The organism is Mesorhizobium sp. B2-3-4 (assembly GCF_006442315.1).
Classification (GTDB): Bacteria; Pseudomonadota; Alphaproteobacteria; order Rhizobiales; family Rhizobiaceae; genus Mesorhizobium.
In genome coordinates, this window is record NZ_VFVY01000006.1 from 1 (window position 1) to 112,703 (window position 112,703).

The window sequence follows — 112,703 nt, forward strand, 5'->3', positions numbered from 1 at the left end:
GATCTACACCCGCCAGGAGCGCAACGGCATCCTGCTCGGCACCTATGAAAAGGCTTGCAAGCCGTGGTCGCCGGTCAACACGCCCTGGGATTTCGGCCACGAACTGCTGCCGCCGGATCTCGACCGCATCGCGCCGTCGCTCGAGATCGGCTTCAAGCATTTCCCCGGCATCGAGAAGGCCGGCATCAAGCAGATCATCAACGGTCCCTTCACCTTCGCGCTCGACGGCAACCCGCTGGTCGGCCCGGTGCAGGGCCTGACCAATTTCTGGTGCGCCTGCGCCGTCATGGCCGGCTTCAGCCAGGGCGGCGGCGTTGGCCTGGCGCTGTCCAACTGGATGGTGCACGGCGATCCGGGCTTCGACGTCTGGGGCATGGATGTCGCCCGCTTCGGCGAGTGGGCCGGCCTGCGCTACACCAATGCAAAGGTGCGCGAGAACTATTCGCGCCGCTTCTCGATCCGCTTCCCGAACGAGGAACTGCCGGCCGCACGCCCGGCGCAGACGACGCCGCTCTACGACACGATGCTGGCCAACAATGCCGTGATGGGCGACAGCTGGGGTCTGGAAACCCCGCTTTGGTTCGCGCCGAAGGGCAAGGAACCCAAGGACATCGTCTCCTTCCACCGCTCCAACGACTTCGGGCCGATCGGCGAGGAAGTGCGCGCCACGCGTGAGCGCGTCGGTGTCACCGAGATCGCCAACTTCGCCAAATACGAGGTGACCGGACCGGCCGCCGAGGATTTCCTCAACCGTCTGATGACCAACCGCATGCCCAAGACCGGCCGCATCGTGCTGACGCCGATGGTCAACGAATTCGGCAAGCTGATCGGCGACTTCACCATCGCCAAGGCGGCTGAAGACCGCTTCATGATCTGGGGTTCTTCCGCCGCGCAGAAATACCATATGCGCTGGTTCGAGAAGCACCTTCCGAAAGACGGTTCGGTGCGCATCCATCGTTTCGACCAGACACTTGTCGGCCTGTCGATCGCCGGACCCAAGTCGCGTGACCTCTTGCAGAAACTGGTCGATGTCGATGTTTCGACCAAGGCCTTCCGCTTCATGGATTTCCGCGAAATGGCCGTCGGCGGCGCGCCCTGCCTGGTCAACCGCATCACCTATACCGGCGATCTCGGCTACGAAATCTGGATGGCGCCGGCCTATCAGCGCCTGGTCTACAAGGCGATCAAGGACGCCGGCGAGGAGTTCGGCATCGTCGATTTCGGCATGCGCGCGCTGTTGTCGATGCGCCTGGAAAAGAACTTCCCGACCTGGTTCCGCGAACTCAGGCCGATCTACGGGCCGTTCGAAGGGTCGATGGATCGCTTCATCAAACTGGAGAAGAACGACTTCATCGGCCGTGAGGCTTCGGCGAAAGAACACGCGCAAGGTCCAAAACTGCGCCGCGTCTCCTTCATCGTCGATGCCGCCGATGCCGACGTGATGGGCGACGAGCCGATCTGGGCCAAGGTCAGCAAGGACTACGGCACAGTGGAAAAGCCGCATGGCTACGGCGCGCCGCGTTTCGACGACAAGGGCAAGGAAGTGCGCGGCTCCAAGGCCGCCGAGGGCGCGTCGGCCGTGCGCGGCATCGTCGATGGCGAATGGCGCGTGGTCGGCTGGGTGACCTCGGGCGGTTATGCCCACTATGTCCAGAAGTCGATGGCGCAGGGCTATGTTCCGGCAGCACTTGCCGAGGACGAGAGCGCCGGCCTGTTCGAGATCGAAATCCTCGGCCATCGCCGTCCGGCCCGCATCAATGTCGAGGCGCCGTTCGACCCGAGCGGCGACAAGATGCGGACCTGAGGTCCGGTCATGGACAGCGAGGCGTCAAAGGGCGGCTTCGGACGGCATCGCAAGATCATGCCGTTCGAGCCAGGCTCGATCGAGGGCCTGCGCGAAGCCTCGCGCGAAAAAGCGGCCTCGCTGAACCAGCATGTGCTGGGCTATGGCGCGCAGGCTGAAAGCGAATGGGTTGCGGCGGGGATTGCCGCGCCCGACTTGGGCGCAATGCGCCAATATCGGCTGCAGCGCATCCGTGCCGAGCTGAAGCGGCGAGGCTATGCCGGTGCCCTGCTCTACGACCCCGTCAACATCCGCTACGCGACCGACTCGACCAACATGCAGCTCTGGGTGGCGCACAACCCGACGCGGCACTGTTTCGTCGCCACGGATGGGCCGGTGGTGCTGTTCGACTATTTCTCCTGCGAGCACCTGTCCGACCATTCCGGCGTCGTCGACGAGGTGCGCCCCGCCATATCGTGGATGTATCTCTATGGCGGCGAACTCACGGAGCAGAAAGTTCGGCGCTGGGCGGCGGGCATCGCCGATCTGGTGAGACACCATGGCGGCGGCAACAACCGGATAGCGGTCGACCACATCAACCCGGAAGGTGTCGAGGAACTCGCCCGTCTGGGCATTGCCGTCGGCAATGGCGAAGCGGTGATGGAAAATGCCCGGCTGATCAAGTCGCCGGACGAAATCCTCGCAATGCGCCGTGCCATCGTCGCCTGCGAGGCGGCGATGGGCGAGATGGAGCAGACGCTGAAGCCGGGCATTTCCGAGAACGAATTGTGGGCCGAACTCCATCGCGGCAACATCGCGCGCGGCGGCGAGTGGATCGAGACGCGGCTGCTGGCATCGGGACCGCGCACCAATCCCTGGTTCCAGGAATGCTCGTCGCGCATCATCGAGGCCGGCGACCTCGTGGCCTTCGACACCGACCTGATCGGCCCCTACGGCTTCTGCGCCGACCTGTCGCGGACCTGGTTATGCGGCGATACAAAGCCGACTAACGAACAGCGCGACCTGTTCCGCATCGCCGCCGATCAGATCGAACACAACACGGCACTGATGCGGCCGGGTATTTCGTTTCGCGACCTCGTAGAGCGTTCAGCGGTGCCGCCGGGAGACTGTTTCCCGACCCGCTACGGCGTGCTTTACCACGGCGTTGGGCTGGCCGACGAATACCCAACCCTGCCGCATGCCAGCGACTGGACGTCAGATACGCCCGACGGCGTGCTGGAACCAGGCATGGTGCTGTGTGTGGAGAGCTATATCGGCCGGCTTGGCGGCCGCGAAGGCGTCAAGATCGAGGAACAGATCCTGATCACTTCAGACGGCAACCAGCAGCTTTCAACCTACCCGTTGGACCGGCGGCTGCTCGGCTAACCCGGCAAGGGCCTCACGCATTGCCCGGATCGTCTTTTCCGGCGTCGTCCTTGCGGTAATGTAAGGCAGGCCCTTGCGCCGTGCTGTCCAGCCCACGATCACGACCTTGCCCGCGGCCGGCTCGAAACGCTGTGCTAGCGCCCAGCTTTCGCAGTCGATCGCCGCGACATCCGCCCGGCCTTCGGCGACGGCGACGATCGAGCCACGATGGCCGCCGCTTTCGCCGCGCGATGAAAATATGTCGAGGCTTTCGCCGGCCGCTTCCAGGTCCCGCGTCAGAGCGATGATGCCCGACATGGAATCGAGGCTGTTGAAGGTGAAGCGTCTGTCCCGGATGAGATCGAGCGGCAGCAAGGCCTTGCCGTCGGCGGGCGAGCGAACTTCGGGCCCCTCACCGGCCCGCATCACCAGCGCGCTGGAATAGAGCTCGCCCTGTCCGCCTTCATAGGCGTCGTAGCTTGGCTGGCCGATCACTTGCACGTGCTTCGAAAGCCCGAGTTCCATCGGCCCCCAGCAAGTCTGCGCGAACAGCAGCGCCGGGTGCAGCCAGAGTCTGTGGAAATCGAGTTCGTCGGGCGGCAGCGTCGCGGGATCGGGCGCGATCAGCGTACCGGCGGCGTCATGGATGCCACCCGGCACCGCAGGCAGGTCGCCATTGCGCCGCACGATGGCTTCAGGTGCATCGATGCCCTTGCGACGAAAGGCATCGCGCAACGAGGTCCATTGGGCATCGACCTCGCCTCGAACTTCGGGCCAGTCATACATCGGCAACGCCGCAATCAGTTCGCTCATGCCGATATCAAACCACCATGCCTGGAGAAAGGATCGCAAGAACGCGGCGCCCAATCAGAATTGGCCGACACGGCTATCCAAGCGATCGACGGATACTATTCCTTCGGCGGTTCGGCCGGGACGGGCACCGTGCCGAGCCCATTGATGTTGCGCGCCCGCACACGTGGCTTGAATGCCCTGCCCGGCTCGGGCGCGCGCCGCAGCACCGGATGCACGATCGGCTCCTTGGCCTTGAAGGCATAGGACTTCAACAGCGCGAAATAGTTCGGATAGGCATAGCCGTTGTTCATCCGCAGCCATTCCTCGCGCCGGTCGCGAAACAGCTTCGGCAGCCGGTACCAGGCGATGGTCGGGCTCTTGTGATGGACAAAGTGCAGATTGTTGTTGAGGAACAGGAACGACAGCGGCGAGCGTTCGACGATCACCGTGCGTCCCTCGGGATGCTCGGACCACTGATGTTCGGCATAGGTGCGGATCGAGATCAGGGACTGGCCGAGCCAGACCGGCACCAGCACATAAAGCCACAGCGGAATACCGAAGCCGAATTGGACTGCAGGCAGCACGATCGCAAGGCCTATGGCATGCAGCAGCCAGGCCTTGCGGATAGGCTTGTCGCCGGCAATCACATGCTTGGCGTCGTCGATGAAGAAGCCGATGCAGGACAACCACGGGCCGAGTACCAGCCGGCCAACCATGGTGTTGTTGACCTTGAGCAGGAACTTCATCCACGACGGCATTTCTTCATGCATCCAGAGCGCCTGATAATAGCTCTCGGGATCGTCCAGCGGATCGGTCAGCCGCTCGTCGGCATGGTGGCGCAGATGGATGGTCTTGAAGCGGCGGAACGGCCAGGCAAGACCGATCGGCAGGAAGACAAAGGCTTCGTTGACGAGGGCGTTGCGGGTCGGGTGACCGTGCAGCACCTCATGCATGATGGAAGATTGCAGCGCCAGCGTGAGCGCCATGACGAACAGTGCTGTCATGGGATAGGATGGCCAGACGAAGAAGCCGGCGACGAACCAGACACCGTAGCAGAAGAAAGCGAGGACCACGGTCGGCCATTCGATGGCCGGTCTGCTGCTTCGACGGATGCTCTTGCCAGGTATGCTTGCCATGCTATCGACCACTGTCCCTCAGTCGCCGGAACCCCAACTGGTTCCTGACAGCATAGTGTCAGGAGAAGCGATTCCACTCAACGCGACAAAGTGCACAAAATGTTGCGATTGCGCATTTCTGACTGCATATGTTGCACATTGTAAACAATCTTAGGGATTCATTTACGCCTGTGAAGCCTGTTGCAGGGACATCGGCGCAAATTTTTCCTCCGGAATATGGGAGCAAGGCCATGGACAAGCGCGATCTGTCGACGATCTTTCGGGAGCGTCTGAAGCTCCTCCTGACACGGTCGGATCTCAACCAGTCTGCATTCGCGTCAGCGGTCGGCATCGACCGTTCCGCACTGTCGCAGCTCATGTCGGGCGCCTCGACGCGGCTGCCTCGGGCCGAAACGCTGCTCAACATCGCCGCCGAGTTCAAGGTGTCGCTGGACTGGCTGCTCGGCCTCAGCCAGGACGAAGGTGTCACCGGTGAAATCCGCGAAAGCCTCGAGATCGAGGAAGCGCCCGACGGTTTCGATCGCACGCTGCTCGCCAAATGGTTCGCCGAGGCCGCCGGCACCAAGATCCGCTATGTCCCGGCCGGCATTCCCGATCTTCTGCGCACCCGCGCGCTCGTCGACTACGAGGCCAACATCACCAACAGGAGCCGTCTCGCCCAGGCCAGCGAGACCCAATACCGCATCGAGTACAACCGGCGGCCGGAAACCGACATGGAAGTCTGCATGCCGCGCCACACGCTGGAGATCTTCGCTCGCGGCCTCGGTGTCTGGGACCGTTTCCCGGCAGCCGACCGCCAGCAGCAACTTGCCCATATGGCGACGCTGCTCGACGATCTCTATCCGACCTTCCGCTTGTTCCTCTATGACGGCCGCATGCGCTATTCCATCCCGCTGACGATCTTCGGCCCCTATCGCGCGGCGATCTATGTCGGCGACATGTATGTGGTGCTGAACGCCACCCAGCCGGTCCAGGCCCTGACCCAGCATTTCGACAATCTGATCCGGGCCGCCGACATCAATCCGCACGAGGCGGCAAGCTTTGCGCGCAATCTGGCCGGCATGTCGTTCCCATCAGGCCCTGTCTGAGCGGCGGCAATCATGTCAGGCCAGCCCTGCCTGGCCGCCCGTCCAGCCGGCCCCGAGCCAACTCGCCTATCAGGGATAGCCCATGCAAGATCAGCGCCGCATCGTCGTTCCTCCTCAGTCGGGCCGCCCGTTTCGTATCAGGCGCGGCGACCTCATTCGCATCATCGACCCCAAGGGACAGCAGGTCGCGGACCTCTGGGCTTTCGCCACCGGCGAGAAACTCGACTGGTTGAGCACATCGCAGACGCGCGACATCACGGAGCGGCTTTTTCCCGGCATCGGCGACTATTTCTACAGCGCTGCCGCCAAGCCGATGCTGACGCTGGTCGAGAACGCATCGCCCGGCCCGCACGACATGCTCTACCCCGCCTGTGACAGCGCGCTTTACGAGCGAGCCGGCTTTCCCAATCATCCCAATTGCCGGGACAATCTGATGCAGTCGCTTGCCGCGGAGGGCATATCGCTGCCTTTCGCGCCCGACCCTGTCGACCTCTTTCAGAATTCCCTGCCGCAGCCAGATGGCAGGCTGGTGGTCGAGGCCTCGATCAACCCGCCCGGCGGCTCGGTGACGTTGCGCGCCGAACAGGACCTGCTGCTGGTCGTCACCGCCTGCTCGGTCGATTACTACCCGACCAATGGCGGAGTGTGCACAGAGATCGAGGTAGAGATCACGTCCGCGTCGTAGAGTGAACTTCAATCCGCCGGCGGAGTCGTGGCAATCATTGACTGGACATAAAGACTTCTTTATATCCTTATTCGAATTCTAGACATGAAAGCCAATCCGATGACGACGACCAATCCGATCGATGCCCTGCTTGCCGAAAAGGGTGTGCTCTTGGCCGACGGCGCCACGGGCACCAATTTGTTCGCCATGGGCCTGGAGGCCGGCGAGGCGCCGGAGCTGTTGAACGAAACCGCGCCCGACACCATCACCAGCCTGCACCAGAATTTCGTCGACGCCGGCGCCGACATCATCCTGACCAATTCCTTCGGCGGCACTCGCCATCGGCTGAAGCTCCACCATGCGCAGGACCGCGTGCACGCGCTGAACAAGCGCGCCGCCGAGATCGCCCGCGCCGTTGCCGACAAAGCGGGCCGCAAGGTGATCGTTGCCGGTTCGGTCGGCCCGACCGGCGAATTGCTGGTGCCGCTTGGCGCCATGACCTATGACGAGGCGGTCGACGCCTTCGCCGAGCAGATCGAGGGCCTGAAGGAAGGCGGCGCCGAAGTCGCCTGGATCGAGACCATGTCGGCGCCCGACGAGATCCGCGCCGCCGCCGAGGCCGCCATCCGCGTCGGCCTGCCCTACACCTATACCGGCTCCTTCGACACCGCCGGCCGCACCATGATGGGCCTGCTGCCGAAGGATATCCACGGCGTCGCCGACGGCCTGTCGCAGGCGCCGCTCGGCGTCGGCGCCAATTGCGGCGTTGGTGCCTCCGACATCCTGGCCTCGCTGCTCGACATGACGCAGGCGAAGCCGGAGGCAACCGTCATCGTCAAGGGCAATTGCGGCATCCCCGAATTCCGTGGCACCGAAATCCATTATTCCGGAACGCCCGAACTGATGGCCGACTATGTGCGCTTGGCTGTCGATGCCGGCGCGAAAATCGTCGGCGGCTGCTGCGGCACCTCGTTCCAGCATCTGGCCGCCATGCGCAAGGCGCTCGACGCCCACACCAGGGCGGATCGCCCGACGGTCGAGAAAATCGTCGAGCGCATCGGCCCGATGCGCAACAAGGTGGCGACGGCAAACACCGCCGAGACCAGCGAAGCGCGCCGCGAGCGTCGCCGCGGCCGGGCTTGAAGCCACCCTTCAATCCGTGGTGAGCAACCAAGACCGCGAGCAGCCGCCTTTATTGCTGACCATTTTCCCGACACCAACGGTATGTAGCCCGTCATCTCGTGAGAGATGGCGGGGTTTTTCTTTGTTGCTCAGAACTTCAGGCTGAAGTCTGCCTTTGCGCCGTTGTCGCTGGCGCCATTGGCGAACTGGCCGGTGTAAGAGAGACCAAGTGTGGTGTTCTGGCTCATCGCGAAGTCCAGGCCAGCCTCGATGATTGCGGCGTTTCTTGCAATCGGCGCACCGGCTACCGCGAAGGCATCGCCGTCGGTAAACGCAACTGTGCTGGTCGGCACGGTGTCGCCAAAAGCATGCTTCCAGCCGAGCATACCGCGCGCCGTGACGTTCGTGGCGCCAACCGTGAAGCCAGTCGATGCTCTGATGCCAAGCGTGGTGAAAGTGGCATCGGTGCTCTGACTGGCACTGGTCAAGGCGGCAGCCCCGCCCTTTTCAGCAAAACTGTCGGTGTGCAGATTGACATAAGCGAGGTTGGCGAAAGGCTCAAACGAGGCACCTGCCGTGTCGATCCGGTAGCCGAGTTCGCCAAAAGTCTGGAAAGTGCCGGCATCGTAATCGGCGCTCAGCCTATCGGCAAAGCCCTGAAAGGCAACCGAGCGCTTAGTCGAAATGTCGTGCCACGTATAGGCAAGACCCGAGCGAAAGCCAAGAGCCCCCCACTGCCTGCCACCGTAGAGGCCGAGATGATAATTGTCGCTTTCACCAGAGGATGCACTGCCATCGGCATCGAACTTGGTGTGGCTGTAACCTGTCATTACACCCAGGCGCACGTTTTCGGTGACGAAACCATCGGCTCCGGTGAGGAAACCTCCGGTGGAGCGATCAAGGCCGGCGGCATTGCCGTCGCCAGCCACGCTGCCCCACGAGCCAAAGGCCGAACCCCATGCCGCGAAGCGCTCTGTATTGGCAGGAGCAAGCGCGTCGCCGATGGCCGCGGTCGCCGCGTTAGGATCGCTATCGCCATAGGCCAGTACGGGCATAGCCGTTGCCCCGACACCACTGAAGGCAGCGCGCAGACGATCATTGATCGCGTCCTCGACAAAGTGGCTGTCCCCAATCAGCACCGTCTTGGCCGAGGCATGGATTTCGCCGGAGAGCTGGTCGAAGGCGTTGCGTGCGGCTTTTGGATCGAGCATCAGCAAAGAGTTGTACAAGGCCAGTTGGGGCCCGCTCTGCTGCAGGCCGTCAAGCGCGTCGGCCGTGGCGTGCTGGTTGCGGGTAAACGCAACGTCGCCGAACTTCTTCAGGCTGACCTGAAGATCGACACTATCGCTGCCTTGGTCGAGAGCGAAGTTCAAGAAAGCCGATTGCGAGACGATCCCGTCAAATTGCCCCGTCACCCCACTGGCAGCATCGAGAATACGATAGGTGTGACCGACTTGGTAGCTTGTTTCGGGATCGAGCGTCGCCACCGCCACCTTGGCGCCGGTCACCGTAGCGGTACCGGATACGTCGAGGCGGTCGCCGCCACCATTGGCGGCTATCTCGACCATGTAGGTCGAACCGGACGACAGCAACAGATCGCCTGCCACGCTGAGCGTACCGACGGAATTGCCCGGCGCGATCGTGCCGCCGCTGTCGATCACTGTTGTGCCGACCGTGCCAGAGCCCCCGAGAGTTCCGCCCGAAGCAACCGTAACGGCGCTTGTAAGGCTTGCATTCGCGTGAGCATCGTCACCCACGACCAGCCTGCCGCTGCTAACCGTTGTCGCACCCGCATAGCTATTGATGCCATTCAGGATCGTCGTGTTAGGGCCGATAAAATCGAGACCGCCCGTTCCAGAAAAACCACCGCTGAATGCCTGGGTACCGTTGGTATTGTCAATGGTGCCGCCCGCTGCATTCACGACGAAGGGCTGGGCGAAGGTCAAACTCGTCGTTGGCTTCAGCGTGCCACCATCGAACACCCCAGTGCTCTGGTTCAAAGCGAAATCGGTCTCTACGAAAAATGGGCGCGAGACGTCGATCGTCAGCCCGACAAAGTCGAAATTGATGACGCTCTGCAGCTGTGGCACAGTCATGCCGGTGAAGAAATTAAACGCGAGCGAATCCGCGGATATCGGCTGGCCATTGTTCGTAAGGAGGTTGGCTAGCTGGGCGCCCAGCGCAATTTCAGGGGCCGTGTTGGCAGGATCGTAGGCGGTGCTGGCGGTCAGAATATTGAACAGCACCAGGGTTTGGGTCTGGCCGGGCGCAACCGTGACTGCATATTGCCATTCGGGAAGATCGCTACCGTCGGCGTGCACCATCTGGGAGCCCAAGGCGTAAGCATTGTTGCCAATCACATGGGTGATAACGGGGTCATTCTGGCCTACCCCAAGGGACGTGAGCCAGAGATTCCCGGTCGTTGCCAGATTATTGCCTGAGCTCGACCCCACCCAACGGGTGCCGGCGTCCGAGCCCAAATTGTTGAAATAGGAAATCGAACCCGAAATAGGCGCATTGGTGTTGTTGGTGATCGTGTCGGTCCAGCGCGCGGCGTTGTAGGCGCCGGCATTGGCGAAGGCGGTGGTTATGGTGGTGGGCGCTGGACCAGGCCCGGGCCCGTTCGTCACATCGACCTGGCGGTTGACGCTCAATCCGCCGTAGTTGGTGACGATATTTCCGCCCTGACGAAATCCGACTTCGCCATATCCGTCATAGGCGTCGTTGGAGCGAGGCCCGGTGATGACGCCGCCATTGACGCCAACATTGCCCGCATTAACCAGGGCCTCTTTCATCGCCCCGGCGCCGGAACTGGTTGTAATGAAGGGAGGGCCACCCGGAACCGGCGTATCGTGGGGACCCTGGCCTTGCCCCGTGTAAGACGAACAGCAGCCGACCGTCGCGCCGTTGACATAGAAATTGAAGAGTTGCTCCTCGGCCCGACTCGGCGCAGTGAACAAGGCAAGTGTCACCAGCGACGCACCGCCAAGGAGCGACGCGCGCCATAGAATGGCCCGCTCAATCACCATGCCCACCCAGACCCCCTGCAATCAAATATTCAAATCAGCGGCAACACTAGTCACGAATAGGTAGCGGCGCTGTAGCATTCGGGATACATAGACGCACAATTCGACTATTCAGTTGATGGTATTTTTGGGTTGTTCAGGTTCGGAATGGCGAGCGCGAAGAAACGAGCGAAATCGCGTCAAGCTGCACTGGAACCAGCGACACTCGCCAAATTTCTTGAACAGGCGACCCAGTTGCATGGTGAGGGCCGTTTCGACGAGGCGGCACGGCTCTATTTGCATGTCGAGAAATGCAATCCCGAAGCGCTGGCGGCGTCCTATTTCCTCGCGCTGATCGATATCGAAACCGGTTGGCTTGATCGGGCGCTGGAGCGTCTTCGCCTCGTCACGCGCCAGGATCCGTCCTCGTTTGATGCGGTATTTGCACTCGGCCATACGTTCGGCGAGCTCGGCCAGTGGCCACAAGCCGTCAATGCCTATCAGCGCGCCCGGACTATCAAACCGCAAAGCACGACCGCGCGGTTCGCGCTGGCGCGCGCGCTTGAAGTCGTCGGGCAACTCGACGACGCGATTGCACTGTTTCGCGACCTCGCCAACTTCGCGCCGGTGCGTTTGAACGCTTTGATGAGCGCCGCCCAATTGAAACCGTCCGAAATCACGTCCGCGGAAAGTGAGGAGATGGCTGCGGTGGCGCGAGACACCAGCACCCCAGTGGCAGGACGGATCGGACTGTTGTTCGCATTGGCCGGCGTGCTCGAAACCTCGAGCCGCTACGAAGGTGCCTTCGCAACCTACCTCGAAGCCAATCGTCTGCGTCGCGAACGCCTGATCGAAGACGCCGGGCACCCCCCCGAACTCGTGATCGCTTCGCCCGGCTCACGCCCGAAATTCAATACCCCACAACAGGCGGCCGCCCAACATGCGCAGATGATTGCGCGGGCAAAGCAAATCTTTACCCCGGACCTCATCGCACGCTATTCCGGCAAAGGTCACGACAGTCCTGCGCCAATTTTTATTCTCGGCATGCCGCGTTCGGGGTCGACGCTGCTCGAACAGATTCTATCGAGCCACGGCAAGGTGGAAGGATTGGGCGAGGGAGTGGCGCTGTGGCGAACCATCAGCGGTCGGTTTCCACTTGTCGCCGAGGCCGGAGCAGAAGATGATCCGGAGTTCTTTCGCAAGCTTGCCGAGGACTATCTGGCGCGGCAACGGGCGTTCGGCTGGCGCAAGGCGCCATTCGTCGTCGACAAGATGCTCGGGAACTACATGTCCATTGGCATGATCCACTTGATGTTCCCCAAAGCGACCATTCTGCACAGCGTGCGCGATCCCGTGGACACCTGTCTCGCCTGCTTTCGCCAACTGTTCCGGACTGGAAACGAGACGACTTACGATCTCAGTGATATCGGCGAGCACTATGTCCGCTATCGCGAGATGATGGCACATTGGGAGACCGTCCTGCCGGGCCGCTTCGTCAATGTCGTCCACGAACAGCTCATAACCGACCCGGATTCGAAAATCCGCTGGCTGGTTGAAGACGCCTGCAAACTCAAATGGGACGAGAACTGTATACGGTTTCACCAGACCAAGCGCGCGGTTCGCACCGCCAGTATCGCGCAGGTCCGCCAACCGATTTTCAACACATCACTACAGCGCTGGCGGAAATATGCCAGCCATCTGGGACCGCTGATGGAAGCGCTTGGTCCCTACGCGCCTCGCTAAAACGGTGTCGAGCGAAGTGGCTGTCCAGCTTGCTGCCCATGGCGGCGCGACCGGGCCTAAGGATTTTTGATTATTCGCTGTTGTCGGCGTAGCTCGACTGCGCCGACTTGAAGTCGACGACGTTGTCGCCGCGCATCGTCATCAGTGCGCCCGAGGCGCCTGGATCCGTTATCTGTTCCAGCATGGCGCGGAAGCGGTCGTTGGTCAGCGCCGACATGGCGGTGTGGCGCGCCTGCGCGACATCGTCGCTGATGCGCCTGGATTCGGCTGACGGGGCTGATGAAACCGGCAAGGTGTCCCGTGCCGGCGGTATCGAGTTGGCGATAGTCCTGATCTGCAATTCCGGGCTCCCTCAAGCCTTAGACCCTTTCGGTTTAACAAGAGGGAGTTGCGATCGGGTACTGGAAATGCCCTGCAATTTAACGATCCCTGCAGATCGCTACAAAACTGAGATGTCGCCGTCGTTGGAGTGGTTAAATCAATGGCGGAAAAAGCTTCAGCAGGAACTCATTGAACCAAGCGGCTTGCGCCGCATCGTGCAGAACCACAAGGCGATCCTGCTCCTCGCGCGTCTGCGCGCCTGGCTTGTCGTAGTTCGCGCCGGGACGGTTCTGCACGCGCCTGAACCCGATCGGTGTTACTTCGGCATGGAACTGAAGGCCGTACACCTTGTCGCCTATACGGAACGCCTGATTGGGAAAAAGGTCGCTCGAGGCGAGACGCTGGGCGCCTTCCGGCAGTTCGAAACCATGCCAGTGTGACTGCGTCACATGGATCGGCGCAGGCAAAAAATCCTCAGCTCCCTCAGTTGGATAAAGTGGATAATAGCCAAACTCATGCACCCCGCTTGCCGGCGGACCAACATGCGCACCGTGAAGCCAGGCAATTTGCTGAGCGCCCTGGCAAATACCGAGCAACGGGATGCCGGCATTCATGCAAAAGTCGATAAACCGGTATTCTTCCAGCAAAAACGGATGCGGCGCCGTGTCGTAGACATTGTACATGCCGCCATAAATCACGCCGCCTGCGACAGTATCGTCAGCATCGAGCGACTCCCCGGCAAAGGCTCGACGCAAAACCGGCTCAGAGCCGTTCTGCTGGAGATAGACGAACACACGATCGTCGGCAGGTTCGTCGCTGTGCCGCACCAGAACAATACGCTTCTTCATGGTTTCCATGGCCTGCCTTTTCCCGCGCCAGAATGGGTGGCGCAAGGTACCTGCGCAACGAAAAAAGGCCGGCAAGGGAAAGATCCCTCGCCGGCCTGCCTCACCCGCCCGTAGCCGGTCTCCCGTATCAGAACGACCCCCGTCTGAAAGAAACCGGCTGTATTGCCACTACCGGTTACCGCCCAGCGCCGAGGCAAGGCGCACAAGCGAAAGGAACTCGGACCTGTACCCAAACGGGTCGGCTCCTCGGGCGGCGGTGGCAATCTCCATGATCTTGTCGTAACCGAACTTCGCGGTCGCATCCTCGTCGCGCAGCTTCTGGCCAAAGGCCGCGACCGCGACGGAAAAGCGCTGGTCGGTGCTGGCCTGGTCGAAGGACTGAACCTCGTTGGCCGAGGTCACCGGCGTGGTGATCAGCTTCGAGACGTCCTCGTTCGGCAGCTTGTAGCGGATCTTGACGAAGGCATATTCGTCCGCATTGGCGACCCCGCCATTGTTGACCGTCGCCTGGCCGTAGCGCAACGGGTCGATCTGCTCGCCGCCGCTGCCCTTGGGCGTGATCTCGTAGATCGCGGCGACCGAATGGCCCGAGCCGATATCGCCGGCATCTACGCGGTCATTGTTGAAGTCCTCACGGTTCAGCGCCCGTGTCTCGTAGCCGATGAGGCGGTATTCCGAGACCTTGTTCGGATTGAACTCGACCTGGATCTTGACGTCCTTGGCGATGGTGAACAGCGTCGAGGAGGCGTCCTCCACCAGCACCTTCTCGGCCTCGGCCAGCGTGTCGATATAGGCGGCCGTGCCATTGCCGTTCTGGGCGATGGTCTGCATCATCTCATCGTTCAGATTGCCGCGGCCGAAGCCGAACACCGACAGGAACACGCCGGTCTTGCGCTCGCTCTCGATCAGCCGCTTCAGGTCGTCATCGTCGGTCTGGCCGACATTGAAGTCGCCGTCGGTGGCAAGCATAACGCGATTGACGCCATCCTTGATGAAGGACTGCTCGGCAAGCTTGTAGGCCTCCTTGATGCCGGCCTCGCCGGCCGTCGAGCCGCCTGGCTGCAGATTGTCGATGGCATTGAGGATCTTGTCCTTCTCGGCAACCTTTGTCGGCATCAGCACCGTGCCTGCCTCGCCGGCATAGGTCACGATCGAGATGGTGTCGTCGGCCTTGAGCTTGCTGACCAGCAGCCGGAACGCCGACTTCAGCAGCGGCAGCTTGTCGGGTTCGTCCATCGAACCCGAGACGTCGATCAGGAAGACCAGATTGGCCTTGGGCTGTTCGGTGGGCTTGATGTCGAAGCCCTTGATGGCGACGTGCATCAGCTTGGTGTGATTGTTCCACGGCGTCGGCATGACGCTGACGGTCGAGTTGAACGGTGTCGATGCCGAGTCAGGCCCCTTCCAGTCATAGGGGAAGTAGTTGATCATCTCCTCGACGCGCACCGTGTCGGCCTGCGGCAGGTAGCCCTGCTTCAGCGAACCGCGCACGAAGGAATAGGACGCCGTGTCGACGTCGATCGAGAAGGTCGAAACCGGGTCTTCCAAGGCGGCGTGCACCGGATTGGTCTTGAAATCCTGGACGCGGTCGCGGTTTTCCTCTTGCGGCGCCATCTGGTCCGCCATGGTGGCCTGCGGCGCCATCAACTTGGATTCGGCGGCCGGCATGCGGGCGACCCGGGATCTGTCGGGCGCGGCGGCACCATCGAGCGCCAATTCGCCGCTTGGCGCGGGCGGTGCCGGTTCGGCGAACAGGCCGCGTCCCAGTGCATCCTCCTGCGCGGTGCCGCCGGCGATCGTGGATTCGGACTTCGGCGGCGCGGTCGGTGCGACCAGGACTTGCGTGGCCTCGCGGCTATCGACATCCGCGTCGGCCTTCTTGTCCTTGGCCGGATCGGCGGGAGCCTGCTTGACATCGGTCTCAGCCGCGAGCGGCTTCAGCGTCGCCGGCTTGTCGGCCAGCGTCTCGGTGATCTTTTCCTGGTCGCCGAATGCCGGCGGCTGTTCCCTCAGCATGTGGAAGGTGGCGTATCCGGCGATCGGCAGGGCGACGAGCCCGGAAAGGGCCGGCGTGGCAATGAGTTTCTTTTGCATGATCTCGCTCCAGAGCTTTTGTGCTCGCTCTGTGAGACGAAGCCCGCCAACCGATCCTTGGGTGACGGCGGAAATATTTTCCTGGTCATAGGCGCGCATGGCGGCTTCGAAGGCGCGTGCCTTCGCGCTCTCGCCCGGCGCCGGTACCGCTGCATCGCGCAGTTTTCTGAGTTCGTTGTCGTCGACCATGGTCACACTTCCCCGGCTGAACGCATCAACGTCTTCAGCCGTTTCTTCGCTTCATGGATGTGCCAGGAAACCGTCGTCTCCGAGATCGCCATCGCCTCGGCGGCGGCCGAGTGGCTCAAGCCTTCGCCATAGACAAGCATCACCGCATCGCGCTGCTTGTCGGGCAATTGCCGCACCGCAGCCCACAGTGCCTCGGCAGGATCCTCGCTCTCGGCCGGGGCCTCGCCCGAAATCAGCGCGTGGACGCCATAGGCCTCGGTCTTGACTGTCTCGCGCTGGGTCTTGCGCATCATATCGCGCGCGGCGTTCATCGTCACGGAATAGAGCCATGTCGTGAACGCGCCGCCGCCGCGATAGTCGCGAATCGCCTTGCCCAGGCGGACGCAGACTTCCTGGGCAATGTCCTCGGCATCCGCCTTCCTGCCGCACCAGCGATAGGCGGCGCGATAGACGAAGTCGTAGTGACGCTCCAGCAACATGCCGAAGGCCCCCCTGTCTCCGCCCTTCGCCCGCCCGATCAGTTCGGCGTCGGAGGCTTCGCTTTCATCCAGCATCATCGCCATCATTTGCCTGTTGGACGAAGGCTAATGGCTAATCCTTGGGTGGATGAAAAGATTTTTTTGGAAAGCGCTTCTTTCTTCTCCCCGTTCATAGGGAGGTGATGAGTGGTCCGCGCAGCCGGCTTGGCTTTTCGAACATGGAACGCCCGAAGGGCGGATGAGGGCGCCTACCTCCCGAAGGCTGGCTTTATCCCAGCGTTTCGGCAAACAAGGCCGTCAGCCGCTTCCAGTGCCGCTCGGCACCGGCCTCGTCATAGACGCCATGGTCGGGCACGCACCAGCCATGCGCCATGCCGACATAGTTCTCGATCAGATGGTCGACCTCGGCGTTCCGCAGCGCCTCTTCCAGCCGTGTCGACTGCTCCGGCGGGAAACTCCGGTCGACACCCGCCATGCCGACATAGACCCGCGCCTTGATCGACGCCGCCTTGCGGTGTGGGCTGTCGGCAGCGTCGCTTGCAAGGTTGCCGCCGTGAAAACTGGCAGCGGCCTTGACCCTGTCGGGGTAGATCGCGGCGGCATTGATCGCCCGCGCGCCGCCCATGCAATAGCCGACAGTGCCGATCGGACCGGTGACGCCTTCGCCGGAGAGCGCATCGAGAAACGCGGCACCGTCGCTGATGGTCATGTCCTGCGTCGTGCCGGTGACCAGCGCCATCAGCGCCGCCTTGGTCTTTTCCTCGGTGAAGGCGGTCTTGGCATCGAAAGGACCGTAGGGTGCGTTGCGGTAGAACAGGTCCGGCACCAGCACCGCATAGCCCTCGCCCGCCAGCCGCTCGGCCATGCCGTCGAGCGCCGGACGCGGACCGAAGGCGTCCTGATAGAGGATGACGCCGGCCTTGGCTTCGGACGCCCTGGCCGACCGGAACAGGCCCGCCTTCGCCAGGCCGTCACGGGTCTTGATCTGAAGGTCCTGCTTGGTCATTGCCTGCTCCGTTGATCAGATGTGCGATACATATCCGAGCAGATCGCCGCGGCAAGGCGGTCCCTGAGCGCGGCGGTCAACATTTCGTGCAGGATCGCGTGACGCAGCAGGCCCGGACTCTCGCTGAAATGATTGATCAGCCGTGGCCGTCGATGCGAACCGCCCTGGCCCCGACATGCCGCGCACGACCGGCGCCGAAGCCCATGACGGCGGCGCCAAGGCCAAGCGCCACGAACAGAAAGGCCGATTCCGAAAAACTTCCGGTCCAGCCGCGGATCAGCCCGACCAGAAGCGGACCGAACGCCGCAAGCACATAGCCGACGCCTTGCGCCATGCTCGAAAGATGCGCCGCGACATGCGAATCCGGTGACCGCAGCACGATCAGGGTCATCGCGGCGGCGATCAGTCCGCCCTGCCCGATCCCTTGCAGGACCGCCCAGAACAGGACGGTCGAGGTCGGCGCGAACAGGATGCCGAGCAGCGCGGCCACCGCGATGGCGATGAGAACGACATTGATGATGCGCTGGTCCTTCAGCCTGACCGCTATCGACGGCACGGCAAGGCAGGTAACGACCTGCGTCATCACCGAGAGCGAGGCGATGGCGCCGGCGGTCGCCGCATCGAAGCCGCGTTCGCGCAGGATCGGCGCCAGCCAGCCGAAGATGCAATAGGCAATCGCCGACTGCAGTCCCATGAACAGCGTCACCTGCCAGGCCAGGCGGTCACGCCAGAGCCCGACGACGCGAAAGCCACTGTGGCTGACTTGCCGCCGGCTGCCCAACGCCTGCGGGATCCAGACCAGGAGCACGAGCAATGTCGGCAGCGCCCAGGCGGCAAGCGCGCCCGACCACGAGCCGGTGACATGACGCTCGATCGGCAACGTCAAGCCGGAGGCGACCGCCGAACTGGCGCAGAGCGCCATGGTGTAAAGCCCGGTCATGACAGCGGTGTTGTCGGCGAAATCACGCTTCACCAGCCCCGGCAACAGAACGTTGCCGATGGCAATGGCGCTTCCGGCAAGAAAGCTGGCCACAAAAAGCAACGGCACGGATTCGAACCCGCGCAGGCCCGTTCCCAGGACCAGCAGCACAAGCGCACCCAGCAAGGTGCGCTCGGCTCCATAGCGCTGGGCCAACCTTGGCGCGAAGGGCGCGAACAGACCGAGGCACAGAACCGGCAGCGTGGTCAGCAGGCTGGCGCCGGTCGTTGAAAGACCGGTCGCCTGCATCACCTCGGGCAACAGCACCGACAGGCTGGAAAACAGGAAGCGCAGGTTGAAGGCGATCAGCACCAGGCTGGCGCCGAGCACGATGCGACCGGCGCGGCTGCGCAACTCCGGCGGCCGTGGCCGCGGCAGGCTGTCGGCCTCGGCATCGATGAGGTCCAGTCCCTCGACGGCATCGGCCTTGGGGTCGGGGTGGCGAAATGTGTGGTTCATAGGGAAAGCAGTCTTTCAAGCTGGGCAAGTACGGGCGCCATGAAAGCCCGAACGGCGGATACCGCACGGTCGGGGTCGCCCGCGGCGATGGCATCGACGATTGCCGCATGCGCCTGCTGGTCCGGTTCGGGCAGGTCGCCGCCGATGGTGGCATGGATGGTTTCCGCGATGGCGGCGGTGAAGAAGTCGTAGAGTTCCATCATCGCCTTGTTGCCGGACGCCGCCACGACCGATTTGTGAAAGGCGAGATCGCGCCGGATGAAGGCTTCGCTTCCGCCATCCGCGACAGTACCGCGCTCGGCAAGCAACTGACGCATCCGGTCGAGGTCGGAAGGGGTGCGGCGCAAGGCGGCAAGGCGCGCGGCCTCCAGATCGAGTGCGGCCCGCGCCTCCCATTGATCACGCAGGCCGGTGCGCTTGACGCGGCCGAGCGCGGCGGAGGAATCGAGGGTTGAGCGCACATAGGTGCCCGACCCCTGACGCGTATCCAGCAACCCTTGCGAGACCAGCACCCTCACCGCCTCGCGCACCGTGCCGCGGCTGACCGACAGAAGATCGCTGAGAGCCGCTTCATTGGGCACGCGCTCACCGATGCCCCAGCGACCGCCGAGGATCTCGTTCCGCAGATTTTCCGTTGCGCTGGCGGTAAGATTGGTTCTGACGGCAGGTTGCATGGGCCTATTCATCAAGTCATCTGATGATTTGATGAATAGGCCTGCTCTCGGCCGTCGTCAAGCACATGCACATCGAGCGTTGTGCCGATCAGCTGCCGGCGCGCGCAAAACTCGCCATGTGGAAGGCTTGAATGTCAGCTGGATAACGATAGGCCGTGCCATACGGGCAGGCATTGCGATCAAGGCAGCCGCCGGCCCGGCACGGCTCTCCATCGGCTCCGCGCACATGCGCCAGACAGGCCTGGTAGGCGAAGCCGTCATTGGAATAGGCATCGACGGGACAGGATTTCAGGCAGGGCTTTTCAACGCATGTGTCGCAAAGGTGCGGTGCGGGCTCGGTCACCGGAAACGCGATCTCGTCCTCGAACAGCAAGGCGCCGCGATAGGCGTGCCAAAGCCCGTAACGGGGGTGCATGAGGATGCCGAGCGGCGACCGCTTCAGCCCCTCCGCCCGAACAGCCCATTGCTGGAAAGGCAGATAGGGCTTGTCCGAAGGCGAAACCGCACGGGCTTCATACTTTTCCGCCACCTGGCCGATAACCTGCCGTGACCAGGTGTCGAGCGGATTGACGATCGACTCTGGCTGGAGTTCCCGCCAGCGCGAAAAGTGCGGCCAGGGCGCGGCACCCGCCTGCCCTACCAAAAGGACAGACCTGGCTGGCACGCCCGAGGCGCCGTGAGGAGCAGTCTCATGATCGGAAAAAACAAAACCACTGCGCAGGATGAGGCCGTTGGCGCCCAGCGCGGCCGTGATCTCCTCGATCATGCCGCGCGCAGGCATCATCCCTTCTTGTCCGGATCGGAGAAAGCGCTCCGCCAGACTTCCTTGTGGATGATGTTGGCGACTTTAGCCCCGCCTGACTCGGGCTCCTTTCAAGTGAAGGCGTCGGGCATCGACCCCTTCTTCTTGGCGATGAATTCCTTCAGGGCTTCGTCGATGGCCGGATCGAGATGCGGCGCCTCGTAAGCCTCCAGCCAGCGCCGCGCCAGATCGTTGGCGCGCTGCGGCGCGGTCTTCTCGCCCTCGGCCAGCCACTGCTCGTAGGAATTGTTGTCGGCGATGCTGGAACGGTAGAAAGCAGTCTGGAAATTGGCCTGGGTGTGGTCGCAGCCGAGATAGTGGCTGCCCGGGCCGACCTGGCGGATGGCGTCCATCGCCTGGCCGTTTTCCGACAGGTCGACGCCCTCGGCGAATTTCTGCTGCATGCCGAGCTGGTCGATGTCCATCATGAACTTTTCGTAGCAGGAGGCCAGCCCTCCCTCGAGCCAGCCGGCCGAATGCAGCACGAAATTGGTGCCGGCCAGAATGGTCGAGTTCAGCGTATTGGCGCTTTCATAGGCCGCCTGTGCATCCGGCACCTTCGAAGCGCAGAGCGAGCCGCCGGTGCGGAAAGGCAGGCCGAGCCGGCGCGCGAGCTGCGCGGCGCCGTAGGACACCAGCGACGGCTCCGGCGTGCCGAAGGTCGGTGCGCCCGACTGCATCGAGATCGACGAGGCGAACGTGCCGAACAGCACCGGCGCGCCCGGCCGGATCAGCTGCGTGAACGAGGCGCCGGCAAGCACCTCTGCCAGGACCTGCGTCAGCGTGCCGGCGACCGTCACCGGGCTCATCGCGCCGGCCAGGATGAACGGCGTGACGATGCAGGCCTGGTTGTGGCGCGAATAGACCTTCAGCGCGCCGAGCATGGTTTCGTCGAACACCATCGGCGAGTTGGCGTTGATCAGGCTGGTCAGCACCGTGTTGTTCTCGACGAAGTCGTCGCCGAACACCAGCTTGGCCATGGCCACCGTGTCCTCGGCGCGCTCCGGCGCGGTCACCGAGCCCATGAACGGCTTGTCGGAATATTTGATGTGCGCGTAGACCATGTCGAGGTGGCGCTTGTTGACCGGCACGTCGACCGGCTCGCACACCGTGCCGCCCGAATGGTGGATCGACGGCGCCATATAGGCGAGCTTCACGAAATTCTGGAAATCCTCGATCGTCGCATAGCGCCGGACGCCGTCGAGATCGCGCACGAAGGGCGGGCCATAGACCGGCGCGAACACGGTCGCATTGCCGCCGATCTGGACCGAGCGTTCCGAATTGCGGGCATGCTGGGTGTAGATGGAGGGCGCCGTCTTCAGCAGCGAGCGGCAGAGGCCCTTCGGGAAATGCACGCGCTCGCCCTTGACGTCGGCGCCGGCCTCCTTCCAGAGCTGCAGCGCTTCGGCGTCGTCGCGGAAGATGATGCCGATCTCTTCCAGCACCGTGTCGGTGTTCTTCTCGATCAGCGCCAGGCCTTCCTCGTTCAGAACCTCATAGACGTTGATCTTGCGCTTGATGTAGGTGAGCTGCGTGCCTGGACCACCGCCGGAACGTGCCGCGCGCCTTGCCGCTGCTCCGCCGCTGGCGCCGCGCCCACGCCGCGCGTTTGACGCTTCCTGGTCGACTGCCGCGTTTTCGCTCATGATCGCTTTTCCCTGAATATGGCCAGGCCTCGATATGCACTGGTCCGTAACCGTTGCGGCCGCATGGCGCGGCTTTGCCCGGATCGTAGCCATGCACCCTATTCGAAACGGCCCGTCCGCGCCAACGCCTGTCGCAAAATCGACAAGAAAACCAATAGATTTTCCAGTCGCTTTCCTTTTGCGGGAAGTCGCAAATCAGCTATGGATAGCCGCCCATTGCGGGTTAGGTATGAACGCCATTATTTTGTGCCTTGCGACACAGTCGCGATGCCGTGAGGAGCTTGATTAAGATGTCCGACGACGAGATCATCCTTTCTGAACTTTCCGACGACGAGTTGGTGCAGCAGATGCACGACGATCTCTATGACGGGTTGAAGGAAGAGATCGAGGAAGGCACGCGCATCCTGCTCGAGCGCGGCTGGGCGCCTTACAAGGTTCTGACCGAGGCGCTGGTCGAAGGCATGCGCATCGTCGGCGAGGACTTTCGCGACGGCATCCTGTTCGTTCCCGAAGTGCTGTTGTCGGCCAATGCGATGAAGGCGGGCATGTTCATCCTGCGCCCGCTGCTCGCCGCCACCGGCGCGCCGAAGCAGGGCAAGATGGTCATCGGCACCGTCAAGGGCGACATCCATGACATCGGCAAGAACCTCGTCGGCATGATGATGGAAGGCGCCGGCTTCGACGTCATCGACCTCGGCATCAACAACGCGGTCGAGAAATATCTCGATGCGATCGAGCAGCACCAGCCCGACATCATCGGCATGTCGGCACTGTTGACCACCACCATGCCCTATATGAAGGTCGTCATCGACACGATGAAGGAAAAGGGCATTCGCGACGACTATGTCGTGCTGGTCGGCGGCGCGCCGCTCAATGAGGAATTCGGCAAGGCCGTGGGCGCCGACGCCTATTGCCGCGACGCGGCCGTAGCGGTCGAGACCGCCAAGGACTTCATGAAGCGCAAACACAACGTGCGCGCTTCGGCCTGATCCAAGGCATCAGGAAAAACCGAGAAAAGCCGCGCCTTGCAGCGCGGCTTTTTTGTTCCCAGATAAGGGTTGCGGGCAACTAAAGCCGCTTCAGCTGAAATCATGGCCAAGCTGCAAAAAAAGCAATCGAACGAAGCAGAAAGGCTGCTGGTCATCGCCTGCGGGATGATTGCGCGCGAAGTTCTGGCCGTGAAGGAACAGCTCAAACTCGACCATCTCGACCTGACCTGCCTGCCAGCCGAATACCATTTCTATCCTGATCGCATCGCGCCGGCCATGGACAAGGCCATCGAAAAGGCCAAGGCGGATGGCTACGAACACATCTTCGTCGGCTATGGCGATTGCGGCACGGGCGGCCTGCTTGACCGCGTCGTGGAAAAACACGGTGTCGAGCGCATGGCCGGCCCGCACTGCTTCGCTTTCTACCAGGGCATGGACGCCTATGCGAAGGTCGCCGACGACGACATGATGTCCTTCTACATGACCGACTTCCTGTGCCGCCAGTTCGACGCCTTCTTCATGAAGCCGCTCGGTCTCGACAGGCACCCGGAGTTGATCAAGGACTATTTCGGCAATTACGAGAGACTGATCTATCTGGCACAGACCGACGATCCCGAACTCGACAAGGTGGCGGAAGCCGCCGCCACCCTGCTCGGCCTCGCCTATGAACGCCGTTCGACCGGTTATGGTGATCTGACGCCGGAGCTGGCGCGGGTCACGTTGAACGCCTGAAGGCGTCAGACTGTTTGTTCGGCAGCCAGCGCTGTCAGCACATCGGCAAAGCGCGTCCCGCAGACAAAACCCAGCCTGTCCCTCGCCCGTGACGCGTCATAGACCCTGTCGATCGAGGAAAACATCGTCCAGCCCTTCCTGGCATAGAGAGCGGGAAACTCGGGAAAATACCGCGCCACCACGGACGGCGCATCCCTGATCAACGCCTCGCAGTCATCAGGCTGGAACGGCGTTGGCGCACAGACGATGAAGATGTCGAAGCCGAGCTCCGGCGCCTTCTCCAGCGCCGCGACATGCGCCTGCGCCGCATCCTCCACCGTCAGCCGCCGGAACAACAGTTCGTTTGCCTTGGTGTTGGCGTCCGACTGCTCGATCGCATGTGCCATGTCGTCGGCTTCGGGAAAGAAACGCGCCGTGCGCAGCACCACCACCGGCAGCCCGTGCTGCAGATGGTAGAGACGGCACAGATGCTCGGCGGACAATTTGGTCACTCCGTAGATGTTGCGCGGCTCTGGCGCCATGGCTTCCGTCAGCCATGCCGCCTTGCGCGCACCGCCCTTGAAGCCATCGCGAATCGCCTGCGAGATCATCAGCGAGGTCGTCGACGTGAAGACGAAGCGTTGCACATCGGCCGCCACCGCGGCATCGAGCAGGTTCAGCGTGCCTTGCACGTTTGTCGCGACGAAATCGCTGTTGGCGCGGCTTTCGATGTTGGGCTTGTGCAACGCGCCGCTGTGGATGATGGCCTCTATCCGGTTTTCCATCACAGCGCGCATGACGAGCTCACGGTCGGCAATCGAACCGACGATCCCCGTTTCGGCCGATGGAACGGGGTCGAAGCCGGTGACATCATGACCAAGCCCGCGCAGCCGTGGCGCCAGCGCGCCGCCCAGCCAACCCGACGACCCCGTAAGCAAGATTCGCATTCGCGACACCCGTGATTTTTGACCGTGACGCTGTTAAGCACGGATGACCGGCGCAAGCGACCCGGTAAGGTATGCACCAGACGGCGCCGGCGCCGTTCCAGACAACAGGAAGCCCTCGATGAACCTTCGCCCCTTGCTTGCCGTTGCCGGCCTTCTCTGCTGCACCTTGCCCGCCCTGGCCGATGGTCAGGTCCAAAAGCTGATCACCGCCGCGGACAAGGCCCGGCTCGACCAATATGGCGAAACCCGCAAGGCCGCCATCGCGGAAGCCAAGGCTGGCGGCGATCCCGCCGAAATCAGCCAGCTCGATGCCTTGCTGGCAAAGCCACTGGTCGCCTTCTCCGACAAGGACCTGACAGGCAACTGGCAGTGCCGCACCATCAAGGTCGGCGGCATCTCGCCGCTGGTTATCTATGGCTGGTTCAAATGCAAGGTGACCGACGACGGCTCCGGCTGGCGGCTCGCAAAAGTCACTGGCTCGCAGCGCACCCAGGGGCGCTTCTTCGACGACGGCGAAAAGCGTTCGATCTATCTCGGCGCGTTCTCGGTCAATGACGACAAGGCCAAGCCCTATGGCAGCGGCCCGGAGAGCGACCAGGTCGGCTACGCCTTCCGCAACAGCGCCAGCGAATGGCGCATCGAATTCCCGGCGCCCTATTACGAATCGAAGCTCGACATCATGGAGTTCAAGCGCTGAGCGGCGCTCTGACGCGGCACACCAAGGATTAACCCGCCTACCCTAAGGTCCGGCCGTCACAGTTGGTCCCAGGGGTGGCAAGATCAATGGCAGCTTCGCAATCCAATCCACGCCCCATCGTCGTCGTCACCGGCGGCGGGCAGCATGTCTGGGCCATGATCAACGACATCGCCGATCGCGTCGGTCCTGTCAGCGTCGTGCTCGAAACGCCTGAATCGAAAAAACAATTGTTGCTCGGCCGGGCCCGCCGCCAGGGCTGGGTATCGGCCATGGGCCAGCTTGGCACGATGGTGTTGAGCAGGCTCGGCAAACGGGTTCTGGCCAGCCATTGCGCACAGGTGATTGCAGAGGAAAAGCTTGAGGTCGAGCCGCGGCCAGGGCAGGCGATCATCCGCGTAGCCTCGGCCAACGGCCCCGAATGCCTGAAGGCGATCCAGAACCTTCAGCCGGGCGTCGTGCTGCTCAACGGCTGCCGGCTGATCTCCAAGGAGATGCTGGGCAAAATGCCTTGCCCGGTGCTCAACTACCATGCCGGCATCACGCCGAAATATCGCGGCATGAACGGCGGCTATTGGGCTCTGGTATCAGGCGACGCCCAGAATTTCGGCACCACCGTCCATCTGGTCGACGCCGGCGTCGACACCGGTGGCGTGCTGAAGCAGGCCCGCGGCAAATCGAAAAAGGGCGACACGATCTCAAGCCACGCGCTGCGTCAGACGGCGTTCTCACGCGACATCTGCGTCGAGGCGATCAACGATGCGCTGGCCGGAAGGCTGACGACGTTCGATCCCGGGCTGCCATCGAAACAATGGTATCACCCGACGATCTGGTTCTATCTCTGGAAGGGCATCCGGACCGGCGTCTGGTAGCGTCTTTCCAGTCCTGAGCCGCGAGCTCAAGGCCGGCTTTTATGTCACGCCGGACCCGCCGCCGCGCATGCCGGAAACGAATAAGACCACCTTTCATTTTACGACATCCAAATGCGTCGCTTTTGAATGCGCGCGCGTCGTCCCATAACAAGCGGGTCGGTACGGCTTACGGCAATGCTCGGTGGATCGAGGAGTGAGAATTCATGGCCGACCTAATCGTCGTCTACTGGCGCGACATCCCTGCCCAGGTCATCGTCAAGAAGGGCCGGCAGAACGCCAAGCGCGAACTGCCGTTGCGCTTCACCGAAGCGATCGACATGTGCGCCATGCGCACCGGTGCAGGCGGCACCGACGACTATCTGGCCGAATGGCGCAAGGCCGATCCGGTTCCCGTCGGCGACGATCTCGAAGCCGAGGTCGAGAAGGCGTTCCACGAACTCGACGCGAAATACGACCGCGAGCGGCTGGTCGCTCTGGTCAAGGCGGGCGGAAAAGAAAATGTCTGATCCTCAACCGGCGGTTACCCAGGCCACATTGGTCAAGAAGGCAGCGCCGAAGTCCGACTACAAGCCGGCCGACGTATCGCCGCAGCGGCGCGTGCAGCGTTCCTTCGCGGTGCGGCTGTGGTCGATCAGGCATTCCCGGTTGCTCGAATGGTTCTACAGCAGGTTCGCCGACGCCTTCCTGCTTTTGCATCCCTTGTGGAAAGGCATCGGCTACGGCCGCGTCGAGGCCCCGATCAAATTCGTCGAGAAGCGGGTCAAGGGCTTCATGTTCGATTGCCGTATGTGCGGCCAGTGCGTTTTGTCATCCACCGGCATGTCGTGCCCGATGAACTGCCCCAAGCAGTTGCGCAACGGCCCTTGCGGCGGCGTGCGCGCCAATGGCAATTGCGAGGTCGAGCCCAACATGCCCTGCGTTTGGGTCAAGGCCTGGGAAGGCTCGCAGAACATGGTGCATGGCGACAAGATCCTGACCGTGCAGAAGCCGGTCGACCAGTCGCTGCGCGAAACGTCGGCATGGCTGCGCGTCACCGCGCAGGCCGCGGCGACCCGTGAGGCCGCGGCCAATGCCGGTTCCGGAGCCGCCGCATGACCGGCCGCCAGCGTGACGAGAACCCGGCGGGCATTCACCTGCCGCTCGATCCCCTGCCCGGCCATTCTTCGCGCGGCCGGCTGGAGCGCGTGCTGCGGCGCGGCGAATTCGCCGTCACCACCGAACTCAACCCACCCGACAGCGCCGATCCCGAAGATGTCTACAACCGTGCGAAGATCTTCGACGGCTGGGTCGACGCCATCAACGCGGTCGATGCGTCCGGCGCCAACTGCCACATGTCCTCGGTCGGCATCTGCGCGCTTTTGACCCGCATGGGCTACGCGCCGATCATGCAGATCGCCTGCCGCGACAAGAACCGCATCGCCATCCAGGGCGACGTGCTGGGTGGTGCCGCCATGGGTGTCGCCAACATGCTGTGCCTGACCGGCGACGGCGTGCAGGCCGGCGACCAGCCCGGCGCCAAGCCGGTGTTCGATCTCGATTCCATGTCGCTGCTCGAAACCGTCCGCATCATGCGCGACAACGGCAAATTCCTGTCAGGACGCAAGCTGACGACGCCGCCGCAGGTTTTCCTCGGTGCGGCCGTCAACCCGTTCGCGCCGCCCTTCGACTTCCGCCCGATCCATCTCGGCAAGAAGATCGCCGCCGGCGCGCAATTCGTGCAGACGCAATATTGCTTCGACGTGCCGATGTTCAAGACCTTCATGCAGAAGGCGCGCGATCTCGGCCATACCGAAAAAGTGTTCATCCTGTGCGGCGTCGGCCCGCTCGCTTCCGCCAAGACGGCAAAATGGATCCGCTCCAACGTACCGGGCATCCATATTCCCGATGCCATCATCAAGCGGCTGGAAGGCGCCCAGGACCAGAAGAAGGAAGGCAAGCAGCTCTGCACCGACATCATCAACGAGGTGAAGGAAATCCCCGGCGTCTCGGGCATCCATGTGATGGCCTACCGCCAGGAGGAATATGTCGCCGAGATCGTCGATGAATCGGGCGTTCTCAAGGGCCGCCAGCCCTGGAAGCGCGAGATCCGCCGCGACGACCAGATGGTCGCCGACCGGCTCGACCGCATCCTGCACGACGAGATTACCGAAACCCAGGTGGACATGGTGAAGACCGCGCATTGAGAGCGTGGAACGGCCACCAATCGCTTGAACGACAAGAGATAACGATATAAAGAACTCTTTATATCATGACGGAGAGATTTCATGACCCGGACCATCGTTGCCTCGGCAACACGAGAAATCATCATCGGCTTCGACCAGCCCTTCTGCGTGATCGGCGAGCGCATCAACCCGACGGGCCGCAAGAAGCTCGCCGCCGAGATGGTGGCCGGCAATTTCGAAACCGTCATCAAGGACGCGCTTGAGCAGGCCGCCTGCGGCGCGACCATGCTCGACGTCAACGCCGGCGTCACTGCCGTCGACCCCAACGCGACCGAGCCGGCGCTGCTGGTGCAGACGCTGGAGATCGTGCAGGGCCTGGTAGACCTGCCGCTGTCGATCGACAGCTCCGTCACCGCGGCGATCGAGGCTGCGCTGAAGGTCGCCAAGGGCCGCCCACTGGTCAACTCCGTCACCGGCGAGGAAGAGAAGCTCGAGGCCATCCTGCCGCTGGTCAAGAAATACAACGTCCCCGTCGTCGCCATCTCCAACGACGAAACCGGCATTTCGATGGATCCCGACGTGCGTTTCGCCGTCGCCAAGAAGATCGTCGAGCGCTGCGCCGATTTCGGCATTCCCGCGCATGACGTCGTCGTCGATCCGCTGGTCATGCCGATCGGCGCGCTGGGCGACGCCGGCCGCCAGGTATTCGCGCTGCTGCGTCGGCTCCGCGAAGAACTCAAGGTCAACACCACTTGCGGTCTGTCCAACATCTCGTTCGGCCTGCCGCACCGCCACGGCATCAACGCTGCCTTCATCCCGATGGTGATCGGCGCCGGTATGACGTCGGCCATCATGAATCCGGTTCGCCCGCAGGAAATGGAAGCCGTGCGCGGCGCCAATGTGCTGAACGGCACCGACGAGAACTGCACCAACTGGATCCGCACCTACAAGGATTACAAGCCAGCCGAAGGCGGCCATGCGGTCGCCGCGCCCGTGGCGGTCACCGCGCCGGGCGATGGCGCCGCCGGTGGCCGCCGCCGTGGCGGCCGCGAGGCACGGATGGGTCGGGGATAAGCGCGCAATCGTGAAATCTGACGCCAACTTCACTGGTCCGATCGTGCTGTTCATGCCGTCGGGCCGGTGTGTGTTGCGATCAGGCCATATCCGTGATGGTGTCGAACAGCGCCATCGCGGCCCACGAGCCGAAAATGCCGGTCACGCCACCGACGATGAAATCGTCGTCGGCCGCGGGCCAGACCGCGTGAAGAACCAAGGTACCGAGCACCGCGCCGACGATGCCGGCCGCCAGGTATTGCGGATTGCGCAGCCATGGTCCCTTGAGCAGGCGCACCATCGTGAAAGCGGTGAAGACGGCCGACAAAAGCAGATCGGACATGATTGGCCTCTGGACCATCAGACATTCCGCCCAAAGGTGAAACGATCCGTTAAACGGCATCGTCAATTGATATCGAGATCCGTAGCAGCATGAACTCTCCCGCAAACATCACCGATCCGCTCGTGCTGTTCATGCCGTCGGGCAAACGCGGGCGGTTTCCTGTCGGCACGCCCGTGCTCGACGCCGCGCGCCAGCTCGGCGTCTATGTCGAAAGCGTGTGCGGCGGGCGCGCCACATGCGGTCGCTGCCAGATCGAGGTGCAGGAAGGCAATTTCGCCAAGCACAAGATCACCTCCTCCAACGAGCACATCTCGCCCAAGGGCCCCAAGGAAGAGCGCTACGAACGCGTGCGCGGCCTGCCCGAACGCCGCCGCCTCTCCTGCTCGGCTCAGATCCTGGGCGATCTCGTCATCGACGTGCCGCAGGACACCGTCATCAATGCCCAGACCATCCGCAAGGATGCCGACACCAGGGTCATCGCCCGCGATACGGCAATCCGCATGTGCTATGTCGAGATCGAAGAGCCCGACATGCATAAGCCGCTCGGCGATCTCGACCGGCTCAAGATCGCGCTGATGAAGGATTGGGGGGTCAAGAACCTCGAATTCGATTTCTATCTGCTGCCACAGGTGCAAGGCATATTGCGCAAGGGCAACTGGACGGCGACCGCCGCCATCCACAAGGATGCCGACAGCGACATCGCGCGCGTCATCGCGCTGTGGCCCGGCCTCAAGAACGAGGCCTACGGGCTGGCCTGCGACATCGGCTCGACCACCATCGCCATGCATCTGGTGTCGCTGCTGTCAGGCCGCGTCGCCGCCTCGTCGGGCACGTCGAACCCGCAGATCCGCTTCGGCGAGGATCTGATGAGCCGCGTCTCCTATGTGATGATGAACCCGGATGGCCGTGAAGGCATGACGGTCGCCGTGCGCGAGGCGATCTCGGGCCTCGTCGACAAGGTCTGCGCGGAAGGCAATGTCCAGCGCAACGACATCCTGGACAGCGTCTTCGTCGGCAATCCGATCATGCACCATCTGTTCCTCGGCATCGATCCGACAGAGCTTGGCGGCGCCCCCTTTGCGCTCGCCGTCTCGGGCGCGGTGCGCATCAAGGGTTCCGATATCGGCTTGAAGCTCAACCAGGGTGCGCGCCTCTACATGCTGCCTTGCATCGCCGGCCATGTCGGCGCCGACGCGGCGGCGGTGACGCTGTCCGAAGGCCCGCACCGCCAGGACGAGATGATGTTGATCGTCGACGTCGGCACCAATGCCGAGATCGTGCTCGGCAACCGCACCCGCGTCGTGGCAGCCTCATCGCCCACCGGCCCGGCCTTCGAGGGCGCCGAAATCTCCGGTGGCCAGCGCGCGGCGCCCGGCGCCATCGAGCGCGTGCGCATCGATCCCGAGACGCTGGAGCCGAAATACCGCGTCATCGGCTCGGAACTGTGGTCCGACGAGCCAGGCTTCCTCGACAGTGTGCAGGCGACCGGCGTCACCGGCATTTGCGGCTCCGGCATCATCGAGATCGTCGCCGAGATGTATCTCGCCGGCATTATCTCCGAGGACGGCGTCGTCGATGGATCGCTGGCCGCGCGTTCGCCTCGGGTCGTCGCCAACGGCCGCACCTTCTCCTATGTGCTGAAGGAAGGCGAACCGAAGATCACCATCACCCAGACCGACGTGCGCGCCATCCAGCTCGCCAAGGCAGCACTTTATGCCGGCACCAAGCTTTTGATGGAAAAGCAGAACACCGAGCATGTCGACCGCATCCATTTCGCCGGCGCCTTCGGTTCCTTCATCGACCCGAAATATGCCATGGTGCTGGGCCTGATCCCCGATTGCGACCTCGACAAGGTTTCCGCTGTCGGCAACGCCGCGGGTGCCGGTGCGCGCATGGCGCTCTTGAACCGCGGCTATCGCCGCGAGATCGAGGAGACGGTGAGCCAGATCGAGAAGATCGAGACCGCGCTGGAACCGAAATTCCAGGAGCATTTCGTCTACGCGATGGCCCTGCCCAACAAGGTCGACCCGTTCCCGAAACTGTCGGCGGCGGTAAAGCTGCCGCCGCGCAAGGCGGTCAGCGAGGACGGCGTCGCCGGCGACGCCACCCCGCGACGGCGCTCGCGCGAGGACCGCGCGGCACGGCGCGGTCGCGACTAGGCTTCTCCCCAGCTCAAGACACAAATTCATTTGCATGCAAATGTTTCCGGATCAGGCGATCCGGAAACCGAAACGCTGTTTTCGTGAAATCCGCCCGATACATAACCAGCGCATTTAGCGGCCATCGAATGGCGGCCGAGGACAATCCCGGGCCGCTGCTTTCAAGGGAGATGACAATGTTCGGAAATCTCGGCCGCTTCGGTGCGACCATCAGGCAGACCCGCGCCAGGAACAAGGCGATCCGCGACCTCAACAGCCTGCCGGCGCATGTCCAGAAGGACATCGGTTGGCCGGCCTCGCCGCCGAGCGACCCGCAAGCGGCTCTTGCTTCGTTGCTCCTGGGAACGGCGCGCTGATGACCTTCACCCAGAAGTGCAAGCTGCTGGCCAGGCGCCGGGGATCTCGCACGTCCCCGGCGGCAACCAGCAACCGGTTGCGCGCGGCCCTTTTGCCGCGCCGCTGACCTCGCCTGCGCAAGCAGCGTGGATCACCGCGACGTGTGGACACGGCGTAAAACTTGACATTTCGCGACAACACACGATCTTCGGAGAAAGTGGGGGTTCTCTTAGTCGGCTGCAGCCGAAGTCCGTGTATCCGCATGCCAAGTTTGAAAAGCCACGTCGTTTCCTTCGTGCTCAGGCATAGCCGCAAGAAGGCTTTTTCCAGTCCGGAAAACCTCCAGCGCTGGATCGCCTGCGCGCGCAAGACCGAAGATCATCATCCGCCTGCCCTGCTGCGCCAGCGTTTCGACATCACCACCCGCACGGTCGACGGCTTCCCGGTCTACGAGATCGCCCCCAGGGCCGGCGAACGAAAGCGGATCCTCTATCTGCATGGCGGCGCCTATGTCTTCGAAATCACGGCCTATCACTGGCACCTGATCGCCGACATGGCGGATCGGCTGGGCTACGCCATCACCGTGCCCATCTATCCGATCGCGCCCGAGCACGATTTTCATGCCATGTTCGGCATGGTCGGTGACGTCTATCGCCGGATGCTGGACGAGACGGAGGCCGAGGACATCGTCTTCATGGGCGATTCCGCCGGCGGCAACATGGCCGTGGTGCTGACCATGATGGCGCACGAGGAAGGCCTGCCCCTGCCGTCGCGCCATGTGCTGATCTCGCCGGGGCTCGACATGTCGCTCGCCAATCCGGAAGTGTTCGAGGCAGAGCGCAACGACCCTTGGCTTGGCATTCCAGGCGGGCTCGAGGCGATCCGCATGTATAGCGCCGGCATCGACCGCGGCGACTGGCACATAAGTCCGCTCTACGGCAACCTTTCAATCCTGCCGAAAACCCTGCTTCTGACCGGCTCGCATGATCTGCTCAGCCCTGACAATCTGATCTTCGCGGAGAAGGCCCGGGCCGCCGGTGTCGAGATCGACGTCGTCTACGAGGAAGGCATGTTCCACGTCTGGCCGCTGATCGACATGCCCGAAGCAAGGCGAGCCCGTCAGCACATCGTCGCGTTCCTGACCGGCGAAACCACACCGTCACCGAATTGGGCTGTGGCATGGCCGTTGCAGCGCCAGACTGCCATATGATCGTTTGCGGCACGTCTGCGCATGTGGGCGATCAATGGTTACGGTTATGGCCTGATGAGTCCGCCATGGTATTCTAGCCGATAGACTTCCCTGTCTTCGACGTAGATACGCTCGATTCCGCGAAACCCCTCGACGCTCTCGTTGCTGTTGTCAACGTAACGGTATTGTCGAACGGTATATTCGAAAACACCGAGGAATCTGCCGAGCCCGTAGAGGGCGGACAATGCCTCCCTGATAACCGCACCGGCGGCGGTTGCGTCGATCAATTCCGGCTCGAGCACACGGCCATAGTAGTTCATGGCCCAGATAGGATCGTCATTTTTCCAGACAAGTTCCTGTCCAAGAAAATCGGTACCGCCAAAATAGCTGTCCAGATAGCGCCAGGCGCCCCGCTTGTAGCAAATGTCATGTGAGCCTGTCCGGCATGAGGGTGACGGGCTGCCGCCTCCAACATATGTCGCTGATTTTGCTTCCACGATAAACGTCTCAAGGCCATCCATGATACATCCGCTCAATGGAACATAGAAAGAACATTCCACAGATGCACAGCTCTGCCAAGAGCCGCGTTGCCAAGAATGACAAAGGCGACAACCGAATTGGATCGGGCGCCCTCCGAAGACAAAGGACGAGCGATGCCCCGTTCAGAACTTGCCGGTTTCCCGGAACACTTCGAAGGTCGCGCGGATGTGGTCGGCGACGGCCTTGACTGGTGCGCTGGCGTCCGGCGCCACCACCATGGCAAGATTGTAGGTGCCGATATCGGGCATGCCGTCCTTGGGGCAGAGTTCGACCATGTCGTTGCCAAGGAACGAGCGCGGCAGCGGCGCGACGGCGAGGTCGGCCATGATCGCGGCGCGCTGGCCGGCTGTATGTGCGCTCATATAGGCGACGCGATAGTTGCGCCCCTCGCGTCCCAGCGCATCGAGCGCGCCGGCCCGCCAGGCGCAGCCCTCCTCCCACAGCGAAACCGGCAGTGGCTCGCGCAGATGCGCGCAGCCGCCCTTGGCGCCGGCCCACACGATCGGCTCCGTCAAAAGCACCTCGGCGCCGAGCGCGCTGGTCTTGTAGGAGTTGGTCAACAGCGTGATGTCGAGCGCCCTGTCGTCCATGCGGCGGCGCAGATTGCTGCTCTGGTCGATGGTGACGTCGACGGCGATCGAGGGATGCGACTGCGCGAAACGCTTCAGCACGTGCGGCAGCACGCGCTCGCCATAATCATCCGGCGAGCCCAGCCGCACGACGCCGACAATGTCGGGAATGATGAATTTCGACACCACCTCGCGGTTGATCGACAACAGCCGGCGGGCATAGCCGAGCAGCATTTCGCCATCGGTGGTCAGCGTCACCGAACGCGCGTCGCGCGCAAACACCGAGCGGCCGAGAATATCCTCGAGCTTCTTGATCTGCATGGAAACCGCCGACGGCGTACGGAACACCGCATTGGCCGCGGTGGTGAAGCTGCCGGTTTCCGCAATTGCCACGAAAGTGCGCAAAACGTCGAGGTCGAGCAGCGGCAGCGGATGATTGAGTGGGGCGTTCATGGCGATCAGCCTTCAATTTTTCTGATACAAAGCATCATTCCATTTCGTTTGATTGAACATCAGATCAGGAGCATAGTCAACTCCATCGAAGCAGCATGCTGCCAAAAGCGGTCACCAAACGACCACGAGGCAGACCCGCATTCGACATGAAATGAAGCTGAAACAGACCTGACGTAACGCATTGCCGGCGCTTTTCGCGCGCCGCAGCAAGGAGATCGAAATGTCTATCCTGTCGTCCCTCGGCCGCATCGCGACCGAATTCAGCGCGGCCCGCGCCCGCTACCAGACCGAACGTGCCATCCGTTCCCTGCCGATCGAATTGCAGAAGGATATCGGCTGGCCCCAGGCTTCCGACACCAAGACCGGCACTCGCAACGGCATCGGATCCTGGGCTGGAGCAAAGTAGATCGTGTGTACCCCGTGCTGAAGGCCTGCCGCGCGACCGCCCGGCAGGCCTTCCCTATTTTATTTGCATTCAAACGACTTCAGGAGCCATGCTGCCGCTGCATGGCGCATATGAGCAAGCTGCATAGCAGCACATTTTTCTAGATAACACACTGTAAATACTCATAAATATCGGATAGGCCGGCCGCAGCCCGCCCGAATATGTCGCATTCGGTGTCGCTTTTCATATCAAGCGCTTCGCTTTTGCGATTTAGTTTTTGCTCACACAAGCCTATATCACCGTCAGCAAACGAGCTGCCCCACTCCATCAAGCGAAGGCGACCCGTCTGAGCAACCGATTGGAGATGACCATGAAGCTTTTTGCCCGCCTCTTCCCCCGCCGCGAGATGAACCTGACCACGGCTCTCGAGCGTCAGCGCCTTGCCAAGACCATGCCTGGCCAGACCGGCGCCATGGCTGCCGCGCGCCTCGGCTTCGTCGCCTGAGGATTTCTTAAGGCAGCGTTCCCTGCCGCTGCCTTGTACCTGTAGCGCCGCCTGGCTCCAGCCACGGCGGCGTTTTTGTTGCCCCTTGGCACTGCGGATGTCCATCGAACCGCTGGCAAGCCGCGCTGCGCCCTTCGCCGCCGGTCAATTGCCCATTTGCGACCCATGTCGCAAATATAATCCCTCCCAGCCAGCGTAGCCGATTGACAAGCATGGTTTTTCCTGATGTCGCTATGCTATTCGCGACATCCTGTTCGCGCCATGGCCAGATGAGGTTCCCGTGAACGCCGTCAAGCATCCGATCAAGCGATCGTTTGTGTTCTTCCTTGTCCCCGACTTCACCATGATCGCTTTTGCGACCGCGCTGGACCCGCTGCGCTCCGCCAACCGCATGCTTGGCTACGAGGCCTATCGCTGGCGCCTCGCCAGCATCGATGGCAAGCCGGTGCGCGCCTCGAACGGTGTCGAATGCGCGGTCAACACCTCGCTCGAGGAGGAGCGCAAGAAGATGGCGGGGCCCGATCGCCCCAACATGGCCATCGTCTGCAGCGGCACCAATGTCGAGCGCTATCAGAACAAGTCCGCCTTTGCCTGGCTGCGCGAAGAGTACAATCGCGGCGTCGCCGTCGGCGGCCTGTGTACCGGTGCGCATATCCTCGCCGCCGCCGGGCTGCTGTCGAACAAGCGCTGCGCCATCCATTGGGAGAACCTGCCGGGCTTTTCCGAGGCTTTCCCGAAGGCCAATGTTTTCGCAGACCTCTTCGAGATCGACCAGAACATCTACACCTGCGCCGGCGGCACCGCCGCGCTCGACATGATGCTGAAGCTGATCGGCGACGATTTCGACGAAAACCTCGTCAACCGCGTCTGCGAGCAGGTGCTGACCGACCGCGTGCGCAGCCCGACCGACCGCCAACGCCTGCCGCTGCGCGCGCGCCTCGGCGTGCAGAACTCGAAAGTGCTGACCATCATCGAACTGATGGAGGCCAATCTGTCCGAGCCGCTGTCGCTGATCGAGATCGCCGACCATGTCGACCTGTCGCGACGCCAGATCGAGCGCCTGTTCCGCACCGAGATGGGCCGCTCGCCTGCCCGCTATTACTTGGAAATCCGGCTCGACCGGGCCAGGCATCTCCTGATCCAGTCGTCGATGCCGGTGGTCGAGGTGGCTGTCGCCTGCGGTTTCGTCTCGGCCTCGCATTTCTCGAAATGCTACCGCGAGCTCTACGCCCGCTCGCCACAGCAGGAGCGCGTCGACCGCAAGCAGTTGCTGGCTGCGTGATTCGACAGGTTACGGCTCAAGTTTCGGCCGGCTACACCTGCGCGGTCCGCATCGCCTCGACGCGGATGTCCTCGGTCAGCTGTGCCTTCAGCGTCGAGAATTCCGGGCTGGTCTTGAGCGTGTAGTGCCTGGGATGCGGCAGGTCGATGGCGACATCCGATTTGATGCGGCCGGGCCGCGCCGTCATTACGATCACGCGCGAGGCCATGAAGATCGCCTCCTCGATGTCGTGGGTGACGAACAGCACCGTCTTCTTGCGCCGTTCCCAGATGCCGAGCAGCAATTCCTGCATCAAACCACGCGTCTGGTTGTCCAGCGCCCCGAACGGCTCGTCCAGCAGCAGGATTTCCGGATCGTTGGCCAGCGCGCGGGCGATCGCGGTGCGCTGCTGCATGCCGCCGGAAAGCTGTTTCGGCCAATGATTCTCGAACCCCTTCAGCCCGACGAGGTCGACATAGGAGGCTACGATCCCGTCCCGCTCCTTCTCCGCCATGCCGCGCTCACGCAAGCCGAATGCGATGTTTTCGGCGACCGTCAGCCAGGGAAACAGCGTGTAGGACTGGAAGACCATGCCGCGATCCGGCCCTGGTCGCGTCACCGCCTTGCCGTCGAGCAGCACGCGGCCCTCGCTCGGCGCTTCCAGGCCGGCGACGATCCTCAGCAGTGTCGACTTTCCGCAGCCGGACGGCCCCAGAATGGTGATGAAATCATTCGCCGCGACCGTCAGGTCCACCGGCATCAGCGCCTTGACGGGCTCCCCGCCCCGCACACCTGCAAAAGTCCGCGAAACGCCCTCTATGAGAAGCTTGATCACGCCAGGCTCCATGGAAAGAGCCAGCGGTTGAAAGCCTTGAAGGCGAAGTCCGACAGCAGTCCGATCAAACCGATGACGATGATGCCGAAGATGATCTGCCCGGTCGCCAGCCGCGACTGGCTGTTGATGATCATGTAGCCGATGCCTGAGGAAGAGCCGATGAGTTCGGCGACGATGACATAGGTCCAGGCCCAGCCAAGCACCAGCCGCAGCGTCTCGGCGATCTCGGGCGCATTGGCGGGCATGATCACCCGCCTGACGATGCCGTTGTTTGTCGAGCCCAGAGTATAGGCGGCCTCGACCAGGTCGCGCCGCGTCGACCCGACCTTGACGGCGATGATCAGGATGATCTGGAACACCGAGCCGACGAAGATGACCAGCAGCTTTTCCAGTTCACCAATGCCGGCCCACAGGATGAGCAGCGGAATGAAGGCCGAGGCCGGCAGGTAGCGGGCAAAGGAGACGAACGGCTCCAGAAACGCCTCTACCGGCTTCCAGGCGCCCATGGCGATGCCGAGCGGCACCGCGACCACCGACGCCAGCACAAAGCCCCCGAACACACGCCAGATTGTGATCAGTATGTCGAGCCAGAAACGATCCTCGACCAGCAGCCGCCAACCATCCCTCAGCATCGACAGCGGGTCGGCCAGGAAGATGCGGTTGACGTGGCCGCCAAGCGTGATCCAGGCCCAGAAGGCCACGAACAGCAGGAAAAAGGAAATGCCGAGCACGGTTCGCAGGCCCGGCGAGACAGGATGCAAGGGGCGCATCTTCGACCTTTGTCAACGGCAAGGCGGCGGCGCCGGGCGCCACCGCGCTCTGCCCAGGGGTTGAACCGTCAGTTCGCCACGGCGCTGGTGTCGGCCAGCGTGGTGACGTCCGGCGCCTCCTTGATCAGCCCCATCTGCAGCAGCAGTTCGCCGGCGGTCTTGGAAAAATCGGGGAATTCCTTGGTGAAGAACTCCTTGTTCTCCGCCTTGTCGGCCCATTTCAGGTACTTCGCCGAATCCTCGAATTCCTTGGCCGACTGTTTCACGTCCGCACCCATGATCTCGTAGGATTTCTGCGGATCCTTCTTGATCAGGTCGAGCGCGTCGAAATAGCTGTCGGCCAGCGCCTTGGCCGCGTCGGGATTGGCCTTGAGGAATTCGGGCGTGCAACCGACCGTGTCGAGAACCATGGGATAGTCGAGCGTGGTCGCCAGGATATGGCCCTGGTCGGCCTTGTCGCGAACCGCCGAGATGAAGGGCTCATAGGTGACCGCGGCATCGTTCTGGCCGGCCAGGAAGGCCTGCGCCGCCGCGTCCGGCTCCAGATTGACCACCGTCACATCCTTGGTCGACATGCCGTTCTTGTTCAGCACCCAGGCCAGCAGGAAATAGGGCGACGTGCCCGGCGCCGAGGACGCGACGGTCTTGCCCTTGAGGTCGGCGACGCTCTTGATGTCGTTGCGCACCACGATGCCGTCGGCACCATAGGATTTGTCGAGCTGGAAGATCTGTTTGGTCGTCACTCCGCTGGCATTCCACACCAGCCAGGTCTCCACCGTGGTGGCGGCGCATTGCAGGTCGCCGCTGGCGATGGCGAGGGGGCGGCTGGCCTGCGGCACCTTCTTCAAGGTGACGTCGAGGCCGTGTTTCTCGAACAGCCCTGCCTGCTTGGCAAGCGTCAGCGGCGCAAAGCCGGTCCAGCCGCTGATGCCGATGGTGAGGGATGTGGCGGCCATCGCCGGCGCCGAGAGACCCGCGGCAAGTGTCAATGTCGCGGCAAAAACAATATTTTTCATAAGAGTTCCCCTTTTGTTTCTATGAGGGAAATTGTTCACAGACGCCAACCGGCTTGTCAATCAACAGGAATGTGTTCAGTCCCGGCACGGATTGTTTGCCGGCTCTGGCTCGTCGTTCTGGAAGACCATGCCAGCTTCCCGCTAGTGTCGCGGCGAGCCAAGCAGAAGGATCGGGCAGCGATCCGCGACCGGATAGCTCCCACTCGGCACCAGACGGACATCGGCGAAATAACGCGAAGCCTCGGCTACGTGAATGGCTTCGTTGAGCCAGCAACAGATCGTCTCGGAGCCCCGGTAAAGCTCGATGAAGCTGAAGGCGTCCGGCGGCCACCCGCCCGCCGCCATCAAATCCTTCCGATCGCCGAACATCTCGTCGATGGCATCCAGAACAGCCGACATCTTCAAGCCATAGTCGGGCGCCGCGGCAGGAAGCGACAGCGCGCTGCGCAGAACGATCTCGGCGAGCGCCATTACCCTGCCACTCAGCGCATCGGCCCTTATTGCATCGAGCGGCTCGCTCCTGGCCGGGCGCGCGAAAAGCCGGATGCCCGCGCGACCGCCCGGTCTCAGCACCCTGGCCATTTCCTCCAGGCACCGAAGCCGCTGGGCCTCGCTCGTCACCGCCGAAAGACAGCCGTCACCGACAATGGCATCGAGGCTCTTGTCCGGCAATGGAAGATCGAGCCAGTTTCCCAGAACGGCCTTGCGAGTGGCGTCGTCGCCAATCCACAGCGCACCGATCATATGCGGGTTGGCATCGATCGCCACCAGTGACTTGCCGAGCCTGGCCAGTTCCGGCGTGACGCCAAGAAGCGCCATCTCCGCGCCATCCGTATCGATCTGACGCTTCAGCACGCCGACGACATCCGGGGGCGGCCGCAGAGGCGCTTTTATGAGATCCCATGTCCGGAACAGGTTGGCCCACAGGTCGGACATGCCCTCTCCCCCGTTGTCTCACGCACTTTGCCCCGGCAGAATCCTGTATATTATCATCTGCTGAAGTGAAAGACGGCCGGGGGGCCTGAATGGCGCACATCGTAGTGATCACGCATGAGTACGATCGGTTGGTCGAGCGAAAGTTCTTCCGGCGATCCGACAGCGGCTATATGATCCATGCAGTCCTCGAAGACCTGCGCTCACGCGGCCACACGTGGACGATCGCGCACGGCCCTTCGAACACGATAAAGGGGGATGTCGCGGTCCTGCACGTGGACGCCACGCGCGTCGATCCTGCCTATGTCGAATATGGAAGCCGCTTTCCGCTATGCCTCAATCTTGCGGTGACCGACATCTCGAAGGGGCGGATCAGCGAAGCGAGAGTAGCCCCTGGTGACGGATGGACAGGACCGATCATCGTCAAACCGCTCCTGAACAGCGGTGGCGTGCCGGAAGAACGTCTCAATCGCCGAGCCCTGCGGGTGGGCAAGCCGCTGCCCTTTCCCACCGCCAAAGTCATGAAAGAGTACCGGGTGTTTGACCGGGCGCCGGAGGTGCCCCCGGGTTTCTTCGCCGACCCTGACCTTCTCGTCGAACGGTTCATGCCCGAAGTAGAGGAAGACGGTTTCGCATTGCGCTTCTGGGTTTTTTGCGGCGACTATGATTTTTGCGGGCGCTTTATTTCACGCACCTCCATGGTCAAGGGCCCTGGCGTGTTCCGCAGCGAGCGTTGTCCTGTCCCTGAAGACCTGCGCCTTCGCCGCGAGCAGTTGGGCTTTGATTACGGCAAATTCGATTTTGCCGTGCATGATGGCAAGTCCTACCTGATGGACGCCAACAAAACGCCGGGAAGAGTCCCCAAATCGGCAGGCGAAGTCGCCTCGATGACTGGCATGGCCAGCGCATTCGAAAAAATGATCCGAAACGTGCTCGGCTGAATTTCCCCGACATCGATACGTGGGCAAGATGACGGCGCCGCGCAACTCAGCGGCTGTCGGGCGCCCAGCTACGGTTACGCCACATTTTCTCGCCGATCTGGCAGTCGGCGGCGGGCTTGTCCTGCGCCAGCACAACTGGCGGATGCGCGGCCTCTTCAGCCGCCCATTGCAGCGAGGCCGGGCCGGCGAGCTCCAGTACCAGCTTGCGGCGGATGGCTTCGGGAAATTGCGTCCAGTCATTGACCGGAATCATGAAAGCGCCGGGCCCGCCGATGACGCAGTCGCTGTAATAGCGGTCGAGATCGCCAACGTCATAGGCACCGGAAAAGCCGCCTCGGGTCATCAGCGGCAGGCCGTTGATGATGATGCCTTGCCTGACCACGCCGTCGCGGGCGAAATTGACCGGCGCGCCCTGGTTGTTCGGTCCGTCGCCCGAAATATCGATGACGCGCTTGGTTCCCCGGTAGCCGCTTTCGGCGAAAAGGTCGCTGCCGAATTCCAGCGCGCCGGAGATCGAGGTGCGTCGCGCGCTATTGGGCGGCTGGGCGGACAATTGCGCGACCACGCTTTCGGCGTCCGCCCGGCTCGCAATCACCGTCCACGGCACGATGACGCGTTGCCAACTTGTGCCCGCCCATTCGACATAGGTGACGGCGATCTTGCCATAGGCGCCATCGGCGATTGCCTGCAGCACATTGTCATGGGTCAGGGCCGCGGCGTAACCATGGCGCTGGATCTCCAGCTCGTCCGCCGACATCGACAGCGATACGTCCACCGCGAGCACCAGTTCGACATCGACCGGCTCGTCGGCACGGGATGCCGGCGCCAGCCAGAGCGTCAGCGCCAGTGCGGCACAGCCGGAAAGCAGATGTCTTGCACCGGGAAAAGCAGACATGACGCGAGGGTAAGCCAGAATCGCCCACCGAAAAAGAAAAAAGCCCGGCCGGAGCCGGGCTGATCCAAACTATTCGAGCGCCGATGCCAGGCGATCAACTCCTCGGCTTGAGGTTCTCCGGATCGTAGAGCGGCTTGTAGCCGACGCTCGCCACCTCGACCGGATAGGTCTCGCCGAAATATTCGACATTGAGCTTGCGGCCTTCCTGCGCATAGGCCCAGGGCAGATAGGCAAGCGCGATGTTCTTGCCGATGGTCGGGCCATAGGCGACCGAACTGGTGAAGGAGCGGCGGCCGAGTTCGTCGACCAGCGTCTCGCCGGTGACGGGATCGAGCACCGGCATGATACCGACCGGATAGCGCGCCACGCCCTTGGCGTCGGTGTTGCCGGTCATCACCAGCGTGCACAGCATCGCCGGCTGGTGCTCTCGGGCACGGTATTCGAGATGCTTGGCCTTGCCGCAGAAATCGTTCTCCTTGACCTTCGGGCGGGCGAGATCGGCTTCCAGCAGATTGTACTCTGTCAACAGGTCGGCATTCTGCAGCCGCAGGCTCTTTTCCATGCGGCGCGTATTGGCATAGGTCTCCACGCCGAACGGCATCACGCCGGTCGAGCGCAACGCGTCCCAGACGGCGAGACCGTCCTCGTAGCGCATATGCAGTTCCCAGCCCTGCTCGCCGACATAGGAGATGCGGAAAGCGGTGACGTCCTTGCCGCCGATCCGGATCGGCTTGATCGCGGCAAAGGGGAAGTTTTCGAGCGACAGGCCCTCGGGGTCCTCAACCACCTTCTGCAAGGTCGTGCGCGCATTCGGACCCCAGATGCCGATGGTGACGTATTTTTCCGTCACATCGGTGACCGTCGCGTCAAACCCCTTGTCCTGCGCGGTGCGCTGCATATAGCGGAAATCGCGCGGGCCGGCGTCGGCGCCGTCGATGACGCGGCAGCGATCGGCCATGCGGATGACGGTAAAGTCGGCGCGCACCATGCCTTCCTCGTCGAGGAAGTGGGTGTAGATGCCCTTGCCGATGTTGTTGTCGCCGCCGACCTTGGCCGCGCACAGCCATTCCAGCAGCGCGACATGGTCGGGTCCTTCGACATCGTACATGGAGAAGTGCGACAAGTTGACGATGCCGACATCCTCGCTCATCGCCAGGTGCTCGGCATTCGAGACCCGCCAGAAATGGCGATTGTCCCATTCGTTCTCGCGCACCGGGACGCGGTTGCCGTATTTCTCCAGCAGATGCTCGTTGGCGGCATAGCCGTGGGCGCGTTCCCAGCCGCCCAGTTCCATGAAGTAGCCGCCGAGTTCCTTCTCGCGCTCCCAAAACGGCGAGCGCCTGATGTTGCGGCCCTTGGAGAACGGCTCGCGCGGATGCACCGCCGGATTGTAGACCTTCATCGCCGTCTCGGTGCAGCGGTCCCAGATAAACTGTTCCTTGGTCTGGTGCGGATAGAAGCGCGCATAGTCGACGGCGTGATGGTCGATCGCGGTGCGGCCGTCGGTCATCCAGTCGGCGATCAGCTTGCCCATGCCAGGGCCGTCCTTGACCCAGATGGCGACGGCGTACCACACTCCCCTCACCTTCTGGCTCTCGCCCATCGACGGGCCGCCATCGGCGGTCACCTGCAGCAGGCCGTTGAAGGAATGGCTCTCGTTGTAGCCGAGCTCGCCCAGGATCGGCGTCAGCTCCATGGCGCGCTCCAGCGGCGCCAGGATCTGTTCCATGTCGAGATCGCGCTGCGACGGCGACAGACGGGCCTGGTCTTTCTCCAGCAGGTCGCGCGGGTGGCAGAGGCGCGGATTGGTTTCCTCGTAATAACCCCATTCGATCTGGCCGCCCTCGGCGGTCTTGGGGTCGCCAGTGTCGCGCATATAGGCCGAATTGCCCTGGTCGCGCAGCAACGGCCAGCCGATCTCCTTGCCGGTGCCGGCGAACTCATTGTAGGGGCCGAAGAAGGTCAGCGGGTGGTCTATCGGCATCACCGGCAGGTCTTCGCCGACCATCTCGGCGATCAGCCGGCCCCAGATGCCGGCGCAGACGATGACATAATCCGCTTCGATCGTGCCGCGACCCGTGACCACGCCGGTAATGCGGCCATCCTTGACGATCAGCGACGTCGCCGAGGTGTTGGCGAAGGATTTGAGCTTGCCCGAGGCTTCGGCCTGGTCGACCAGCTTGCCGGCGACCGTCTGCGAGCGCGGAATGACGAGACCGGCGTCCGGATCCCACAGGCCGCCCTGAACCATGTCCTGTTCGATCAGCGGGAACTTTTCCTTGATCTCGGCCGGTTCGATAAGGCGGGCGCGTGTGCCAAAAGCTTTCGCCGAAGCGATCTTGCGCTTGATCTCGTCCATACGGCTGTGATCGCCGACGCGGGCGACTTCGAGGCCGCCGATGCGCGCGTAATGACCCATCTTCTCGTAGAAATCGATGGAGTAGAGCGTCGTCCAGCAGGACAGGAAATCGTGGCTGGTGGTGTAGCAGAAGTCGGAAGCGTGCGCGGTCGAACCGATATCGGTCGGGATGCCCGATTTGTCGATGCCGACGATATCGTCCCAGCCGCGTTCGATGAGATGATGCGCGATCGACGCGCCGACAATGCCGCCGAGGCCAATGATGACGACCTTCGCCTTTTTCGGAAACTCTGCCATTGCCCGCGACTCCAAGGTGATAAAGCGCGCGGACTATAGGGCGGAGCGGTGGGGTGATTGAAGCCTGTTTGCGACATTGGAACGACGCGCGTCCATCAGGGCGCGCAAACTGCGCTTCCGGGAACCCAATGAGATGGCAAAAAGCCGCGCGACCTCGGGGTGAAAAGCCTCTTTCGAAGCTCAATCCAGCCCGGTCTTGCCCGGTGCCCAATAAGCCTTGGCTTTGATGCGCGACGACCCGGCGCCCGCCGCCTTCAGCGCACGGCTCAGATGCTGGATCGACTGAGCCTTGCCCGTCAGCACGAAATGCGCGCCTCGGGCGACACGGGAAGACATTTCGGCGGCAATAGCCGTAAGATGCGCGTCGCCTGCGGCACGCGCAATCAGGCTGGCGCCGATGAGGCCTGTCGCCTCCAGCACCGACCGCGATTGCGTGACGTCTGTCGTCTCGAACAGGTAGCTTGCATCCAGTCCCGGCGTGGCGCGCAGTGCGGCTGCCAGCGCGAAGGACGTTTCATCGCCAAACAGCACCAACGGTGCCGCCGGACCGGCAAGGTCAAGTGAGCGGCGCGGCCCGAAGAACTGGCAGGCGTCGCCCTCGCGCATCCCTTCGGACCACCGGCTGCCAGGGCCCTCGCCATGCGCGAAGACCAGCAGCCGTGTCTTGCCGCGCTCGCCGTCCCACCACGTCGGCGTATAGGTGCGGGTGGTCAGACCGGTCCCCATCGATATCTGGAGCTTCTGGCCGACGGACCAGGCGACGCCTTTGAGCGCCTCGCCTTCCAGATCGACGAGCCGGAAACGTGGCGACAGCACCTCGACGGCCGCGATGCGCGCGGGGCGCATCATCCATCGAAGCAAGGTCCGCGTGACATAGCCTGGCTGGGCCGCGGGCGGGACGTCCTGCGAGCGCTCGGTCTGATCAATCAAGGCTTTACTCCATTGCAGGCGGCGTGGGCTCGCCCAGCGACGGTCATGCCGCAATCCCGACGTGCCCTCTCCAGACCCTTTCGCAGAAAATCGGAAGCGCCGGGAACCGACAGCGCCGCGCTCGCCAACTCGGCTCCAACGCCCCTGTCCCGATCGATGTATCGGGCGAACGACAGGGCAGCCTGCGTTACGGGTGCACCGGGCCGCTCGAGGCGCAGAAGCGTCGGACTTTCCAAGGTCGTGACGACGGCATCCTCAATGACTGCTGCCAACGCCGAGGTCTGGTCATGGAAGACAAATTGCGGTTCGGTCGCCCAGTCGGCGGTTATGCGCGCATTGCCCGAAACGCGAGCGATCTGACCTGCACCCAGGACCATCAGGATGGCAGCGGCTTGAGGCCGAACAAGTCTGGGAAAGCGATCGGTGGCGTGGTCCGAAACATGGCTCAAGCCAATGTCGATCCTCGCCAGTATGCCGGCTGGATCATCCCTTGGGCTGAGTTCGACGCGTCCTTCTTCGTCGACCGTTGCCAGCGCCATGAAATGACTGGCGGCGGCAAATCCACGAACACCCCGCGGCGCCAGCGCCGCAAGCAACGACGTCCAGAATTCTGAACGGATCAGCACTTTGCCGCTGTGGCCGTAGCACTCCTCGACCGCGATGCGGATCACGCCATCGCTCACCGCTCTCACTGTACCGTTGACGCGCATCGCTTCATCGATGCAGGGCAGCAGGAACAGCGCGCCAAATCCCTGGCCGGGCACGGCCAGTTCCGGATCGTCTAGCCGGTCGACAGGCAGGCGCAACTCGTAGGCATCGGCTTCGGCAAAGCCAGCCTCGCCGCCGCCAGGCGTCACGCCGAGCCCGGATGCATCGCCGAACGCCGCGAACATCAGCGGCGAAGCCGCGATCCAGCGCAGCGCGACGCGATCGAGATGGCCGATGACATGGACGTTGATCGGCGGCGGAACTCTGCCCACGCTTGACTTCAACAAAGCGGCGGTATCGATCGGCTTGTTCATTGCAACACCCTGCTCTCGGCGGAGACACGGCCCGCCTTGAGTGGCCCGTCCCCTCCATGATCGCCTAATGGGTCATTCCCTTGGGTTCGATAGCATTACGCCATTGAGCGATTGGCGGCATCGGGCAAATATGACAGAATGTTTTGAAATCCTGCCAAACTCAGAACTCCCCCATGCCGATCCTCGACAAGCACCCCAAGCCAGCCGATTTCCCCAATCCCGACGATGTGCCCCGTCCCGTCCTGATCTACGGCGTGACGCTGGAGACTGGCGTGATCGAACTCAGCCATCACAGGCATCGCAAGGCTCAGTTGCTGGTCACGTTGCGCGGCGTCTTCACATGCGAGGTCGAGAGCGGGCTGTGGCTGGTGCCCCCGCATTGCGCGATCTGGATTCCCTGCGACGCGATGCATGCCATCAAGGCGTCCGGGCCGATCGAAGGTTACAACGCCTTCATTGACCCGGTGGCTACGAAGGCTCTGCCCTCGGCCTGTTGCACCCTGTCGGTCTCGCCGCTGCTGCGCGAATTGCTCGTCCGGGGCGCCAGCTTTCCGCTGGACTATCCCGAGGGCGGTCGGGAATCGCATCTGGGCACGCTGCTCCTCGATGAGATCGCGGTGGCCCCGGTCGAGCGTCTGCATCTGCCGATGCCCAGGGACGATCGGTTGCGTCGCATCGCCGAGGCGATGATGGCCGATCCCGCCGATCGCGGCACGATGGAGATTTGGGCGAAGCGCTTCGGGCTGAGCGAGCGCACGCTGGCGCGCATTCTCAACCGCGAGACCGGAATGAGCTTCGGCCGCTGGCGCCAGCAACTGACGATCATGCTAGCTCTGCAGTGGATGGCCGCGGGCGCTTCGATCCAGAGCGTGGCGCTCGATCTCGGCTACGAAAGCGCGGGCAGTTTCGTGACCATGTTCCGCAAGGTGTTCGGCACGTCGCCGGGCCGCTACATGGCGGAACGGCGCGGCATCGTGGCCACGGGCGAAGGCTAGGCCTGCAGGACTTCAGGCGAACGCCCAGACATCCTCGGCCTGGAAGCCGACCTGGTAGCCCGCGGTCTTCAGCTTGACCACGACCTGGCCGATCTCCGCCGCCGGCAGTGCCCCCACCTCGATCTTGATCATGCCGGGGCGGTAGCGCTGGAGGTCGAGCTGTTCGAACACCATCCAGTCGGCGCCCTCGCAATCGACGAGAAAGGCATCGATATGAGTGATGCCGTTGCGGTCGAGCAGTGTCTGCAGGGTTTCGGACGGCACCTCGATGTCCCTGAGGTGCGGCGCGAATTTATTGAAGTTGGCATCGGCCTCGCCCCAGGCATTCTTGCCCGACATCAGATTGGTGTCGGTGACCGACGAACAGCCGATGAACTCGATCGGCAATGTGCCGGCCTCGAGCGCCGCGGCGTCGAATGTGTGCACGGTGATCGTGCCCCTGGTCTTCGTCACCGCCACGGGCTCGATGACGAAGCGAGCGGTGTCGGGATAGTTGGCGCGCAGCCGTTTCTGGTTGTAGGGGATCGGCTCGACCAGCATGGCTCGGGCCTTTGGAATGCGGTGCAGCCAGGGCGTGACGTCATCGAACAGCGCGCCGTCGCATGCACCGACATTGACCATCTGGAAGGGCTGCGCGCGGGCACCGAAGCGCGCCTTCAGCGCGGCTTTGGCCAGGAACTTGGTGCCGCGCAGCGCCGGTCCGCGATCGAGCAGGCCGGACGGAAGCGCGAGCGACAGGGCAATGCGCGCCATGCTGGATAGCGAACTCATGGTTTGTCTCCGGCAATGACGTGCAGGGCGGCGCGATGCTGGCCCCGGCTGACACTTGCCCACAGCGCCATGAATGGCGCAGCCAGCAACAGGAACGGCGGGATCAGATGCGGGAAATAGATGCGCGTGTCGTGGATCGGAAAAACGGTGAACTTGGCCAGCGCACCCAACACCAGCGCCGCGAAAAGAATGCCGGCGCGCCTGTCGAGCCTGAAGCCGGCACGGCCGGCGGCGAACCAGCCCGCCAGCGCCAGCACCGAGACGCCGACCCAGCTGTTCAGGTTGACAGCGCGCAACAGCGAGGTGGCGAACGCCCTGAGATAGGCGGCGATGGAAAACGCCGGCTCGAACCCATCCATATTGTAGTGCTGTTCGATGCTGGAGAACCACAGATGCGGCCACCAGCCGGGATGATGGGCCCAGTGTGAGATGGCGAAATAGGCGACCAGCGACGCGGCAAAACCCGCCAGGGCGCCCCACGCCTTCTGCCGGAAGGCGATGAGCAGCACTGCGAAAACAGCAAGGAAGACAATATTGTCCGGCCGCACCATGAAGGCGAGGAAGAGCAGGATCGCGCTCGCTGCCTCGCGGCCCCGGACATAGGCATAAAGTCCGCCGAGCAGCAGTGCCGAGGTGAGCAGGTCGGGCGTCGAAGCGCGCGCGGCGTCGCCGAAATCGGCCATGATCAGCATCGCGCCGATCACCGGCGCCAAGGCCAAGGCGTTTTGCGAGCGCAGCCAAAGCAGCGCGGTCATCCCGAACAGCAGCACCGAAACCACTTGCACCAGGCGCATCGCCTCGACCGGCGACATCACCGAACTCAGCGTCGACAGGATTTCGGCATAGAGAAACTTGATCCGGTACATGCCGAGCAGCGAATGGAAATCGGTGGCATTTTCGGCCATGTGGCTGCGGAAGCCGCCGCCATCGTCGGTCAGCGCCTTGTAGTCGCCGGCCGAAACGCCTGATTTGACAGTGCTATAGGCATAATCATGCAGCGCCTGCGCATCGGGATAGGCGCCCTCCTCGGCAATCGCCAGATAGGGCAGCATGTCCCAGTTCGCGTCGGGCATCATCCATGCAGTGAACGCGGTGAGAAGGATGTAGAGCGCGAAAGCCGCGGCGCCGATCGGAGCCGCCAGTCGCGCATAGGTCCCCTCGCTCCACGCCAGACCGGCTTCTGCAAGCCGGTCGAGCGGGTTTTGCGGAACGGGCGACCTGGTCAGCATGGCTCAACGAACCTGGCTTGTGACGAAATCCTTCACGATTGCCACGATGCCGCGCGACAGCAGGCTGTCGAAGGCGTCGACGAAACGGTCGACATGCTCGCGCTGGCAGATCAGCGGCGGCTCGAGGCGGATGACGTTGCGGTTGTATTCGGTGAAGGCGACAAGCACGTCATAGTCGCGCAAGAGCAGCGAACCGACGAACCCCGACAGCGAGCCCTTGAGCTTGTCGTCGAGCACGCTGACGATCGGGCGCAGCACCATCGGCAAGGTCTGCGAGAAATCGTGGAATTCCAGGCCAATCATGAAGCCCTTGCCGCGCACGTCCTTGATGATCTTGGGATATTTCTCCTTGAGCGCCCGCAGGCGCTGCAGCAGATAGTCGCCGGTGACGGCGGCGTTATCGATCAGCGCCTCGTCATAGAGCACGTTGATGCCCTCGATCGCGGTGGCACAGGCCTCGCCCATGCCGCCGAAAGTGGCCATGGCATGGATCATCGCCGTCTTCGGCGTGCCATAGGCCTTCATATAGATTTCGCGGCGCGCAATCATCGCACCGACCGCGGCCTTGCCGGCACCAAGCGACTTGGCCAGCGCCGTCACATCCGGAACCACGCCATAGTGCTCGAAGGCGTAGAAGCGGCCCGAGCGGCCATAGCCGCACTGCACTTCATCGGCGACCCACAGCACGCCATAACGGTCGCACAGCGCGCGCAGCTTCTGCCAATATTCAGCCGGCGCCTGGATGATGCCGCCGCCGCCCTGGATGGTTTCCAGCACGATGACGCCGACTTCCGGATCGCTGCGGAACAGGCGCTCGACCGCCTCGATGTCGGCAAAGGGAATGCGTACCGTGTTGTCGGCCATCTTGAAGTCGGCGCGGTAGAGCTGGCCGTCGGTGATGCCAAGCACACCCTTGGTCTTGCCGTGGAAGGAATTCTCGGCATAGACGATTTTCGGCCGCTTCGGGCCGGCCGCGCGCTCGGCAAGCTTCACCGCCGCTTCCATCGCTTCCGAGCCGGAGGAGCCCAAAAACACCATGTCGAGGTCGCCAGGCGAGCATTTGGCGATGTTGTGCGCGAGTGCCGCTGCATATTGCGACATGAAGGCGATGGCGATTTCCTGCCGCTTCTCCTCCTGGAATTTCTTTCGCGCTTCGAGGATGCGCGGATGGTTGTGGCCGAAGGCCAGCGAACCGAAGCCGCCGAAGAAGTCGAGAATCTTGCGGCCGTTCTGGTCGATATAGAACATGCCCTCGGCACGCTCGATCTTGATCTTGTGGAAGCCGAGCAGCTTCATGAAATGCAGTTGACCAGGATTGAGATGCGCCTTGAACAGGTCTGTCATGGCAGCGACATCCATCGCCTTGGCCTGCTCGACGCTGATCAGGTCGGGCTTCTTGATGGTGGCGGGCGACAGCGCCGGCGCGCTGACCATGGTGCGCGCGCTTGTCTGTTCTGGCTTGGCCATGATGGTCATTTCCGAATTCTCCTGCTCGCCCATCATTGCGCGGGCACGTGTTTGGTGGCGACGGCATGGCCGTCCTTCTTGGCGCGGTATTCGCTATAGGCGGCGATCAGCATGTCCTCGTCGCGATATTGCGGCACCCAGCCGAGTTGACGCTCTGCCTTGGACACGTCGAGCACGCACTCCTCATCGGCGATCAGATATTGCTCCGGATCCATGATCGGCATGTTCATGAGGTCGAGCAGGTCGAGCGTGCGCTTGACCGCCCAGCCCGGCGTCGGGATCAGGATCGATTTCGAGCCGGCATGCCGGATCAGGTCGCCGAGCAGCTTCCTGACCGGCGGCGGGTTGAGCGAGCCGAGATTATACGCCTCGTTGGGCACGCCGGCCTTCCACGCCGCGCGCGCGGCCTCGGCGCAGTCGAACACCGAGATGAACTGGTAGGGATTTTTGCCCGAGCCGATCATCGGCACCGGCAGGTTCCAGTCGATCAGCTTGAACAGCTTTTCCAGGATGCCGAGCCGGCCGGGCCCGATGATCAGGCGAGGCCGGAACAGCGAGATCGACATGCCGCGCTTGCGCCATTCGGCGGCCAGTTCTTCGGTCTTCTGCTTCGACCAGCCATATTCGCCGAGCGGCGCGACCGGGTGCTCCTCGGTCATCGGCCGGGTGACAGTGTGACCGTAGATCATGTCGGTGGTGTAGTGGACAAGCCTGGGTGCGCCAGCCTTGTCCATCGCCTGGATAATGTGTTCGGTGCCGTGGAAATTCACCGGGAAGAAGAAGTCGTGCCGTTTGGCCCGCATCTGGAGCGGCGACAGCATCTTCGCCGACAGGTTATAGACCATGTCGTCGGCTTTCAGCCCGACCGACGCGACCGAAGCCGGGTCTGTGACATCGCATTTGACGAAGCGAACATTGCGGTAATGCGCAAGGTCGCTCCTGACGATATCGGCGACGACGACCTCTTCGCCATCGGCCACGAGCTTCGGCGCAAGATGGCGGCCGACGAAGCCGTCACCGCCGAAAATCACATGTCTCATCGAACGATCTCGTTTGCTTGTATCTTGTCGGGAGCAATGGAAGCGGTCTGGTCCTCATGCCCTCGCCCGCTTTGCGCGATCAGCACCGTGCCGACGCAGATGCAGGCGATACCGGCGATGCGCCACCCGTTGAGATCCTCGCGAAAGACGAAATAGGCGAAGATCGCGACGGCGACGTAAGCCAGGCTGAGGAAGGGATAGGCGAAGGAGAGCTCGACCTTGGACAGCACGTAGAGGTGCGAGGCCATCGAAATGACGAAGGTGCACAGGCCAAGGAAGACCCAGGGGCTGAACACGATCTGTAGCAGCTTGACCAGCGGATTGGTGCCCTCGAACGAAATCGGCCCGAGCGACATCATGCCTTGCTTCAGCATGAGCTGCGCAGCCGCATTGGTCATGACCGTAAAGAGAATGAAGACGATATATTTCATGCGCGACCACCCGCCCCGTGACATCCAGTACTACAAAGCCGAAAAGATTTCGTGAACTCACAACAATGTTTTGAGTAAATCCTGCCGTTAAGCACCCGCTAACCAATATTCATTTGAATTTTATCTATTCTGCCGCCTCTGCGCGCCGCCGCTGCGCATCGATGCTTCCAGCCGTGCGTACCCAGAAGTCGGACATGAAGGCGGGGTCGCGCAGTGCTTCCAGTTTCGACCATTCCGGGAACGAAGCCGCGAAGGTTGATGCATCCATGCGCGCGTCCTTGTAGGGATTGACCGCCCCGCCAGCCGCGATGGCCATGCGGTCGAGTTCCGCCAGCAGCGCAAGCGTCGCCGCCCCCCTGTTGGGGAAATCCAGCGTCAGCGTGTAACCCGGTCTTGGGAACGACAGCAGTGCCGGCGAGCTTATCGAACCGAAGCGCTTCAACACCGTGAGGAACGACCCTTGCCCGGCCTGCCGGGCCGCCACGAGCAGCGCCGGCACGACCGCGCGCGCCGCCTCTTCCGGTACTACGCTCTGGTGTTGGAACAGCCCCTTCGGGCCGTACAGTCGGTTCCAGTCGCGCACGCTGTCGAGCGGGAAGAAGAAGCCCTGATATTCGACCTGGCGCGGCACCGCGGCCCGGCCCTTTTTCCACCAGTAGGCGGCGTTGAAAGCAGTCAGGAAAGGCCGGTTGAGCACGTTGAAAGGCGGCTGGACCGGCACGGAGAATTTCGCGCCCGCCCGTGAGGCCGCGTGCGAGCCGTGCTCGGCGTGGTTGCCGGTAAACAGCAGCCCCCGTCCGCTGTTGCGGCCGCGGGCTAGTTGGTCGATCCAGGCAACGGCATATTCGTTGGCCTGGTCGGCCGCTTCCGCCAGATCGAAATATTCGCCGAGGTCGCGAAACCGGGTCGTCTTTTCGACGATGTCGAGCGAGGGAACCCGCATCAGCCGGATCGACGCCGACAGGATCAGGCCGGTGAGCCCCAAGCCGCCGATGGTGGCCCGAAACAGACGTGGATTTTCCGCCGCCGAACAGCGATAGGTCCGCCCGTCCGACCGCAGCAGAGCAAAGCTCTCCACATGGCAGCCGAACGTGCCGCGCCGGTGATGGTTCTTGCCATGGACATCGTTGGCAATGGCGCCGCCGAGCGTGACGAATTGCGTGCCTGGAACCACGGCGGGAAAGAAACCGTAGGGCGCGGCATGCGCGATGATGTCCGCGAGCAGCGCGCCGGCATCCGCTTCGAGGAGACCGGTCTCGGCGTTGAAGCCGCGAATGCGGTTGAGCGGCAGCATGTCGATGACCGCGCCGGCCTGGTTCTGGCAGGAATCGCCGTAGGACCGTCCATTGCCGTAGGCAAGCAGCGACGCTTGCCTCGCCTGACCGCCCTTGAGCAGCGCAATGGCGTCATCGGCATGCATCGTCCTTGCCGCCGGCGGCGTGGCAAGACCAAAGCTTTGGAACCGTTCGGCCATGCCTACCAGCCCCCGATGACCAAAAGCACGGCGCCGATCGCCACCACGATCTGACTGCGCCAGTCGCGGATGATGAAGACGACCGGATCGTCATGCATCTCGTCGCGGCGCGCCAGGATCCAGACGCGGATGATGAGGTACAGCACGATCGGCGGCAACGGCCAGATCAGCCAGGGGTGCGGATAGAGTTCACGCACCGCGACGCTGTCCATGTAGAGTGCCAGCACCAGCGCCGCGGAGAAGGCCGAAGCCATGCCGGCCTGGGCGACGATTTCCTGGTCTTCGGTACGATAGCCGCGGCCGGCAATGCGCTCGCCTGGCGCAATGGCGGTGGTACGCAGTTCGACGAAGCGCTTCACCAGCGCCAGCGACAGGAAGAAGAAAATCGAGAAGGCGAGCAGCCAGAACGAAACGTCGACGCCGGTCGCCGCCGCGCCCGCCAGGACACGGATCGTATAAAGCCCCGCAAGCGTCAGCACGTCGACCAGGAGCATGCGTTTGAACGACAGCGAGTAGGCCGTCGTAACGGCCATATAGCCGCCGAGCACGCCGAGGAATTCGATCGGCAGCAGGCAGCCGGCGGCAAGGCCGATCGCCAGCAGCACCGCGATCGCGCCGAGGCCGAACGGGATCGACAGCGCACCGCTGGCGAACGGCCTGTTGCGCTTGGTGGCGTGCTTGCGGTCGAGCGCCAGATCGAAGAAGTCGTTGAGGATATAGATCGCCGAGGCGACCGCGCTGAACGAGACGAACGCCAGCAGGCATTGCCAGATCATGTCGGTGTTGAAATATTCGTGCGACAGCACCATCGGCACGGCGATCAGCGAATTCTTCAGCCATTGATGCACGCGCAGCATCTTGATGATGGTGCGCGATGTCGGCTTGGGCGCCGGCATGGTTTCGGCACCATGTGCCGCTTGCCAGCGTGCGGCGTGGCGGTCCGGCGCCACCACGATCGCGCTGCGTGCCGCGTCGAAGACCTGGAGGTCATGGCGGCTGTTGCCGGCATAGTCGAAGCCGCCATCGCCATAGGCGGCCACCAGCGAGGCGCGCTTCTTGCCCGAGGTGAGATTGTCGAGGCCGTCAGTGGCCAACACTCGGTCGAAGATGCCCAGATGGGCCGATATGGCGTCGGCGAACTTGCGCGGCGTACCGGTGGCGAGCACGAGCTTGCGGCCTTCGGCGTGCTCGGCGCGGAGCCGGTCGAGCAGTGGCGCCCGATAGGGCAGCGTGGCCGGGTCGATGTCTATGCGCTGGGCGATTGCCTGCTTCAGCCGCGCTGGTCCGCCTGCCGCCCAGAAAGGCACCAGAAAGAGATAGAGCGGGTTCTTCTTGAGAAGGATGAACAATCCTTCCCAGAGCAGGTCGGTTGCAATCAGCGTGCCGTCGAGATCGACCGCAAGCGGTATTGCGTTCCTGTCCGACCGCGCATCCATGCCCGTCCTGCCCTGCCAGCGTAATATCCGGAAACCGGAATCCCGTTGAGCGCCGTGTTTCGGCGTCTTGGATGGAGGTATAGCGGGTGACGGCCTAGCGAACGTTAAAACGTGCGGTTGCAAACGGCTGTTTCGGCTGTATTTCGGGCGTCATTGTTAAGCAACTGCTACCGGAAACGATAAAAGGCCGGACAAATGCCCGGCCTTTCCAATCATGTCGGCGAGATTACTTGATGCGGGCAACGCCGCCCGAAATCTCGATGGTTTCCGAACCGGTCAGCGCTTCGAGGTCGCCGTTTGGCAAGGTGACGAAGCAGCCGCTCTGGCAGAATTCAACGGTTTCACCGGCGGCCAACGCCAGGTCGGACTTGCTGCCGGCCTCCGTCACGACCAGCGTGCGGGTCTCGGCGTCCTTGTTGACCGCGCTGGCGGCATGGGCCGAGCCGCCTACGGCGAGCAAGGCCACGGCAGCGACGAGAGACTTCCACATTTGCAATATCGGTGTTCCCACCGCCTCTGTTGCATTTCACAAGGCATTCTCGCCTTTGCATGAGAGCTTATATGAGATGGAAGCTGAACCGCAACTGAATGCCGCATTCATGCCGCAATTGGCTTTTGCCGGTGCTTCATCCTGTAAAACCGGCCGCCCCGCACGATATGATGGCGAAGGGGCGCGACGGGCGAAAAGATGAGACCATGCACGACAACTGGCTGGAGACGATCGGCGTTGGCATTGAGACCCGGAACATTGTGGCTGGGTTGACCTACCACGTGCCGGCCTCTCCCAACCACCGGCTGGGAATTCATGTCGGAGCGCCTGTCAATGCGTCGTGCCGGTGCGACGGAACGCACCACCGGCGGGTACAGTCGGATGGCGACATCGATATCGTGCCCGCCGGGCTGGACGGCGAATGGCAAGACGACGCCGACTGCACGATCCTGCGGCTGTGGGTAAGCCCGGGGCTGGTTCGACAAGCTGCCGAGGATCTCGAAATCGACCCGGCCAAGGTCGTCGTTCTTCCGCAGTTCCAGCGCCGCGATCCGAGAATCGAACATATTGCGCACGCGATGGCGACGGGACTGAGCCCGGACATGCCATCGGACCGACTGTATTTCGAGAGCCTGGCCAAGGCGTTGGCCATCCAGCTTGTCCAAGGTGCATCGTCCCTGCGAGCCGATGCCGTCAGGCAGACGCTCTCCCCGGTCCAGAAGCGCCGGCTTCGTGATTTCATCGAGACCAATCTCGACCAGGACCTCTCGCTGGGTGACCTGGCGAAGGTGGCCGCCATCAGCGTGTCGCATCTGAAGGTGCTGTTTCGCCGCACATTCGGCATGCCGCCCCACCAATATGTCATCCAGCGCCGGGTCGAGCGGGCCAGGACCTTGCTGCATCAGGGGACAATGCCGCTCAGCCGGATCGCGCTGGAGGCCGGCTTCGCGCATCAAAGCCATATGGCTCAAAGCATGAAGCGCATTCTCGGCGTCACGCCCGCGGCGCTGGCGCGCATGCGGAAATAATGCGCCGGACTTGACTGTGATCATCCGTTCTTGCGCTCCGTCGTCCATATCTGGGCGACCCAGGCCCGCCAATCCTGCATCGTTGGCCTTCGACGATCGGTTTGAAGGATATCGCTATGTTTGTTGTGCTGGGAGCCGCCGGGAAGATCGGACGATCCACGATTGGCGCGCTGCGTAAACAGGATGTCCCAGTCAGGGCCGTGATTCGCGATCCATCGAGCGCCGACGCGCTTCGTGCGCTTGGTTGCGAGGTAGAAATCGCCGATCTGCGCGATGCGCCGGCTCTGGCGCGGGCAACAAAAGGTGCGACGGCCGTGCAGGTCATTTGCCCGGTGGCCATCCGCGCCGACGATGCCTCTCAAGAGATGCAATCCACGATCCGGTCGATCATGGACGCGCTCGATGAGTTCAGACCGCAAACCATCCTGGCGATCTCGGACTACGGCGCCGAGATCTCCGCCGGTACCGGCATCACGCTCACCTTCCATCATCTTGAAGCACAGCTGAAGACGCTACCCGCGGCCTTGACGCTGCTGCGCTCCGCCGAGCACATGCAGAACTGGGCCCGCGTAATCGGTCGAGCGCTCGAGACCGGCGTCCTGTCCAGCCTCCATCATCCCGTCTCGAAGGCCTTTCCCACGGTCTCGGCCGGCGATGTCGGGCTGATTGCGGCAGACCTCCTCTTGTCGCCCGCCGACGGGCTGCGCGTGGTGCATGCCGAGGGCCCGCGACGCTACAGCGCCATCGATGTGGCGCGGACGCTTGGCGAAATCGTCGGCCGCGAGGTGGTCGCGCGTGAGCTGCCGAGACAGGATTGGATGCCTGCCCTCGTGGCCGGAGGCATCGGCGAAACCTATGCCCGCCTGGTTGTGGAGTTGTTCGACGCCCACAATGCCGGTCGCATCGACGCGCAGCGGGATGTCGGCGAGATCAGGTTCGGCAGGACCGATCTTCGTGCGGCGCTGTCAGCGTTGCTGGCGACGGCCCGGCAGGCCGGACCCAGGGCTTAGTCCGGATCGGGCTTCTTGGCCTTGCGCGGCTTCGGCTGCTTTTTCGCCTCGGCCTCGGCTTGCGCCCTGGCTTCTTCCTGTTCGGCGAAATCGGCCTCGATCTTGTCGTCATCGGTCGGCCAGGCAACATGTTTCTGGACCTCGACAACCGCGCGCGGCGTTGACGGGATTTCGATGTGCTGGTCGTTGAATTTTTCCAACACGGAGAAGCGGACATCGTTCTGCACGGAACTGCCGTTCATGATGTCGGCCAGGAAAACACGGATTTCGAACTCCAGGGCGGCGGCGCCGAAATTGGAAAACAGTACGAACGGCTCGGGATTCTTCAGCACCAGCGGATGGCTGCGGGCGATCTCGAGCAGGATGGCATGGACCTGCTTTACGTCGCTGCCATAGGCAACGCCGACCTTGATTTCGACACGACCGAGCTTGTTGCGGTGCGTCCAGTTGCCGACGGCGTTGTTGATCAGGTTCGAATTGGGCAGGATCACCGACTGGCGCTGGAAGGTTTCGATCTCGGTGGCGCGCACGCTGATCTTCTTGACCGTGCCGCTGACATCGCCGGCCACGATCCAGTCGCCGACCTTGAACGGGCGCTCGGCCAGCAGGATCAGGCCGGAGACGAAATTGGACACCACGTTCTGCAGGCCAAAACCGATACCGAGGGAGAGAGCACCAGCGACCAGGGCCAGACTGGAGAGATCGATGCCGGCGGCCGAGATGCCGACCAGCGCGGCGAGCGCCACGCCGGCATAGCCGACCGCCAGCCGGATCGAGTTGCGCACCCCGGTGTCGACCTTGCCGCGCGCCATGACGGAGCCGTCGAGCCAGCCCTGGAACCAGCGCGTCAGGAAATAGCCGATGATGAAGACGACGATGCCCGACAGGATGCCGGTGACCGAAATCGTCACCGACCCGATATTGATTCCGGTTGCCAGCTTGTAGGCCCACGCCTCGATATCGCCGGGCTGGAAGCCCCACATCAACAGGATCAGCGGCAGGAACACCAGCACGATCATCAGGTTGATGGCGATGCTGACGACAAGACCGAGCTGGTCGAGCGCGGTGTCTTCATAGCTCGAATTGGCCGATAGCCAGCGCCCGACCGAGGTGTTGGCGAAAGCGCCCTCCTCGCCGATTGCTTGCGCCGACAGGAAGCCGATATAGGCCGTGATCAGCGCGGTGCCGGTGACCACGACCTGCAGCGACACGAACAGTGCAAGGCCGATATAGCCGAGCAGCGCCGCGATGATGGTGAAAAACCCGAGCCCGAGCGAGGTGTAGCGCAGCCATGCCGGCCATGGCCGCCAGCTTCCGTCACGCGCCTTGAACGGCCTCAGCATCGCCATCAGGATCAGGATGACGCCGACGATGATGGTGGCGACGAAACTGCGCGCGATGGTCAGCGACAGCGGCGATCCCATCTTGTCGTTCACGACAGACAGGAAGGTGTTGAAGCTGATGACCACGGCCATGGCGGTGGTCAACCGGACCAGCCAGCGCGCTGGCCCGGTTTCGACGGGGATGAGGCGCCAGTTGGGCAAACGCGGTTCGAGCGCCGCGTTGGTCAGGCGATTGACGCAGAACACCACGCCGATGACGGTCGCCAGCGCATTGAGGAAGAGGCCGATATCGCCACGCAAGACGTTGTAGTAATTGAAGAAGAAGATCGTCGACCCGAGAAAGGCGGCAACCGCCACCGTCGGCAGCAAGGTCGACCAGAAGGCCACCGAAAGGCGGCTGAGATAGGACGGATCCTCATTGCCGGGGTCGGCCTCGAACACACGCCCGAACAGGCGCCGTCCGCCGACCAGCAGCACCAGCGCCAGGCCGAGCGCCACGAAGGTCGCGGCCAGAATGGCCTGGAACTTGAACTTGATGGCAAAGGTCAGCCAGGACGACACGGCCTTGTAGAAATTGTCGAACTCGTCGCGCGCGTCGGAAAAGACCTGCGGGCTCAAGGCGTCCGAGAGCACGTAGCGCTTGGTCAACAGATTGCGGAAAAGCTCGCTGCGCATGTTGCCGATCTTGTCGATCAGTCCGCTGATGCGGATCGACAAGGCCTGCGCCTGCGAGATGACCGCGTTTATCTCGGCCTTTTCCGATGTCAGCCCTTCGCGCTCGGCGCTGACGATGTCCGGTTCCGCCGGCTGGCCCGCCGCAGGCGGCGGCCCAAGCTGCTCAAGCCTGGCGTTGATTTCGCCCAGCCGCGTGCGGAAGGCCAGAGCGCTGGTCAGCGATTGCCTGGACAGTTCTTCCAGTTGCAGGCGGATGTCGACAAGACTTCCGTCGTCCTCGGCGTCCTGCTGGATCTGCTTCTCGAAAGTGTCGGTCCTGGTCGTCAGGCTCTGGATGATCTTCTGCTGGTCAGCGACCAGTCCGGCGGGTGCCTGGCCAACGCCTTGCGCCGCGGCCTCGAACGACAAGGGCGCCGAAACGACAAGCGTCAGGACCAGGATGAGGCGAAGCAATCGAAAAAGCATGGTGGACCGGCGACTCACGGACGGCAAAGGCATTCAAAGAGCCTGTCCTTGATAAAGACGGCCATATCATGGGGCAAGTCACCGCGACCGATCGCACACATCAGGCGTCGGCCAGTCGAAAGGCGATGGCGCAATATTGGCTTTGCATCAGTCCCCTGCTCTATAGTCTGCCGCATCGCCCGCAACGGACACCATACACATGGCAGAGTATTCGGCCCTTTCGCTGCTCGCGAACGCGCTCAAGGGGAACAAGGACTGGAAGCCGGCCTGGCGCAAGCCTGATCCGAAGGCCTCCTACGACGTCATCATCATCGGCGGCGGCGGGCACGGTCTGTCGACCGCCTATTATCTTGCCAAGGAGCACGGCATCACCAACGTCGCGGTGCTGGAGAAGGGCTGGCTCGGCTCCGGCAATGTCGGCCGCAACACCACGGCCGTGCGCTCCAACTATCTCCTGCCCGCCAACACCCGCTTCTACGAACATTCGATGAAGCTGTGGGAAAACCTGTCGCACGAGCTCAACTACAACGTCATGTTCTCGCAGCGCGGCTGCCTGAATCTGGCGCATACGCCGGCCCAGTTCGACGATTATGCAAGGCGCGGCAACGCCATGCGTCATCTCGGCGTCGATGCCGAACTGATGACGCCGGCCGAGATCAAGCGCCTGATCCCGGCGCTCGACATCTCCAGCGACGCACGCTTCCCCGTGGTTGGCGGCCTGATGCAGCGCCGCGCCGGCACCGCCCGGCACGATGCAGTCGCCTGGGGCTATGCGCGCGGCGCCGACCGGCGCGGCGTCGACATCATCGAGAATTGCGAGGTCACCGGCTTCCTGCGCGACGGCGACCGCGTCACCGGCGTCACCACCTCGCGTGGCGATATCAGGGCCAAGAAGGTGGCGGTCGCCGTGGCCGGCAGCACCGGCCGCGTCATGCAGATGGCCGGCGTCGAGACGATGCCGATCGAAAGCCATGTGCTGCAGGCCTTTGTCACCGAATCGCTGAAACCCTTCATCGACACCGTCGTGACGTTCGGCATGGGCCATTTCTATATGTCCCAGTCCGACAAGGGCGGCCTTGTCTATGGCGGCGACATCGACGGCTACAACAGCTACGCCCAGCGCGGCAACCTGCCCATCGTCGATGAGGTGATGAGCGAGATGCTGGCGCTTTTCCCTGGCCTCGCGCGGGTGCGCATGCTGCGTTCCTGGGGCGGCGTCTGCGACATGTCGATGGATGGCTCGCCGATCATCACCATGGGCCCGCTTCCCGGCATGTATCTCAACTGCGGCTGGTGTTATGGCGGCTTCAAGGCGACGCCCGCTTCCGGCTGGTGCTTCGCCTGGACCATCGCCAAGGACCAGCCGCACGACTTCAATGCCCCCTTCACGCTCGACCGTTTCCACCGCGGTCTTGTCATCGACGACAAGGGTCAGGGCGCGAATCCCAGGCTTCATTAGGCTTCATCAGGAATATACCGTGCTGATCACCTGTCCCTATTGCGGCCCGCGCGACGTCATCGAGTTCACCTATCAGGGTGACGGCAACCGCGAACGCCCCGAGCCGGCTTCGCAGAATTTCGAAGCCTGGAACGCCTACGTCTATGACAGGCTGAACCCGGCCGGCGACCACAACGAGATCTGGCAGCATTCTGGCGGCTGCCGGGCGCATCTGCGGGTGGTGCGCAACACGCTGACGCATGAGATTTCCAGTGTCGCCTTCGTGCGCGGCGATCACGGCTCGGGCGCGCGCCGCAAGGCGGAGGACAAGCCATGAGCCCGCGCCGCACCGACACCGGCGGCCGTATCGACCGCTTGAAGACCATCCGCTTCACCTTCGATGGCGTTGCCTATACCGGCCACGCCGGCGACACGCTGGCATCGGCGCTGCTGGCCAGCGGCGTCACCCTCTTCGGCCGTTCTTTCAAATATCATCGCCCGCGCGGCCTGCTGACGGCAGGCGTCGAGGAGCCCAACGCGCTGGTGACGGTGCTGAAGGGCGAGGTGCGCGAACCCAACATTGCGGCGACCATGGTCGAGATCCATGACGGGCTGGTCGCCGTCAGCCAGAACCGCTTCCCTTCGCTTGCCTGGGATATGCATGCCGTCAACCAGCTCGGCGGCAAGATCCTGTCGGCCGGCTTCTACTACAAGACCTTCATGGGACCGGTTGTCGGTCCGCTGAAGGGCACGCGCTTCTGGATGTTCTGCGAGCATTTCATCCGCCGCGCCGCCGGCCTCGGCAGCGCCGGATCGGCAAAGGACCCAGCCCGCTACGAACGCATGAACGCCTTCTGCGACGTGCTGGTGGTCGGCTCCGGTCCGGCTGGCCTGATGGCCGCCAAGGCCGCCGCCGATCAAGGCGCCCGCGTCATCCTGGCCGATCTCGAGCCGCGTTTCGGCGGTTCGGCCAACTGGTCCGCCGAGACCATCGACGGGGCGCCCGCAACCGATTGGGTGCGGCGCACCGTCGCCCAGCTCGAGGCCCGCGACAATGTCCGGCTTCTGCCGCGCACAACGGTCTGGGGTTACTACGACAACAACACACTTGCCGCCCTCGAGCGGGTCAGCGATCACAAGGAGCAGCCCGCCAAGGGTGAGCCGCGCCATCGCTACTGGGCGATCCGCGCCGGATCCGTGGTGCTGGCCACCGGCGCCTTTGAAAGGCCGCTGGTGTTTCCCGGCAATGACAGGCCCGGCGTGATGCTGGCGCACGCGGCGGAGCGCTACGCCAACGAATTCGGCGTGCTGCCGGGCCAGCGGGTCGTGCTGTTCACCAACAATGACAGCGCCTACCGGTCGGCACTGGCGCTGAAGCGGGCGGGTGCTGCGATCGTTGCCATCGTCGACGTGCGCCCGCAGCCCTCCGCCGAGATGAGCGCACTGGCCGGCGAAGCCGAGGCGGAATTGCTGTCCGGTCATGCGGTTGTCGCCACGGAAGGCGGCAAGGCCTTGTCCGGCCTCAAGGTTCAGCGCTTCGACATGATTGCCGGTGTGCTGAGCGGTGATGCACGCGCCATCCATGCCGATTGCCTGCTGATATCGGGCGGCTGGTCGCCGACCATCCATCTGGCCAGCCAGGCCGGCGCCAAGGCGGAATGGAATTCTGCCCGGCAGGCCTTCCTGCCGCCCGAGCCGACCCAGAAATGGATCGGTGCCGGCGCTTTCACCGGCAATTTTTCGACGGTCGAAGCCATCGCCGAAGGCCGCGCGGCGGGCCTTGCAGCGGCTGGCGCAACAGCCGCGCCGATGGCGCTGCCCACCGTCGAGGCAACCCCCGGGGATCCTGATCCGGCGCCAGTGTTCGAGATCAAGGGCAGCGGCAAGAGCTTTGTCGATTTCCAGCACGACGTCACGGCCGAGGATGTCCGCCTGGCGCATCGCGAAGGCTTCGTCTCGGTCGAGCACCTCAAGCGCTACACCACGCTCGGCATGGCGACCGATCAGGGCAAGAGTTCCAATGTCCCCGGCCTTGCCATCATGGCGGAAGCGCTGGGCAAGCCCATCCCGGACGTCGGCACGACCCGCTTCCGGCCCCCCTTCGCGCCGGTTTCGATCGGCTCGCTGGCGGCCGAGCGCTTCGGCGATCTCAAGCCCGAGCGGCTGACGCCGATGCATGACTGGCACCTCGCCAATGGTGCGACCGTGTATTCGGCCGGTCTCTGGTACCGTCCGATGGTCTATGGGCTTTCAGGCGAAACGGTCGAACAGGCCTATGTGCGCGAAGCCAGGGCAACGCGCGAAAGTGCGGGCATCGTCGATGTCTCGACGCTGGGCAAGATAGCCGTGCAAGGCCCCGACGCCGCCATGTTCCTCGACCGTGTCTACACCAACATGTTCTCGACGCTCGCGGTCGGCAAGGCACGCTACGGGCTGATGTTGCGCGAAGACGGTTTTGCCTTCGACGACGGTACCACCTGGCGGCTGGGCGAACAGGATTTCCTGATGACCACCACCACGGCCAATGCCGGCAAGGTGATGCAGCATCTTGAGTATTTCCTCGACGTGATCTGGCCGGAGTTGAAGGTCCATGTCACCTCGGTCACAGATGAATGGGCGGGCGCCGCGATCGGCGGCCCCAAGGCAAGACAGATCCTCGCCGCCTGTGTCACCGGCACATCAGTCGACAATGCGACGCTGCCCTTCATGGGCATCGTGCATGGCGAGATAGCGGGTGCACCGGTCATGATTTGCCGGCTATCTTTCTCCGGAGAAATGGCCTTCGAGGTCTATTCCGGCGCGGGCCACGGAACGCATGTCTGGGAAGCCCTGGTCGAGGCCGGCAAGCCTTTCGGACTGGTCACCTACGGGCTCGAGGCGCTGGGCACGATGCGCATCGAGAAGGGCCACGTCACCGGTGCCGAGATCGATGGCCGCACCACGGCGCGCGACCTGCATCTCGACTGGATGCTGTCGAAGAAAAAGCCGTTCATCGGCTCGGCGATGATGGACAGGGAGGGCCTGGCTGCATCGGACCGGCTGGAACTGGTCGGCCTGATCGCGCTCGACAACCGGCCGCTCAATGGCGGCGCCCACATTGTCGAGGAGCTCGACGAAACCAACCCGCACGGCTCGATCGGCCACATCACGGCCTGCTGCTACTCGCCAGCGCTCGGCAAGCATATCGCGCTGGCGCTGGTCAAGGGTGGCAAGGCCAGGCATGGCACGCGCGCGCATGTCTCCGATCCCTTGCGCAACCGCTTCGGGCCGGTGGAGATCGTCTCCAACCACTTCTACGATCCGGAAGGAACCCGCATGCATGGTTGAGCGTCAATCGCCCCTCGAGCCTGAGTTCCATGTCGGCTCGCATGGCAATTTCGAACATGGCGTGGAGATTCTGCTTACCGAAACCAGGCCGGGCTCGATCGTGCAACTCGCCGCATGGCCGGGCGAGGAGAAGAAATTGATCGCGGCCATCCGCACTGTCGTCGGACTGGCGCTGCCGGACGGCGCCGGCGGCGGCATGAGCGACGGTGCAAAGTCGGTGTTCGGCTTCGCGCCGGGGAAATTCACGGTGGCGGACGAGGCCGAAGGGCTGGCCGCGGCCTTCGCCAAGGCGGTGACGCCCGACATAGGCACGGTGACGGACCTGTCGCATGGCCGCACCGCGATCCGCATTGCCGGGCCGAAAGCCGAGTGGGTGCTGGCGAAGTTCTTCGCCATCGACTTCGCCCTGCCCGCCTTTCCGGTCGGCGCCGGCCGCTCGACGGTCCATCACGACGTCTTCGCCCAGATCCACCGCACCGGCACCGACCAGTTCGACCTCTATGTCTTCCGCTCTTTCGCCCGTTCGTTCTGGAAGGCCCTCTGCCATGCCTGCGAGGAAGTCGGCTACGAGGTGCAGTAGCTCCGGCCTGCCGGCTAGGCCTGCTGCGCGACGCCGTGCCAGTCGGCGTTCTGCAGGACCACGCGATAACCATCGCAATCCTCGAATGTGACGCCTTGCCTGTCCCAATAGGGATTGAAGGATGGCACCTCGGCGTAGCCATGCTCCTTCATGCGCCGCACGGCTGCCTGCCACGCGTCACGATCCGGCATATAGAAGACGACCAGATTGTCCGCTGTGGGTGCCCTGCCGGCATCGTGGCCGTGAGCGTGGGTGAATTCGAAGTGATAGGCCTCCCCGGGCTGTCCGAGCATGATGCCGTCGAAGCCGTCATGGTCGCTGAAGCGATATAGTTCCTGAAGGCCGAGACCCTCCCGGTAGAAGCGGGTGACCGCAGCGAGATCATTCGTCGGCCGCGCCACACGCAGAACCAGATGCGGTTTCATTGGTTGTCTCCTTTATGGACTGAATTGAAGTCGGGTTGGGCCGGCCGCGGTGCAATGGCGCTGGCCCATTGCGTCACGAACAGGCCGGCAACGATGAGGAGAAATCCGGCGAAGCGAGCGGCAGTCACCGGACGATGGGCAAAGCCCATCAGGGCGAAATGATCGATGGCCAGCGACGCCGCCATCTGGCCCGCGATGACGGCAACGATAAATCCTGCCGCGCCCAGTTTCGGGGCCAGCAGCAAGGCGGCGGTGATATAGAGGACGCCAGCGGCGCCACCGATCCAGATCCACCACGGACCTTTGAAGGCCATACCGGCGGCCGGGACCGGCACCCTGAAGGCGATCATCACCGGGATGATCAGCGCCATGCTGACAACAAGGGATACCACGGTCGCCCAGAGCGGATGGCCGAGCAGGCGGCCCAGCATGGCGTTCGCCCCGGCTTGGAACGGGACGGCGGCGCCTGCCAGCAAGGCGGCAATCACCAGGGAAAACGTGGCGGGCATCGGACTGTCTCCTATCGATTGGCCCTGGTCTAGACAATCACGTTTCGATATGGAAATTCGATTTTGACACGCTTACTATGCACAAGATGAATAGTCTTGCGGGCATCGATCTCAATCTCCTCGTCGTATTGGAAGCCTTGCTTGCCGAACGCCACGTCTCGCGGGCGGCGTTGCGGCTGAACAGGAGCCAGCCTGCCGTCAGCCATGCTTTGGCGAGGTTGCGCCATCTCCTCGACGATCCGCTGCTTGTCCGGCGGCAGGGCGGCCTCGAACCGACGGCGCGCGCCATGGAAATCGGTTCGGCACTCACCGAGACGCTCGACGGAATGCGTCACCTTCTGGCTCCCGCCGGTTTCGACCCGGCGACCGAGCGCCGAACCTTTAGGCTCGCAATGTCGGACTACGGCGCCATGGTCATTCTGCCGGTCCTGCTGCCGCTCTTGCGCGTACAGGCGCCGCATGTCGACCTGGTGGTCAGCCAGGCGAGCCGCGAGGTGATGGCGTCGCAAGTCCTCGATGGCGAGATCGACCTTGCCTTCGGCGTCTTTTCAGGGCTGGACCGGTCTGTGCGCTCGCACCGGCTGTTCGACGAGCGCTTTGCCTGCCTCGCCGATGCGGCAAGTCTTCGCGACGGGCGAGCGATGGATTTGACGACCTATCTCGAACGGCCGCACGCGCTGGTCGATTTACGGCCCGAGCGGCAAAGCGAGGTCGACAAGGCGTTGGCCGGATTGGGCCACAAGCGCCGGCTCTGTCTCACCATTCCGCATTGGGGCGTCGCGCCACGGCTGATCGCCGGCACCGACCTCGTGCTTACCGCCGCCAGCCGGATATTGCCGGCCCATGGCGACGGGCTTTGCGTGTTTGCCCCACCGTTCGAGATTCCGGCCTTCGAGTTCACGCAGATCTGGCACAAGCGGCGAGATGGCGACCCGGCACATCAATGGTTGCGATCGCGGCTCGAGGCCTTGCTCGGCGGCTGAACCGTGTGGCCGCGCCGCGGCTCTGGCATCAAGGCCAGCCGTTTGTGCCGCTAGAGAATTTCTCCTGTGGCGGCCATTGTGGCAAACTATGGCCGCCAAACCGGCCCAAAGGGTATAAAAACCCGTCTCAGAGTCGGCACATTCGTTTGGTTCGAACATTCCCATGACCGCTGAACTATCCGCCGGCGCCACCGATCGCGCCGATGTGCCGGCCAGAGCCTTGCTCCTGCTGCCGCTGACGGTCGCCTGCGGCGTGTTCATGACCAGCCTCGACCAGAACGTCGTGGTGACGGCGTTGCCCGGCATCAGCCAAAGCCTTGGCCGGCCGCCGAGCCAACTCGGCCTGCTAATCACCGTCTACGTCGCCAGCCTGATCATCTCCATGCCGCTCGGCGGCTGGGCGGCCGACCGTTTCGGCCTGCGCAACGTCTACTGCTTCGCCCTGCTGGTGTTTGCCGTGTCGTCGGCACTGTGTGGACTGTCCGACGATTTGTGGATGCTGGTCGGCGCCCGTGCACTGCAGGGCTTCGGCGGCGCGCTGATGGGCACGCTCGGCCAAGTCGTCATCCTGTCGACCTTTCCACGCAGCCGCACCTTGAAGATCAACATGTATATCTCGCTGGCCGGCCAGTCCGGGCCGCTCGTCGGCCCGCTCGTCGGTGGCGCGCTGACCACCTACATTTCCTGGCGCTGGATCTTCTTCATCAACGTGCCGTTCGCGCTGACAGCGGCTGTCCTTGCCGCCTCCCTGTTTCCAACGGTGACCAAGCCGGTGCGCACGCCGTTCGATTTTCCGGGCTTCCTGCTGGTCGGCAGCGGCATGGTGCTGCTGGTTTTCGGCATGGACTCGCTGGCGGCGAAGGACGCTGGCGGCGGCATGATCGCGGCCGAGCTTGCGCTCGCGCTTGTCATCCTGACGGTCGCCTCCTTCTATTGCCTGCGCGTGCGCAACCCCCTGCTCGATCTCAAGCTCCTGCGCATCCGCACCTTCCGCATCTCCTTCCTCACCGGCGGCGGGCTGGACACGATCGGCCTCAGCTCGGTCGTCTTCCTGCTGCCGCTGATGTTCCAGCTCGGCTTCGGCATGAGCGCGGTGCAGGCGGGATCGCTGACCTTCGTTGCCGCGGTCGGCTCGGTGGGCATGCGTGTCTTCATGCCGCGCCTGCTCAACCGCTTCGGTTTTCGCCGCGTGCTGGTCTTCAACACGCCCGTCGTTGCCGCCATGGTCGCCGGCTTCGCCCTGATGCAGGCGACGACGCCGGTCTGGATCACGCTGACCTATATCTTCGTGTTCGGCGTCTTCCGCTCGGTGCAATGGGCCTCGACCGGCAACCTCGCCTACTCCGACATCGCCCCCGAACAGCTCGCCCGCTTCAGCGCGCTCTACTATATTCTCTGGCAGCTCGCGGTCGCCATCAGCGTCGGCCTGGCGGCGGCCATGCTGTCGTTCCTGGCCGGCAACGAACCGGCCGTCGCCAGCGACTTCCGCATCCTGTTCGTCATCGAGGGCGTCATCACGCTCTGCGCGCTATCAGCCTATCTCAAGCTGACGCCGCAGGACGGCGCCCATGTCAGCGGCCACGGCGCGCACATGAATACGGAATAGCGGCGGCGCGGCTTACGCATGCGGCCTATTCGCTGAATTTCACCCATTCCTCGAGCGGCACACGGTCGGTGCGGAAAGCGTTTTCGGGCTTGGACGTGTCCTCATAGCCGAGCGCCATGCCGCAGACGACGATCTCCTCGTCGGGAATGTCGAGCACCGGCCGGATCTGCCGGTGATAGGGCGCGAAGGCCGCTTGCGGACAGGTATGCAATCCCCTGCCCCGCGCCGCGACCATGATGTTCTGCAGGAACATGCCGTAGTCGATCCAGGAACCCTGGTTGAGCCGGCGATCGATGGTGAAGATCATGCCGACCGGCGCGTCGAAGAAGACGAAATTGCGGTCGTGCTGGGCTCGCATCTTGTCCACCTCCCGGCGACCTATGCCGAGCGCGCCATAGAGCCCGAACCCATTGGCGCGGCGGCGCGTCAGATACGGTTCGAAGAACTGGGTGGGATAGTAGCGATATTCGTCCCAGTCGGCTTTCTCGGCACGGATGCCGGAATTCATGATGGCGTCGGTGATCCGCTGCTTGGTCCCGCCCTTGGCAACGTAGACACGCCACGGCTGCATGTTGGTGCCCGAGGGAGCGCGGGCCGCAACGGTCAGTATGTCACGGATCGTATGGTCGTCGACCATGTCGGGGAGAAATGCGCGCACCGAGCGACGCGACATGATCGCGTCGTCGACGATTTCGGCATCGCCCGCGATTCGAGCCTTCTTTTCCAGCATGGGCCGTCCCTTAGCCATGTTCTCGATCGGACGTCCCCACTCGCCGCTCGCGGCGGAGCCTTTGCATGAACCGTCAAAATCCTGCAAGCAAATCTTGAGCATTGGTGAAAATCTACTTGATTTTTTCATGAGCTTCATTTCTCATGAAATTCGACTGGAATTTTTCATGAAGTGATGCCCTTGGCCTCCCCGACCGTACGAACATTACAGGGACCTGACGAACGCGTGCTGGCCAGCGATATCAGGGCTTTGCGTCGGGTGCGCGGGCTGACGCTGGCCGAAATCGCGCTGAAACTCGGCCGTTCCGTCGGCTGGGTCAGCCAGGTCGAGCGCGGCCTCTCGACGCCGTCTCTCAGTGATCTCAGGGCGTTTGCCGAACTCTTCGGCGTGCCGATCAGCCTGTTCTTCAGCCATGACGTGCCCCAGGAAAGTGAGCGCGGCGTAGTGGTGCGCGCCGGCAGGCGCCGAACGCTTGGCACCAGCGAATCCGGCCTGGTGGAAGAGCTTCTGTCACCGGACCTCGGTGGTAGCTTCGAGATGGTGCGTTCGATCTTCGCGCCGGGCGCGGAAATGAAGACCGAACAACTGCGGCCGACCGAGGAGGCCGGCTACATCGCCTCGGGAGTGTTCGAGATCGAGATAGCGGGCGCCTGGCACCGGCTTGGTGAAGGCGACTCCTTCCGCTTCGAAGGCAAGCCCTACCGCTGGCGCAATCCGGGCAGCGAACCGGCGGTTGTCATCTGGGTGGTATCGCCACCGGTCTATTGATGCAGGTCGTCCAGCGACATGCATCCACAAAAACAAAAGAAGCGCGGCGCGCTTGAAAATTGAGAGAAGAACATGGCGGGTTTGCCGAGCACGGCGCGCGTGGTGATCATCGGAGGTGGCGTGGTCGGCACCTCCTCGCTCTATCACCTTTGCAAGGCGGGATGGACCGACTGCGTGCTGCTGGAAAAGAACGAGCTGACCTCCGGCTCGACCTGGCACGCCGCCGGCAATGTGCCGACCTTCTCCTCGTCCTGGTCGCTCATGAACATGCAGCGCTATTCGACAGAGCTCTATCGTGGCCTCGCCGACGCGGTCGACTATCCCATGAACTACCACGTCACGGGTTCGCTGCGGCTCGCCCACTCGAAAGAGCGCATGCAGGAGTTCCAGCGCGCCAAGGGCATGGGCCGCTATCAGGGCATGGATATCGACGTGGTCGGGCTCGACGAAATCAAGCGCCGCTACCCCTTCATCGAAACGCATGAGTTGAAGGGCGCGCTCTACGATCCGAGCGACGGTGACATCGATCCGGCGCAGTTGACCCAGGCGCTGGCCAAGGGCGCCCGCGATCTGGGTGCCAAAATCATCCGCTTCTGCCCGGTGTCGGGCGTGCGCCGTGAGAAGGACGAATGGGTGGTCGTCACGCCGCAGGGCGAAATCCGCTGCGAGATCGTCGTCAACGCCGCCGGCTACCGTGCCGCTGAAGTCGGCAAGATGTTCGGCCGCGAAGTGCCGATGATGGTGATGAGCCATCAGTACATATTGTTCGAGGAAATCCCCGAACTCGCCGCATGGTCCAAGGAACAGGGCAAGAAACTGCCGCTGCTGCGCGACGTCGACACCTCCTACTATTTGCGTCAGGAAAAATCCGGCATGAACCTTGGCCCCTACGAGCGCAATTGCCGCGCGCATTGGGCCACCCACAACGATCCGATGCCGGACGACTTTTCCTTCCAGCTCTTCCCCGACGATCTCGACCGGCTGGAGCACTATCTGGCCGACGCCGTCGCCCGCGTGCCGATCCTGGGCACCGCCGGCCTGTCCAAGGTCATCAATGGCCCGATCCCCTATGCGCCGGACGGCAATCCGCTGATCGGTCCGATGCCCGGCGTTCCCAACGCGTTCGAGGCTTGCGTCTTCACCTTCGGCATCGCCCAGGGCGGCGGCGCCGGCAAGGTGCTGGCCGAGTGGGTGACGCAAGGCCAGACCGAATGGGACATGTGGTCGTGCGATCCGCGCCGCTTCACATCCTTCGCCGCCGCGCCGGACTATTGCGTGGCCAAGGGCATGGAAATCTACGGCAACGAATACGCCATCCAGTTCCCGCGCCATGCCTGGCCTGAAGGTCGCGACCGGAAACTGTCACCGATCCACGACCGCATCAAGGCGCTCGGCGGCCGCTTCGACGCCTACAATGGCTGGGAACGCGCCACCTGGTATGCGCAGGACGGCGACGACGTCTCCGAGGAAGCCACGCTGACCTTCCGCCGTGACGGGCCGTGGCAGCGGCGCGTGCGTGAGGAATGTCTGGCTGTCCGCGACACCGCCGGCATCCTCGACCTGCCCGGCTTCTCGCGCTTCAATCTCGAGGGCCCGGGTGCCGCAGAATGGCTGAGCCGGCAGGTGACCGGCCTGGTGCCGAAGCCCGGCCGCATCGGCCTCGTCTATTTCTCCGACGACAAGGGCCGCATCGTCACCGAAATGTCGGTGGTGCGCCATGGTGAGGACTCCATGACGCTGATCACCGCAGCGGTGGCGCAGTGGCATGATTTCGAATGGCTGAAGTCGCACATGCCCGACGATGCGGCGTTCAGGCTGGTCGACCGCACGGAAGAATTCTCCACGCAGATCCTGGCCGGCCCGAATTCGCGAAAGATCCTTGCCGAGGTCTGCGAAGCCGACCTGACCTTGCCATGGCTGACGCATCAGGAGACAAGAATCGCCGGCCGCTGGGCCAAGCTGGTGCGCGTCTCCTTCGCCGGCGAACTCGGCTGGGAAATCCACACCAGGGTCGACGACACCGCCGCGATCTTCGACGCCATCTGCGCCGCCGGGCAGAATCATGGCTTGAAGCCGTTCGGCATGTACGCGCTGGATTCGCTGCGCCTGGAGAAAGGCTACCGGACGTGGAAGGGCGACCTGTCGACCGACTATTCGATCCTGCAGGGCGGGCTCGAGCGCTTCGTCAAATGGGAAAAGCCCGACTTCCGTGGCAAGGCGGCGCTCCAGAACGAGAAACAGCAAGGCGTGAAGAAGCGCTTCGTCACGCTGGTCGTCGAAAATCCGGGCGACTGCGACGCGCCCTACATGTCGACGCTCTGGCATGGCGGCCAGATCGTCGGCGAGACGACGTCCGGTGGCTGGGGTCATCGCATCGACAAGTCGATCGCGCTCGGCATGCTGCGCGCCGACCTCAGCGAACCCGGCACGTCGGTCGAGGTCGAGATCTTCGGCGACCGCTTCAAGGCGGTCGTGCAGCAGGACGAGCCCTTGTGGGATCCGAAGAACGAAAGGCTGCGCGCGTGAAGAATGTGATCCTCACCGATGGCGGCATGGGCCAGGAGCTGGTGCGGCGCAGCAAGTCCGAGCCGACGCCGCTATGGTCGGCCAGGGTGTTGATCGACGAGCCCGATCTGGTGCGCGGCCTGCATGCCGAATTCATCCGCGCAGGCGCCCGCGTCATCACCATCAACACCTATTCGGCGACGCCCGAACGTCTGGCCCGCGAGGGCGCGGAAGACCTGTTCAAGCCGCTGCAGAAGCGTGGCGTCGATCTCGCCAGGCAGGCCCGCGACGAGGCCGGCGACGCGGCGATCGCGGGCTGCCTGTCGCCGCTTTTCGGCAGCTACGCGCCGGCCCTGACCATCTCCTACCAGGACACGCTCGACATCTACCGCCGCATCGTCGCCGAGCAGGCCGACGGCGTCGACCTGTTCCTGTGCGAGACCATGGCGTCGGCCGAGGAGGCGCGCGCGGCGGTGACCGCGGCATCGGAAAGCGGCAAGCCTGTCTGGGTGTCGTGGACGCTGGCCGATCACGGCACGCCACGCTTGCGCAGCGGCGAGACGATTGCGTCTGCAGCGGATGCGCTCGGCAATCTGCCGGTGGCGGCGCGGCTGCTCAATTGCTGCCGGCCGGAAGCGATCGCGGCGGCCTTGCCGGATCTGATCGAACTGGGCGGCCCGGTCGGCGCCTATGCCAACGGCTTCACCTCCACCGAAGCGCTCAAGCATGGCGGCACGGTGGACGTGCTGCACGCCCGCCACGACCTCGGTCCGGACGCCTACGCCGCGCAGGCCATCGGCTGGGTAGAGGCCGGCGCTGACATCGTCGGCGGTTGCTGCGAGGTTGGCCCTGCCCATATCGCCGCCTTGCGCGACCGGCTGCAGCAGGGCGGCTACGCGATCTCGGGAGTTTCACATGCCTAGACCATCATCGCGCGTTACCGGCATCGTTCCGTCCGGCAAGGATGGCTGGGAGGTTCATTTCGCCGCCTGGGCCCGCAAGGAAGCCGGCGAGGACATCATCATGCTGTCGGTCGGCGACCATGATTTCGATACGCCGTCACAGACGATCGAGGCCTGCGTGACCGCGGTGCGCGGCAGCAATCATCATTATACGCCGCTGCCCGGCCTGCCGCGCCTGCGCAAGGCCATGGCCGCGGCCTCAAGCGCCTGCACCGGCGTCGAGACGACGCCGGACGAGGTGATCGCCACGGCGGGCGGCCAGGCAGCCCTTTACGCGGCCGTTCAGGCCGTGCTCGATCAGGGCGACCACGCCATCGTGGTCGCGCCCTACTACGCCACCTACCCCAACACGTTCAGCGCGGCCGGTGCCAGCTTCACCGTGGTCGAGACACCGGCCGAGGATGGCTTCCAGCCGCGCGCCGACATGATCCGTGCGGCGATCAGGCCCAATACGCGCGCCATCCTGATCAACACGCCGAACAATCCGACCGGCGCCGTCTATTCGCGCGAGCGCCTGGAACAACTGGCCGAACTCTGCAAGGAGCATGACCTCTGGCTGCTTTCGGACGAGGTCTACTGGACACTGGGCGGCGGCGAGCACATTTCGCCGCGCTCGCTGCCCGGCATGGCCGAACGCACGCTGGTCATCAATTCCATGTCCAAGAGCCACGGCATGACCGGCTGGCGCATGGGCTGGCTGACCGGTCCCGAGGCGATGATCGCATTGCTGATCAACCTCAACCTGGTGACGACCTACGGCCTGCCGGCCTTCATCTCCATCGCCTGCGCCGAGGCGCTGGAGCAGCACTATGGCGTCAAGGACATCGCCGAACGCTACGCGGCGCGCCGCACCGTCCTGCTCGATGCCGTGCGCGGCATGAACAATGTCGGCGTCCGCGGTTCGGAAGGCGGCATGTATGTCATGCTCGACATATCCGATATCGAACCCGACGACGAGAAATTTGCCCTCGCCTTCCTCGACGAGGAGAAGGTCGGCGTCATGCCCGGCTCCAGCTTCGGCGAGGCTGCCGCCGGCCATATTCGCATCAGCTTGTGCCAGCCCGAACCCGTGCTCAGGGAAGCAGCCGACCGGCTGCGCCGTTTTGTTTCCAGCTACCGTCGTGAGGCCGCATGACCACCAGGACCATCCCTACCAAGGCAAGGGCCGTCATCATCGGCGGCGGCGTTTCCGGCTGCTCGGTCGCCTACCACCTGGCCAAGCTTGGCTGGACCGACATCGTGCTTTTGGAGCGCAAGCAGCTGACCTCGGGCACGACATGGCATGCCGCCGGCCTGATCGGCCAGTTGCGCGGTTCGCAGAACATGACCCGCCTGGCGAAATACTCGGCCGATCTCTACGTCAAATTGGAAGCCGAGACCGAGGTCGGCACCGGCATGCGCCAGGTCGGCTCGATCACCGTGGCGCTGACCGAGGAGCGCAAGCACGAAATCTACCGGCAGGCCTCGCTGGCCCGCGCCTTCGACGTCGATGTGCGCGAGATTTCGCCAAATGAGGTCAAGGAGATGTATCCGCATCTCAATGTCTCAGACGTGGTCGGTGCCGTGCATCTGCCGCTCGACGGCCAGTGCGACCCCGCCAACATCGCCATGGCACTGGCCAAGGGCGCGCGCCAGCGCGGCGCCACCATCGTCGAGAATGTGAAGGTGACCAAGGTCCACACCAGGGACGGCCGTGTCACAGGCGTATCCTGGGCGCAAGGCGAGGACCAAGGCACCATCGAGGCCGACATCGTCGTCAATTGCGCCGGCATGTGGGCGCGCGAACTGGGCGCCCGGAACGGCGTCACCATCCCCCTGCATGCCTGCGAGCACTTTTATCTCGTCACCGAGCCTATCCCTGGGCTGAGCCGCCTGCCGGTGCTGCGCGTGCCGGACGAATGCGCCTACTACAAGGAAGACGCCGGCAAGATGATGCTCGGCGCCTTCGAACCGGTGGCCAAGCCGTGGGGCATGGACGGCATCCGCGAGGATTTCTGCTTCGACCAGTTGCCCGAGGACATGGACCATTTCGAACCCATCCTCGAAATGGGAGTCAACCGCATGCCGATGCTGGCCACCGCCGGCATCCACACCTTCTTCAACGGCCCCGAAAGCTTTACGCCCGACGACCGCTACTATCTCGGCGAAGCGCCGGAGCTGCGCGGCTACTGGATGGCGACCGGCTACAATTCGATCGGCATCGTCTCCTCGGGCGGCGCCGGCATGGCGCTGGCGCAGTGGATCAATGATGGCGAAGCGCCCTTCGACCTTTGGGAGGTCGACATCCGCCGCACCCAGCCTTTCCAGAAGAACCGCCGTTACCTCAAGGAGCGCGTTTCCGAAACGCTCGGCCTGCTCTATGCCGACCACTTCCCCTACCGGCAGATGGCGACGTCGCGTGGCGTGCGCCGCTCGCCGCTGCATGAGCATCTGAAGGCACGCGGCGCCGTGTTCGGCGAGGTCGCCGGCTGGGAGCGCGCCAACTGGTTCGCCCGTGACGGCCAGGAGCGCGAATACCGCTATTCCTGGAAGCGCCAGAACTGGTTCGACAACCAGCGCGAGGAGCATCTGGCCGTCCGCAACAAGGTCGGCCTGTTCGACATGACCTCGTTCGGCAAGATCCGCGTCGAAGGCCGTGACGCCAAGCAGTTCCTGCAAAGGCTCTGCGCTAACGACATGGACGTGGCGCCGGGCAAGATCGTCTACACCCAGATGCTGAACCAGCGCGGCGGCATCGAGAGCGACCTCACCGTGTCGCGGCTTTCGGAAACGGCCTATTTCCTGGTCGTGCCGGGCGCCACGCTGCAGCGCGATCTCGCCTGGCTGCGCCGCCATGTCGGCGACGCGTTCGTGGTCATCACCGACGTGACCGCATCCGAAAGCGTGCTCTGCCTGATGGGTCCGGATGCGCGGAAACTGATCCAAAAGGTCAGCCCCAACGATTTCTCCAACGAGAACAATCCGTTCGGCACCTTCCAGGAGATCGAGATCGGCATGGGGCTGGCCCGCGCGCACCGCGTCACCTATGTCGGCGAGCTCGGCTGGGAACTCTATGTCTCGACCGAACAGGCGGCGCACGTCTTCGAGGCGATCGACGAAGCCGGCACCGATCTGGGGCTGAAACTCTGCGGCCTGCACACGCTGGATTCCTGCCGCATCGAGAAAGCCTTCCGCCATTTCGGCCACGACATCACCGATGAGGACAATGTGCTGGAAGCCGGCCTCGGCTTCGCGGTGAAGACGGCCAAGGGCGATTTCATCGGCCGCGACGCGGTGCTCAGGAAAAAGGAAGCCGGCCTGTCGCGCCGGCTGGTCCAGTTCCGCCTCAAGGACCCGCAGCCCCTGCTCTTCCACAACGAAGCGATCCTGCGCGACGGCAAGATCGTCGGTCCGGTCACCTCGGGCAATTACGGCCACCATCTCGGCGGCGCCATCGGGCTGGGCTACGTGCCTTGCCAGGGCGAGAGCGAGGCGGATGTGCTGAGCTCTTCATACGAAATCGAGATAGCCGGCGAGCGTTTTGCCGCCGAAGCGTCGCTGAAGCCGATGTATGATCCGAAGGCAGAGCGGATAAGGGCGTAGCCGATCATGATGGCAAGACTGCTGTTTTTGCTGGCGGTGCTGCTTTCCCTGGCCGGCCCTGCCCACGCCGACGACGCACTCGATGCCTATTATGCCGGCGACTACGCCACGGCGCTGACATTGTGGACGAAGATGGCCAGATCGGGCGATCCCGATGCGCAAAACAACATCGGCCATCTCTATGAGAACGGCTTTGGCGTGCCGCAGGATTATGCCAGGGCGCTGGAATGGTATCGCAAGTCCGCCGCCCAGGATTTCTCGGGCGCGCAGAACAATCTCGGCGTCATGTATTCCAACGGCAAGGGAGTGCCGGAAGACAAGGCCGAAGGCGTCAAATGGTTTCGCAAGGCGGCCGAACAGGGCAACGCCAAGGCGCAGTCCAACCTGGCGAATTCCTATCGCAAAGGCGAAGGAGTGGCGAAGGACGGGGCCGAAGCCGTAAAATGGTACCGCAAGTCCGCCGAGCAAGGCTTCGCCAAGGCGCAGTATAGTCTGGGTTATATGTATTACGCTGGTGACGGGGTCGCGCAGGACAAGGCCGAGGCCGTCGAATGGTATCAGAAAGCCGCCGATCAGGGCCAGGTCGATGCCCAGTACAATCTCGGCCTGATGTACTACAACGCCGACGGCGTCCCGGAGGATCTGGCGAAGGCAGCCGAACTGATGCGCCCAGCGGCCGCACAGGGCGACCAGGATGCCCAGGCCATCCTGGACGGCATAGAGAAGAAGCTCAAATGACTATCGCTGGTCCTGGCCAGGCTTAAAACCGCTCGAGCTTCGCGCGCACTTTGACCAGGAAAGCCGCCCGGCTCTTCGGTGTCGACGCATCCATCAGATAATGGGCGAGGAAGAACGTCTTGCAACGTCTGGCGCACAGCGCCCGCATGCCGCGCAGCAGCGTCTTGCGGCCGGGCTGGCCGACGACGACGCTCCACCAGGTCGGTGCGCCGCAGGTGGTGATGACGCCGACCTTGGTGACATGCGTCATCAGCGACTTGATGCTTCCTTTGCCAACCGGCAGCTTGAAGGCGATGTCGGTTGCCCAGACACGGTCGAGCCAGCCCTTCAGCATTGCCGGCAGCCCGTACCACCAGGTCGGATAGACGAACAGGATCGCCTCGGCCCAGGCGAGCAACTCGAAATGCGGCTTCAGCGCCGGGTCCTGTGGCGCCTGATTATTGTAGGCGCGCCGCTCCTCGCAGCCCATCACCGGATCGAATTTCTCGGCATAGAGGTCGAGCAACCGCACCTCCCAGCCTCGCCGCGTCAGCACCTCGACGGCGGTGTCGCGGATCGCGGCGCAAAAGCTCTCCGGCACCGGGTGGCAATAGACGACCAGCGCGCGCATCAGAATACATCCATGCTGGCCGCGACCTTCGTCATGAAAGACTTGCGCGTATCGTCAGTCGACAGGTTCATCGAATAATGCGCGAGATACGAGACGGGAGCGCCGGGCTTGATCGTGGCGCGCAGCATGCGCTTCACGATCTTGCGCGGCGGATCGCCCATCAACATCGCGCGGAACCGGCTGCCGCCATAGGTGGTGACAGCCGTCAGCCTGCGGATGTTGTGCAGTGTCGGGCGCACCTTGCCGTCGACCAGTTTGAACGACACGCCAGGCAGGAAGACGCGGTCGAAAAAGCCTTTCAGAATAGCCGGATAGCCGTAGTTCCACACCGGAAACGACAGCACCAGACCTTCGGCTTTTTGCAACCGTTCGATATAGCTGGCAACCGCATCGTCAGGCCCGCGCTGGTCGTGATAGCCTAGCCGCTCCTGGCGCGTGAGCCTGGGATCGAAATCCTCCGCGTAAAGGTCGCAATCATCGACCGCATGGCCCGCCGCCGTCAGCCGCTCCACGATCGTCCGGTGCAGGCCGGCATTGAAGCTGGTCTCGACCGGATGCGCGTAGAGGACAAGGATGTTCATCAGCCTGCCTTCTGCAGTCCCTTGAACAGAAACGTCCGGCCCGAACGGTAGTCATAGTCCGGGTTTTCCCAGGCTATCATCTTGCCGGGATTGAGCAGGCCTTGCGGATCGGTCTCGCGCTTGAAGGCGAGTTGCACCGCGTCCGTCTGCTTCATGCCGCCCTCTTCCAGCGTGTAGCGGTGCGGGTTGAAGATCGGGCAGCCATTGTCCTCGTGCAGGCGGATGATCTCGTCGAGCCGCGCCTCGGTGGTGAACTTGACCAGCGGCAGGCCGAAGCAGGTGATGTTGCCGTCCAGCCGCACGAATTCGAGATGCGAGAAGACTTCGCCCGGGAACATCGCGTCCATCTTCTCGACCAGCGCCAGCTGGTTGGGAAAAGGATAAAGCGATTGCAGGTAGGTGATCGAGGGATCGACGCGCAGCGCTCGCAGCGTCGTGTGGTTCCAGGCCAGCTCATAGGCGGGCGGCAGGCCCTTTTTCTCCTCCGGTGTCGCCGTGGTGGCGTTGTAGATCACCTCACCGCCGGCGCGACGCGTAAAGGCCAGGAAGGCGTCCAGCCCATGCGACGCCACCATGACGACGCAGACGCTTTGCCCTTCCCTGAAAAACTTCTGGTGGCGCTTGAAATAAAGCTGCGGCACGGGCGCCGATATCGGCGTGATCAGCTTGGTCAGGATGCCGTCCTGGCAGGCCAGCGCATTGCCGTAGCGCGCCGCATCCATGAAGGCGTCGAAGCCGACGATGACGTCGATCCAGTCATAGGCTGCCGTCAGTGGCATCTCGACTTCCGATATGATGCCATTGGTGCCGTAAGCGTGGGTGACCTTGTGCAGGTCCTCGCCGGTAAGTTCCAGCACATTCGGCTCGGCCTCCATCGTCACCACGCGCAGCCGCAGCACATTGCCGAAATCGCGCAGGCCGCCGAAATTGATCGAGCCGACGCCGCCCGAACCGCCGGCGATGAAGCCGCCTATCGAGGCTGTGTTGTAGGTCGAGGGTGAGAGCCTCAATTCCTGCCCCGAATATGCCCGCGTCGCCTTGTCGATATCGGCCAGGATGGCGCCCGGCCCGGTCACCACGCGCCCCGGCGCGATCGACTTGATCTCGTTCATCTCGGCAAGGTTCAGCACCACGCCGCCCGACAGCGGCATCGCCTGGCCGTAATTGCCTGTGCCGCTGCCGCGCGGCGTTACCGGCACGCCATGCCTGTGACAGGCAGCGAGCATGCGAATCAGCTCCGCTTCGTCCTTCGGCGTCGCGATCAGGTCGCCGGTGACATGGTCGAGCTGCTGTTTCAGCACCGGGCTGTACCAATAGAAGTCGCGGCTTTTCTGCTGGACGATCGCCGGATTGTCGTCGAGTTTTATCCCGTCGAGATCGCGTTTCAGCGCGGCGATGTCCATCATTCCACCATCAGTCCGTCAAGTTCGGCGTAATCGGGCAATTGCCGGTCGATCGCTCGTCCGGCGCGCACGACGATGCGATCCGATTCGGGCCGCGACAGCAATTCCGTCCAGCTTCGACCTTTGAACAGGATGAAGTCGGCATCGCCGCCGGTGGCAAGCGTTCCGAAGCCATCGAGCCGCATCACCTTGGCTGGCGTCGCGGCAACCGCCTGCGGCCAGTCGGCGACCGGATGGTCGAAATGCAGGATACGCGTCGCCATGCGGTAAACCTCCAGCATGTCGAGGTCGCCATAGGCGTAGAAGGGATCGCGCGTGTTGTCGGAAGCGACCGCGACCGGAATGCCCCTCGCCTTCATCTCGTGCAGCAGCGTCACGCCACGCCAGCGGGGCGTGGTTTGATCAGCGCGACGATCCTGCAGATAGAGATTGCACATAGGCAGCGACACCACCGCCAGCCCTGCCTTTGCCACCTTGTCCAGCGTGTCCAGCACTTCCAGATCGGGCTGGCGCGCCAGCGAGCAGCAATGGCCGACGAGGACCTTGCCCTCGAAGCCGTTCCACAGCGCGGCCTCGGCGATCTTCTTCAGCGAGGTCGCGGCGACGTCGTCGGTTTCGTCGGCGTGGAAATCGAGGTCCAGACCATGCTTGATCGCTTGCGCGAAGACCTGGTCGAGCAACTTCTCCAGATCCGGCACCATGTAGGTGACCACACCCAGCACGCCCCTGGCGGCGGCCACACGCTTGGCCAGCCTGTCGAACCACTTGTTGTCGCGTACACCCTCGATGCCGAGCAGGCAGGCACCCTGCAATTCGATGCGGCCGCGCCATGCCTCGCGCATCGTCTCGAACACCGGCCAGGAGATTTCCTCCTGCGGGGCGACGCTGTCGATATGGGTTCTGAGCGCGCTGGTGCCATGCGCGTAGGCGGCGCGCAGCGAGAAATCCATGCGCCTGGCGAGGTCCTCGGCGCTCCAGCGCGCCACGCGGTCGGCGCCGGCGGCATTGAGCGCGCCCATGAAGGTACCGTCGGGATTGGGCTTTCGCGGCCAGATATGACCCTTGTCGATATGGGTATGGCAATCGACGAAGCACGGCAGCACGATACGGCCGGCGACATCGACCGCATCGGCAGCGGCCTTTGACCGGTCATGTGCGGTGATGCCGGAGATTTTGCCGTCCGCGACACTGATGTCGACGCGTGCAAAGCCGTCGCTGTCGAACGCGGCGGCAACGCCTTTCGTCAGCGATGCATGAATTCGCGCATTGGCGAGCCGGTATGAAGCTGCGTTCGGAATCAAGGACCTAGCGCTCCTGCTTCAGCGCGCTCTCATGCCAGCGCCGCAAAATGAGATGCGATATCAGCGACAGCACCAGGAAGATCAGGATACCGGTCAGCGAGATCAGCAACAGCGCCGCGAACAGCCTTGGCGCGTTGAGTCGGTAGCCGGCCTCGATGATACGCGAGGCGAGCCCCGACGACTGCCCGGTGGTGCCGGCAACGAATTCGGCGACCACGGCGCCGATCAGCGACAGGCCGCCGGCAATCTTCAACCCGCCGAGGAAATACGGCATCGCCGCCGGCAGCCTGAGATAGCGTAATTGCTGCCAGCGCGTGGCGCCATTGAGCTTGAACAGGTCGCGCAGATTGCGGTCAACGGAGTTGAGGCCAAGCGTGGTGTTGGACAGGATCGGGAAGAAGGCGACGATCCAGGCACAGAGCAGGAGCTTGGTCGTCTGGTTGTTCACATAGATGTTGATCAGCGGAAAGATCGCCACGATCGGCGTCACCTGCAGCACGATGGCGAACGGGAAGAACGACATCTCCACCCATTTCGATTGCGCGAAAAGCACCGACAGGCCGACGCCGCCGATGACGGCCAAGGCCAGGCTGAGGAAGGTGATGCGTAAAGTGACCAGCAGCGAGGAAAACAACAGGCCGGCATCATTGTAGAGCGTCTGCATGACCACACCAGGACGCGGCAGGATGTATTGCGGGACCTCGTTCCAGACGCAGATGCGGTCCCACAGCCAGATCGCCAGGATCATGATCGCCAACGGCAGCAGCCAGCGCCCGATCCGCTCGAACCGCTCCTGGCGCACACGGCGCGCTTCCTCTGGGTCGAGCTTGAGCGTCCGCTCGTCAATGGCCGTCATGGTGCAAGCCCGCTGTTGAATTGATGGCGTTGACCAGCACGTCCGAGGCCTGCCGGCACAGGCCCGCATAGTCGGGCGAGGTGCGAAACGCTTCGTCGCGCGGATAGGCGGCCTCGATGGCAAGTTCGTCGAACACCCTGCCCGGCCGCGCCGCCATGACGACGACGCGGTTGGACAAAAACACGCTTTCAAAGACGCTGTGGGTGACGAAGACGACGGTGAAGCGCTCGTCCTGCCAGAGCTCGAGCAGATCGTTGTTGAGCTTGAAGCGGGTGATCTCGTCGAGCGCGGCGAACGGTTCGTCCATCAAAAGCACGCGCGGCTTGGTCACCATGGCGCGCGCGATCGACACCCGCATCTTCATGCCGCCCGACAGTTCGCGGGGCACCGCGTTCTCGAAGCCGGTCAGGTGAACCCGCGCCAGCATCTGCGTGATCGCAGGCGCTGCCTTGGCGCGGGAAATGCCTTTCAGCCTGAGCGGCAGCCAGACATTGTCGAAGACGCTCGCCCACGGCAGCAGCGTCGGCTCCTGGAAGACGAAGCCGATATTGGCGCGGTCAAGCGAGCCGCCGCCGCGCCAGTCGAGCACGCCGGAAGTCGGCGTCGACAGGCCGGCGATCAGCCTGAGCGCCGTAGACTTGCCGCAACCGGATGGTCCGAGCAGGCTGAGGAAATCGCCTTCCCGGATCGTCAGGTCGACATCGCTGAGCGCTGTCACGCCGTTGGAAAACACCTTGCCGACGCCACGCAACGCCAGAAGCGTCGGGGCGACGGCCGATGCTGGCGCTTGCGCCACCTGTTCCCGCATCATCCCGCGGCCGGCCTATTTCTTCAGCTCGACCCCGACGCCCTTGTTGACGAAGGCCAGCGTGTAGCCCTTGGTGATGTCGATGCCTTCAGGCGTGACCTTGGCCTTGACCATCTTGTCATAGAAGCTCTTGATGCGTGCGTCGGTCATGGCGCCAATGCCGAGTTTCTCGGTGTCGCCGGAATCAGCGAGGCCGAACTTCTTCATCTGCTCGATCGAGAAGGCGATCTGCTCATCGCTCATGTCAGGATTGTCTTTCTTGATCATGTCGTTGGCGGCCTTGTTGTCGCCGTAGAGGTACTTGTACCAGCCCTTGGCTGAACCATCGACGAAGCACTGGACCACCTCGGGCTTCTTGTCGATCGTGTCCTGCATCACCTCGATCGTCGTCGAGTAGGTATCCCAGCCATAATCGGCGAGCAGGAACTGGTTCGGCACGAAGCCGCCCTCCTTCTTGACCGCGAACGGCTCCGACGTGACGTAACCTTGCTGGATCGACTTCTTGTTGGCGAGGAAAGGTGCGGTGTTGTAGGTGTAGGGCGCGCGCTTGGAGGCGTCGAAGCCGAGCGCGGTGACCATCCACTGGAAGAAGGTCTGCACGCCTTCGTCGCCAAGGATATACTGGTCGGCGTTCTTCAAATCCTCCCATTTGTCGAGCCCCTCGCCGGGGTGGGACATGATGACCTGCGGATCCTTTTGGAAGTCGGCCGCCACCACGCGCATTGGGATGCCTTGCTGGACGGCATCGAAGGCGGACAGCAGATTGCCGCCCATGTAGAAATCGATCTTGCCGGCCAACAGCATCGGCCGGCCGGCAACCTGTGGCCCGCCCTGCATGATGGTGACGTCGAGGCCGCAGGCCGCATAGGTGCCGTCCGCCACGGCCTGGTAATAGCCGCCATGTTCCGGCTCAGCCAGCCAGTTGGTGCCGAAAGTGACTTTTTCGTTCGCCGCGGCACCCAGCGTGCTGGCGGCCAGCAGCGCCATCACCGCCACCGAGATCTTCTGTTTTGCGTACATAACACCACCCTTTATTTGCTCCGGCGCGGCACGCGCCAGGCTCGACACCGAAGATTCAAGAAGCAAGACACATGCCACCAGCGTCATGCGCCGGGACCCGCCCGCCTGCACCACAGCCATCTGGAAGCCGGAAAGGTCGTGCTGCACCGGAGGGCATCGTGCCCATTTTTTAACCGCCTGTCCACAATCGCTCCAGCGGCATGCACCGCCATCTTGAGGGCACGGCCGATCCGGTCTTAAGTGATAGTATCCAGGAGATTGCCATGTTCAAATTCCTCACCCCGAAGTCGATCAAGCCGCCCTTTGCCCGCTACAGCCACGGCGTCGAGGTGCCGGCCGGCAAGCGCCTGGTGCTGTGCTCGGGCCAGGTCGCCATCACCGCCGACGACCAGATACCGGAAGACGCAGGCGCGCAGGCCGAACTCTGCTTCCGCAACATCGCCGCCGTGCTGGGCGAAGCCGGGCTGGGATTGCCGGACATCGTTCGCATCAACGCCTATGTCACCGACCGCGCGCATCTGCGACCCTACATGGATGTTCGCGACCGGCTGTTTTCGAGCCCGGCGCCGGCCTCGACGCTGATGATCGTTTCCGGCTTCGCCCGACCGGAATTCAAGGTCGAGGTCGAAGCCATCGCGGCCGGATGATCGACAGCGAAGGCCTGCCGCGCTAGGTCTCGTTCTTCCATTAATGAGGCATGGCATGACTGTTGCGAAAAGACGCGTCTGGTGGGGCGATTACCGGACAACCGAATATGCCTCGATCGATCCCGAGGCAACGATAGCCGTGCTGCCGGTGGCGGCGATCGAACAGCATGGACCGCATCTGCCTGTCTCGACCGACACCTCGATCATGAACGGCATGCTGGACACAGTGATCGCACGCCTGCCCGACGATCTCGATATCCGCATCCTGCCGGTCCAGGCGGTGGGCAAATCGAACGAGCATCTGCGCGCGCAGGGCACGCTGACCTTGCCGGCAGCGACGCTGATCGAGGCGTGGACCGAGCTTGGCCTCTCGATCGCGCGCGCCGGCGTGCGCAAGCTCATCGTCGTCAACTCGCATGGCGGCAATGAAGAAATCATGGGCATCGTCACGCGCGAGCTGCGCGTGCGTGAGAATATGCTGGCGGTGAAGACCAGTTGGCAGCGCTTTGGCCGCCCGGCCGGCATGTACACCGAACTCGAGGATCGCCACGGCATCCATGGCGGCGACGTCGAGACGTCGCTTATGCTGCATTTCCGGCCTGAGCTTGTCGACATGGGCAAGGCCGACAACTTCGTTTCCAACGTCGCCAAGGCTGAAAAAGAGTTCTCGTTGCTGCGCCAGACCGGCACGCACGCCTTCGCCTGGATCGCCGGCGATCTCAACCCCAACGGCGTGGTCGGCGACGCCAGCATCGCGACATCGCAGAAAGGCCGGCTGACGGCGGAGCATCAAGCCGACGGCTTCATCAGCCTGCTTCGGGATGTGCGCAAGGCGAAGTTGGCCGAATTGCTGAGGTAGCCGGCTAATAATCTATCTTCAGTCCGAACGGCGTGCCTTCGAAGGCGTCGGCACCCCGGCCGATCGACTGGATCGCCTCGATCATGCGGCCATTGCGATCAAGCAAAACATCGGCCACCGCGATCAGCCGAGGGTTGGGCGTCGCCGAGGGCGACAGCGCCCGCAACGTCTGGGCCAGTTCCATCTCGTCGCGTTTGGGCGCCAACGCCGCGGTGATGATGTAGGCCGAAGCAGTCGAGCGGCTGATGCCGGCATAGCAGTGCACGACCATCGGCTTTGCCCGGTCCCAGCGGCGCGCGAAATCGAGCAGGCTGCGCACATGCTCTTCGCCTGGCATGGTCATGCCGTCCTGCGCCACCGCGATGTCATGCATGACCAGATGCAGGTGGTTTTCCCGTGCGATCGACGCCGGGCGTGCGACATCGGTTCCGGCGGAGAGCAGCGACAGCATATGGGCGGCGCCGGTCCGTGCCACCGTTTCCTCGATCTTTGCCAGCGAGCAGACATGGATCATGGTTTGGAATCCTTCGATCGATCCTCGCGCCGCGACGCCCATTCGGCAAGGGCGGATTCGAGCCGTTGCCATTCCTCCTGACTCCCCGGCAGGCCTGCGCGCAGGACATGCGGCCGATCGACAAAGTGCCGAAGCAGGATGCCGCGCTCGCCAAGCGCGGAAAACAGGCCGGCGGCATCCGGCAGGCCGAGATAGCGAAACAGCGTAGTGCCGCCGGTGACGGGCACGCCGAAACGGCCGAACAGCGCGTCGAGCCGCGCCGCGGCCTCGGCCAGCGACGCCCGCATCGCCTCCTGCCAACCGATATCGCCTAGCGCCCGAATGCCGTATTCCAGCGCCGGGCCGGCGACGGCCCACGGCCCGAATTGTGTTTCCAGCCGGTCTACCGTTGCGACATCGGAAAGCGCGAAGCCAAGCCGCAGTCCGGCCAGCCCGAAGAACTTGCCGAAGGAGCGCAGCACGACGATGCCACCCTGACCGACGTCAGCCGCAAGGCTGTGCTCGCGCGGACCGACATCCATGAAGGCCTCGTCGATGACCAGCAGCCCGCCCTTGGCCCGCAGTCCGGCGGCCAGCCCCAGCAGCCGGTCGCGCTCGACGACGCGCCCGTCCGGATTGTTCGGATTGACGATGATGGCAAGATCGGCGTCGGCGAGGGCCGAAAAATCGCCGACCTCGGCCACCTCGTGTCCGGCGATATCAGCGGCGCGGGCATGTTCGGCATAAGTCGGCCCCAGCACCAACGCCTTGCCGGGCCGGACCAACGATGCCACGCGCGGCAACAGAATCTGCGTGCCCGGCGCCGCCACGATATTGTCCGTCGAAGGCGCGCCATAGGTTTTGGCCGCAATCTCAATCAGCTCACGGCCGCGCGCTGCCTCCGGCAATCGCCACAGGGAGGTGGCGGGCAGGTCGAAAAGCGGATAGGAGTGCGGGTTGATACCGGTCGAGAGGTCGACGAAAGGCAGCACGGCATTGGGGAAAAGCGCCCTTGCCCGGCCAAGACTTCCACCATGGTCCACCGCTCCTTCAAGAAGCTTCATGTCAGTCCTGATCGCTTTCCTGTCATTGGTTGTCGAATTCGCCCTCGGTTATCCCGACTGGCTGTTTCGCGCCGTCGGCCATCCGGTGACGTGGTTCGGCAGGCTGATATCCTTTCTCGACATCAGGCTCAACCGCGCCACTGATCCCGACGCGTTGCGTCGCCAACGTGGTGTCCAGGCGCTTCTGGTCATCGTGCTGGTGCCGGCGGTGATTGGCCTTTGCGTGCAGCTTTTCCTGCTCTGGTTCGTCCCCCTTGGGCTGATTGTCGCCGTCCTTCTGGCGACGTCGCTTCTGTCGCAAAAGAGCCTCTATGAACATGTCGAAGCCGTCGCCGACGCGCTCGACAGCGGCGGCCTCGACATGGGCAGGGCCGCCGTCTCGCGAATCGTCGGCCGCGATCCCGAAACGCTGGACAGAGCCGGCGTCTGCCGCGCCGCGATCGAGAGCCTGGCGGAGAACTTCTCCGACGGCATCGTCGCGCCTGCCTTCTGGACCGGTGTCGGCGGGCTGGCCGGCGGCGCCGCCTACAAGGCCGCCAACACCGCCGATTCGATGATCGGCCACCGCACCCCGCGCCACGAGGCCTTCGGCTGGGCCGCAGCGCGCTTCGACGATTGGATCAATCTTCCAGCTTCACGGCTGACGGCTATGCTGATCGTGCTGGCGGCTTTCCTGGCGAAGGGCGCCGACCCCGGCAATGCCTGGCAGGCCGTGCGGCGCGACGCGAAAAAACACCGCTCACCCAATGCCGGCTGGCCGGAAGCGGCCATGGCCGGCGCGCTTGGTCTGGCGCTCGCCGGACCGCGCAGCTATGGCGGCGTCGTGGTCGACGACGTCTTCATGGGCGAAGGCGGCCGGCGCGATGTCGACAGCGGCGATATCAGGCGCGCGCTGCAACTCTATCGTGTCGCCGACTGGCTGCTGATTGGTCTGTTTGGCCTGGTCGCCGTGATCGCGATCCTGGCGTTCTAGAACTCGATGCCTTGCTGCGCTTTCACGCCGGCGGAAAAATGGTGCTTGGTCAGCCCCATCTCGGTGACCAGATCCGCGGCCTCGACCAGCGCCGGCTTGGCATTGCGGCCGGTGACGACGACATGCAGGCCTTCGCGGCGCGCTTTGAGCGCACCAACCACCTTGTCGAGATCGAGATAATCGTAGCGCAGCGCGATGTTGAGTTCATCGAGCACGACGAGGCTGATCGAGGGGTCGGCGATCAATTCCAGCGCCTTGCCCCAGGCGGCTTCCGCTGCCGCGATGTCGCGCTTCAGATCCTGCGTCTCCCAGGTAAAGCCCTCGCCCATCGCATGCCAGACGACGCGGTCGCCGAAGGCGGCAAACGCGTCCTTCTCGCCAGTGTGCCATTTGCCCTTGATGAACTGGACGACGCCGACGCGCTTGCCATAGCCGAGCATGCGCAACGCCAGACCGAAGGCGGCCGTGGTCTTGCCTTTGCCGGGGCCGGTGTTGACGATCAGCAGCCCCTTCTCGATCGTCTTGCCAGCCACCTCGGCGTCCTGCACGGCCTTGCGCTTGGCCATCTTGGCGCGATGGCGCTCTTCTTCCTTGGCTTCGGTCATCCCGTTGTCTTCGGTCATCTCATTTCACCTTGAGCGGCAGCCCAGCCACCATCAGGAGCACCGTGTCGGCGACCGCGGCGACCCGCTGGTTGAGCCGGCCGGCATCGTCACGAAAACGCCGCGCCAGCGCATTGTCGGGCACGATGCCTTGCCCGACCTCGTTCGACACCACGAACCACGGCCCGCGCGGCCGCGACAGCACGTCGGCCAGCCGCCGGCAAGCGGCATCGACGTCGTGATCCGCCAGCATGTGATTGGTCAGCCACAGCGTCAGACAGTCGACCAGCACAGGCTGATTATCAGGCAACGCCACCAGCGCTTCGGCAAGATCGAGCGGCGCGTCGATGGTTGACCAGCCCTGACCGCGCCGCGAGCGGTGCAGCGCGATCCGCTCGCGCATCTCCTCGTCATAGGCTTGCGCGGTGGCGATGTAGGACCATGGCGCGGGCAATGCCGTCACCAGGGTTTCGGCGTGCGCACTCTTTCCGGAGCGCGCACCACCGATGATGAAGGTCAGCTTGCCCTGATCAGGCAAAGCTGTCGCGCAGGCTGGTCGCCGTGCCGGTGAAGCGCCCGCGCACAACGCCGACGACCGCGCCGAGAACCAGCCAGAACACCAGATTGGTCAGCGTCACCGCCACCACGAACTGGTGATGCAGGCCTTCCGGGATCGGCGTCTCGAAGCTGTCGGGCTGCGGCGCACCGACGATATGCGGGGCAACGATCAGCAGCACGGCAAGGATTGCCAGCGGCAGCGATTTGCGGAACGCGATAAGGCCAAGCCCGATGGCGGTCGCGATCACGGTTGCAACCCACCAGATCTGGCGCTGCGTGAGGTCGGCGGCCGGCATGGCCGGCAGTTCCGGTGGCAGGCCGAGGCCCGGCGCCAGCGTGAACACGGCAAATCCGGCCAGTCCCCAGAACACACCCTGGCGCCAGTTGCCGATGCCGCCGGCGAATTCCGAAACCGCGACCAGGATCAGTGCGAAGCCGATGCCGGTGACGACGTTGGAAACGACGTTGAAGGCAAAGCGCTCGAAGCCGTCGGCCGGCGCCCAGCCTTCGTCCTCGGCGGGCGCGGCCGCCGCGGCCGGAGCCGGCGTGGCGGCGCTCATCGTATTTGACGCCGCCGGGGCGGCGGAACTCATTGCGTTGCCGCCGGCCGCATCGGCCGGCGCCGCGGCATGATCGTGGCTGTGGCCGCCTTCAGCCTGTTCGTAGACCTCGGCCTTCAGGATGAGCGGCACGGTGGCATAGGCCTGCATGCAAGCGAGAACGACGCCGGCCACGAGCCCTGTGATCGCCGCGATGAACACGACGTTGCGAAACAGATTCATGATGTCAAATCCCTCTCAGTGGCAGGGGAACGCCATCGAATGGCGATTGTCATGACCGGCATTGTGGACCGCATCGATATGCGAGAAGCCAACGAAGCCGATGATGAAGGTGCCGAGCAGCGCGGCGAGCGCGAGCTGCATGAAGCGCGACTGCGAGGAGACGGAAGCGCCGAGGGAGACTGTAGCAGTGGTCATTTCTTGTCCTTTCGCCCTCCACCCGAGGGCATAGAAGTCACTCATTTTTGCCGCCGGCAGGTCTCCTGGCTCGCGGATCAGCGCCCTTCCCCACCTTCCCGAAGAACAATCTTCAGTGGCATATGGAGAGGACTACCGCACACAGTTGCGGGGGCAGCCACGGCATTGGGCTCGAATAAAGCCCGCACCGCATTCCCTCTTGGCTCCAAAGCGGAACCGACGACAAATGTGACTATAGGGAAAATCGCGACCTCCGGCAAACCAAATTCCGACGGCGACAAGCGCTTTAGCGGCGTCGGGCGGCCCTGCCCGCCGCAATTGACAATTGCCGTGACTGGGTGTCGGCTGGCCTCTTCATGAGGAAGCCCGCCATGCAGCCCGGCCAGAGCCAGCGCGATCCCTATAATGGCCTCACCCGGGCCGAGCCCACATTGCCTTCTTCGGCCTATTGGGACGTCGAGAACTATCAGCGCGACCTCGATGCCATCTGGTACCGAAGCTGGCTGCTGGTCTGCCGCGAGGCCGATCTGGCGCAGCCGCTGGCCTTCCGTCGATTCCGCATCGGCACGCAGGACATCCTCGTGCTGCGCGACGACACCGGCGCATTGCGCGCCTTCCACAACACCTGCCGCCATCGCGGCTCGCAGCTTTGCCAGGAGAGCGAGGGCCGGCTGAAGGCGCGGCTGATCACCTGCCCGTACCACGCCTGGTCCTACTCGTTGCGTGGCGACCTCGTGCGCGTGCCGTCGAAGTCGCTGCCTGACGGGTTCGACAAGGCAGATCACCCGCTCTACCGCGTCGCGCTCTCGGTGTGGCGGGGCTTCGTCTTCGTCAACCTTGCTGAAGATGCCGCGGGTTCGGCGCAATCCGCATTCGATCCTGCGTCCGGCAACCTCGGCAACTGGCCGCTCGAATCGCTGGTGTCAGGCCATGTGCTGCGCAAGGTGATGCACTGCAACTGGAAGATCTTCTGGGAGAACTTCAACGAGTGCCTGCATTGCCCCGGCGTTCACAAGGACCTGTCGCGGCTGGTGCCGATCTATGGCCGTGGCCTGATGAGCCGGCATGACGACCCCGAATGGACACGGCACGCCGACAATGACACGCCGGAGTTTTCCGGCGGCTTGCGCGCGGGCGCCGAGACATGGTCGCGCGATGGCCAGGCGCATGGGCCGGTCTTCCCGGGGCTGACGCCTGTCGAACGCGCCGCCGGCCAGACCTATGCCACCAGCCTGCCTTCGATGTTCATCGTCGGCCATGTCGACTATGTCAGGACCGTGCGCCTTGTGCCGCTCGGTCCCGAACAGACCGAGCTTGTCGCGGAATGGCTGTTCACGCCCGAGGCGCTGGCAACGACCGACATCGACAACATCATCGCCTTCGGCACACAGGTGCTGGAGGAGGATGCGGCGATCTGCGAGGTCAACCAGAGGGGCCTGCGCTCGATGCGCCATACCACCGGCGTGCTGATGCCCGAGGAATATGAGCTGCACCGCTTCCACAATTGGGTGCGCGGGCGCCATGCGGCGCTTTCATCCTGATTTCAGAGCGACTTCGGCAGGTAGCGCCAGGTCATGAAGCCGCAAAACGCCGCCAGCAGGCCGAGCGTGACGAACACCGATCCCAGTCCGAAGAAGGCCAGCACCACCGAATAGACCAGCGGCGGCGTCAGTTCGGAAAAATCGAGATAGGTCCGGTAGACGGCCGCCATCTGCGCGCGCTCATAGGAACGCACCGAGCGCATGAAGGCGGTCGAGCCGAGTGCGTCGAGCGCGATAGTGAAGAAGGCGCCGCACAACAGGAAGGCGCCGGTCAGCAACGGCGCTGCCGCTCCGACCGTGCCGGCGGCCAGCAGCGCCGCCGACATGGCGAAATAGGCAAAAGTCATGGTTCGCCGGCCGCCGAAGCGCTTTCCCGCCTTGCCCCAGAAGATGGCCATGAACAAAAGTGCATTGCCGGCCGAGACCAGCAGGCCGCCCGCGATATCGCCCTGCCCGGTGATGACCATGAACAGCGGCCCGTAGACGAAGAACGTCGTCCAGAAGCAGGACCGGCCGAAGGCGATCAGCCAGGCGAGCCTGAGCCTTGGCTGCACGACGAAGCGGCCGATATTGGCGAGCGGATTGGCCGGCCGCGTCTTGCCCGGCTGGATCGACTGGTTGTCGCTCAGCCGATAGAACCAGAACAGCGCCAGCAAGGCGATCGCGAACACCGCCACCGCGCCATGCGCCGCATAGATGCCGAAATGCGAATAGAGAAAGATGCCGAGCGTCGGCCCACAGGTCCAGGCAACCATCGACCATGCCATGCGCAGCGACTCGGCCTGCATGAAGTCGGTCTTGCGGATGTGGTCCATGATGTAGAGGTTGAGCGTGATCGACAGCGCGCTGGCGCCCATGACGCGGCACAGCATGCCCGCCAGTTGCCCGGCGAGCGTATGGGTAACGAAGAACAGCGAGCCGATGGCCAGCAGGCAGGCGCCCGCCGTGTAGACCCAGCGCCGGGCAAAGCGGCGGATCAGCATCGGCATGAACAAGGTCGCCGAGAGGCCGATCAGCGACACGACGGTGTAGAGGATCGAGACGATCTGCTCATTGTGGAGAATCTCGTAGGCCTGGATCGGAATGACGCTCGACACCATGGCGCGGGCGAACGACTCGACCGCATAGAGCGAGGCAAAGGTGCGCGCATCCGCGGCCTTGAGGGCCGGAAGCCAGATCGGATGGCGCACATGGGTGGACATTGCTTCCCCAAAGCAGAATCGCGGCGTCAAATCTGCCGTGGACATTTCAGGCCCATTAAGAGGAAACCGACGCATACCCGGCAAAAAGCGAAGCCGGTCAAAGGCTTTCCCGCGCTGGCCCAACCCTGCGGCCGACGCGGGCTCCGCCGCGCCGCCCAGGCCAGGGCGACCGGCCTTCTTCTATCCGGGGCAACCGTGATAGTCGTCTTGGAGAGGCTGAATCAGATCGCGAGACCATGAGCATCAACACGCCGACCGCATCCGCCCCGGAGCCATCGAAGCGCATCGTCGCCATCGACATCGTGCGTGGCATCGCGCTGATCGCGATGGCGAGCTACCATTTCACCTGGGACCTGGAATTCTTCGGCTACACCGATCCCGGCCTCACCGCTTTCGGCTGGTGGAAGGTCTACGCGCGCTGCATCGCCTCGACCTTCCTTTTCCTGGTCGGCGTCAGCCTGTATCTCGCCCATGGCCGTCAAATCCGCTGGAACGGTTTCTGGAAACGGTTCGCCATGGTGGCGGGCGCGGCTGTCGCCATCTCCGTCGTCACCCGTATCGCCACGCCCGACGGATTCATCTTCTTCGGCATCCTGCACGAGATCGCGCTCGCCAGCCTGCTCGGCCTGGCGTTCCTGCGCCTGCCGGCGCTGCTGACGCTGGTCGTGGCCGCGCTCGTCATCGCCGCACCCGTCTACCTGCGTTTTGAGGCCCTCGACCATCCCTGGCTGTGGTGGATCGGCCTCTCCGCCGTCAATCCACGCTCCAACGACTACGTGCCGCTGTTCCCCTGGTTCGGCGCGGTCCTCGCGGGCATCGCGATGGCGAAATTCGCGTCCAGCTCCGGCATCAGGGAACGCCTGGCCAACCTGATGCCCGGACGCTGGTCGAACCCGCTGGTCTTCATCGGCCGTCACAGCCTGGCCTTCTACCTGATCCACCAGCCGCTCTTGATCGGCGGTGTCTGGCTGTTCTCGCAAGTGATGCCGGCCCCGGTCGTAACCCCGCAGGCCGATTTCCTGAAAACCTGCCAGCGTTCCTGCGAGCAGACGCGCAACGCGACATTCTGTTCGAGCTATTGCGGCTGCATGCTCGACACGCTGCAGAGCGAAGCCTCGCTTGATCGTCTCTACAACAACGACCAGACTGCGGAGTTCAAAGCGCATCTGTCCGACCTCGCCGGAATGTGTACCGACAAGACCGACGACAAGATGACGGAGGGAGGGACACAATGACCGACAGCCAGCCGAAGCCTGGAGTGATCCCGTGGCCGCCGGTGATCTACGCCGCCGCCATCCTCGCCAGCATCATTCTGGGCATGCTCTATCCCCTGCCCTGGATCGGCGACCTGCTGGGCGACATCCTGTTCGCCGCCGGATGGGTGGCGCTGTTCGGTACCGCCGCCCTCTGGGTCACCGCCATCCGCACCATGATGCGGGCCAAGACCACCCTCAGCCCGACCGCCCTGCCGGATCATTTGGTCACGTCGGGCCCGTTCGGCATCACCCGCAATCCGATCTATCTCGCGCTGACGCTGATGCTGATCGGCGTCGCCTTCATCTCGGGAATAGCCTGGTTCCTGCTGTTTGCCTTCATCGCCTCCTTCGCCACGCAAAAAGTGGCGATCGAGCGTGAGGAAAAGATACTGGCGGCGAAATTCGGCAAGAAATACCGCGATTACGCCAAAAGGGTACGGCGCTGGATCTGAGCGGCGCAGGCGAAGGCTGCCTTTCACACAAGCAGCTTGGCCAGCACCTCATCGTTCAGGGTGTAACCGACGCCCGGCACTTGCGAGAGTGCAACGCTGCCATCATCGCCGATCGGGAGATCCTCAAGGAATACCGGGCCGTGGGGCGTGCCGAAATCACCGTCATAATACTCGGCAAAGATGCCGTTCGGAATCGCGCCGATCAGCGGCAGGTGGATGTGCTGTGGTCCATGCGCGGCAATGGCGGCGCCTTTCGCCTGCGCGAGTGCCGAGACCTTCATGAACTCGGTAACCCCGCCCATCCAGCGAGCGTCCGGCTGGACAATGCCGACCACGTCGGTCGCCATCAGGTCGCGGAAGCCGTGGACCCGGTACTCCTGCTCGCCGGCGGCTATGGGGATCGACGTCTGCATGCCGACCCTTGAGAGACCGGCATAGTCCTCCGGGCCGACCGGCTCCTCGAACCAGGCGATATCGAAAGCCTCGACCTGTCGGGCAAATTGAATGGCCTCATGCGCGCGATAGGCACAGTTGGCGTCGATCATCAGCTTGATGTCAGGCCCGAGTGCTTCGCGAACAGCCCCCACCCGCGCCGCATCCTCGGCGTACGAGACCCGTCCTACCTTCATCTTGACGGCCTTCGCGCCTTTTTCGACATAGCCGGCCATCTCCGCCTGCAGGGCCCGCAGCGTCTTGTCGGGGCTGTAGTAGCCGCCGGCGATGTAGATGGGCACGCGATCGCGGTAGCCGCCAACCAGCCGGTGAAGCGGCAGGCCCGCGAGCTTGGCCTTGATATCCCACAACGCCATGTCGATCGGCGCAAGTGCCGCGGTCTCGAAGCCGCGCCGCCCATACATCTTGCTGTCGGAAAGCATCGCCCATATCCGTTCGGTCAGCGTCGGATCGATGCCTATGATCTGGCGGCAGAATTCGTCCCTGAACTGCCTTTCTCCCGGCGACCCGCTGCCGATGCCGATGCCGGTCAGGCCGTCATCGGTGGTGATGGTCGTCACACTCATCTGCATATCGGTCCAGGTGTGCTTGCCGTTGGAGATCGGCACGGGCCTTGGCCAGCGATAATACCTTGCTTCAGCGCTGCGGATTTTCATGCGCGAAGGCTCGATCTAGTGTTCGACATTCGAGCCATCGAAATGCTGCCGCATCGCGATCTCTATAGGCTTTTTTGGAAACCGGCCGCGCGCCTTGTCGCTGAGGCCGACACCGAGCCCTGGGCCGCTCGGGAGCGCGATATAACCGCCCTCCTGGCACGGCAGCGCCGTTACCAGTTCGCGCCCGACCAGATCGGTCGAACAGACACCGTCGAGATAGAGCGACGTCGGATATTCGCAAATCAGAAGATTTGGAACGGCGGCACTGAGATGCAGGCTTGCCATCGTGGCTACGGGAGAGAAAGTGTTGTGTGGAATGACCGCGATGTCGAAGGCCTGGGCCAGTGCGGCAAGCCGCATCATGCCGGTGAAGCCGCCGCAAAGGCCGATGCAGGGCCGCAGATAGGAGGCTCCCCCCGATATGCATAGCTGCCTGAAATCGTCCAGACTGTAGACGCGCTCGCCCGTCGCGACCGGCACCGGCACAGCGGCCTGGACGCGGGCCATGGCATCGATCGAGTCGGGACGGATGGGATCTTCATAAAACAGCGGATGGGCGTCGCGGATGGCGTGGCCGAAGGCAATCGCCTGCGCCGGCATCAGGCGGCGATGGACATCGATGCAGAGATCGACATCAAACCCGACCGCCTCGCGTATGGCAAAGACCAGTGCGGTCGCGTCCTCCATCGCGCGGGCAAAACTGGACGAAACCGGCGTGCTTGCATCGTCGAGAAAAGGATTGATATGCCCGATCGCCGTATAGCCGGCATCGCGGAGCGCGAGGCAGGATTGGATCAACGCCTCGGCGGTGTTGCCGCGTGCCTGCCCGTAAAGACGTATCTTGTCGCGTACCGCACCGCCAAGCAGACTGAAGACAGGCCGGTCGAGCCGCTTGCCCTTCAGATCCCAAAGCGCGATGTCGATGGCCGAAATCGCCGCCATGATGACGGCGCCGTCATAGCTGCCAAAGCGGTGCAGGCAATCCCAGTGGTGCGTGATGCGATCCGCATCCTTGCCGACGAGATACCGGCCGAACTTCTCGATAGCTGCCGCGGTCGCTTCTATATGCGCCCACGCGCCCGCCTCTCCGACCCCCACCAGCCCGTCATCGGTTTCTATTTCGACAAACAGATATTTGTCGATCGGCAACGGCTCGACCCGCCGGATTGGGGAACTCTGCATGTGCGTCTTTCATATGGGCATGGTCGGGAACACGGCGGCACGTCTTCGACAGGGCGCCGAAGCGCCCTGTCTCTCGTGTCGGCGGATGGATCGTCGGCGCTGCTGCGTCGCGGAGCCGCTCAGGCGTGTTTGAAGTAGTGGAAGTTCCAGTCATTGCCGTTTGGCATGATCGCGGGAACGATGGCCGTCGAGTGGCCGTAATTGACCACCTCGTTGGTCAGCCAGACAAAAGCCGCCGACTGGTCCATGATCTTTTGCATGTCGCGGATCTGCGCCATGCGCGCGTCGTGGTCCATATTCGCCGAGCTTGCCTTGTGCAGCGCGTCGTATTCGGGGTTCGACCAGCGCTGCCAGTTCCAGTCGCCGATCTGATCCGTCTGGAAGAAGCGGGTGTTGAAATTGGCATCGACATGGGCGTTGAAGCGCAGGATGAACAATTCCAGGCTCTTGCCGCTCTCACCCTTGCCGGATGACCAGTAGGACGCGCCCTCGCGCTGATCGACCTGCAGGTCGATGCCTACCTCCTGCAGTTGCGCCTGGGCAACCAGGGCCATGTTCTGGAACGCCGGCTCGTTGAGGATGGTGATCTTGAACGACAGGCCCGACTGTCCTGCTTCGGCAAGCAGGCTCTTCGCCTTCTCCACATCGCGTTTGTAGACCGGCGCGTCCGGCCAGTTGCCGTCGACGCTGTCGGGCAGCATCGCGTTCAGCCGCTTGGCCTGACCTTCGTAACCCGCATCCACCATCTGGTCGACATCCAGCGCGTAGCGCAGCGCCTGGCGTACCCTGATGTCGTTGAGCGGGGCATGCTCGACATTCATGCCCAGCCACACGAAACGCTGTCCGGGCATCGTCAGCAGCTTTACGTTCGGAAGCTGAGCCAGCGAAGGATCGGCGCCGATCGCAAGTTCGGTGAAATCGATCTCGCCCGAGCGCAGGGCAAGCTCAGCCGTCTTCGGGTTGGCGATCAGTTGCACATTGCAGGTTGGAAAATCCGGATGACGCCGGCTGTAGTCCGGGTTTTCGGTCAGGACGACACGCTGCCCGGGTTCGAAGGATTGCACCTTGTAGGGGCCCGAGCCGACCGGTTGCTGGCGATGCTTGATGCCCAGGGCCTCGACCGCCTTGCGTGAAACGATCACGCCCGAGCCGCCGGCGAGCGCGACGTTCCACAACGCCGGCGACGGTTCGGACAGGATCAGCCTTCCGGAATATTTGTCGTCGACCTTTACCTCGGTCAGGCTCGCCCAGTCGTCCTTGTAGGCGGAGATCTTGCCGTCCGCGTCGGGCTTGGCATAACGCTCGAAGGTGAACTTGACGTCATCGGCCGTCATCTCGCCATAGCCGTCGGTGAACATCTGTCCGGGCTTCAGCTTGAAATGGATCTCGGTCGGCGTGACCTGCTCGATGCTTTCGGCCGCATCGAGTTCCCACTCATAGATGTTCGGCTTGAACGAGATCAGCTTCTGAAAAATGCTGCGGATCACATTGCCGTCGACCTGGCCGGTGCGGAAATGCGGATCGAGCACCTCGGCGCTTTTGGAAACACGCAGCACAAGGTTTGTCTTGCCTTGCGCAAAGACAGGCTTTGCGCCGGCTGCAAGCAACGCAGCCATTGCCGCCGACGCCGACAGGAACGATCTTCTCGTCATTGCGGGATGGCAGGTCATGGATGGTCCCTCCGGATGGTTTGACTTCGTGAAAACAGCTCAGGCGAAAGACAGCGAATAGGGAAAATGGCAGCGTACCGAGCGGTTGTCCGGCAGCCGCCGCAGAGACGGCGGATCGGTCTTGCACCGCGTCTGCGCCACGGGGCAGCGTGTGTGGAACCGGCAGCCCGGGGGCGGATTGATGGCGCTTGGAATTTCACCGTGCAGGATGATCGGCTGCCCGGCCTTGCCAGGCGCATGCGCGGCATTGGTCGACAACAGCGCGGCCGAATAGGGATGCGCCGGCTTGCGAAACAGGGCCTCGGTTTCGCCGTCCTCGACGATCTGGCCCAGATACATGACCAGCATGCGGCCGGTAACGCGGCGGATGACGCGCAGATCGTGGCTGATCATCAGATAGGTCAGCGACAATTCCCTCTGGATCTCGATGAGCAGATTGAGCAGGCCGCCCTGGACCGACACGTCGAGGCCGGCTGTCGGTTCGTCGGCAACGACGATGCGCGGCTTGAGCGCGAGAGCGCGCACGATCGCCAGGCGGCGCGCCTGACCGCCGGAAATCTCATGCGGGTAACGCTCGAAGACCGAATTCGGCAGGCCGAGCCGCGCCGTCAAAGTTTCGATCCAGCGCCATGTCTCATCGGCGGGAAGCGAGTGGATCGTGATGACTTCCTGCAAGAGGCTGCGAATACGCATGCGTGGCGAGAGCGAGGCGACGGCGTCCTGCATGATCAATTGCACGTTGCGACGGAACTGACGCGCGTCGGTGCGCAGATGGTCGGCCACGGGCCGATCGAAAACGGATAGTTCTCCGCCGCTCGGCAAGCGCAGCCCGACCAGAAGTCGGCACAATGTCGACTTGCCGGACCCGGATTCGCCGACCAGGCCGACCCGCCCGCCCTGTTCGACGGCGAAAGACACGTCGTCGAGGGATTTCACCGCGCCATAATGCGCCGAAACGCCGTCAAGCAAGATCGCCGTCATGCGATCTCTCCGGCGCGATGGCAGGCAACCTTGCGGGACGCACCGAGATCGCGAAGCTGCGGCGCGACCCGCAGACACTGCTCCACGACATGGGCGCAACGCGGCGCAAAGATGCAGCCTTGGACTGGCGCGACCGGATCGGGCACCTCGCCTGGAATGAACATCAGCGGCGCATCGCTGACCTGGTCGTCGATCATGCACGCCATCAGCGCGCGCGTGTAGGGATGCGCCGGCGCAGCCGCAATGGCCGCGGTATCGCCGAGTTCGACGACGGTTCCGCCATACATCACGCAAATGCGCTCGCACAGCCGCGCCACGAGGCCGAGATGATGCGAGATGAACAGGATCGAGCCTGACAACCTGGCCTTGAGGTCGCTGAGCAGCGAAACGATCTGCGCCTCGATCGTGGCATCGAGCGCCGTCGTCGGCTCGTCGGCGATGAGCAGATCGGGCTCGGCCAGCAACGCCATGGCAATCAGCACGCGCTGCCGCATGCCGCCGGACAGGTCGCCCGGATAGCTGGCAAGACGCAATCCCGGATCGGCTATTCCAACGGCCTCCAGGGCGGCCAGTGCGCGACCGGTCGCGTCCGCGCGGCTGACGGCGGGGAAGCGGCGCTTGATGACGTCGACTAGATGTCGCTCAACCGAAAAGAGCGGATTGAGGGCGGTCATCGGATCCTGAAAGACCATAGCGACGCGACTGCCGCGCAAGGCCCGCATGCCCGACTCGTCAAGCGACAGCAGATTGACCCCATCGAGCACGATCTCGCCGCTCAGTTTCGACGTATTGCCGGCCGGCAGCCCGATGATCGCGTTTGCAAGGCTGGACTTGCCCGATCCGGATTCGCCGACGATGCCCAGAATGCTGCCGCGTTCAATATCCAGATCGATACTTCTGAGAATACGCGCCTCGCCACGGCCGGTGGCAGCCGACAGTTCAAGATTGCGTATCTGGACGAGAGGTTTTTCCAACAGTCCGATCCATTAAGCCGGGGCAGTCCAAATGCCGGCGGCGCCTCACCGATTGCCAAGCCGAAGCCGGCATCCCTCGATGACGGGAAAATTCGGCAGATCGGCTGATAAGGCAAATTCGAAAACACCATGCCGGTATGGAGAATCGCCATGCCGGTTTCGTCATCGTTGCTGTTATCGTTGCCCAATCGGAATGGCATGAGCCATGGAAAGGTCAATCATGGGACGAGCCTATGTCGCTCGTCGCGCCTTGACGGCTGCGACTTCGATCTTCAGTGCGATGCTGCTCCTGTTTTGCCTGTCGAGCGCCATTCCGGGCGATCCGGCAACCGTGCTGCTCGGACCGCAGGCAAGCCCGGAATATGCCCGTCAATTCATTACCGAGATGGGGTTCGACAGACCGGTTTATGAGCGCATCTTCCTGTTCTTCGCCCATGTTCTCAGAGGAGATCTCGGCACCGACGTCATTACCGGCCGGCCGGTTACGGCAATTGTCCTCGGCGTCTTGCCAAGCACGATCTATCTGGCGCTGGCTGCCATCGTGATCGCTGTCGCCGCGGGCATTCCGCTTGGAATTTTTGCCGCCACCCACAAGGGAACGCGGGCCGACGCCATGCTCGCCGCCGTCTCGATCGTCTTCGTTTCGATGCCGAGCTTCATCCTCGGCATCATTTTCCTCGTGATCTTTTCCGTATGGCTGAACTGGCTGCCGATCCTGGGCAGCGGCCAGGGACTGCTCGACCAGATCCAGCGGCTGATCCTGCCGGCTGTCGTTCTGGCACTTGGATATGTCGGGTTGATTGCGCGTCTGGTGCGCGTTTCGATGCTCGAGGTACTTGGCGAAAGCTATATCCGGACCTCGCGCGCTTTCGGCATTTCACCAGTACGCATCGTGGGCACCTATGCCTTGCGCAATGCCATGCTGCCGACCCTGGCGACGCTTGGCATGATCGTCGGCCGCCTGCTTGGCGGCGCGGTGCTTATCGAGATCCTGTTCGCGCGCCAGGGCCTGGGCACAACGCTCTACGATGCGATCGTCAGCCGCAACTATCCGGTGATGCAGGGCGTGGTTTTCGTGGTGGTGGTGATTTTCGTGGTCGTGCAGTTCCTCGTCGAACTCGGCTATGCCTTCATTGATCCGCGCATAGGCAAGCAGAGGCACTGATGACGACCCTGAGCGCACCGTCTTCCGCCAACTCCAGTGCCGGGCGTGGGCCTGGAGCGATCGTGAGGGAAATCGCATCGACGCCGGGAGGGCTGATCGGCCTCGTCATAGTCGTGTCGATCCTGGCCTGCGCGGCATTCGCGCCGCTGATCGCGACCCACAACCCTGATTCGCTCGATATCGCGCATCGTTTCGCAACGCCTTCTGCCGCGCATTTGTTCGGTACCGACCAGCTCGGCCGAGACGTTTTCAGCCGTCAGGTCTACGGTTCACGCATAGCGATGATGGTCGCCCTCTCGGCCATCCTTGCCGGTCTCACCGCCGGTGTCGTCCTCGGTGTCGCCGCCGCCTACACGACGCCCCTGGTCGAGCGCCTTATCATGACGGCCTTCGACGCGGTGTCGTCGTTTCCAAGCATCATCCTGGCCCTGGCGCTGGTCGCCGTGGTGGGCCCCTCATTGCCCATGGTCGTGCTGATCGTGGCCGCCACGCTGGTCCCGCAATTCGGCCGTGTCGTACGCGCGCAAGTGCTGTCGATCATCAATTCGACCTTCATCGAGGCCGAACTCGTGCTTGGCGCGACGAAGGCGAGGATCCTCGCCTTCCATGTCGTGCCAAACGTGATTGCACCCGTGGTCGTGCTGGCGGCCATGGAGGTGCCGGTGGTGATCGCGCTTGAAGCCGGGCTCTCCTTCCTCGGCCTCGGCATTCGGCCGCCATTGGCGAGCTGGGGCAGCCTGCTGCAGGACGGCTACCAGAACATGTCGAAGGGCTACACTCCCGTGGTGGTGGCCTGCCTGATGCTGGCCGTCGCCACCCTCGGCTTTACCTTGTGCGGCGAGGCCCTTCGCGACGCCATCGATCCGCGCGCGAGGCGCCGCGCCTAGCCGTCGCCCGTTCTTGTCCTCACGCGCGGGCGGCCCGCGGACGCCAGGCATCTCGATTGCACTTGCCGTCCGGAGGTGACATTTTTGCACAAAATGTCGGATTTTCCGCATGGCCGCGTCGCTGAAAGCGCCATGCTGGCCGATCGGCTATCGACAGCCGGCCCAGGCAGGCGCTGGATCGATGCAGCGCGTCGAGGACAATTCCATGAGACGTTTCAACATTTCGACCACGATGGTGCGAAGCTTTCTGGAAATCGCCAACCAAGGCAATGTGACGCGAGCCGCCAGCCGGCTCAACAGCACTCAGTCGACGCTCAGCCATCAGATCCAGAAGCTTGAGACCGAGCTCGATGCCAGGCTCTTCGATCGCAAGAACAATGCGATGGAGAAGACGCCCGACGGCGACTATTTCCACCTGCAGGCCAACAAGATCGTCCAGATACTCGACGAGATCGACCTTTATTTCCGGCCGAGGCGGGCGTCCAAATCGGTTTCCATCGGCATCGTGAACGACTGCTTCAAGCCCGGCATCATCAGCACGATCAACGCCTTCAACCGCGCCTTTCCAGACGTCACCGTGGAGTTCAAGACCGAGTCGTCGGCAAAGCTCGCGAAACGCGTCAGGGACGGCGAGATCGAGATGGCGATCGTGCGCGATCTTTCAGAGACGCCGCAAGCCGGCGAAATCCTCTGGTCCGAACCGCTCATCTGGGCCGGTGGCCCAGCCTACAAGCACGGCGGCGACGGCCCGTTGCCGCTCGTTTTCTTCCCCGATCCTTGCGTCTATCGGCGCTATGCCCTGGATACGCTGGAGGCACATGACGTGCCGTATAAAATCGTCTCCGATAGCGGATCGTGGACACTCTTCGAAAGAGCACTGCGCTCAGGCATCGGCATATCGCTGGTGACATCGGACGTGTGCAAGGTCTGCGGGGTGGACATCGTCGATCCAAGACTGCCGCCGGCACCCGTTGCTCATGCCGTGCTGCTCACCGGCAAGTTCAGCAACAAAACGGCCGCGCATGACCTTGTCGAGCGCCTGAAAGGCATGGGCGCCTGATGTGCCCCGCCCTGAGCAAGCGGCCTCCACCCTTCAGGTGATGGAACAGGCGGTCAGGTGTTGACGCCAAGCTCCACCAGCCGCTCGACGCAGGATTCCTCGGCCTGGTCGAGCTCGGCCAGCGTCTCCTCGAGGTCGCGGCGCTTTTGCCGGAGATCCTCGCGCTTTTCCTCGATGCGCTTGATCATCAGCTTGAGCTGCCCGACTTCGCCCGGCGGCTCCTTGTACATCTGGATGATTTCGCGGATCTCGTTGATCGAGAAACCGAGCCGTTTTCCGCGCATGATCTGCCGGATGAGATGACGGTCTGACGGTCGAAACAGCCGCGTGCGGCCGCGCCGCACCGGCTGTACCAGCCCCTCGTCCTCGTAGAAACGCAGCGTGCGCGTCGACACGTCGAATTCGCGGGTCAGTTCGGTGATCGAATAATATTCCCGCATTGTCACTCCATGCCGGAATTCCGGGGGATCGCCATGCGTCCCCTTGTCCCGAACCCAACCCTTGCCATGCCGGAATCGACATGGTGCCCCGCGCAAACCTCGCACGGCATTTACGTAAAAGTCAATTGAGCCCGCTCACCCGACGTTGAACCACCAGGTGGCGAGACCGAGGAAGGCAAAAAAACCGACGACATCGGTGACGGTGGTGACGAAGACCGCCGAAGCGACCGCGGGATCGACCTTGAAGCGGTCGAGCAGCAGCGGGATCAGGATGCCGGCAAGGGCGGCCACGAACATGTTGATGATCATGGCCGCGGCGATGATGCCGCCCAGATTGGGATCGTGGAACCAGACTGCCGCGACAATGCCGATCAGAATGGCAAAGACGATGCCGTTGATGAAGCCGACACCCATTTCGCGGCGGATGATGCGGCCGGCATTGTAGATGTCGAGATCCTTGGTGGCCAGAGCCCGCACGGTGACGGTCATGGTCTGCGAACCGGCATTGCCGCCCATGCCGGCCACGATCGGCATCAGCACGGCGAGCGCCACGATGCGCTCGATCGTGTGGTCGAACAGGCCGATGACGGATGCCGCCAGAAATGCCGTCAGGAGATTGACGAGCAGCCAGGGCACGCGCGAGCGCGAGGTCGACAGAATGCTGTCGGAGAGCTCTTCGTCGCCGACGCCGCCCATGCGAAGCAGGTCTTCTTCCGCTTCCTGCTGGATGACGTCGACGACGTCGTCGATGGTCAGCACGCCGACCAGCCGCTCGTTCTCGTCGACGACGGCGGCCGACAACAGGTCGTATTGTTCGAATTCCCGCGCCGCCTCTTCCTGGTCCATGGTGGCCGGGATGGCGTGCCGCGTCTCGTGCATGACCTCCTCGACCTTGACCGCGCGCTTGGTGCGCAGGATCTGGTCGAGATCGATGGCCCCCAACAGCTTGAAAGTCGGATCGATGACGAAGATCTGGCTGAAGCGGTCCGGAAGGTTCTTGTCCTCGCGCATGTAGTCGATGGTCTGGCCGATCGTCCAGAACGGCGGCACCGCGACGAACTCGGTCTGCATGCGCCGTCCGGCGGTCTCTTCCGGATAGTCGAGCGAGCGGCGCAGTCTGATCCGCTCGGTGAACGGCAGTTGCGACAGGATCTCGTCCTGGTCTTCCGGCTCGAGATCCTCGAGAATGTAGACGGCGTCGTCGGAATCGAGCTCCTGCACCGCTTGCGCGATCTGCGCGTTGGGCAGGTTGTCGACGATGTCGAGGCGGATCGCCTCGTCGACTTCGGTCAGCGCCGAAAAGTCGAAATCGCTGCCCAGCAACTCGACCAGGGCAAGCCGTTGTTCGGGGTGCAGCGCCTCGATGAGATCGCCAAGTTCCGACTGATGCAGGTCGTCGACTTCGCGCTTGAGGGTCAGCGTATCGCGGTCGGCGATCGCCGCGCCGATCTGGGCGAGGAAGGACGACAGCACGGCACCATCCTCGCCGTAGATGTCGGCGTGGTGTTCGTCGGCGGCCCTGGCGCCGGTCGTCCGTTCGTCCTGGCCTTCCACCAGCGCCTCCCGCATCGGAATTCCGGAAAAGGTGCAAATCAGGTCTAGACCATGATTCCGCAAAGTGGAAACCGGTTTTCGGCCCCGTGCCCATACAAAAGCGACGCCGGCCCGAAACGCTGCAACGTTGCAGCATGTTCTTCTAACCTGCGGGTATTTCAGGTCAAACCCATCCCTGCCCGCTCACGCCGGGCTTCGACGATACCGCCTTGTCGTGCCCACCCGGATTATCCGTTTCACCGCCAGGACGGCGCGCTTCGGCTTCCGGCGGCGCGACAGCCGATGTCGCTGGGGAAAGAGCACCCTCGCCCCGTTGGGGCAGAATTGTCATGATGCAGGTCCAGGCATCGGCAGGACCCGCCAGGCCGCAACACGAAGCCGGAAGCCCTTGAAGATCAGGTCACGGACACACGACGATGCAATGGAACAGCGGCGCGTTCGCGTGGTCGTCGCCGAACGCAATCCTTTGGTCATATCGGCCCTGCGCGAAATGCTGGAATGCGACGGTCGCTTCGAACTTGTGGCCTCGGTACAAAGCGGCAGGCATTTCCTGGAGCTTGCAACGGCACAGGAGTTCGATGTCGCCGTGATCGGCTGGAAGCTCTCCGACATGGACGGCGCGGACGTCCTGGCCGAGATCCAGGACAGCAAGCTCAACGTTCGCATCGCGGTCTTTTCAAACGACCATGACATCGGCATCCTGAAACAGTGCGTGCGCCTGGGGGCTCAGGGCTACTGCTTCCAGTTCGACGACCCCGCCATCATCTTCGATACGATCCTCGCCGTCGCGCATGGCCGCATCTGCATTCCCTATATCGACATCAACAAGGTCAACGACACGCCTTTGTCCCGGCTTACGGTGCGCGAACGGGAACTGCTGGCGGTGCTGTCCGACGGCTGGACCAACCTGCAGATCGCGACCCGGACCGGCATCTCGGAGAATACGGTGAAATACCACCTGAAGAATCTCTACGACAAGCTGGATGTCCGCAACCGGGCCATGGCGGTCGCGCTCTATTTGAGCGAGAAGCGTCGAAGCCCCAAATCACCGATCGGGTAGGCCGACCGGGTAGGAGCACCCCACCCGCGCGGGCCGACAACTTACCCGGCAAGGTGTTGTTGGCCGGCCGCATCGACGCGAAACTTCCTCCACAATCCAAAACGATAGGAGGAGTTCGCGCATGGCTGGGTTCACACATCTCTTCATCCCAGGACCCACAAACATTCCCGAGCAGGTGCGGCAGGCGATGAACCTGCCGATGGAGGACATGCGCGCGGCGTCCTTCCCCGGCCTCACCCTGCCGCTGTTCGAGGACATCAAACGCGTCTTCAAGAACGAGACGGGCCGCGTCTTCATCTACCCGTCCTCCGGCACCGGTGCCTGGGAAGCGGCGATGACCAATGTGCTCAGCCCCGGCGACCGCGTTTTGATGTCGCGCTTCGGCCAGTTCTCGCATCTGTGGGTCGACATGGCCGAGCGGCTTGGTTTCGAGGTCGACGTGATCGACTGCGAATGGGGAACCGGCGTGCCGCTCGAGCTTTATGCGGAGCGGCTGAAGGCTGACAGGACGCACCGCATCAAGGCGGTATTCTGCACCCAGAACGAAACGGCCACCGGCGTGACCAGCGATGTCGCCGGCTGCCGCGCCGCGCTCGACGACGCGAACCACCCGGCGCTCCTTTTCGTCGACGGCGTCTCGTCGATCGGCTCGATCGACTTCCGTCAGGAAGAATGGGGCGTCGACTGTGCCGTCAGCGGCTCGCAGAAAGGCTTCATGCTGCCCGCCGGGCTCGGCTTCCTGTCGGTCAGCAAAAAGGCACTGGTGGCTTCGCGGACCGCGACCCACCGGCGCTGCTTCTTCTCCTTCGAGGACATGATCCGCGCCAATGATGCCGGCTATTTCCCCTACACGCCGGCGACGCAATTGCTGCGCGGCCTGCGCGCCTCGCTCGACCTGATCGCCGAGGAAGGGCTGGAGAACATCTTCGCCCGTCACCATCGCCTCGCCGAAGGCGTGCGCAAGGCGGTCGATGCCTGGGGCCTGAAGCTCTGCGCCAAGGCGCCGAAATGGCATTCCGACACGGTCAGCGCCATTCTCGTGCCGGAAGGCATCGACAGCGACGACGTCGTCAAGCGCGCCTACCAGGCCTACCAGACATCGCTCGGCGGCGGCCTCAACAAGGTCTTCGGCAAGGTCTTCCGCATCGGCCATCTCGGTTGGCTGAACGAGGTGATGGTGCTGACCTCGCTGTCCTCGGCTGAAATGGCGTTGCTCGATTGCGGCGTGCGGCTGGCGCCGGGCTCCGGCGTTGGCGCCGCCATCCAGCATTTCCGCGCCTCGGCCGCGGTGCCGGTCGCCGAAGCGGCCTGAGGGGAAAGACGATGAGCCACACCATCAACCATCTGAAGAAACTCAGGCTGCAGCGCAGCGAGCTTGCGGTTCCCGGCTCCAGTCCCGAGATGATAGACAAGGCGGCCAACAGCGCCGCCGACTTCATCTTCCTCGACATCGAGGATGCGGTGGCGCCGCCCGACAAGGAGCGCGCCCGCAAGAACATCATCCAGGCGCTGAACGACATCGACTGGCGCGCCAAGGGCAAGACCGTCTCGGTGCGCATCAACGGCCTCGACACACATTACATGTACCGCGACGTCGTCGATGTCATGGAACAGGCCGGCGACCGGCTTGACACCATCCTGGTGCCAAAGGTCGGCGTGCCTGCCGACCTCTACATGGTCGAGGCCATGATCAACCAGATCGAGATGGCCAAGGGCTTCAAGACCCGCGTCGGCCTGGAGGCGCTGATCGAGACGGCACTTGGCATGGCCAATGTCGAGGCGATCGCCGCCACATCAGGCCGGCTGGAAGCCATGCATTTCGGGGTCGCCGACTATGCCGCCTCGAACAAGGCGCGCACCGTCAACATTGGCGGCCTCAACCCGGACTATCCCGGCGACCAGTGGCATTTCGCGCTGTCGCGCATGACAGTCGCCTGCCGCGCCTATGGCCTGCGCGCCATCGACGGGCCGTTCGGCGATTTCTCCGATCCGGAAGGCTACAAGGCCGCCGCCAGGCGTGCGGCAGCCCTCGGCATCGAAGGCAAATGGGCGATCCACCCCTCACAGATTGCCTTGGCCAACGACGTGTTCTCGCCGCCGGAAAAGGAAGTCACGCGCGCCCGCCGCATCCTGGAGGTGCTGAAAGAGGCGGAGGCACAGGGAAAGGGAGCCGCGGCGCTCGACGGCAAGATGATCGACGCCGCTTCGGAACGGATGGCCAGGAACGTTCTGGTGGTCAACGACGCCATCGAACGCGCCGGCCGGCCATACGCCGCCGCGCAATAGAGCAATTCCAGGAAAAGTGTGAGCGGTTTTCCGTCCGGAATTGCGGAAAAACAAAGAGAATTACGGGAGGACAAGATGGACATTCACGAATACCAGGCCAAGGAACTGCTCGCCCGGCACGGGATCCATGTGCCGCGCGGCGGCCTGGCCTACAGCCCCGAACAGGCGACCTACCGGGCGCGCGAGATCGGCGGCGGCAAATGGGTGCTGAAGGCGCAGGTCCATTCCGGCGCGCGCGGCAAGGCCGGCGGCATCAAGGTCTGTTCCAACGACGAGGAGATTTCCAACGCGGCCGAAGCCATGCTCGGGCGCAAGCTGGTGACCCACCAGACCGGCCCGCGCGGCAAGCTGATCTCGCGCCTCTATCTCGAGGAAGCCGTCGACATCGCGCAGGAGCTCTATCTCGGCTTCGTGCTCGACCGCAAGGAAGAGCGCGTCATGATCGTGGCCTCGGCCGCCGGCGGCATGGAGATCGAGGAGATCGCCGAGACGGCGCCGGATTCGATCATCCGCGCCACCGTCGATCCCGGCGTCGGCATGCAGCGCTTCCAGGCGCGCGAGATCGCCTTCGGTCTCGGGCTGGAGGACAGCCTGATCGGCAAGGCGACCGAGACCATCTTCAGCTGCTACCAGGTGTTCCGCGACTACGACGCCTCGATGCTTGAGATCAATCCGCTGGTGGTGACCCGCGACGGCAGCCTCGTCGCTCTCGACGCCAAAATGTCGTTCGACGAGAACGCGCTGTTCCGGCGGCCCGAAATCTCCGAGCTGCGCGACAAGAGCCAGGAAGACCCGCGCGAAACCTTCGCCAGTGACCGCGGCCTCTCCTATGTCGGGCTGGACGGCAATATCGGCTGCATCATCAACGGCGCCGGGCTCGCCATGGCGACCATGGACATGATCAAGATCGCCGGCGGCGAACCGGCCAACTTCCTCGATATCGGCGGCGGCGCCTCGCCCGAGCGGGTGGCGAAATCCTTCCGCGCCGTGCTCGGCGACAAGAATGTCGAGACCATCCTGGTCAACATCTTCGCCGGCATCAACCGCTGCGACTGGGTCGCCGAGGGCGTCATCAAGGCGATCCGCGAGGTCGGCGTCACCGTGCCGCTGGTGGTGCGGCTTTCCGGCACCAGAGCCGAGGAAGGACGCAGGATCCTGGCCGATTCCGGCGAGGCGGTGATTGTCGCCGACACGCTGGCCGAAGCCGCCGAAAAGGCCGTCGCCGCCTGGCGCGCCGCCACCAAGAAGAAAAAAGCAGCCTGAGGGAGGTCGAGAAATGGCAATCCTGCTCAACCGCAGCACGCGTGTCATCGTGCAAGGGTTCACCGGCAAGATCGGCAGCTTCCATGCCGAGGACATGAAGCGCTACGGCACCAAGCTGGTCGGCGGCGTCACCCCCGGCAAGGGCGGCCAGACGCATCTCGGCCTGCCCGTCTTCAACACCGTCAAGGGCGCGGTGCGCGAAACCCGCGCCGAGGCCAGCATCGTCTTCGTGCCGCCGCCCTTCGCCGCCGATTCGATCATGGAGGCGGCCGATGCGGGGATCAAACTCTGCGTCTGCATCACCGACGGCATCCCCTCGCAGGACATGATGCAGGTCAAGCGCTATATGCGCCGCTACCGCTTCGAGGACCGCATGCGCCTCGTCGGACCGAACTGCGCCGGCATCATCACGCCGGGACAGGCGCTGATGGGCATCATGCCCGGATCGATCTACCTGCCGGGCCGTGTCGGCATTGTCGGCCGCTCGGGAACGCTGGGTTA

Annotated in this window: 107 protein-coding genes and 1 riboswitch (1 of these 108 running past the window's edge); of the genes, 49 read left to right on the top strand and 58 right to left on the bottom strand. The window is 63.3% G+C overall.

The window, feature by feature from the left end; genetic code table 11:
* Together FJ967_RS11045 and FJ967_RS11050 are read left to right on the top strand one after the other, a co-directional pair.
* A partial coding sequence (locus FJ967_RS11045; RefSeq protein WP_140731750.1) for an FAD-dependent oxidoreductase occupies positions 1-1,804 on the top strand: 1,804 nt, incomplete at its 5' end.
* 9 nt (positions 1,805-1,813) lie between these two features.
* Complete coding sequence (locus tag FJ967_RS11050; RefSeq protein ID WP_140731751.1) at positions 1,814-3,169, top strand: Xaa-Pro peptidase family protein; 1,356 nt, start codon at positions 1,814-1,816, stop codon at positions 3,167-3,169.
* On the opposite strand, the gene FJ967_RS11055 is transcribed toward FJ967_RS11050, so the two are convergent.
* Positions 3,134-3,961: a PhnD/SsuA/transferrin family substrate-binding protein gene (locus FJ967_RS11055; RefSeq protein WP_140731752.1), complete on the bottom strand. Its 828-nt coding sequence runs from the start codon at positions 3,959-3,961 to the stop codon at positions 3,134-3,136. The genes FJ967_RS11050 and FJ967_RS11055 overlap by 36 nt on opposite strands.
* A gap of 95 nt (positions 3,962-4,056) precedes the next feature.
* On the bottom strand, positions 4,057-5,076 hold the full coding sequence (locus tag FJ967_RS11060; protein ID WP_181175777.1) for a fatty acid desaturase: 1,020 nt from the start codon (positions 5,074-5,076) through the stop codon (positions 4,057-4,059).
* A 230-nt stretch (positions 5,077-5,306) separates the two neighbouring features.
* On the opposite strand from FJ967_RS11060, the gene FJ967_RS11065 reads away from it, so the two are divergent.
* From FJ967_RS11065 to bmt, 3 genes are all read left to right on the top strand, one after another.
* The gene (locus tag FJ967_RS11065) at positions 5,307-6,164 is read left to right on the top strand and encodes a helix-turn-helix transcriptional regulator (protein WP_140731753.1); all 858 of its coding nucleotides are present in this window, start codon (positions 5,307-5,309) and stop codon (positions 6,162-6,164) included.
* 82 nt (positions 6,165-6,246) lie between these two features.
* Entirely contained in the window at positions 6,247-6,849 is a 603-nt protein-coding gene (locus FJ967_RS11070) for an urea carboxylase-associated family protein (protein WP_140731754.1), read from the top strand.
* A gap of 99 nt (positions 6,850-6,948) precedes the next feature.
* Positions 6,949-7,971, top strand: coding sequence for a betaine--homocysteine S-methyltransferase (bmt, locus tag FJ967_RS11075; RefSeq protein WP_181175806.1), 1,023 nt, complete (start codon positions 6,949-6,951; stop codon positions 7,969-7,971).
* 128 nt (positions 7,972-8,099) lie between these two features.
* Here bmt and FJ967_RS11080 read toward each other — a convergent pair whose 3' ends face one another.
* Entirely contained in the window at positions 8,100-10,979 is a 2,880-nt protein-coding gene (locus tag FJ967_RS11080) for an autotransporter domain-containing protein (protein ID WP_140731993.1), read from the bottom strand.
* Positions 10,980-11,123: 144 nt separating this feature from the next.
* Here FJ967_RS11080 and FJ967_RS11085 point away from each other — a divergent pair, with 144 nt between their 5' ends.
* Entirely contained in the window at positions 11,124-12,698 is a 1,575-nt protein-coding gene (locus FJ967_RS11085; protein WP_140731756.1) for a sulfotransferase, read from the top strand.
* 70 nt (positions 12,699-12,768) lie between these two features.
* On the opposite strand, the gene FJ967_RS33340 is transcribed toward FJ967_RS11085, so the two are convergent.
* The 9 genes from FJ967_RS33340 to FJ967_RS11130 form a co-directional block, all read right to left on the bottom strand.
* Positions 12,769-13,038, bottom strand: a complete 270-nt coding sequence (locus FJ967_RS33340) for a hypothetical protein (RefSeq protein ID WP_181175779.1) — start codon at positions 13,036-13,038, stop codon at positions 12,769-12,771.
* 133 nt (positions 13,039-13,171) lie between these two features.
* Complete coding sequence (locus FJ967_RS11095; RefSeq protein ID WP_246675249.1) at positions 13,172-13,876, bottom strand: glutamine amidotransferase; 705 nt, start codon at positions 13,874-13,876, stop codon at positions 13,172-13,174.
* 159 nt (positions 13,877-14,035) lie between these two features.
* Positions 14,036-16,150 carry a VWA domain-containing protein gene (locus tag FJ967_RS11100; RefSeq protein ID WP_140731757.1) on the bottom strand — a complete coding sequence of 705 codons (2,115 nt, stop codon included), beginning with the start codon at positions 16,148-16,150 and terminating at the stop codon, positions 14,036-14,038.
* A 2-nt stretch (positions 16,151-16,152) separates the two neighbouring features.
* Positions 16,153-16,713 (bottom strand): RNA polymerase sigma factor, encoded by a 561-nt coding sequence (locus FJ967_RS11105; RefSeq protein WP_140731758.1) that lies wholly within the window; start codon positions 16,711-16,713, stop codon positions 16,153-16,155.
* 184 nt (positions 16,714-16,897) lie between these two features.
* Positions 16,898-17,635 carry a dienelactone hydrolase family protein gene (locus FJ967_RS11110; RefSeq protein ID WP_140731759.1) on the bottom strand — a complete coding sequence of 246 codons (738 nt, stop codon included), beginning with the start codon at positions 17,633-17,635 and terminating at the stop codon, positions 16,898-16,900.
* Positions 17,636-17,771: 136 nt separating this feature from the next.
* Positions 17,772-19,073: an MFS transporter gene (locus tag FJ967_RS11115; protein ID WP_140731760.1), complete on the bottom strand. Its 1,302-nt coding sequence runs from the start codon at positions 19,071-19,073 to the stop codon at positions 17,772-17,774.
* Positions 19,070-19,747 (bottom strand): FadR/GntR family transcriptional regulator, encoded by a 678-nt coding sequence (locus FJ967_RS11120; protein WP_140731761.1) that lies wholly within the window; start codon positions 19,745-19,747, stop codon positions 19,070-19,072. Before FJ967_RS11120 ends, FJ967_RS11115 begins: the two co-directional genes overlap by 4 nt.
* A gap of 88 nt (positions 19,748-19,835) precedes the next feature.
* Complete coding sequence (locus FJ967_RS11125; protein WP_181175810.1) at positions 19,836-20,528, bottom strand: 4Fe-4S dicluster domain-containing protein; 693 nt, start codon at positions 20,526-20,528, stop codon at positions 19,836-19,838.
* A gap of 92 nt (positions 20,529-20,620) precedes the next feature.
* Positions 20,621-22,195 (bottom strand): trimethylamine methyltransferase family protein, encoded by a 1,575-nt coding sequence (locus FJ967_RS11130; RefSeq protein ID WP_140731763.1) that lies wholly within the window; start codon positions 22,193-22,195, stop codon positions 20,621-20,623.
* A 290-nt stretch (positions 22,196-22,485) separates the two neighbouring features.
* On the opposite strand from FJ967_RS11130, the gene FJ967_RS11135 reads away from it, so the two are divergent.
* Positions 22,486-23,184: a B12-binding domain-containing protein gene (locus tag FJ967_RS11135; RefSeq protein ID WP_032930649.1), complete on the top strand. Its 699-nt coding sequence runs from the start codon at positions 22,486-22,488 to the stop codon at positions 23,182-23,184.
* A 102-nt stretch (positions 23,185-23,286) separates the two neighbouring features.
* Positions 23,287-23,916: a DUF1638 domain-containing protein gene (locus tag FJ967_RS11140; protein ID WP_140731764.1), complete on the top strand. Its 630-nt coding sequence runs from the start codon at positions 23,287-23,289 to the stop codon at positions 23,914-23,916.
* Positions 23,917-23,921: 5 nt separating this feature from the next.
* Here the strand turns inward: FJ967_RS11140 and FJ967_RS11145 are convergent, their stop codons facing one another.
* Positions 23,922-24,842 (bottom strand): NAD(P)-dependent oxidoreductase, encoded by a 921-nt coding sequence (locus FJ967_RS11145; RefSeq protein ID WP_140731765.1) that lies wholly within the window; start codon positions 24,840-24,842, stop codon positions 23,922-23,924.
* Positions 24,843-24,960: 118 nt separating this feature from the next.
* On the opposite strand from FJ967_RS11145, the gene FJ967_RS11150 reads away from it, so the two are divergent.
* From FJ967_RS11150 to FJ967_RS11175, 6 genes are all read left to right on the top strand, one after another.
* On the top strand, positions 24,961-25,539 hold the full coding sequence (locus FJ967_RS11150) for a DUF4893 domain-containing protein (RefSeq protein WP_140731766.1): 579 nt from the start codon (positions 24,961-24,963) through the stop codon (positions 25,537-25,539).
* An 86-nt stretch (positions 25,540-25,625) separates the two neighbouring features.
* Positions 25,626-26,408, top strand: coding sequence for a formyl transferase (locus FJ967_RS11155; protein WP_140731767.1), 783 nt, complete (start codon positions 25,626-25,628; stop codon positions 26,406-26,408).
* A gap of 203 nt (positions 26,409-26,611) precedes the next feature.
* A complete protein-coding gene (locus FJ967_RS11160; protein WP_137933169.1) occupies positions 26,612-26,914 on the top strand; it encodes a virulence factor in 303 nt (100 codons plus the stop codon).
* On the top strand, positions 26,907-27,503 hold the full coding sequence (locus FJ967_RS11165) for a methylenetetrahydrofolate reductase C-terminal domain-containing protein (protein WP_140731768.1): 597 nt from the start codon (positions 26,907-26,909) through the stop codon (positions 27,501-27,503). Before FJ967_RS11160 ends, FJ967_RS11165 begins: the two co-directional genes overlap by 8 nt.
* Positions 27,500-28,591, top strand: a complete 1,092-nt coding sequence (locus FJ967_RS11170; RefSeq protein WP_140731769.1) for a methylenetetrahydrofolate reductase — start codon at positions 27,500-27,502, stop codon at positions 28,589-28,591. The genes FJ967_RS11165 and FJ967_RS11170 overlap by 4 nt, the downstream gene beginning before the upstream one ends.
* An 81-nt stretch (positions 28,592-28,672) precedes the next feature.
* On the top strand, positions 28,673-29,644 hold the full coding sequence (locus FJ967_RS11175; protein ID WP_137933172.1) for a methyltetrahydrofolate cobalamin methyltransferase: 972 nt from the start codon (positions 28,673-28,675) through the stop codon (positions 29,642-29,644).
* Positions 29,645-29,723: 79 nt separating this feature from the next.
* Here FJ967_RS11175 and FJ967_RS11180 read toward each other — a convergent pair whose 3' ends face one another.
* The gene (locus FJ967_RS11180; RefSeq protein ID WP_246675250.1) at positions 29,724-29,966 is read right to left on the bottom strand and encodes a hypothetical protein; all 243 of its coding nucleotides are present in this window, start codon (positions 29,964-29,966) and stop codon (positions 29,724-29,726) included.
* 89 nt (positions 29,967-30,055) lie between these two features.
* On the opposite strand from FJ967_RS11180, the gene FJ967_RS11185 reads away from it, so the two are divergent.
* From FJ967_RS11185 to FJ967_RS11195, 3 genes are all read left to right on the top strand, one after another.
* Positions 30,056-32,125, top strand: a complete 2,070-nt coding sequence (locus tag FJ967_RS11185; protein ID WP_140731770.1) for an ASKHA domain-containing protein — start codon at positions 30,056-30,058, stop codon at positions 32,123-32,125.
* A 176-nt stretch (positions 32,126-32,301) separates the two neighbouring features.
* Positions 32,302-32,481 (top strand): hypothetical protein, encoded by a 180-nt coding sequence (locus FJ967_RS33345; protein WP_348643090.1) that lies wholly within the window; start codon positions 32,302-32,304, stop codon positions 32,479-32,481.
* Between the two features lie 242 nt (positions 32,482-32,723).
* Complete coding sequence (locus tag FJ967_RS11195; protein ID WP_140731771.1) at positions 32,724-33,671, top strand: alpha/beta hydrolase; 948 nt, start codon at positions 32,724-32,726, stop codon at positions 33,669-33,671.
* Positions 33,672-33,715: 44 nt separating this feature from the next.
* Here FJ967_RS11195 and FJ967_RS11200 read toward each other — a convergent pair whose 3' ends face one another.
* Positions 33,716-34,171, bottom strand: coding sequence for a DUF5680 domain-containing protein (locus FJ967_RS11200; protein WP_140731772.1), 456 nt, complete (start codon positions 34,169-34,171; stop codon positions 33,716-33,718).
* A 141-nt stretch (positions 34,172-34,312) separates the two neighbouring features.
* Positions 34,313-35,212 (bottom strand): LysR substrate-binding domain-containing protein, encoded by a 900-nt coding sequence (locus FJ967_RS11205; protein WP_137933178.1) that lies wholly within the window; start codon positions 35,210-35,212, stop codon positions 34,313-34,315.
* Positions 35,213-35,432: 220 nt separating this feature from the next.
* Between FJ967_RS11205 and FJ967_RS11210 the strand changes: the two genes are divergently transcribed.
* Complete coding sequence (locus FJ967_RS11210) at positions 35,433-35,618, top strand: hypothetical protein (protein ID WP_140731773.1); 186 nt, start codon at positions 35,433-35,435, stop codon at positions 35,616-35,618.
* Between the two features lie 139 nt (positions 35,619-35,757).
* On the opposite strand, the gene FJ967_RS33350 is transcribed toward FJ967_RS11210, so the two are convergent.
* Positions 35,758-36,207 (bottom strand): hypothetical protein, encoded by a 450-nt coding sequence (locus FJ967_RS33350; protein ID WP_181175781.1) that lies wholly within the window; start codon positions 36,205-36,207, stop codon positions 35,758-35,760.
* Between the two features lie 175 nt (positions 36,208-36,382).
* Here FJ967_RS33350 and FJ967_RS11220 point away from each other — a divergent pair, with 175 nt between their 5' ends.
* Entirely contained in the window at positions 36,383-37,384 is a 1,002-nt protein-coding gene (locus tag FJ967_RS11220) for a GlxA family transcriptional regulator (protein WP_140731774.1), read from the top strand.
* A gap of 31 nt (positions 37,385-37,415) precedes the next feature.
* Here FJ967_RS11220 and FJ967_RS11225 read toward each other — a convergent pair whose 3' ends face one another.
* From FJ967_RS11225 to FJ967_RS11240, 4 genes are all read right to left on the bottom strand, one after another.
* The gene (locus tag FJ967_RS11225) at positions 37,416-38,198 is read right to left on the bottom strand and encodes an ABC transporter ATP-binding protein (protein WP_140731775.1); all 783 of its coding nucleotides are present in this window, start codon (positions 38,196-38,198) and stop codon (positions 37,416-37,418) included.
* Positions 38,195-38,968, bottom strand: a complete 774-nt coding sequence (locus FJ967_RS11230) for an ABC transporter permease (RefSeq protein WP_140731776.1) — start codon at positions 38,966-38,968, stop codon at positions 38,195-38,197. Before FJ967_RS11230 ends, FJ967_RS11225 begins: the two co-directional genes overlap by 4 nt.
* A 68-nt stretch (positions 38,969-39,036) precedes the next feature.
* On the bottom strand, positions 39,037-39,984 hold the full coding sequence (locus FJ967_RS11235) for an ABC transporter substrate-binding protein (RefSeq protein WP_140731777.1): 948 nt from the start codon (positions 39,982-39,984) through the stop codon (positions 39,037-39,039).
* A 141-nt stretch (positions 39,985-40,125) separates the two neighbouring features.
* The gene (locus FJ967_RS11240; RefSeq protein ID WP_140731778.1) at positions 40,126-40,920 is read right to left on the bottom strand and encodes a class I SAM-dependent methyltransferase; all 795 of its coding nucleotides are present in this window, start codon (positions 40,918-40,920) and stop codon (positions 40,126-40,128) included.
* 89 nt (positions 40,921-41,009) lie between these two features.
* Here FJ967_RS11240 and FJ967_RS11245 point away from each other — a divergent pair, with 89 nt between their 5' ends.
* On the top strand, positions 41,010-41,858 hold the full coding sequence (locus tag FJ967_RS11245; protein ID WP_140731779.1) for a hypothetical protein: 849 nt from the start codon (positions 41,010-41,012) through the stop codon (positions 41,856-41,858).
* 46 nt (positions 41,859-41,904) lie between these two features.
* Here the strand turns inward: FJ967_RS11245 and FJ967_RS11250 are convergent, their stop codons facing one another.
* The 4 genes from FJ967_RS11250 to FJ967_RS11265 all read right to left on the bottom strand — a co-directional run bounded on the left by FJ967_RS11250 (position 41,905) and on the right by FJ967_RS11265 (position 47,361).
* Positions 41,905-42,753, bottom strand: coding sequence for a DUF1194 domain-containing protein (locus FJ967_RS11250; protein ID WP_181175783.1), 849 nt, complete (start codon positions 42,751-42,753; stop codon positions 41,905-41,907).
* A 94-nt stretch (positions 42,754-42,847) separates the two neighbouring features.
* The gene (locus FJ967_RS11255; RefSeq protein ID WP_140731781.1) at positions 42,848-45,409 is read right to left on the bottom strand and encodes an FAD-dependent oxidoreductase; all 2,562 of its coding nucleotides are present in this window, start codon (positions 45,407-45,409) and stop codon (positions 42,848-42,850) included.
* A gap of 180 nt (positions 45,410-45,589) precedes the next feature.
* A complete protein-coding gene (locus FJ967_RS11260; protein WP_246675251.1) occupies positions 45,590-46,339 on the bottom strand; it encodes a siderophore-interacting protein in 750 nt (249 codons plus the stop codon).
* Entirely contained in the window at positions 46,336-47,361 is a 1,026-nt protein-coding gene (locus FJ967_RS11265) for a pyridoxamine 5'-phosphate oxidase family protein (RefSeq protein ID WP_140731782.1), read from the bottom strand. The genes FJ967_RS11260 and FJ967_RS11265 overlap by 4 nt, the downstream gene beginning before the upstream one ends.
* 173 nt (positions 47,362-47,534) lie before the next feature.
* Between FJ967_RS11265 and FJ967_RS11270 the strand changes: the two genes are divergently transcribed.
* Positions 47,535-48,356, top strand: a complete 822-nt coding sequence (locus FJ967_RS11270; protein ID WP_140731783.1) for a helix-turn-helix transcriptional regulator — start codon at positions 47,535-47,537, stop codon at positions 48,354-48,356.
* A 12-nt stretch (positions 48,357-48,368) separates the two neighbouring features.
* Here FJ967_RS11270 and FJ967_RS11275 read toward each other — a convergent pair whose 3' ends face one another.
* The 8 genes from FJ967_RS11275 to FJ967_RS11310 form a co-directional block, all read right to left on the bottom strand.
* Positions 48,369-49,127 (bottom strand): FkbM family methyltransferase, encoded by a 759-nt coding sequence (locus tag FJ967_RS11275; RefSeq protein WP_140731784.1) that lies wholly within the window; start codon positions 49,125-49,127, stop codon positions 48,369-48,371.
* Positions 49,124-50,356 (bottom strand): DUF2029 domain-containing protein, encoded by a 1,233-nt coding sequence (locus FJ967_RS11280; protein ID WP_140731785.1) that lies wholly within the window; start codon positions 50,354-50,356, stop codon positions 49,124-49,126. Before FJ967_RS11280 ends, FJ967_RS11275 begins: the two co-directional genes overlap by 4 nt.
* Before the next feature lie 3 nt (positions 50,357-50,359).
* Complete coding sequence (locus FJ967_RS11285; protein ID WP_246675257.1) at positions 50,360-51,790, bottom strand: aspartate aminotransferase family protein; 1,431 nt, start codon at positions 51,788-51,790, stop codon at positions 50,360-50,362.
* 65 nt (positions 51,791-51,855) lie between these two features.
* On the bottom strand, positions 51,856-52,863 hold the full coding sequence (locus FJ967_RS11290) for an NAD(P)-dependent oxidoreductase (protein WP_140731787.1): 1,008 nt from the start codon (positions 52,861-52,863) through the stop codon (positions 51,856-51,858).
* The gene (locus FJ967_RS11295) at positions 52,860-53,294 is read right to left on the bottom strand and encodes an EamA family transporter (protein ID WP_140731788.1); all 435 of its coding nucleotides are present in this window, start codon (positions 53,292-53,294) and stop codon (positions 52,860-52,862) included. The genes FJ967_RS11290 and FJ967_RS11295 overlap by 4 nt, the downstream gene beginning before the upstream one ends.
* 124 nt (positions 53,295-53,418) lie before the next feature.
* Positions 53,419-54,768, bottom strand: a complete 1,350-nt coding sequence (locus tag FJ967_RS11300) for an FAD-binding oxidoreductase (protein WP_140731789.1) — start codon at positions 54,766-54,768, stop codon at positions 53,419-53,421.
* A gap of 2 nt (positions 54,769-54,770) precedes the next feature.
* Positions 54,771-56,204: a UbiA family prenyltransferase gene (locus FJ967_RS11305; protein ID WP_140731790.1), complete on the bottom strand. Its 1,434-nt coding sequence runs from the start codon at positions 56,202-56,204 to the stop codon at positions 54,771-54,773.
* 226 nt (positions 56,205-56,430) lie between these two features.
* Positions 56,431-56,694, bottom strand: a complete 264-nt coding sequence (locus FJ967_RS11310) for a hypothetical protein (protein WP_140731791.1) — start codon at positions 56,692-56,694, stop codon at positions 56,431-56,433.
* Between the two features lie 206 nt (positions 56,695-56,900).
* Between FJ967_RS11310 and FJ967_RS11315 the strand changes: the two genes are divergently transcribed.
* The gene (locus FJ967_RS11315) at positions 56,901-57,722 is read left to right on the top strand and encodes an AraC family transcriptional regulator (RefSeq protein WP_140731792.1); all 822 of its coding nucleotides are present in this window, start codon (positions 56,901-56,903) and stop codon (positions 57,720-57,722) included.
* Positions 57,723-57,838: 116 nt separating this feature from the next.
* Positions 57,839-58,732, top strand: a complete 894-nt coding sequence (locus tag FJ967_RS11320; protein WP_181175785.1) for an NAD(P)H-binding protein — start codon at positions 57,839-57,841, stop codon at positions 58,730-58,732.
* On the opposite strand, the gene FJ967_RS11325 is transcribed toward FJ967_RS11320, so the two are convergent.
* Positions 58,729-61,215, bottom strand: coding sequence for a mechanosensitive ion channel family protein (locus tag FJ967_RS11325; RefSeq protein WP_140731794.1), 2,487 nt, complete (start codon positions 61,213-61,215; stop codon positions 58,729-58,731). The two genes, FJ967_RS11320 and FJ967_RS11325, sit on opposite strands and share 4 nt — an antisense overlap.
* A gap of 199 nt (positions 61,216-61,414) precedes the next feature.
* Between FJ967_RS11325 and FJ967_RS11330 the strand changes: the two genes are divergently transcribed.
* Genes FJ967_RS11330 through FJ967_RS11345 form a run of 4 tightly spaced genes read left to right on the top strand, consistent with a single transcriptional unit; the run spans position 61,415 to position 66,560 of the window.
* Positions 61,415-62,674, top strand: coding sequence for a sarcosine oxidase subunit beta (locus tag FJ967_RS11330; RefSeq protein WP_140731795.1), 1,260 nt, complete (start codon positions 61,415-61,417; stop codon positions 62,672-62,674).
* A 19-nt stretch (positions 62,675-62,693) separates the two neighbouring features.
* The gene (locus tag FJ967_RS11335; RefSeq protein WP_140731796.1) at positions 62,694-62,990 is read left to right on the top strand and encodes a sarcosine oxidase subunit delta; all 297 of its coding nucleotides are present in this window, start codon (positions 62,694-62,696) and stop codon (positions 62,988-62,990) included.
* The gene (locus tag FJ967_RS11340; RefSeq protein ID WP_140731797.1) at positions 62,987-65,980 is read left to right on the top strand and encodes a sarcosine oxidase subunit alpha; all 2,994 of its coding nucleotides are present in this window, start codon (positions 62,987-62,989) and stop codon (positions 65,978-65,980) included. The genes FJ967_RS11335 and FJ967_RS11340 overlap by 4 nt, the downstream gene beginning before the upstream one ends.
* Complete coding sequence (locus FJ967_RS11345; protein WP_140731798.1) at positions 65,973-66,560, top strand: sarcosine oxidase subunit gamma; 588 nt, start codon at positions 65,973-65,975, stop codon at positions 66,558-66,560. Before FJ967_RS11340 ends, FJ967_RS11345 begins: the two co-directional genes overlap by 8 nt.
* A 14-nt stretch (positions 66,561-66,574) precedes the next feature.
* Here the strand turns inward: FJ967_RS11345 and FJ967_RS11350 are convergent, their stop codons facing one another.
* Together FJ967_RS11350 and FJ967_RS11355 are read right to left on the bottom strand one after the other, a co-directional pair.
* Entirely contained in the window at positions 66,575-66,985 is a 411-nt protein-coding gene (locus FJ967_RS11350; RefSeq protein WP_140731799.1) for a VOC family protein, read from the bottom strand.
* The gene (locus FJ967_RS11355) at positions 66,982-67,494 is read right to left on the bottom strand and encodes a DMT family transporter (RefSeq protein ID WP_140731800.1); all 513 of its coding nucleotides are present in this window, start codon (positions 67,492-67,494) and stop codon (positions 66,982-66,984) included. The genes FJ967_RS11350 and FJ967_RS11355 overlap by 4 nt, the downstream gene beginning before the upstream one ends.
* A gap of 86 nt (positions 67,495-67,580) precedes the next feature.
* Here FJ967_RS11355 and FJ967_RS11360 point away from each other — a divergent pair, with 86 nt between their 5' ends.
* Both FJ967_RS11360 and FJ967_RS11365 read left to right on the top strand, forming a co-directional pair.
* The gene (locus tag FJ967_RS11360; RefSeq protein WP_140731998.1) at positions 67,581-68,477 is read left to right on the top strand and encodes a LysR family transcriptional regulator; all 897 of its coding nucleotides are present in this window, start codon (positions 67,581-67,583) and stop codon (positions 68,475-68,477) included.
* 163 nt (positions 68,478-68,640) lie between these two features.
* Complete coding sequence (locus FJ967_RS11365) at positions 68,641-70,083, top strand: MFS transporter (protein WP_140731801.1); 1,443 nt, start codon at positions 68,641-68,643, stop codon at positions 70,081-70,083.
* A gap of 25 nt (positions 70,084-70,108) precedes the next feature.
* Here the strand turns inward: FJ967_RS11365 and FJ967_RS11370 are convergent, their stop codons facing one another.
* The gene (locus FJ967_RS11370) at positions 70,109-70,813 is read right to left on the bottom strand and encodes a nitroreductase (RefSeq protein WP_181175787.1); all 705 of its coding nucleotides are present in this window, start codon (positions 70,811-70,813) and stop codon (positions 70,109-70,111) included.
* Positions 70,814-70,987: 174 nt separating this feature from the next.
* Between FJ967_RS11370 and FJ967_RS11375 the strand changes: the two genes are divergently transcribed.
* The 6 genes from FJ967_RS11375 (at position 70,988) to FJ967_RS11400 (ending at position 79,368) form a co-directional block, all read left to right on the top strand.
* The gene (locus tag FJ967_RS11375) at positions 70,988-71,581 is read left to right on the top strand and encodes an XRE family transcriptional regulator (protein WP_140731803.1); all 594 of its coding nucleotides are present in this window, start codon (positions 70,988-70,990) and stop codon (positions 71,579-71,581) included.
* 72 nt (positions 71,582-71,653) lie between these two features.
* Positions 71,654-74,107, top strand: a complete 2,454-nt coding sequence (locus FJ967_RS11380; protein WP_140731804.1) for an FAD-dependent oxidoreductase — start codon at positions 71,654-71,656, stop codon at positions 74,105-74,107.
* Positions 74,104-75,009 carry a homocysteine S-methyltransferase family protein gene (locus tag FJ967_RS11385; RefSeq protein ID WP_140731805.1) on the top strand — a complete coding sequence of 302 codons (906 nt, stop codon included), beginning with the start codon at positions 74,104-74,106 and terminating at the stop codon, positions 75,007-75,009. Before FJ967_RS11380 ends, FJ967_RS11385 begins: the two co-directional genes overlap by 4 nt.
* Entirely contained in the window at positions 75,002-76,183 is a 1,182-nt protein-coding gene (locus FJ967_RS11390) for a pyridoxal phosphate-dependent aminotransferase (protein ID WP_140731806.1), read from the top strand. The genes FJ967_RS11385 and FJ967_RS11390 overlap by 8 nt, the downstream gene beginning before the upstream one ends.
* Positions 76,180-78,630 carry an FAD-dependent oxidoreductase gene (locus FJ967_RS11395; protein WP_140731807.1) on the top strand — a complete coding sequence of 817 codons (2,451 nt, stop codon included), beginning with the start codon at positions 76,180-76,182 and terminating at the stop codon, positions 78,628-78,630. The genes FJ967_RS11390 and FJ967_RS11395 overlap by 4 nt, the downstream gene beginning before the upstream one ends.
* 6 nt (positions 78,631-78,636) lie before the next feature.
* Positions 78,637-79,368, top strand: a complete 732-nt coding sequence (locus FJ967_RS11400) for a tetratricopeptide repeat protein (protein WP_140731808.1) — start codon at positions 78,637-78,639, stop codon at positions 79,366-79,368.
* Between the two features lie 22 nt (positions 79,369-79,390).
* Here FJ967_RS11400 and FJ967_RS11405 read toward each other — a convergent pair whose 3' ends face one another.
* The 7 genes from FJ967_RS11405 to FJ967_RS11435 are packed head-to-tail and all read right to left on the bottom strand — an operon-like array spanning position 79,391 to position 85,947.
* Positions 79,391-79,978, bottom strand: coding sequence for an NAD(P)H-dependent oxidoreductase (locus FJ967_RS11405; protein ID WP_140731809.1), 588 nt, complete (start codon positions 79,976-79,978; stop codon positions 79,391-79,393).
* A complete protein-coding gene (locus FJ967_RS11410; RefSeq protein WP_181175789.1) occupies positions 79,978-80,559 on the bottom strand; it encodes an NAD(P)H-dependent oxidoreductase in 582 nt (193 codons plus the stop codon). Before FJ967_RS11410 ends, FJ967_RS11405 begins: the two co-directional genes overlap by 1 nt.
* On the bottom strand, positions 80,559-81,962 hold the full coding sequence (locus FJ967_RS11415) for an FAD-binding oxidoreductase (RefSeq protein ID WP_140731999.1): 1,404 nt from the start codon (positions 81,960-81,962) through the stop codon (positions 80,559-80,561). The genes FJ967_RS11410 and FJ967_RS11415 overlap by 1 nt, the downstream gene beginning before the upstream one ends.
* Positions 81,962-83,263, bottom strand: a complete 1,302-nt coding sequence (locus tag FJ967_RS11420) for a cytosine deaminase (RefSeq protein ID WP_140731811.1) — start codon at positions 83,261-83,263, stop codon at positions 81,962-81,964. Before FJ967_RS11420 ends, FJ967_RS11415 begins: the two co-directional genes overlap by 1 nt.
* A 4-nt stretch (positions 83,264-83,267) precedes the next feature.
* The gene (locus FJ967_RS11425) at positions 83,268-84,119 is read right to left on the bottom strand and encodes an ABC transporter permease (protein WP_140731812.1); all 852 of its coding nucleotides are present in this window, start codon (positions 84,117-84,119) and stop codon (positions 83,268-83,270) included.
* The gene (locus FJ967_RS11430; protein ID WP_140731813.1) at positions 84,106-84,930 is read right to left on the bottom strand and encodes an ABC transporter ATP-binding protein; all 825 of its coding nucleotides are present in this window, start codon (positions 84,928-84,930) and stop codon (positions 84,106-84,108) included. Before FJ967_RS11430 ends, FJ967_RS11425 begins: the two co-directional genes overlap by 14 nt.
* A 12-nt stretch (positions 84,931-84,942) precedes the next feature.
* Entirely contained in the window at positions 84,943-85,947 is a 1,005-nt protein-coding gene (locus FJ967_RS11435) for an ABC transporter substrate-binding protein (RefSeq protein ID WP_140731814.1), read from the bottom strand.
* Positions 85,948-86,210: 263 nt separating this feature from the next.
* Between FJ967_RS11435 and FJ967_RS11440 the strand changes: the two genes are divergently transcribed.
* The gene (locus tag FJ967_RS11440; RefSeq protein ID WP_140731815.1) at positions 86,211-86,594 is read left to right on the top strand and encodes a RidA family protein; all 384 of its coding nucleotides are present in this window, start codon (positions 86,211-86,213) and stop codon (positions 86,592-86,594) included.
* A 55-nt stretch (positions 86,595-86,649) separates the two neighbouring features.
* Positions 86,650-87,453, top strand: coding sequence for a creatininase family protein (locus tag FJ967_RS11445; RefSeq protein ID WP_140731816.1), 804 nt, complete (start codon positions 86,650-86,652; stop codon positions 87,451-87,453).
* A 4-nt stretch (positions 87,454-87,457) separates the two neighbouring features.
* Here FJ967_RS11445 and FJ967_RS11450 read toward each other — a convergent pair whose 3' ends face one another.
* Both FJ967_RS11450 and cobD read right to left on the bottom strand, forming a co-directional pair.
* Entirely contained in the window at positions 87,458-87,967 is a 510-nt protein-coding gene (locus tag FJ967_RS11450; protein ID WP_140731817.1) for a tyrosine phosphatase family protein, read from the bottom strand.
* Entirely contained in the window at positions 87,964-89,010 is a 1,047-nt protein-coding gene (gene cobD, locus FJ967_RS11455; RefSeq protein ID WP_140731818.1) for a threonine-phosphate decarboxylase CobD, read from the bottom strand. The genes FJ967_RS11450 and cobD overlap by 4 nt, the downstream gene beginning before the upstream one ends.
* On the opposite strand from cobD, the gene cbiB reads away from it, so the two are divergent.
* The gene (cbiB, locus tag FJ967_RS11460; protein ID WP_140731819.1) at positions 89,009-89,983 is read left to right on the top strand and encodes an adenosylcobinamide-phosphate synthase CbiB; all 975 of its coding nucleotides are present in this window, start codon (positions 89,009-89,011) and stop codon (positions 89,981-89,983) included. The two genes, cobD and cbiB, sit on opposite strands and share 2 nt — an antisense overlap.
* On the opposite strand, the gene cobO is transcribed toward cbiB, so the two are convergent.
* Genes cobO through FJ967_RS11480 form a run of 4 tightly spaced genes read right to left on the bottom strand, consistent with a single transcriptional unit; the run spans position 89,980 to position 92,120 of the window.
* Complete coding sequence (cobO, locus tag FJ967_RS11465; protein WP_140732000.1) at positions 89,980-90,588, bottom strand: cob(I)yrinic acid a,c-diamide adenosyltransferase; 609 nt, start codon at positions 90,586-90,588, stop codon at positions 89,980-89,982. The genes cbiB and cobO overlap by 4 nt on opposite strands.
* Before the next feature lie 19 nt (positions 90,589-90,607).
* Positions 90,608-91,123, bottom strand: coding sequence for a bifunctional adenosylcobinamide kinase/adenosylcobinamide-phosphate guanylyltransferase (gene cobU, locus FJ967_RS11470; protein WP_140731820.1), 516 nt, complete (start codon positions 91,121-91,123; stop codon positions 90,608-90,610).
* Positions 91,116-91,925: a CbtA family protein gene (locus FJ967_RS11475; RefSeq protein WP_140731821.1), complete on the bottom strand. Its 810-nt coding sequence runs from the start codon at positions 91,923-91,925 to the stop codon at positions 91,116-91,118. Before FJ967_RS11475 ends, cobU begins: the two co-directional genes overlap by 8 nt.
* 15 nt (positions 91,926-91,940) lie before the next feature.
* Entirely contained in the window at positions 91,941-92,120 is a 180-nt protein-coding gene (locus FJ967_RS11480) for a CbtB domain-containing protein (RefSeq protein WP_140731822.1), read from the bottom strand.
* 37 nt (positions 92,121-92,157) lie between these two features.
* Positions 92,158-92,356, bottom strand: a riboswitch (cobalamin riboswitch).
* 135 nt (positions 92,357-92,491) lie between these two features.
* Between FJ967_RS11480 and FJ967_RS11485 the strand changes: the two genes are divergently transcribed.
* A complete protein-coding gene (locus FJ967_RS11485) occupies positions 92,492-93,661 on the top strand; it encodes an aromatic ring-hydroxylating dioxygenase subunit alpha (RefSeq protein WP_140731823.1) in 1,170 nt (389 codons plus the stop codon).
* Between the two features lie 2 nt (positions 93,662-93,663).
* On the opposite strand, the gene FJ967_RS11490 is transcribed toward FJ967_RS11485, so the two are convergent.
* Positions 93,664-94,863 (bottom strand): MFS transporter, encoded by a 1,200-nt coding sequence (locus tag FJ967_RS11490; protein WP_140731824.1) that lies wholly within the window; start codon positions 94,861-94,863, stop codon positions 93,664-93,666.
* A 236-nt stretch (positions 94,864-95,099) separates the two neighbouring features.
* On the opposite strand from FJ967_RS11490, the gene FJ967_RS11495 reads away from it, so the two are divergent.
* Both FJ967_RS11495 and FJ967_RS11500 read left to right on the top strand, forming a co-directional pair.
* Positions 95,100-96,098, top strand: a complete 999-nt coding sequence (locus FJ967_RS11495) for a DUF1624 domain-containing protein (protein WP_140731825.1) — start codon at positions 95,100-95,102, stop codon at positions 96,096-96,098.
* Complete coding sequence (locus FJ967_RS11500) at positions 96,095-96,571, top strand: isoprenylcysteine carboxylmethyltransferase family protein (protein ID WP_140731826.1); 477 nt, start codon at positions 96,095-96,097, stop codon at positions 96,569-96,571. The genes FJ967_RS11495 and FJ967_RS11500 overlap by 4 nt, the downstream gene beginning before the upstream one ends.
* Positions 96,572-96,594: 23 nt before the next feature.
* Here the strand turns inward: FJ967_RS11500 and FJ967_RS11505 are convergent, their stop codons facing one another.
* The 5 genes from FJ967_RS11505 to FJ967_RS11525 form a co-directional block, all read right to left on the bottom strand.
* Positions 96,595-97,680, bottom strand: a complete 1,086-nt coding sequence (locus FJ967_RS11505; RefSeq protein WP_140731827.1) for a mandelate racemase/muconate lactonizing enzyme family protein — start codon at positions 97,678-97,680, stop codon at positions 96,595-96,597.
* Positions 97,681-97,695: 15 nt separating this feature from the next.
* Entirely contained in the window at positions 97,696-98,862 is a 1,167-nt protein-coding gene (locus FJ967_RS11510; protein WP_140731828.1) for a mandelate racemase/muconate lactonizing enzyme family protein, read from the bottom strand.
* 119 nt (positions 98,863-98,981) lie between these two features.
* Positions 98,982-100,532: an ABC transporter substrate-binding protein gene (locus FJ967_RS11515; RefSeq protein ID WP_140731829.1), complete on the bottom strand. Its 1,551-nt coding sequence runs from the start codon at positions 100,530-100,532 to the stop codon at positions 98,982-98,984.
* Positions 100,533-100,571: 39 nt separating this feature from the next.
* On the bottom strand, positions 100,572-101,513 hold the full coding sequence (locus FJ967_RS11520; RefSeq protein WP_140731830.1) for an oligopeptide/dipeptide ABC transporter ATP-binding protein: 942 nt from the start codon (positions 101,511-101,513) through the stop codon (positions 100,572-100,574).
* Positions 101,510-102,487 carry an ABC transporter ATP-binding protein gene (locus tag FJ967_RS11525; protein WP_210243575.1) on the bottom strand — a complete coding sequence of 326 codons (978 nt, stop codon included), beginning with the start codon at positions 102,485-102,487 and terminating at the stop codon, positions 101,510-101,512. The genes FJ967_RS11520 and FJ967_RS11525 overlap by 4 nt, the downstream gene beginning before the upstream one ends.
* Positions 102,488-102,707: 220 nt before the next feature.
* Between FJ967_RS11525 and FJ967_RS11530 the strand changes: the two genes are divergently transcribed.
* The 3 genes from FJ967_RS11530 (at position 102,708) to FJ967_RS11540 (ending at position 105,599) form a co-directional block, all read left to right on the top strand.
* Positions 102,708-103,652: an ABC transporter permease gene (locus tag FJ967_RS11530; protein ID WP_140731832.1), complete on the top strand. Its 945-nt coding sequence runs from the start codon at positions 102,708-102,710 to the stop codon at positions 103,650-103,652.
* Positions 103,653-103,714: 62 nt separating this feature from the next.
* On the top strand, positions 103,715-104,539 hold the full coding sequence (locus FJ967_RS11535; RefSeq protein ID WP_246675252.1) for an ABC transporter permease: 825 nt from the start codon (positions 103,715-103,717) through the stop codon (positions 104,537-104,539).
* A 205-nt stretch (positions 104,540-104,744) separates the two neighbouring features.
* Entirely contained in the window at positions 104,745-105,599 is an 855-nt protein-coding gene (locus FJ967_RS11540) for a LysR family transcriptional regulator (RefSeq protein ID WP_181175791.1), read from the top strand.
* A gap of 53 nt (positions 105,600-105,652) precedes the next feature.
* Here FJ967_RS11540 and FJ967_RS11545 read toward each other — a convergent pair whose 3' ends face one another.
* The gene (locus tag FJ967_RS11545; protein WP_006203215.1) at positions 105,653-106,039 is read right to left on the bottom strand and encodes a MerR family DNA-binding transcriptional regulator; all 387 of its coding nucleotides are present in this window, start codon (positions 106,037-106,039) and stop codon (positions 105,653-105,655) included.
* Positions 106,040-106,174: 135 nt separating this feature from the next.
* Complete coding sequence (gene mgtE / locus FJ967_RS11550) at positions 106,175-107,608, bottom strand: magnesium transporter (RefSeq protein ID WP_246675253.1); 1,434 nt, start codon at positions 107,606-107,608, stop codon at positions 106,175-106,177.
* Between the two features lie 406 nt (positions 107,609-108,014).
* Between mgtE and FJ967_RS11555 the strand changes: the two genes are divergently transcribed.
* From FJ967_RS11555 to sucD, 5 genes are all read left to right on the top strand, one after another.
* Entirely contained in the window at positions 108,015-108,653 is a 639-nt protein-coding gene (locus tag FJ967_RS11555) for a response regulator transcription factor (protein WP_140731835.1), read from the top strand.
* A gap of 121 nt (positions 108,654-108,774) precedes the next feature.
* Positions 108,775-109,965, top strand: a complete 1,191-nt coding sequence (locus tag FJ967_RS11560; protein ID WP_140731836.1) for an aminotransferase class V-fold PLP-dependent enzyme — start codon at positions 108,775-108,777, stop codon at positions 109,963-109,965.
* Between the two features lie 11 nt (positions 109,966-109,976).
* Positions 109,977-110,939 (top strand): CoA ester lyase, encoded by a 963-nt coding sequence (locus tag FJ967_RS11565; protein WP_140731837.1) that lies wholly within the window; start codon positions 109,977-109,979, stop codon positions 110,937-110,939.
* A gap of 39 nt (positions 110,940-110,978) precedes the next feature.
* Positions 110,979-112,202, top strand: a complete 1,224-nt coding sequence (locus FJ967_RS11570) for a malate--CoA ligase subunit beta (protein ID WP_348643093.1) — start codon at positions 110,979-110,981, stop codon at positions 112,200-112,202.
* A gap of 13 nt (positions 112,203-112,215) precedes the next feature.
* Positions 112,216-112,703, top strand: the 5' portion of a protein-coding gene (gene sucD, locus FJ967_RS11575; protein ID WP_140731839.1) for a succinate--CoA ligase subunit alpha. 412 nt of this gene lie beyond the right edge of the window; 488 of the gene's 900 nt are visible here — the first part of the coding sequence; it begins with the start codon at positions 112,216-112,218; its stop codon lies beyond the right edge, outside the window.

Coding starts and splice junctions, on each gene's coding strand:
- FJ967_RS11515 (WP_140731829.1), bottom strand. CDS start 100,532: ATGACCTGCCATCCCGCAATGACGAGAAGATCGTTCCTGTCGGCGTCG.
- FJ967_RS11200 (WP_140731772.1), bottom strand. CDS start 34,171: ATGGATGGCCTTGAGACGTTTATCGTGGAAGCAAAATCAGCGACATAT.
- FJ967_RS11510 (WP_140731828.1), bottom strand. CDS start 98,862: ATGCAGAGTTCCCCAATCCGGCGGGTCGAGCCGTTGCCGATCGACAAA.
- FJ967_RS11480 (WP_140731822.1), bottom strand. CDS start 92,120: ATGACCACTGCTACAGTCTCCCTCGGCGCTTCCGTCTCCTCGCAGTCG.
- FJ967_RS11245 (WP_140731779.1), top strand. CDS start 41,010: ATGGCGCACATCGTAGTGATCACGCATGAGTACGATCGGTTGGTCGAG.
- FJ967_RS11255 (WP_140731781.1), bottom strand. CDS start 45,409: ATGGCAGAGTTTCCGAAAAAGGCGAAGGTCGTCATCATTGGCCTCGGC.
- FJ967_RS11395 (WP_140731807.1), top strand. CDS start 76,180: ATGACCACCAGGACCATCCCTACCAAGGCAAGGGCCGTCATCATCGGC.
- FJ967_RS11110 (WP_140731759.1), bottom strand. CDS start 17,635: ATGACCAAGCAGGACCTTCAGATCAAGACCCGTGACGGCCTGGCGAAG.
- FJ967_RS11175 (WP_137933172.1), top strand. CDS start 28,673: ATGACCCGGACCATCGTTGCCTCGGCAACACGAGAAATCATCATCGGC.
- FJ967_RS11505 (WP_140731827.1), bottom strand. CDS start 97,680: ATGAAAATCCGCAGCGCTGAAGCAAGGTATTATCGCTGGCCAAGGCCC.
- FJ967_RS11520 (WP_140731830.1), bottom strand. CDS start 101,513: ATGACGGCGATCTTGCTTGACGGCGTTTCGGCGCATTATGGCGCGGTG.
- FJ967_RS11210 (WP_140731773.1), top strand. CDS start 35,433: ATGTCTATCCTGTCGTCCCTCGGCCGCATCGCGACCGAATTCAGCGCG.
- FJ967_RS11485 (WP_140731823.1), top strand. CDS start 92,492: ATGCAGCCCGGCCAGAGCCAGCGCGATCCCTATAATGGCCTCACCCGG.
- FJ967_RS11440 (WP_140731815.1), top strand. CDS start 86,211: ATGTTCAAATTCCTCACCCCGAAGTCGATCAAGCCGCCCTTTGCCCGC.
- FJ967_RS11165 (WP_140731768.1), top strand. CDS start 26,907: ATGTCTGATCCTCAACCGGCGGTTACCCAGGCCACATTGGTCAAGAAG.
- mgtE (WP_246675253.1), bottom strand. CDS start 107,608: ATGCGGGAGGCGCTGGTGGAAGGCCAGGACGAACGGACGACCGGCGCC.
- FJ967_RS11170 (WP_140731769.1), top strand. CDS start 27,500: ATGACCGGCCGCCAGCGTGACGAGAACCCGGCGGGCATTCACCTGCCG.
- FJ967_RS11270 (WP_140731783.1), top strand. CDS start 47,535: ATGCCGATCCTCGACAAGCACCCCAAGCCAGCCGATTTCCCCAATCCC.
- FJ967_RS11320 (WP_181175785.1), top strand. CDS start 57,839: ATGTTTGTTGTGCTGGGAGCCGCCGGGAAGATCGGACGATCCACGATT.
- FJ967_RS11250 (WP_181175783.1), bottom strand. CDS start 42,753: ATGTCTGCTTTTCCCGGTGCAAGACATCTGCTTTCCGGCTGTGCCGCA.
- FJ967_RS11560 (WP_140731836.1), top strand. CDS start 108,775: ATGGCTGGGTTCACACATCTCTTCATCCCAGGACCCACAAACATTCCC.
- FJ967_RS11540 (WP_181175791.1), top strand. CDS start 104,745: ATGAGACGTTTCAACATTTCGACCACGATGGTGCGAAGCTTTCTGGAA.
- FJ967_RS11160 (WP_137933169.1), top strand. CDS start 26,612: ATGGCCGACCTAATCGTCGTCTACTGGCGCGACATCCCTGCCCAGGTC.
- FJ967_RS11095 (WP_246675249.1), bottom strand. CDS start 13,876: ATGGAAACCATGAAGAAGCGTATTGTTCTGGTGCGGCACAGCGACGAA.
- FJ967_RS11065 (WP_140731753.1), top strand. CDS start 5,307: ATGGACAAGCGCGATCTGTCGACGATCTTTCGGGAGCGTCTGAAGCTC.
- FJ967_RS11125 (WP_181175810.1), bottom strand. CDS start 20,528: ATGCCTGCGCGCGGCATGATCGAGGAGATCACGGCCGCGCTGGGCGCC.
- FJ967_RS11325 (WP_140731794.1), bottom strand. CDS start 61,215: ATGCTTTTTCGATTGCTTCGCCTCATCCTGGTCCTGACGCTTGTCGTT.
- FJ967_RS11375 (WP_140731803.1), top strand. CDS start 70,988: ATGCCCTTGGCCTCCCCGACCGTACGAACATTACAGGGACCTGACGAA.
- FJ967_RS11155 (WP_140731767.1), top strand. CDS start 25,626: ATGGCAGCTTCGCAATCCAATCCACGCCCCATCGTCGTCGTCACCGGC.
- FJ967_RS11195 (WP_140731771.1), top strand. CDS start 32,724: ATGCCAAGTTTGAAAAGCCACGTCGTTTCCTTCGTGCTCAGGCATAGC.
- FJ967_RS11275 (WP_140731784.1), bottom strand. CDS start 49,127: ATGAGTTCGCTATCCAGCATGGCGCGCATTGCCCTGTCGCTCGCGCTT.
- FJ967_RS11530 (WP_140731832.1), top strand. CDS start 102,708: ATGGGACGAGCCTATGTCGCTCGTCGCGCCTTGACGGCTGCGACTTCG.
- FJ967_RS11390 (WP_140731806.1), top strand. CDS start 75,002: ATGCCTAGACCATCATCGCGCGTTACCGGCATCGTTCCGTCCGGCAAG.
- FJ967_RS11565 (WP_140731837.1), top strand. CDS start 109,977: ATGAGCCACACCATCAACCATCTGAAGAAACTCAGGCTGCAGCGCAGC.
- FJ967_RS11400 (WP_140731808.1), top strand. CDS start 78,637: ATGATGGCAAGACTGCTGTTTTTGCTGGCGGTGCTGCTTTCCCTGGCC.
- FJ967_RS11495 (WP_140731825.1), top strand. CDS start 95,100: ATGAGCATCAACACGCCGACCGCATCCGCCCCGGAGCCATCGAAGCGC.
- FJ967_RS11060 (WP_181175777.1), bottom strand. CDS start 5,076: ATGGCAAGCATACCTGGCAAGAGCATCCGTCGAAGCAGCAGACCGGCC.
- FJ967_RS11300 (WP_140731789.1), bottom strand. CDS start 54,768: ATGGCCGAACGGTTCCAAAGCTTTGGTCTTGCCACGCCGCCGGCGGCA.
- FJ967_RS11370 (WP_181175787.1), bottom strand. CDS start 70,813: ATGCTGGAAAAGAAGGCTCGAATCGCGGGCGATGCCGAAATCGTCGAC.
- FJ967_RS11130 (WP_140731763.1), bottom strand. CDS start 22,195: ATGAGCGAAAACGCGGCAGTCGACCAGGAAGCGTCAAACGCGCGGCGT.
- FJ967_RS11070 (WP_140731754.1), top strand. CDS start 6,247: ATGCAAGATCAGCGCCGCATCGTCGTTCCTCCTCAGTCGGGCCGCCCG.
- FJ967_RS11290 (WP_140731787.1), bottom strand. CDS start 52,863: ATGAGACATGTGATTTTCGGCGGTGACGGCTTCGTCGGCCGCCATCTT.
- FJ967_RS11340 (WP_140731797.1), top strand. CDS start 62,987: ATGAGCCCGCGCCGCACCGACACCGGCGGCCGTATCGACCGCTTGAAG.
- FJ967_RS11410 (WP_181175789.1), bottom strand. CDS start 80,559: ATGAACATCCTTGTCCTCTACGCGCATCCGGTCGAGACCAGCTTCAAT.
- FJ967_RS11240 (WP_140731778.1), bottom strand. CDS start 40,920: ATGTCCGACCTGTGGGCCAACCTGTTCCGGACATGGGATCTCATAAAA.
- FJ967_RS11050 (WP_140731751.1), top strand. CDS start 1,814: ATGGACAGCGAGGCGTCAAAGGGCGGCTTCGGACGGCATCGCAAGATC.
- cobO (WP_140732000.1), bottom strand. CDS start 90,588: ATGACCGAAGCCAAGGAAGAAGAGCGCCATCGCGCCAAGATGGCCAAG.
- FJ967_RS33350 (WP_181175781.1), bottom strand. CDS start 36,207: ATGGACATCCGCAGTGCCAAGGGGCAACAAAAACGCCGCCGTGGCTGG.
- FJ967_RS11230 (WP_140731776.1), bottom strand. CDS start 38,968: ATGCGCCCCTTGCATCCTGTCTCGCCGGGCCTGCGAACCGTGCTCGGC.
- FJ967_RS11450 (WP_140731817.1), bottom strand. CDS start 87,967: ATGATCCATGTCTGCTCGCTGGCAAAGATCGAGGAAACGGTGGCACGG.
- FJ967_RS11415 (WP_140731999.1), bottom strand. CDS start 81,962: ATGGACATCGCCGCGCTGAAACGCGATCTCGACGGGATAAAACTCGAC.
- FJ967_RS11430 (WP_140731813.1), bottom strand. CDS start 84,930: ATGATGCGGGAACAGGTGGCGCAAGCGCCAGCATCGGCCGTCGCCCCG.
- FJ967_RS11150 (WP_140731766.1), top strand. CDS start 24,961: ATGAACCTTCGCCCCTTGCTTGCCGTTGCCGGCCTTCTCTGCTGCACC.
- FJ967_RS11235 (WP_140731777.1), bottom strand. CDS start 39,984: ATGAAAAATATTGTTTTTGCCGCGACATTGACACTTGCCGCGGGTCTC.
- FJ967_RS11435 (WP_140731814.1), bottom strand. CDS start 85,947: ATGTACGCAAAACAGAAGATCTCGGTGGCGGTGATGGCGCTGCTGGCC.
- FJ967_RS11365 (WP_140731801.1), top strand. CDS start 68,641: ATGACCGCTGAACTATCCGCCGGCGCCACCGATCGCGCCGATGTGCCG.
- FJ967_RS11280 (WP_140731785.1), bottom strand. CDS start 50,356: ATGCTGACCAGGTCGCCCGTTCCGCAAAACCCGCTCGACCGGCTTGCA.
- FJ967_RS11380 (WP_140731804.1), top strand. CDS start 71,654: ATGGCGGGTTTGCCGAGCACGGCGCGCGTGGTGATCATCGGAGGTGGC.
- FJ967_RS11330 (WP_140731795.1), top strand. CDS start 61,415: ATGGCAGAGTATTCGGCCCTTTCGCTGCTCGCGAACGCGCTCAAGGGG.
- FJ967_RS11140 (WP_140731764.1), top strand. CDS start 23,287: ATGGCCAAGCTGCAAAAAAAGCAATCGAACGAAGCAGAAAGGCTGCTG.
- FJ967_RS11305 (WP_140731790.1), bottom strand. CDS start 56,204: ATGGATGCGCGGTCGGACAGGAACGCAATACCGCTTGCGGTCGATCTC.
- FJ967_RS11445 (WP_140731816.1), top strand. CDS start 86,650: ATGACTGTTGCGAAAAGACGCGTCTGGTGGGGCGATTACCGGACAACC.
- FJ967_RS11115 (WP_140731760.1), bottom strand. CDS start 19,073: ATGAACCACACATTTCGCCACCCCGACCCCAAGGCCGATGCCGTCGAG.
- FJ967_RS11135 (WP_032930649.1), top strand. CDS start 22,486: ATGTCCGACGACGAGATCATCCTTTCTGAACTTTCCGACGACGAGTTG.
- FJ967_RS11265 (WP_140731782.1), bottom strand. CDS start 47,361: ATGAACAAGCCGATCGATACCGCCGCTTTGTTGAAGTCAAGCGTGGGC.
- FJ967_RS11145 (WP_140731765.1), bottom strand. CDS start 24,842: ATGCGAATCTTGCTTACGGGGTCGTCGGGTTGGCTGGGCGGCGCGCTG.
- FJ967_RS11315 (WP_140731792.1), top strand. CDS start 56,901: ATGCACGACAACTGGCTGGAGACGATCGGCGTTGGCATTGAGACCCGG.
- cobD (WP_140731818.1), bottom strand. CDS start 89,010: ATGAAGCTTCTTGAAGGAGCGGTGGACCATGGTGGAAGTCTTGGCCGG.
- FJ967_RS33345 (WP_348643090.1), top strand. CDS start 32,302: ATGTTCGGAAATCTCGGCCGCTTCGGTGCGACCATCAGGCAGACCCGC.
- FJ967_RS11360 (WP_140731998.1), top strand. CDS start 67,581: ATGAATAGTCTTGCGGGCATCGATCTCAATCTCCTCGTCGTATTGGAA.
- FJ967_RS11120 (WP_140731761.1), bottom strand. CDS start 19,747: ATGCAACCTGCCGTCAGAACCAATCTTACCGCCAGCGCAACGGAAAAT.
- cbiB (WP_140731819.1), top strand. CDS start 89,009: ATGTCAGTCCTGATCGCTTTCCTGTCATTGGTTGTCGAATTCGCCCTC.
- FJ967_RS11425 (WP_140731812.1), bottom strand. CDS start 84,119: ATGACGGCCATTGACGAGCGGACGCTCAAGCTCGACCCAGAGGAAGCG.
- FJ967_RS11080 (WP_140731993.1), bottom strand. CDS start 10,979: ATGGTGATTGAGCGGGCCATTCTATGGCGCGCGTCGCTCCTTGGCGGT.
- FJ967_RS11285 (WP_246675257.1), bottom strand. CDS start 51,790: ATGGTCAGCGCGCCGGCGCTGTCGCCCGCCACCATCAAGAAGCCCGAC.
- FJ967_RS11180 (WP_246675250.1), bottom strand. CDS start 29,966: ATGTCCGATCTGCTTTTGTCGGCCGTCTTCACCGCTTTCACGATGGTG.
- FJ967_RS11310 (WP_140731791.1), bottom strand. CDS start 56,694: ATGTGGAAGTCTCTCGTCGCTGCCGTGGCCTTGCTCGCCGTAGGCGGC.
- FJ967_RS11345 (WP_140731798.1), top strand. CDS start 65,973: ATGGTTGAGCGTCAATCGCCCCTCGAGCCTGAGTTCCATGTCGGCTCG.
- FJ967_RS11055 (WP_140731752.1), bottom strand. CDS start 3,961: ATGAGCGAACTGATTGCGGCGTTGCCGATGTATGACTGGCCCGAAGTT.
- FJ967_RS11100 (WP_140731757.1), bottom strand. CDS start 16,150: ATGGTCGACGACAACGAACTCAGAAAACTGCGCGATGCAGCGGTACCG.
- FJ967_RS11500 (WP_140731826.1), top strand. CDS start 96,095: ATGACCGACAGCCAGCCGAAGCCTGGAGTGATCCCGTGGCCGCCGGTG.
- FJ967_RS11490 (WP_140731824.1), bottom strand. CDS start 94,863: ATGTCCACCCATGTGCGCCATCCGATCTGGCTTCCGGCCCTCAAGGCC.
- FJ967_RS11105 (WP_140731758.1), bottom strand. CDS start 16,713: ATGGCGATGATGCTGGATGAAAGCGAAGCCTCCGACGCCGAACTGATC.
- FJ967_RS11205 (WP_137933178.1), bottom strand. CDS start 35,212: ATGAACGCCCCACTCAATCATCCGCTGCCGCTGCTCGACCTCGACGTT.
- FJ967_RS11405 (WP_140731809.1), bottom strand. CDS start 79,978: ATGCGCGCGCTGGTCGTCTATTGCCACCCGGTGCCGGAGAGCTTTTGC.
- FJ967_RS11355 (WP_140731800.1), bottom strand. CDS start 67,494: ATGCCCGCCACGTTTTCCCTGGTGATTGCCGCCTTGCTGGCAGGCGCC.
- FJ967_RS11185 (WP_140731770.1), top strand. CDS start 30,056: ATGAACTCTCCCGCAAACATCACCGATCCGCTCGTGCTGTTCATGCCG.
- FJ967_RS11555 (WP_140731835.1), top strand. CDS start 108,015: ATGGAACAGCGGCGCGTTCGCGTGGTCGTCGCCGAACGCAATCCTTTG.
- FJ967_RS11545 (WP_006203215.1), bottom strand. CDS start 106,039: ATGCGGGAATATTATTCGATCACCGAACTGACCCGCGAATTCGACGTG.
- FJ967_RS11295 (WP_140731788.1), bottom strand. CDS start 53,294: ATGAAATATATCGTCTTCATTCTCTTTACGGTCATGACCAATGCGGCT.
- FJ967_RS11475 (WP_140731821.1), bottom strand. CDS start 91,925: ATGAATCTGTTTCGCAACGTCGTGTTCATCGCGGCGATCACAGGGCTC.
- bmt (WP_181175806.1), top strand. CDS start 6,949: ATGACGACGACCAATCCGATCGATGCCCTGCTTGCCGAAAAGGGTGTG.
- FJ967_RS11350 (WP_140731799.1), bottom strand. CDS start 66,985: ATGAAACCGCATCTGGTTCTGCGTGTGGCGCGGCCGACGAATGATCTC.
- FJ967_RS11085 (WP_140731756.1), top strand. CDS start 11,124: ATGGCGAGCGCGAAGAAACGAGCGAAATCGCGTCAAGCTGCACTGGAA.